This is a genomic window from Stappia sp. BW2 (assembly GCF_008107695.1).
Taxonomy (GTDB): domain Bacteria; phylum Pseudomonadota; class Alphaproteobacteria; order Rhizobiales; family Stappiaceae; genus Roseibium.
Genome location: NZ_VIRG01000058.1, coordinates 226,582 through 308,466 on the forward strand (window position 1 = coordinate 226,582; position 81,885 = coordinate 308,466).

Here is an 81,885-nt window from a genome sequence, read left to right on the forward strand (position 1 = left end):
GGGGGCACGGGCGGCATGAGCATCGAACAGATCCGGGTCAGCGAGATATTCGGCCCCACCATTCAGGGCGAAGGCGCCCTGATCGGCCAACCGACCGTGTTCGTGCGGACCGGCGGCTGCGACTACCGCTGCTCATGGTGCGACACGCTGCACGCAGTCGACAGCGCGCACCGGGGCGAATGGTGCCCGATGACGCCGCAAGCCATTCTGATGCAGGTGGAGATCCTGTCCGGCGGCACTCCGCTGACCGTGTCGCTTTCCGGTGGCAACCCGGCGATCCAGCCACTCGGCGGCCTGATCACGCTCGGCCGGAAGGAAGGCTACCGGTTCGCGCTGGAAACGCAGGGCAGCCTGGCAAAGGACTGGTTTGCCGATCTCGACGTCCTGACGCTGAGCCCCAAACCGCCTTCTTCGGGCATGAAAACCGACTGGCAGCGCCTGGCCGAATGCGTCGAGGCAGCAGGCCCTGAAACCCAGACCGTGCTGAAGGTCGTCGTCTTCGACGAGGCGGACTATGCCTTTGCGCGGGACGTTTCCGACCGCTACCCGCATCTGAGCTGCTTTCTGCAACCGGGCAATCACACCCCGCCGGAAGCCACGGAAACCGATGCCACCATAGACATGTCCGGCATCATGGAGCGCATGCGCTGGCTGGTGGACAGAGTTAGCTCCGACAGATGGTACACAGCGACAGTCCTGCCCCAGCTTCACACGATGATCTGGGGTAATTTGCGGGGGGTTTAGCAAGCTCTTCTGTTTCCCACCCTGATCCTGAGGAAGGCCGAGGCCTGTTTCGAGTGAGGGGCGGCAAACTCCGAACAAGCGGCCGATGCCGAAACCGGGGCGTAACCGGCACATCGATCGCTTCGCAACAGAACCAAAAGGCCGTTGCCTCCCGATCCCGGATCTCCGCCCGGGATGACGACGCAGAGAACGGTCTTTCGAAATTCACTTCCTCATCCTGAGGAGCCGCGGCAGCGGCGTCTCGAAGGATGGGCGGCACGCACAGAACAAGCGACCCATCCTTCGAGACGGACCTGAAGGTCCTCCTCAGGTTAAGGGCGCAGGGAAGCGAAAGCCCGAAGGTGGGTCTTTGCGAGCTCATTCAGGAACACGGAGCCCGTCAGCCGACAGCGCAAAAGCGCCTCCCCGGAACAGGCTCGAATTCAGGAGACAGTCATGTCCGACAAGAGCATCTATGAAAACCTGACCCAGCTCGGGTCTTCCACCGAACTGCCGGATGATCCGGACAAGGCGGTTCTGGAAAAGGTGCCGAACCCGCAGGCAGGCACCGGCTATATGGTTCGGTTCGTCGCACCGGAATTCACCTCGCTGTGCCCGATCACCGGCGCACCGGATTTCGCCCATCTGGTGATCGACTACGTCCCGCGCGATTTTCTGGTGGAGAGCAAGTCGCTGAAACTGTTCCTCGGCTCCTTCCGCAACCACGGCGCCTTCCATGAAGATTGCACGGTCTCCATCGGCAAACGCCTTGTCGACCTGCTCGATCCCCAATGGCTCCGCATCGGTGGCTACTGGTATCCGCGCGGCGGTATCCCCATCGATGTCTTCTATCAGACCGGCCCGGCGCCGGAAGGCGTCTGGATCCCCGAGCAGGGCGTCGCCCCCTATCGTGGACGCGGCTAAAGCGGCGCGGCTGCCTCTGCGAATGTGACGATCCCGATTTCCGTGGAGAAGTTCGGCACCGTCTATCAACGCCAGGCGCCGCCCTCCCAGAAGTGTCACCCCGGACGAGCACCGCGAGATCCCAAGACCCGCTCATTTCCGGAGCTTCAGGGTTTTGCACATGCACAGGCTGGTCGCCGCGCAGCCCCTTGTTACTCCGGCACTGGCAGGCTCAGGCCGGGGGCTTTTTCGATGACGTGGGTGGTCACCAACTCTAACGACGGTGTCTTTTCTGACGACGGTGTCCTGGTGTCGTAGATGGCCTTGACGATGAAATCGTCGCTGCGGCGGATAAAGTAGGTGAAGCGGTTCTCCGTGACCATGCCCTGGCTTAAGGTGATATCTGCTGCCACCACTTCCACAGCCTCGCCATCCAGCTCTTCCTCGCTGCAAGTCGCATTGCGGATCGTCGCCGCGTTGGCCTCCTTGTCGGCCCGCGCCTTGTCCGCGTTCTGGCGGGGGTCCACCTCGCTGATCTTCTCCCAGGTCGCTCCCTGGTCGGCGGATTGATAGACCGCGTTGTCGTAGCCAAGCACCCACGGGCGTCCCGGCGCGCTCGGCACGATCATATAGTGATCCTGCGGCGCATGGAAAAACTCATCGGTGGTCGGCGGCTCACCCTTGAAGGCGGTGGTCACCTGGGTCTTGGTCGGTGTTGCCTGCTCAAGCTGCAGATATAGCGCCGTGAAGCGATCCTGGCATGGATCTGCCAGGGCACTCTGGATCGATCCGGCGAGAAAAAGAAAAAGAACTGCGGGCACGCAGTATGTCATGAAAGCTTCCCTGTAAAAATGCACTGAAGACCTCTGTCGAAATTACCAATGCTCCCCATGGAACATTTTTTCCGCCGCCAGACAATCACCCCGATGCGTTCAATGCCGCAACCCGGCCCACAAATACGACAGGGCCGCCCGATCGGCATCGACCGGACGGCCCTGACAGCGTCTGGATCCCCGAGCAGGGCGTCGCCCCACCCAGAAGTGCTCCCTCGGGCGAGCATCGCGAGATCTCAGGGCCTGCTCATTTCCAGAGCCTCGAGACTTGTCCAAGGCTCAAAGCGGCTGCGGGAACACAATAGAGGTTTCCGAACGCCCCGCGATGGGGATTGGATCCTGGGTCAAGCCCGGGATGACAGCTTTGGGTAGGGAGAGCCTCGCTTACCAGAAACACCTGTTGTACCGAACGAGAGACCGCGCGACGGGTACACCGCCGTCCGCGGCACGATCCATCCGCCTGGCTGCCTTACTCCGGCACCGGCAGGTTTAACCCGGTCGCTTTTTCGATCTGCTGGGTGGTCACCATCTCGAACGACGGCGCCTTGGTGTCGTAGATCGCCTTGACGATGAAATCGTCGCTCCGGCGGACAAAGTAGGTATAGCGGTTTTCCGTGACCATGCCCTGGCTGACGGTGATATCCGCTGCGACCACCTCCACGGCTTCACCGTCCAGCTCTTCCTCGCCGCAGGCGGCGTTGCGGATGGTGGCGGCGTTTGTCTCCTTGTCGGCGCGCGCCTGGTCCGCGTTCTGGCTCGTATCCATCTCGCGGATCTTTTCCCAGGTCGACCCCTGGTCGGCGGATTGATAGAGCACGTTGCCGTACCCCAACACCCAAGGGCCTTCCGGCGAGGTCGGCACCGTCAGGTAATGATCCTGCGACAGATAGAAAAAGTCATTGGTGGTCGGTGGTACACCCTTGAAGGCGGTGGTCACCTGGGTCTTGGTTGGCGTCGTCTGGTCGAGCTGCAGATAAAGCTCCGTGAACCGATCCTGACACGGATCTGCCAGAGCCCCCTGGATCGATCCGGCGAGAAGAAAAACAACTGCGGGCATGCGGCACGTCATGAAAGCCCCCGTGAAATCACTTCGAGAAATCGGCCGCAATTCCCGGCCGTCTCCATGGAACACGTTTTCCCGCCACAGGACAATGCCCGGCGCTTTCAATACCGCAACCCGGCCCGCGAGTACGACAGGGCCGCCCGATCGGCATCGATCGGGCGGCCCTGCCGCATCTGCGTTCTGAGTAGATTCAGCTTGCTCTTAGAAGTGAACCGAACGTGCGTCGAGCGGCTTCTGGTTCGGCGGTGCGAACTTGGTCAGATCGATCCCTTCAACGGCAGTCTTGTACTCGTCGAGGCTTGGCGTCCGGCCAAGGATGGCCGAAAGAACCACAACCGGCGTCGAGGCCAGCAGGCTTTCGCCCTTCTTCTCGGAGGAGTCTTCCACGACGCGGCCCTTGAAGAGACGCGTGGAGGTTGCCATCACCGTGTCACCCTTGGCGGCCTTTTCCTGGTTGCCCATGCAAAGGTTACAGCCCGGGCGTTCCAGATAGAGAATGTTCTCGTATTCGGTCCGGGCGGTATTCTTCGGCGCACTGTCGTCGAATTCGAAGCCGGAGTATTTCTGCAGAATGCTCCAGTCGCCTTCTTCCTTCAGCTCGTCGATGATGTTGTAGGTCGGCGCGGCCACGACAAGCGGTGCCTTGAACTCGATCTTCTCACCAGCCTTCTCGAGGTTCTTCAGCATCTGCGCGACGATCTTCATGTCGCCCTTGTGAACCATGCACGAGCCGACGAAGCCGAGATCCACTTTCTTCTCACCACGATAATGGGAAACCGGGCGGATCGTGTCGTGGGTGTAGCGCTTGGAAACATCCTCGTTGTTCACGTCCGGGTCGGCGATCATTGGTTCGTCGATCAGGTCCAGATCCACCACGACTTCCGCGAAATATTTCGCGTTGTCGTCCGGCGTCAGGGCCGGCTTCTCGCCGGAGCGGATTTCGGCAATGCGCTTGTCGGCCTTGTCGATCAGCCCCTGCAGAACCTTGTTGGCATTGTCCATGCCCTTGTCGATCATGATCTGGATACGGCTCTTGGCGATTTCCAGGGATTCGATCAGCGTCTCGTCGTTGGAAATGCAGATGGAGGCCTTGGCCTTCATTTCCGCGGTCCAGTCGGTGAAGGTGAACGCCTGGTCGGCCAGCAGCGTGCCGATGTGAACTTCGATGATCCGGCCCTGGAAGACGTTGTCACCGAACTGTTTAAGCATCTGGGCCTGCGTGGCATGGACGACATCGCGGAAGTCCATGTAATCCTTCATGGCGCCCTTGAAGGTGACCTTCACGGATTCAGGGATCGGCATGGTTGCCTCACCGGTGGCCAGTGCCAGCGCGACCGTGCCCGAATCCGCGCCGAAGGCAACGCCCTTGGACATGCGGGTGTGGCTGTCGCCACCGATGATGATGGCCCAGTCGTCCACGGTGATGTCGTTCAGCACCTTGTGGATCACGTCCGTCATCGGATGATAGACACCCTTCGGGTCGCGCCCGGTGATCACGCCGAACCGGTGCATGAAGCTCATCAGCTTCGGAGTGTTGGCCTGTGCCTTCAGGTCCCAGACCGACGCCGTGTGACAACCGGACTGGTAGGCGCCGTCGACGGTCGGTGAAATCACCGTGGCCGCCATGGCTTCCAGTTCCTGGGCAGTCATCAGGCCGGTGGTGTCCTGGGAACCGACGATGTTGACCTTCACACGAACATCGGAACCGGCATGCAGCACCTTGCCTTCCGCGACACCGACAGCGTTGCGGTTGAAGATCTTTTCAACCGCGGTCAGGCCCTGGCCTTCGTGCGACACTTCCTTGTTGGGTGCGAACACCGGCGGTGTCTCGATGCCGAGGGTTTCTGCAGCAAAGCTCTGCAGTTTCTTGCCGAAGACGATGGCGTAGGAACCACCGGCTTTCATGAACTCGACCTTCTGCGGGGTCAGCGCGGAAGACACATCAGCCAGCTCTTCGTCGCCAGCGTCGTTATAGAGTTTCTTGCTCTTGGTGTTGATGGTCAGCACCGTGCCGGTTTCGACGGAATATTTCTGCTCCAGAACCGGGCTGTCGTCATTGTTCAGGATCGGCTTGCCGCTTTCGTCCAGCTTCTTGACCCAGTTCTTCAGGTCAATGCCGATGCCGCCGGTCACGCCGACAGTGGTCAGGAAGATCGGCGAAATGCCGTTGGTTCCGGCAACGACCGGGGCAATGTTCACGAACGGCACATAGGGGCTTGCCTGCTTGCCGGTCCACAGCGCCACGTTATTGACACCGGACATGCGCGAGGAGCCCACACCCATGGTGCCCTTTTCCGCGATCAGCATCACGCGTTTGTCCGGGTGCTGCAGCTTGAGCGCCTCGATTTCCTTCTGCGCGGCTTCGGAGATCATGCACTTGCCGTGCAGCTCACGGTCGGAGCGCGAATGCGCCTGGTTGCCGGGAGACAGCAGGTCGGTGGAAATATCGCCTTCGGCGGCAACATAAGTGACGACCTTGATTTCCTCGTCCACGTCCGGAAGCTTGGTGAAGAATTCGGCCTTGGCGTAGCTGTCCAGAATATCGCTGGCGATTTCGTTGCCGGCTTCATAGGCGGTCTTCAGGCGATCCGTATCGGCATCATAAAGGAACACCTGCGTCTTCAGCACTTCGGCCGCGTTCATCGCGATCTGCGGATCGTCGCCAAGCGCCAGATCCAGAAGAACCTCGACAGACGGACCGCCCTTCATGTGGGACAGAAGTTCAAGCGCGAAGGCCGGGCTGATCTCGTCAACGACAGAGGTGCCGAGAATGATCTCTTTCAGGAACTGCGCTTTCACGCCGGCCGCGCTCGTGGTACCCGGCAGCGTGTTGTAGATGAAAAACTTGAGTGACTCTTGCCGGTGCTTGTGCCCGGTATCCTTGATCTGGGCGACGATCTCTTCGACAAGAGCCCCGTCTTCGATAGGCTTGGGATGCAGGCCCTGGCCTTTACGGGTCTCGATCTCTTTCAGGTAGTCTTCATACAAGCTCATGGTGGTCCCGGCGTCCTCGGTTTGGATCAGGCTTGAACTCCGGTTCGCAGTCGAACTGACGCTCCGGAACAAGCTGGCTGAGCGGCGTTTTAATTCAGTATACAATGGTATGCAATATCTTCCCATCCAATAAATGATGCCTATATACCGAATGACGCATCTGCCCGCACCCCGGGCCGCACCTTTGGTTTTTCGAAGGTGTTTCCCGGCTCCGATCTCCGGAAGACGCCGTTCAAGACGCTGAAACTTCACCCGAAGTATCGACAGCGGCTTCGGCGACATGACTGGCGATTGGTGCCAAAGGTTGCTATAGGTGCGGCGCATCAATTTGCGGCGTCGACTGAGGGAGAGGCTCTCATCGTACCCGCGCGGAAGGATGACGGACCACGCAGCGCTGCGCTTCGTGTCCGCAGCCTTGAGAGAGAGTATGCCGGGCACTGATACACACACGGCCCGGGCCTTTTGGACAATGAAGGAGATCGCAAGTCGTGACCCAGTCCCTCGACAGCTTCAAGTGTAAGAAAACACTGACCGCCGGCGGCAAGACCTACACCTATTTTTCCATTCCCGAAGCGGAAAAGAACGGCCTTGAAGGCGTTTCCAAACTGCCGTCTTCGCTGAAGGTGGTTCTTGAAAACCTGCTGCGCTTCGAAGACGGCCGCACGGTGACCAAGGCAGACATTCTGGCCTGTGCCGAATGGCTGAAGACCCGCAAGTCCGATCACGAGATCTCCTACCGCCCGGCCCGCGTGCTGATGCAGGATTTCACCGGCGTTCCGGCTGTGGTCGACCTGGCCGCCATGCGCGACGCTGCCGTGAAGCTTGGCGGCGATCCGGAAAAGATCAACCCGCTGGTTCCCGTCGACCTCGTCATCGACCACTCGGTGATGATCGATTACTTCGGCACCAAGGACGCCTTCCGGCAGAACGTCGAGCTGGAATATGAGCGCAACCGCGAACGCTATGAGTTCCTGCGCTGGGGCCAGTCCGCCTTCAACAACTTCCGTGCCGTTCCCCCGGGAACCGGCATCTGCCACCAGGTGAACCTGGAATACCTGGCCCAGACCGTCTGGACCAAGGACGAGGACGGCGAAACCATCGCCTATCCGGATACGCTGGTGGGCACGGACAGCCACACCACCATGGTCAACGGCCTTGCCGTTCTGGGCTGGGGCGTCGGCGGCATCGAAGCGGAAGCCGCCATGCTCGGCCAGCCGATCTCCATGCTGATCCCGGAAGTCATCGGCTTCAAGCTGACCGGCAAGCTGAACGAGGGCATCACCGCGACGGACCTTGTGCTGCGCGTTGTGGAAATGCTGCGCCAGAAGGGCGTTGTCGGTAAGTTCGTCGAATTCTATGGCCCCGGCCTCGACAACCTGTCTCTGGAAGACTCGGCTACCATCGCCAACATGGCGCCGGAATACGGCGCGACCTGCGGCTTCTTCCCGGTCGACAAGGAAACCCTGAAGTATCTGGAAGCCACCGGCCGCGACAAGGACCGTGTGGCCCTGGTTGAAGAATACGCCAAGGCACAGGGCATGTACCGTTCGGGCGCCGAGGAGCCGGTCTTCACCGACACGCTGGAACTGGACATCTCGACCGTTGTTCCGGCGATCTCCGGCCCGAAACGTCCGCAGGACCGCATCAACCTTGCCGACGCCGCAGCCGGTTTCGCCAAGACAATGACCGAAGAGTTCAAGAAGGCGGACGAACAGTCCAAGCGCGTTGCCGTTGAAGGCAAGGACTACGACATCGGCAACGGCGACGTCGTGATCGCCGCCATCACCTCCTGCACCAACACCTCCAACCCGTCCGTTCTGATCGGTGCCGGCCTTGTGGCCCGCAACGCGCTGAAGAAGGGCCTGAAGGTGAAGCCATGGGTAAAGACATCGCTCGCCCCCGGCTCTCAGGTGGTCACGGACTATCTGGAAAAGGCAGGCGTACAGGACGACCTCGACGCACTCGGCTTCACGCTGGCCGGTTACGGCTGCACCACCTGTATCGGCAACTCCGGCCCGCTGGATCCGTCGATTTCCAAAGCGATCAACGACAACGACCTGATTGCCTGCTCGGTGCTGTCCGGCAACCGTAACTTCGAAGGCCGCGTCAACCCGGATGTGCGCGCCAACTATCTGGCCTCGCCCCCGCTGGTGGTCGCCTATGCCCTTGCCGGCAACCTGAACATCAACATCACCGAAGACCCCCTCGGCGACGATCAGGACGGCAACCCGGTCTACCTGAAGGACATCTGGCCGACCACGGAAGAGATCACCGACCTGATCCGCGCGTCTATCAACGAGGAAATGTTCCGCACCCGCTATTCCGACGTCTTCAAGGGCGACGAACATTGGCAGGGCATCAAGGTGGAAGGCGGCCTGACCTACACCTGGCCGGTATCCTCGACCTACGTCCAGAACCCGCCCTACTTCGAAGGCATGACCATGGAGCCGAAGCCGCTTCAGGACATCGACAACGCGGCGGTCATGGGCCTGTTCCTGGATTCGATCACCACCGACCACATTTCTCCGGCCGGCTCGATCAAGGTGGACAGCCCGGCAGGCACCTACCTGTCCGAGCACCAGGTCGCCCAGAAGGACTTCAACTCCTACGGCTCGCGCCGCGGCAACCACGAAGTCATGATGCGCGGCACCTTCGCCAACATCCGCATCAAGAACCAGATGGTTCCGGGTGTCGAAGGCGGCGTCACCATGAAGGACGGCAAGAAGGAATGGATCTACGACGCCTGCATGGAATACAAGGAAGCAGGCGTTCCGCTGGTCATCTTCGCCGGCAAGGAATACGGCACGGGCTCATCCCGTGACTGGGCCGCAAAAGGCACCAATCTCCTTGGCGTGCGGGCGGTCATCGCCCAGTCCTTCGAGCGTATCCACCGTTCCAACCTGGTTGGCATGGGCGTTGTCCCGCTCACCTTCAAGGAAGGCGAGAGCTGGCAGTCGCACAACATCACCGGCAAGGAACGCGTGACCATCAAGGGCATCGCCGACATCAAGCCGCGCCAGATGATGGACGTGGAAGTCACCTATGAGGACGGCACCACCAAGACCATCGAGTGCCTGTGCCGCGTCGATACGCTGGACGAGCTGGAATACATCAAGGCCGGCGGCATCCTGCACTACGTGCTGCGGAACCTCGTCACGAGCTGAAGCCGGCAACCATTAATCACACAAGAATTCAGCGGGCCCTTCGGGGCCCGTTTTGGTTGGTGTGCACTGCAAAAGCCTGCCGTCCTGCGGTCATCCCGCCCCGGCAAGGCGTGCGCCGAAATTAGCGAGAGTGGTCCTAACGTCACTTTGGCGAAAGCTGTCGGTTGCGCAGGTCAGGTCGAGCGGCTAATAGATCCGGCATGCGCCGATTTTCGCTCGTCTGTTTTTTATTGATCCTTTCAGGGACTTCGCTTCCCACCTATGCACAGGAAGCCGTTCAGGAACCGATGGAAATCGGCGACTCGGGCGAGGAATACCTGCGTGCGATCCGCCTGCGCGGGATCGATACGGACGTGACCTATTTCGATCCCTCCGCGCCGCCCCCCAAACTGAACACGGAGCAGGAGCCGCCGAAACCGGCGGAGGACAAGCCGCAATCGGATAGCAGCAACAATCGCGTGATCCCTGGCCTGATCGTTGGCGGCATCCTTCTGGCCGTCGCCTATCTCTTCCTGCGCCTCGGCGGGCGGCTGACGGTGTCGCTCGGCCGTGAGGCCGGCAATCCGGACAGCACCCGCCCCAAGATACGCGGGCAGGCCCCCGTCTGGGCGGAAAAGCTGGCTCCGCTCGACGAGATCCTGCGCATGCAGGACCGGCGCAGGGCGCTGGTGCTGCTGACACAGAAGGTGCTGGCCACCGCCATTGCGGCCAACGGCATATTGATGCAGCGCAGCTGGACAGCGCGCGACGCCTTGCGCCAGTTACCCGAAAGCCAGGGCAGGGAGCTTCTGCGCAAACTCGTGACGATGGCCGAACGGGTGCAGTTTGGCGGCAGGGACGTGAGTGAGGACGAGTTCAAGGATCATGTCGCGAACTGCCGTTACCTGCTCGGACCGGAGGCGACATGAGCGAGAGCACGGCAAACACGAAAGCAAAAGGCCCCAGCCTTGAAGCTGCGGTCATCGCGGTGATCTGCGTCGCGGTTCTGCTGGCCGGCTGGTACATCCTGTCCCAGCGCCAGCAGGGTTTGCGCCGATCGCCCGCCGGGCTGGACGGGCTTCAGGTATGGCTGGTGAAAAACGGCGCCAGCGCCCAGAATTTTGCCGGTGGCTGGCTGATGGACCAGACGTCGGTCGGTCTGCTGGTGGTGCCGCTTTACGATACGCTGCCGGAAACCGACCGCAGCACCCCGGGCACCAAGGAAGAACTGCTGCAACAGCAGGACGAATACGATCTGGAAACCGCCGTCATTGCCGCAAAGGCCGAGCGTGTGCCGACTTTGCTCGTGCTGCCGAAATGGCGCAGCGGCATGCGCCTGACGGGTCTTGCCCACCCCGCACTGAAGGTTGAGGCGAATCGCCTGCAGACCATCGTCGACAAGATCACCGGCACGCGCGGCACAAAGATTGGCGCGTCGGACCGTCCCTTCACCGATTTCCGGTACCGGTCACAAACAGGCGAAACCCTGAGGGCAGAGATTTATGCCGCCCAGACCTTCGCAAACGAAAGCTGCCGCCCGATCGTCGGCGACACCGACGCCATGCTGCTGGCCGATTGCCCGCTCGCGGACCCTGAAGACGATACTGCCGAACAAGAGCGCATCCTGGTGCTGTCCGATCCGGACCTGATCAACAACCACGGCCTGCGGCTGGGAGAGAATGCCGGAATTGCGCTTGATGTGCTGACCGAAAAGGCCGGCACCCGGAACATCGTCATCGATTACAGCCGGTACTCCTGGCTGCGCGACCCCGTGAGCGAACCCAGGCGCGAACGCACCTGGGACGACCTGCTGCGTTTCTTCGGCTCACCCTTCCGGGCCCTCTGGCTTGGCGCTGCGCTGTTGCTGGGGTTGGCGTTGTGGCGTGGTTTAATCCGCTACGGCCCCATACGCGACGAAGAGGCCGGCCCCGGCAATGGCAAGGATCTGGCGGTTCTGGCACGTGCGCGGCTGATGCGGCTTTCCGGACAGGATGGCGCCCTCGTCCGCGAATATGCGACCGCCCGCATTTCGGCAACCGCGTCGGCTCTGTTCGGCCCGGCCCATGCCCGTCACTACGCCGGTGAAGACGCCTTTCTGACCTTTACCGAACGCCGGCACCCGGCCCTCGCGCCACGCCTGCGGGCGATCCTCGCCGACATTCGAAAACTGCCTGCCCGGCTTCCAGCCACGGAAGCCATCCAGCATATCGACCAATTGGAACAGGTATTGGAGCAAATAACTCATGACGCTTGAAGCGCTGCGCGAACGGACCGATGCCTTGCGGACCGAGATCGGCCGAACCGTTCTCGGCCAGGATGATATCATCGACCTGTTGCTGATCGCCTTGTTTGCCCGCGGCCACGTGCTGCTGGAAGGCCCTCCCGGCACAGCCAAGACGTTGCTTGCCCGCAGCTTCTCGGCGGCGCTCGCGCTCGATTTCGGCCGTATCCAGTTTACGCCGGACCTGATGCCCGGCGACGTGCTCGGCACCTCGATCTTCGATTTCAGCACCAACACCTTCGTGCTGACCAAGGGGCCGGTGTTCTCGCAGGTCCTGCTGGCCGACGAAATCAACCGCGCTCCGCCCAAGACCCAGGCCGCCCTTTTGCAGGCCATGAGCGAACGCATGGTCAGCATCGACGGCACGGATCATTCCCTTGGGCGGGAATTCATCGTCGTGGCGACGCAGAACCCGATCGAGCAGCAGGGCACCTATCCCCTGCCGGAAGCGCAGCTTGACCGGTTCCTGTTCAAGCTGGTGATCGACTTTCCGCCGGAAGACATCGAAATGGCAATCCTGCGCCAGCATGCGGACAAGCCGCTCGAAGCCGGCATGGAAACCGCCTCGCTGACCAAGGTGCTCGATTCCTCCACTCTTGAGGAAACAAGAGCGCTGGTCGACAGCATCATCCTGAAAGACGATATCCTGGCCTATATCCTGCGCCTGATCCGCGCGACCCGCGAAAGCTCCGAGATTGCCTTCGGCGCCTCGACGCGCGCGGCCGATGCGCTGGCAAGTGCGGCGCGGGCAACGGCGGCGCTCAACGGGCGGGACTTTGCCATTCCCGACGACGTCAAACGCCTGTTCGTTCCGGCGCTTCGCCACAGGATCGTCCTTGGCCCGGCGGCGGAGATCGAAGGCCGCAGCACGGCGCAGGTCCTGGAAAACATTCTCAACCAGATTGAGGCCCCCCGCTGATCCGGCCGTCCAAACGACTGCTCGCCTTTGGCGCGGTGGCTCTGGCCATCTCGGTGATCACGGTTGTCACCGGGGGCGCTGCGCGTGAAATCAGCGCGGTGCCCTGGGTCGTGCTCGTGCTCCTGGTCGTCGTTGATCTGGTGCTGTCGCTTCGGCGGCCGAAGAACCTGACCTTCAACGCCCCGGCAGAGGTCTTCGTCGGCGAGACCGCAAAGCTGGAACTGGATCTTGATCGGGCCCCGCAGGGTCTGAAAGGCACAATCGACTGGCCAGAGGGCCTTGGCGGCGTCACGGAATTCGACTTTGCCCCGGCAGCGGCCGGCTCTGCCCGGGTGGAAGTTGCCTGCCGGGCGATCCGGCGCGGCGTCTGGAATGTCGATCATCTCTGGCTGATCTGGCGCTCCCGGCTCAAACTGCTGGAATTCGTGCCGAAATTGGCCGTCGGGGCAAAAATCCGCGTTGTCCCGAACATCCGGATGGTGCAATCCGGGCAGATCACCACCACGGTGCTGTCGACGCTTTACGGCGTGAAGGAAAACCGTGCCGTCGGCGAGGGATCGGAGTTCCAGCAGCTTCGCGATTTCGTTCAGGGCATGGACATCAAGACCATCGACTGGAAACGCTCCGCGCGGCGCCGCTCTCTTGTTGCCAAGGAGTTGCGCGCCGAGCGGAACCACCATGTCATCGTCGCGCTCGACAATGGCTATCTGATGCGCGAGGAGATTGGCGGCCTGCCGAAGATCGATCACGCCGTCACCGCCGCGCTTGCAACCGCCTGGGCGGCAGCCATCGGCGGCGATCTGGTCGGCTATTATTCCTACGACGTCAAACCGCGCACCTTCTCGGCTCCCACCGCTGGCCGCGCGGCATTTGCGCGGCTGCGCAGCTGGACGGCGGAGCTTTCCTATGTCAACCGCGAAACCAACCACACCCTGGCCCTGACCGAACTGAACGCCCGCACGCCCAAGCGCAGCCTTCTGATCATCTTCACCGATTTCGTGGACACGACTTCGGCTGAATTGCTGGTGGAAAACATCGGCATTCTGGCCAAGCGGCACCTGCTGATTTTCGTTGCCATCCGCGATCCGGACCTGGAACAGCTGGTGGAAACGGCGCCGGGCGATCTCGATGGCGCAGCGACGCTTGTGGCGGCCAACCAGGCGCTCAACGAACGTCGGCTGGTGTTTGAAAAACTGTCCCGCATGGGGGTCACCATCGTTGACGCCAAACCGAATGCCGTGACCGCGCGGCTGATTTCCGCCTATCTCGAAATCAAGGCCCGGGAGCTGATCTGATGGACACACAGGATCTGATACGCTCCGCCCGGTTCCGCAAGGAACGGGAAGCCGACTGGCAGAAGCTGGAAACCCTGGTCCGCAAGGCGGAAGGCAGAGGCCTTCAGCACATGGAATTCGCAGAGACCCGGGATCTCGCCTCGCTGTACCGGCAGGCGACGACTTCACTGGCGATTGCGCGCGAAATCTCGCTCGACAAGGCTCTGCTCGGCTACCTGGAAGCGCTCACGGCGCGCGCGTACCTGTGTGTTTACGCCCCGCAGGAACGGCTCGGCGGATTGCTGGGCCGCTTTTTGAGGGAAGGCGCACCAAGGGCCATCCGCCGGTCCTGGTTCTATATCCTGCTCGGGTTTCTGTGCATGGGGCTCGGCGCCCTGACGGGCTACCTGCTCTATTTCGAGAACAACGACTGGTTCTACGTGATGATGCCGTCCGAACTTGCCGGCGGCAGAGGCCCGGACGCGACCACGACTTCCCTGCGTTCGATTCTCTATGACACCGATCAGGCGAGCGGGCTCGGTGCGTTTGCGACCTATCTGTTCTCCCACAACACCCGGATCGCAATCTTCGTTTTCGGGCTTGGCGTCTTTGCCTGCGCGCCCGCCATTTTGCTGACGTTCTACAACGGCCTGTCTCTTGGCGCCTTCCTTGCCCTTCACTACGACAGGGGGCTCGGCCTCGACCTTGTTGGCTGGCTGTCGATCCATGGCGTGACGGAAATCTCAGCCATCTGCATCGCCTGCGGCGGCGGCTTGCAACTGGGAACCGCGGTGCTGTTTCCCGGCAACAGATCCCGCAGCGTTGCCCTGCGCGAAGCCGGGCACGACGCTGTAAAACTGGCGATTGTCGCGGCCATCATGCTGGTGGGGGCCGCACTTCTGGAAGGCTTCGCCCGGCAACTGGTCCAGGACCGTGACGCCCGGCTGTTCATCGGCTGGGGCATCGGCGCGCTCTGGCTATCCTGGTTCCTCCTGGGCGGGCGGAGCCGGCGATGAGAGTGCGCTTCTGGAAAAGGGCCAAAACCGACAAGCCTTCCCCTTCAACGCTGGTCCCGCCGGAAGGCGTGCCGCTGACACTGCCCATTGCAGGCATTGGCGTGCGCTTTGCGTCCCAGCTCACTGATATCGTCCTGACCGTGATAGCCGCGGTCTGCCTGGTGATCCTGCTTGGCATCATGGACCTCACGTCACCACAGACGCTGATGGCCCTCGCTGCCCTGCTGTTCTTCCTGATCCGCGTTCCCTACTACGTAATGTCCGAGCTGGCCTGGAACGGCCAGACCATCGGCAAGCGCCTGATGAAGATCAAGGTGGTCTCCCATGACGGCGGACCGCTGACCGCCCGTGCGCTTGTCCTGCGCAACATGATGAAAGAGGCGGAGGTCTTTCTTCCCGGAACACTGCTCCTGACGCTGGATTCGGCCACGCCGCTCGCCTCGCTTGCGGCCTTTTCCTGGGTCACCATGGCGTTGATGATACCGCTGTTCAACCGCTACCGGCGCAGGCTGGGTGACATGATGGCGGGCACCCACGTGATCCACCTGCCCGTGCCGGTGCTCTTGAAAGATCTGGCCAGCGAAACGGTTGCGGCCGGAACAGACCGCAAGAAATTCGTCTTCCTGTCGCACCAGCTCGACCACTATGGCGCGTTCGAGCTGCAGACACTGGAAAGCCTGCTGCGCGCCCAGAATGCACCGTCCGGAGCCGATGCAGCCCGCCAGCGCAACGCCACCCTGGAAGCTATCGTGGAGAAGATCCGCAAGAAGATCGGCTATGCCGCACCGGTTCCTCCGGTGGACCGGCTGCCGTTCCTTCAGGCGTTCTACAACGCGCAGCGGGAACATCTCGAGCAACGCCAGCTTTTCGGTGACAAACGGGAAAACAAACACTACGCCCAGTCCGGCGAAGAACGTTAGCCACGCCCCCTCACGCACTTACAGTTACCCAGTGGACCAACCAGTTTGCAGAAACAAGACAATCACTCCCTGAGGACCTATTTCCTCGACCAGGTTAACCAGAACGAGGGCGCGCGCGAAGGCTTTACCCGTCAGTCACTCGGGGTTGGCGCGCTGATAGGCGGCAGTTTTTCCATCACGTTCCGGCACCGCATGCCCGTGCTCCTGATCGGCTTCGTGATAAGTCTGCTCGGAGCATTTCTGACGATCGCAGTGGTTGACATCAACGCGGCTCTCGGTCTGGAAGGGGACGGCACCAGCGATCTGGGCGGGTACGGAGATCTTGTCACGGCCTTTATCGATGTTCTCGTATTTTCTGTCATGGCGGCCTGTCTGGCGCAGCTGACCTATGATGCGAAGCTGAACCGACCCATATCGATTACCCGCTATCTGCTGCCGGCGCTCAGGGCAAGCCCGGCGATCTGTCTGCAAAACAGCCTGCTTCTCATCTTCATATTTTTGATAGCCCTGCCACCCGTCATCGTTACCTTCAGTTTTGATTCGACACTCATCTCCCTCGTGCCGCTTGTGGCTCTACCCTTTCTTGCCCTTTGGGGATGCTCGGTCTTTCTGGTTCTGGTGCCCGCAGTCGTCATTGAGCGCGCCGGGTTCGGCGGACTGCGGCGCAGCTGGTCGCTGACGAAGACCTACCGCTGGCAAATTGCCGGGGCCCTGCTGGCGGTTTGGCTGTACTCGGTCGTGGTTGCGCTTGCCGGCGCCCTGCCGGTGGAGCTTCTCGCCAGGGAAGGACGTTACGCCTTTGCCCCGCAGGCGGGGCTTTTCGCCGGACAAGGACGTTTCGCCTGGGCCCTGCCCGTCTATGCAGCAACCAACGCGCTGGCAAACGGGCCACTCGCAATTCTGGCCTCACTGGTCTACGTACGGCTGCGCGAAATCAAGGAAGGCACCAGTGTCGACCAGGTTGCCGACGTTTTCGACTGAGTGCCAGGAGCCTTTTTTGCCCTCCAGACCCGTTTGAGGGCTGTTGCAGAAGAATTTATCGTGGATAACCGCAATTTGGCGTGCCCTTGTCGGATGGCTGACAAGATGTTCGCACAATCAGAGTTTCACGGTTTTCGGACGGTCCATGGCCTCTGGCGGATAGTATTCGTCCCGCTTGGCGTGCATTTCCTGTTGGCATATGAGCTGAATTTGGATAACCGCTTTTTGAAAAACGATTGAAAGATTACGGAGCAATTGAATGAGCGACACAACTCTAGGTCAACCCAAAGCTTCCCTCGGTGTAGGCACCCTGGTCGGCGAAACTTTTTCTATCCTCTTCAAGCATTTCATCCAGGTTGTCATCGTCGGTTTCGTACCGAGCCTTTTCGGCTTTCTGATTTCCGGCCTTCTGGTCGGCTTCGGTGAAGCGCTTGGCATACGGCAGCAGGATTTCTCCGGCGGCGGCAGCATTGTTGCCAACGTTCTTTCGGTCCTGGTCAGCATGGTGGTCTATTCCATCACCACCGCCCTTCTGGTCCAGCTTGCCTATGACGCCAAGCTTTCGCGCCCGGTGCGTCTCGGCCGCTATTTCGGCCCGGCGCTGAGCACAGTTGTGCCGCTGGCCATCCTCACGATCGTTGTCACGATCCTGGTCGGTATCGGCATGGCCTTCCTGGTCATTCCGGGTCTTTGGGTCTATGCAGTGTTCGCCGTCATGGCACCGGCTGTCGTGATCGAACGCGCAGGTTTCGGCGGCCTCAGCCGCAGCAAGTATCTCACCAAGGAATACCGCTGGCCGATCGCAGGCGCGCTGGTGCTGGCCATCATCTGCGCCAGCATCCTCAACCTCGTCGCGCTGTTCGTCGTCGGCCTCATCGCCGCGGCCGGCTCCATCGGCATGGTCATCGGCGTCGTCCTGTTTGCCGCCATCTCCACTGTCGGCGCAGGCTTCCTGAGTATCCTTGTCGCACTGATCTATGCGCGCCTGCGGGAAATCAAGGAAGGCGTCAGCGTCGACCAGATCGCGGCCGTCTTCGACTGATCGCTCAGGAACGCTGGCTATCAGCCTTGCGTCTCCAAATTTGTCCGCCCGACGGGTCAGGACATCGAAACACCCGGGGCCTGCCCCGGGTGTTTTGTCTTTGAGCAAGGACAAGGCGGGGAATTTTCCTTGCATCATAACAGGGCAGCCAACTAACAAGGTTCAACCCAATCTGCCGTCGGAGCATTCCCCTGAAACTGATTGCCGAAAACCTGACCATTGACCGCGGCGGACGCCGGGTGTTTCAGGACCTGTCGTTCGCGCTTCCCTCCGGCACCGCGCTGGTCGTGACGGGGGCGAACGGTATCGGCAAGTCTTCCCTGCTGCGCACGCTGGCGGGTCTTGTTGTCCTTGCCGGCGGAACCTTGCGGCTGGAAGACGGCGAGGATGACCGGCTGCCAGCCGAACACGCGCACTATTTCGGCCACCAGAACGCGGTCAAGGCAGCGCTTTCCGTGCTGGAAAACCTCTCGTTCTGGCAGGGCTTTACTTCACCTGTCACGACATCAGCCTACCAGGCGACCGCGCTGTCTCCAGAAGCCGCGCTCGATCTGCTCGGCATTGGCCACACGATTGACCTGCCGGCAGGATTTCTGTCCGCCGGCCAGACCAGGCGCCTGGCCCTTGCCCGGCTTCTGGTGACCCCGCGCCCGATCTGGCTGATGGATGAACCGACATCAGCCCTCGACAAGGCATCGGAAGGCCAGCTTCTGGACCTGATGAACGGACATCTGGCTGCCGGTGGCCTGATCGTGACCGCAACCCACACCGAACTGGCCCTTGCCAAAACCAGCATCCTGCATCTGCGCACCACCGATCCCGTTTTCCCGGAAGAGGAGGATCTGCCCGCATGAGTTCCTGGGCTGCAGTTCTGTTTCGGCGGGATCTTCGGTTGTCGGTGCGCGTCGGCGGCAGCGCGCTGGTCGGCGTATTGTTCTTCCTGGCCGTTGTCACCGTCATACCCTTCGGCGTCGGACCGGACCTGAACCTGCTGTCGCGCATCGGTCCCGCCATCTTGTGGATCGGCGCGCTTCTGGCGACCCTGCTTGGCCTGGACCGGCTGTTTCAGGCCGACCGGGAGGACGGCACGCTGGACCTGATGCTGATGGCCGGGCGTCCGCTGGAACTTCTGGTGCTGATCAAATGCCTGGCCCATTGGGTCGCAACCGGTCTGCCGCTGGTGATTGCCGCCCCCTTGCTCGGCATCTTTCTCAATCTCGACCCTGTCGCCACGGGCTCCGTCACGCTGACCCTGCTGGTCGGCACGCCTGCGCTGACGCTGATCGGCGCCATCGGCGCGGCTCTCACCGTCTCCCTGCGCCGCGGCGGCCTGCTACTGGCCGTTTTGGTGATACCGCTGGCCATTCCCGTGCTGATCTTTGGCGTCAGCGCTGCGGACGCCGCCATTCACGACCCCGTGCCGTTCCTGACGCCGTTCCTCATCCTGTGTTCGCTGTCCTTGATCGCAGCGGTGATAGGCCCGCTTGCCGCCGCCGCCGCGCTCAGGTTTGCTGGCGATTGACGCCGCCTAGTTACGTCCACTCAGGGCAAGACGGCAGGCAAGACCTGCAAAGACGGTCGCCAGCAGATATTGGGGCAACTTCGGGAAACGCGTGAGACCGGCAAGACGGCTGCGGATGTGTCCGCCAAGCAGAACGACTGAACCGTTCACCAGAAATCCGATGCCGTTGATGACGGACGCCAGAACAAGCATCTGAGCGGTCAGCGACCCGCCGTCGACGGAAATGAACTGCGGAAACAGAGCCAGCACGAACAGCGCCATCTTCGGATTGAGAAGATTGGTTGCCAGACCTTCCAGGAAAATGCGCCGGCCGCTGAGACGCTTCAGACCACTCACCGGCGCCAGGGCCACTCCTTCCGAGCGGAGGGCCTTCCAGGCGAGGTAAAGCAGATAGGCGCATCCCGCCCAGCGAATCGCCTCATAGGCAGCCGGCACCGTCGTCAGAAGCTGCGACAGGCCCATGGCCGCCGCAAGCGCATGACAATAGGTGCCCAGCGCGATACCCGCATAGGTGAGGAAGCCCGCGGCTTTTCCCTGGCTGATGCTGCGCGAGGCAATGAGCAGCATGTCGGGACCCGGCGTGGCGGTCAGAACCAGCGAAGCGGCGGCAAATACAAATAGGGTGGAAACATCCGGCATGATCAGATCCTTGAAGTGGAAGCCGGAACACCCCTTTACCAGCATTGGCCGCAAACACAACTCGCAATTTAATCCGCCCGATCACCCATTTGCGTACATGCTTGATACTGCGCAAAGCGCACTGCGGCATACTCATCCATTGAAGCGGGCAACGCTCTCGATTAGAACGGTTCCATGGCAATTTGGGATTATGCAAATCCGACGCGATTTTTGAAGCTGGTGCAGGTGGTTCTGCCCTGGCTCATCGGCCTGTGCGTCATCACGTTCGCCGCAGGGCTCTACATGAGTTTCTTCGTTGCGCCGGAGGACTATCAGCAGGGCGACACCGTACGGATCATGTATATCCATGTGCCGGCCGCCTGGCTCAGCATGATGTGCTATTCCATCATGGCACTGTCTTCTCTCGGAACGCTCGTCTGGAAGCACCCGCTGGCCGATGTTTCGGCGAAGAGCGCGGCACCCATCGGCGCGGCCTTCACCTTCATGGCGCTGGTGACGGGATCGCTCTGGGGCAAGCCCATGTGGGGCACTTACTGGGTGTGGGATGCGCGGCTGACCTCGGTTCTGGTTCTCTTCATCATGTATCTGGGTCTGATGACGCTTTGGCGCACGATGGAAGACCCCATCAAGGCCGGCAAGGCGGCGGCTGTGCTGACGCTCGTCGGCGCGCTGAACCTGCCGATCATCAAGTTTTCGGTCGACTGGTGGAACACGCTGCATCAGCCGGCCAGCGTCATACGCATGGACGGCCCGACCATTCACCCCGACATCCTCTGGCCCCTGCTGGTCATGGCGCTCGGCTTTACGCTGCTGTTCTTCGTGCTGCACCTGATGGCAATGCGCAACGAGATCCTGCGCCGCCGCGTGCGTGCCTTGCGCCTGCGTGCCGCCAGCGCCGCCCAGCCGGGCACGGCGGCTGCAACGGCACAGCCTGCGGAGTAACTCTCATGGATCTAGGCCCACACGCTGGCTTCATCTGGGCCTCCTACGGCCTTTGTCTCCTGACCGTCCTCGGCCTGATTGCCTGGGTCCGGATCGACAAGGCGCAGCAGGAAAAAGCCCTCAAGGACCTGGCTGCCCGGGGCATCGCGCGTGCCCGGTCGGCTGGCGAAGGAAAAGCAGACTCATGACGTCCAACGATACCAGTGCCGGACAAGCCGAGCCCCAGGCACCGAAACGCGGGTTCCCGGTTCTGGTGCTTCTGCCGCTGGTGGTGTTTGCCGGCCTTGCCGCCCTGTTCCTGTTTCAGTTGACCCTTGGCGGCGACCCTCAGAAAATTCCCTCCGCGCTGATCAACAAGCCGGCGCCGGAATTCGACCTGCCACCGGTCGAAGGTCTGACCAGGGGTGATACCGCCGTTGCCGGTTTTTCCCGGCAGGATCTCAACGGCAAGATTTCCGTCGTCAACGTGTTCGCCTCCTGGTGCGTTCCCTGCCGCCAGGAACACCCGCTTCTGGAAGATCTTGCCAAGGTCGAGGGCATTCAGCTTCTCGGCATCAACTACAAGGACAAGCCGGAAAACGCGCGCCGGTTTCTGGGCAGCCTCGGAAACCCCTATCAGCGCGTTGGTGCAGATACCGGCGGTCGCACGGCCATCGAGTGGGGTGTCTACGGCGTTCCGGAAACCTTCGTCATCGATGCGGACGGCATGATCCGGTACAAGTTCATCGGCCCGCTGAGCCTTGAAACCTATCAGGAGGTCTTCCTGCCCGAACTGCGGAAGATCATGGCCGGCGACAAGTCCTGAGCCTGCGAATGTCGGAAACCTCGCTAGACTGGTCTTGATACCACCTGTCTCGGTGAGTGCCCGGTTTCTTCAGCCCTGCCGCATTTACAAATGCCTCCGCGACCGCTCTAACATCCGGAACATTTTTTAAACGCCGTTTGCGAAGAGGCCTGTCTTGAAAGTTCTTGTGATTGGCGGCTGCGGGTTCATCGGCTCTCACGTGGTGGACAAGTGCGTGCAAGAAGGCCTTTCGGTGCGGGTGATGGACACCCGGCCGGAACTCTACCGACCACCGCTCCCGGACGTCGACTACGTGTTTCAGGACCTGTCCGATCATCACCGGCTTGCGGACGCCTTGTCAGGTGTGGACGCCGTGGTGCATCTGGCAAGCACGACTGTTCCCTCGACATCGAACCTTGATCCGGCGGCGGATATCTCCGGCAACCTTATTCCAACGGTGCGTCTTCTGGAGGCCATGCGGGCAAGCGGCACGCGAAAACTGGTCTTCTTCTCCTCCGGTGGCACGGTCTACGGCATTCCGTCCCAGGATCCAGTGCCGGAAGACCACCCGCTGAACCCGATTTCCTCCTATGGCATCGTCAAGGCAGCGATTGAACAGTACCTGCGCATGGAACAGCAGCTCCACGGGCTGGAGTTCGTCGCGCTGAGGCCGGCGAACATCTATGGACCACGCCAGGCGCAGGTCGGCCTGCTTGGCGTGATCGGAACCTACCTGCGGAAGGTGGCGGAAGACGAGCCCATTGAAATCTGGGGCGACGGCAGCGTCGTGCGCGATTTCGTTCACGTCGAGGATGTAGCCAGCCTGTGCCATCGGGCACTGAGCTCCAACACCACCGGCAGCTTCAACGCCGGAAGTGGCGAGGGCACGTCCATTTCACAGATCGTCGAGATCATCGGTCAGACCACAGGCCATCCCCTGCAACCGGTCTACAAGCCGGGCCGGAACTTCGATGTGCCAAGGGTGGTGCTTGATATTGCCAGGGCACGGACGGCTTTCGGCTGGCAGCCCGTTGTATCGCTTCAGCGCGGCATCCGGGAAACCTGGGATTGGGTGAGACAGCACCGCGCCTTGATGGACCAGCAAGTTTGACTGGCCGGGACAGACCTTTTCACAACATTAAGCCATCATAAATCGACACCGATTTAGATAAAGCAGGGCTTCGGGTCCTTATTGCCCCAGGGGAAAAGGGAAATTCTGATGAACGGAACCGGCAGCGCGGCAAAAGTTCGGCTGGAACAACTTACCGGACTGCGCTTTTTCGCTGCCTTGCTGGTGTTCGGAGTGCATTTCCGCTGGGACACGAGCGGCGACTTCGTCAAGACCATTGCGGAACAGGGCTACGTCGGCGTCTCGTTCTTCTTCATGCTGTCCGGCTTCGTGCTGACGCAGTCCTACAAAACGAGAATCCTGACCGGCGCGATTTCTTTCCGCAGATACTTCCTGCTCCGGATCGCCCGCCTGACACCCTTGCATTTCCTCACCGGCCTGCCGTTTCTCTACTTCTCGATCATGCAGGTTCAGGCGATCTATTCCGAAGAATTCAGCGTTATCAAGACGGTCCTCAACCTGACCTATCTGCAAAGCTGGATTCCCGTCTCGTCGATCTATTTTTCCCTCAACGCACCGTCCTGGTCGCTGTCGGACGAGATGTTCTTCTATCTGTGTTTCTTTGCCCTGGTCGCGCTCTCACCGCGCAAGCTGCTTGCGGCAACGCTGGGGCTTGGCCTTGTGGTGATTGTCTCCGCCCTTCTTGTTCAGGTTTTCCTGGGCGACGTGATCTTCTTCGGCAAATATCCGTTCTCCCATTGGCTGTTCTACATCTTTCCCGGCTTCCGCATTCTCGAGTTTCTGGTCGGCATGGTGCTGCACGAAGTCTGGCGCCGCGGCTTCCGGCTGCCCGGCGTGGTTCAGCCGGTCAGCTATCTTCTGTTGTTCCTGACCATGTGGCTGGCACCGGATGTACCGGACCCGTTCCGCTATTCCCTGTTCTACCTGCCGGTGATCACGCTGTTCTTCTACGCCCATCTGACGGAAGGCAGCGTGCTCACACGGGCATTTGCCTCTCGCCCACTCGTGCTCTTGGGCAATGCGTCTTTCGCCTTTTACCTGGTCCACCAGCCGTCACTTCACCTGATGAACCTCTTCCTGAGGCCAGCCATCCCGGCAGATGTCATTTTCTTTCCGGTTTCGCTGTGCATTACCGCTGCGTTTTCGATCTTCCTCTACCGGATTTACGAGATGCCGGCAGAGCGTGCCTTGAAGGCCTGGGTCAACGGCAAGAGACCCGCTTCAGCACCGAACAAGACGGTGCCCTGATCCTTCAAGAATCTGATCCCCAAGAGGCAAACCGTTTAACAGTATCTCAATGCTGACGGCGGATTATTGCGACCAACTAACGCCTATCAGATCGCCAGCCGCCACAGGCCAGATTGGCACCAACCACGAGTAATCCGTTGCTTTCCGAATTAGCCCTTTCCGCCCTGACAGACGTGATCCTGGCGTGCGAGCTTTTTTTCCTCGCTGGCCTCAGCTTTCGCCCAGGTGTTCAGCCGTTGTCTCCCGCCTGGATCTGGGCTCTGACACTGGCCCTGATCGGACTGGCCTCAATGCTGGGTGCGATTGATCATGGCTTCTTCGAAGCCATCGGCCACGAAGGGCACCGCCCGTTCGTGATCGCCACCCGGATCGTCATTGTCCTGGGCAGTCTCAGCATGATTGTCGCGGCCAGCTTTCAGTACCTCTCCGCCCCACTGCGTCTGGGATTTGTGGTCGCAGGCGCCTTGGGCGCACTCTGGCCGGTCTTCATGATCCTGACCTCCGACGATTTTCTGTCCGTAATCCTCTATTACTCTGCAGGTCTTGTTTTCCTGCTTGTGCTCAGCCTCATTCATTTCAGCCAGAACAGCGGCACGCTGGCGATGATCGCCGGCATTCTGCTGACACTGGGCGTGTCTGCGATGATCCCGATGCAAAGCCCGGGCTTCTGGGGCCTTGGCCTTTATGGCAGCTACCATGTTCTGCTGATGCCAATCGTCGTGCTTTTGTATTTCGGCGGCCGCTGGTTCAGGACCACAAGGTAGGGCAACCGCATGCAGAGCGCTTCCACACCATTTGAAGAAGAGGTCCAGGAAACGGACGATCTTCAGGCGATCTTCGAGAAGATGACGGAGTTCATGCCGCGACGGGTCGCCGAAGCGGTTCAGGCGGCCTCACGCAAGGTGCCGGTCGCGGCTCATCAGGACGTTATCGTCGAGGGGGAGACCAGCGACGCGCTCTACATCGTTCTGGATGGCACCTTCGGCATTTACCGCAAGGGCGACGGTACGGCCTCGGACCACCGTGTTGCGGAAATCGGGCCCGGGCAGCCCTTTGGCGAAATGGCTCTTCTGGACGGCGAACCACGTTCTGCGACGGTGCGCTCGGAAACAGGCGGTGCCGTGCTTGAAATCGAGCCGGATCGGATCCTCGAGCTTTCTGACGGGGAAGCCAGACTTGCCGAGTTCAAGGGCGCTCTGGCCTCCTTCGTCACCCGGCGCATGCGCGCTTCCACGCAAGAGCACGTGGCCGCGCTGCAGCGCGAACTGGATCTTCGAAACGAACAGCAGCAATTCGGCAAGTTCTTCGTCTACTCGCTGATCATGATGTGTATCGGCACGTTGGTGAACAACGTACTTGCGCGGACCATCGTCCATGTGGATGTCTACACCGAGGTCTTCGCTTGGCAGTATCTCGCCGTCCTGCTGGTACCCAGCCTGTTCGTCATCCGGCACATGGGCATTTCGGTCGCGTCACTCGGGATAACCACCGTCGGCTTGAAGAAATCCCTCATTGAGGGGGCGATCTTTTCCGCCGGGCTGTGCATCTTCGCCTGGGGTCTGGCGGCCGTACTCAAGTCCTTCGACGCGCTTCCCGGCAAACCGCTGCCGTTCAACCTCCTGGGAACCCTGAGCTACTTCCTTCACAGTGCGCTGCAGGAGATCATCGCAAGAGGCTTCTTGCAGTCTTCCTTCCAGCGGTTTCTGGGTGACAAGGGCAAATGGCGCTCGGTTCTGCTCGCGTCGATCCTGTTCGGAATGTTTCACCTGCATTTCGGCATTCCGGCCGTCCTGATGACCATTGGCACAGGCTTCATTTTCGGCTGGATCTACATCCGGCATCAGAACATCGCCAGCGTGATACTCATTCATTACATGATGGGTGTCGCGGCGTTCAATACTGGCTTGATCTGAGATGCGAGCCTAAGCTAGTGCTGCTGGCTTGACCCTATCGCACGAGGTTGGATATCCATGATTGCCCGTGATTATTTCATACCTCGACCCGCCATCTATTTCCGCGATTTCGGTATTTACCTGGCACTCTTCGCCATCGGGTTCTTTTGGGGTGTGAACGCGTCCTGGCCCATGGTCATCCTGCCCTGGCTGCTGGCGACCTTCGGCCTCCACCGGGCGGGCCTTTTCTGCCACGAGATCGTTCATATCAAGGACGAAAAGCTGCGCAGCTTCCGGACCTTCTACACCTGGACGGTGGCGCTGATCGTCATGGTTCCGCCGCTGCGGTTTCAACTGCCGCATCTGGCCCATCATCGGCTCGGCATATTCGGTACACCGGAAGATCCGCAATACCCGCTGGTGCGCGGCAATCCGTTTGCCATGACCATGGTTCTGCTGGTCATTCCCTTTGTGGTGCCCTTCACCAATCTTCTGATGACGATAACCGCCGCCTTCGGCGCGTTCCGACTGGAAGCGGCGCTCGACCGCTGGGCAACAGAGAAGCTCGGCTTTTCGCTCAGCTCGTCGCTGACCCCGGAACAGCAGGCTGAAGTGAGCCGGCACGCCCGGGTCACGCTCACGCTCTTTGTTGCCGCAATCATCTTCTTCCCCGGCGCGCTGCCTTTCTATTATGCAGTGCTGGTTCTGGGATGGGCGCTTCTGACCGCGCGCATTCCGCTGGAACACGAGCTGGAACGCCTGGCCGAAACCTCCGGCCGGGAAGACCAGATGATCGACAGTTTCACGATCGAGTCGCCTCTGGCTCTGATCGTGCAGCCCGTGGGCTTTCGCTATCATACGGCACATCACATGTACCCCGGTGTGCCCTATCACAATCTGCCCGCGCTCCACGACGAGCTGAAGCGGACCATGCCGGAGTACAGGGACAGCATCATTTCGATTTGGACTGCGATCAGCGGGCCCAAGCGCCGTCCTGCCGATTCTCTTCGTTGATTCAGAAAGCCCACCGATGAAAGACGTTATCCGCCAGCTTGCAGAAGCCATGTCTGCGGCTTCTCCTGACGCACAGTTCCAGGTTCGCTATTGGGACGGAACCGGCTTCTCCATCGGGACAGAGCCGGAGTTCATCCTGATTTTCAAGAACGAACGGGCGCTTTCCAGGGTGCTTTCGGATGCCTTCATGGGCTTTGGCGAGAGCTACATGCTGGGCGACATCGAAGTGGAAGGCGACATCAAGAAGCTCTTCTACCTGGGCTTTGCCATCGACTTCGCGGAACGGCCCATGTCGCTGATGCTGCGGCTCAAGCTGGCGTTTCATTTCCTGCGCGCACGTAACACCATCGCCCGCTCGCGCGAGAACATTTCCTTCAGCTACGACATCGGCAACGAGTTTTACGAGATCCTGCTCGGAAAGGGCATGATCTACACCTGCGCCTATTTCACCTCGCCGGACAACACGCTGGACGAAGCCCAGAACAACAAGCTGGAACTGGTTTGCCGCAAGCTGTGCCTGAAGCCCGGCGAACATGTTGCCGATCTCGGTTGCGGCTGGGGTGGGTTCCTGATGTATGCCGCCGAAAACTACGGCATCACCGGTGTCGGCTTCACCATTTCGGCGGAACAGCGCGACTATGCAATTCAGAAGATTGCCGAGCGCGGCCTGTCCGACAAGATCGAGATCCGCCTGAAGGACGCCCGCGAGGCGGATGGTCTTTACGACAAGGTTGCCTCGATCGGCATGGTCGAGCACATGGGCAATGCCCAGATCGCACCGGTCTTCGAACGGATCGCCCACATCCTCAAGCCGCAGGGCCTTGCCTTCGTGCACACGATCGGCAACGAGATCCCCCGGCCAATCGACCCATGGATCGACAAATACATCTTCCCCGGAACGCAGGCCTCCCCGCTGACAACCATGGTCGAGGCCGCCGGCAACAATGATCTCTACATGATCGACCTTGAGAATATCCGGCTGCATTATCCGCCGACGGTCAAATACTGGCTCGCCAATTTCGACGCCAACATCGACCGTATCCGCGAGATGTATGACGACACCTTCGTCAGAAGCTTCCGGCTGTACCTGGAAGTGGCAAGCTCCTCCTTCAGCTGGGGCGACAACCGGCTGTACCATCTGCTGATGACAAAGGGGCTGAACAACGATGTCCCGATGACACGCGAGCATCTGGTTCTGCCCAAGTCCGGCACCAGCCCGGTCGGTACATCTTCAGAAGGTGGTGCATGACGGATCCCGTCCATGTGGCAGTGATCTATACGGACGCAGGCGGTGGCCACAGGGCCAGCGCCTTTGCGCTGAAAGCGTGCCTCGAAGGATCCGGCAGATACAGGGTCAGCCTGATAAACCCCTACACCTCGCTGATCCCGCATCTCGACCTCTTCAACCGCTTGGGCTCACGCACAGGCGAGAATATCTATAACGAAGTCATCTTGCGTCAGGGGCGCACGGGCCTCACCTGCTGGCTTTTCTATGCGGCCCTGCGCCTGAACTATGTGTTCTGCGAACCGCCTGCCATCAAGATCCTGGCGCGGCACTTTGAAGAGATCCGCCCGGATGTCGTGCTGTCAGTCATGCCGCTCGGCAACCGGGTAATGCTGGAAGCCCTGAAACGCTACCGCGCCACCATTGACGAAGGTCTTCTGCCCGAAGGCGCTGTCATGATCACGGACTGGGCGGAGCTGGCGAAGGGCGTCTGGTTTCCCAACCGCGCAGACTATCATGCAATTTGCGGCACGCAGGATGCCGTGCGCAATGCAGAAAAACTGCCGAAGCTTGCCGGCAAGGTCCATGCGATGGGCGGCTTGCTGGTCCGGCCGGAATTCACCGACCCGGCCCAGCGCGCCGGCAAGCAAGCGCTGAACCTCGATCCTGCCAGACCCGTTGTGACCGTCCTTTATGGTGCCCAGGGCAGCATGCGGATGATCGAGCTGGCGCAGGCAATGCGCGACGTTCCGCATAGCGCGCAAGTGGTGTTTCTGTGTGGCCGGAACGAAGCGCTTGCCGATGAACTGCGCTCCATGGACCTGCCGTATCCGGTTCAGGTTCTCGGATTTACCGACAAGGTTGCGCAATTTCTTTCCGCCAGCGATCTCTTCATCGGCAAACCCGGTCCGGGCAGCACAAGCGAGGCCATGGCGCTTGGCTTGTCCATGCTGCTCGACAAAAGCCTGGCGCTGCCGCAGGAAGCGGCCGTCCTGCGCCATGTGATAAAGACAGGCGCCGGGCAGGCCTTTTCGACATCTGCCGATTTTAGCGAGCACTTCAGGAAAGCCATCTCCGCCATCGAGACCGGCCAATCACGGCAGCCGATTGCCGCCAACACCTCGCCCACCGACATCCTGCAGATCATGGACCGCATCGCCGCTTCCCGCGTCCCGGTCGCAGACACTTTGCGGCCGTCCGATGACGTGCCGCACACCCGGCACGTGTCCAGAGCCTGATCGATGCCTGCCGACGATCAGGGCCCCGCGATGAGAGGCAAGAGCTCGCAAGGGCAGGGCCATAAGATCCGGGTCGTCTACAACCCTCGCACCGGGCACAAGCGCAAGAACCGCTTCCGGACTGTCTTGTCTCTGCTTGAAGCAGGCGGACACACCTGCGAGATCCTGACCACGAGAGGAGCAGGCGATGCCGCTCGTTTCGTGCGGGAAACAACTTCAGATGATGCCGATATTCTGGCAATTGCCGGCGGAGACGGCACGATCAATGACGCGATCCAGGGCGCCGGCCCTCAGACACCGCCGCTCGGCCTCATTCCGCTCGGAACAGCAAATGTGCTGGCCCACGAACTTGGCATCGGCACGGAGCCACGCCGGATTGCAAGTTGCCTCACGGAAGCGCAGGTCCTCAAGGTCCAGCCCGGTCTGATCAACGGTCACCGTTTCATGATGATGACCGGCATCGGGCTCGACGCCCAGGTGGTGGCGGACCTGAACCGTGCGACAAAGACCCGGTTTGGCAAGGCTGCCTATCTGATCGAGGTATTCCGCACCCTACGGCACTGGCCCTGTCCGCCGCTGGATATCCGATTGGACGGAGAAACCCGGAAGGCTGCCACGCTGATCATTAGCCGCGGCAAACGGTATGGCGGCACATTTGTTCTTGCGCCGCACTGCGACCTCGCAACCCCGTCGTTATGCGCAACACTTTTTCCTGCCGGTGGCTCCCTGTCGGTCTTCGGACGGTTCTTGCTGATACCGGCAGGTCTTCTCCTGCTGCTTGGGCTCGCAGTTCAGCGCCCTGTTCGGACAGTCGAACTCCTGGGTCCGGTGGGCGACCCGATACAGGCCGACGGCGACATCGTTGCTCATGTTCCCGCGCAGATTTCGATCTGTGACCAGACGATCAGGCTTTGTGTTCCAAAGCCACTACGCTGAAACGACGCCTGACGCTCAGCCCCGGCCTCCCAGCCCGGCAAGACAGGCCAGCCGGCGACAGGCACTCATCCAGTCGAAATCCTCACGCGCGGCAACCGGCGACTCCGGCAGTGTCTTCAAGGCGTGTTCCAGCGCCTCGATGGCGCCCTCCAGTTCGGTGTAGAAATGCGCGTTGGGATAAGCCTTGTAGGGAAGGTTGCCCGGACAATCGGGCAAAATGACATGCCGTCCGGCGACAAGTGCATCGGCGGTGGCCGTGCAGAGGATTTCACTGCGGGACGGGTTCACCATGATGCGGTAGCGTCCGATATCGGACCAGAACCGGCGGTTAGGCCCGAGGAACCGCAAATCCGCGCCCTCCTTCCGTGCAAAGGCGCGAAACGCTGCTTCATCCCGGCCTCCGCCGATGACATCGATGGACTTGCCGGCACGCGCGGCGATACGGGCCAGGTCGTCCAGTCCCTTTTCCCAGAGGAGCGCCCCCAGAAAATAGATGCCTTCCGTCTCGTCCGTCACGAGTGGCACCTGCGCATAGCCGGGCATGACGCCGGTCACCCGTTCCACCGGCATGGTGACGCCCGGCAGGGTCAGCGCCGGAGACAGGCTGAGAGGCAGATCGATGCGCAGCCGCAGGGCGCGTCCGTGAAGATAGGACACCAGCCGTGCCAGACTGCTGGCAAACGGCAACCCGGACATGCGGATGTAGGTTTCGTAATCGGTCATGCAGAGACCGATAGTCTTGTCCGCGCGAATGCCCTTACGCCCCGTCGTTACCGGATACCAGCACAGGTGCTCCGGTTCGCTGGCGACCAGGCACCGGGCCGGTGGCGCGGCGCGGTAGACGTCCTCCATTGGAACGATCGACCCCATGCCTGCAACGTACCGCGCGCGGTACGGCCGGCAGTCCGGCAGCTTGTAGGGCCCGAAAGACTCAAGCTCGGCCTGAAGCCAGGCAAGCTGTTCCTCAAAATCGGCAAAGCGCGCCTCGCCCCAAAGGCGCCGCTGCGAGTTTGCGTCGAGCCAGGGAAGAACATAGACGACACGATAGCCAAGGGCTGTCAGACCGCAGGCATGCCACAGCGAGATAAAGGAGGGGCCGGTCATCCAGGGAAGTGCGGCGCTTGTCAGAACCGCAAAGTCACAGACCTCATGACCTTTGTTTTGTTCACCAGGCAGGGGCACTTGTCTCCAGTGTCAACGGGCAGGACTACGGACCGAACCCGGCCGCGACCTGGCAGACTAAGCGATAAATGCCAAGCATGACACGCGATAACAGCTTGGTGCAGGCCATCAAAACACATGTTTCTCGGTCCCGGACAATCCACCTTGGCCTGATCAGACAGCCAGCCCGGCCGAAATGCCGATATCCGCGCCGGATGCTATTTTCTGAAGGTCAGCCCCCGCCAAATGGTGAAGCCCTGTCACAAACGCGCGAATTGCGACGTCTATTGGCAAAGTCACCGGCTCGTGACTTTCGGTTGAGTGCACGATTGCATATTTTGGAAGCACTCGAACAAGGATATGAACCAAATGGTGGGATCGTTCTCCCGGAAGGTCGGCAAGGCCCTCCGAACAGCGTTTTTTGTAACCGGCGGAATAGTTGCCCTGTCCGCTCCGATGAACAGCGCTCTGGCACAGCCCGAAAAGGTCATTGAACTGTTTACCAGTCAGGGTTGCTCCTCCTGCCCTCCGGCAGACCGGCTGGCGGAAAAGCTCGTGGACGAGGACAACGATGTCCTGACCTTGCTGCTGCCCGTCGACTACTGGGATTATCTCGGCTGGAAGGATACGCTCGCAAGCCCCGTCAACTCTCAGCGCCAACGCGCCTATGCAGCCCGGCGCGGCGACCGGTCGGTCTACACCCCTCAAATGGTGATCAACGGCGAAGAACATGTCGTTGGCAGCCGAGAGGGTGACGTCAGAGCTGCCTTGGCACGAACGGAGCCCTTCACCGCCACAATCGATCTGAAGATTACTGACATGGTTGTTCAGGCGACGGTGAACGGCACTCTGCCACGGGGCTACACCATGGCGACGGTCTATTTCCTGCGCATGCAGGATGAAGCGCTGGTCGATATCGGCCGTGGCGAAAATGCCGGCCGCAAGGTGCGTTACGTCAACGTGGTGCGCAACCTGCAGCCCATGGGAATGTGGTCCGGCGGCCAGGAAACCTTCCGCATGCCCAAGTCCAAGCTGATGCTCAAGGGCGATGCCCGTTGCGCGATTGTCGTGCAGCTTGAAAACCCCGATGGCCCTGGCCGGATCATTGGTGCAGCCATGATGAACAAGAGCGGCGGTCTGTGAACCGCCTCTTTTGGTGTGACCAAATATCAATTCCCTCTGAAAATCAGGGTATTTGCCTTCGAAGCCGGGTTGTAACACCGGAGAAAACTGCTACCCCTTGCCCCGTTCGGCCAGCCTTTGGACCGTGAACGCCTGAATGGCACACGGTTTGCGAAACGCTGAGACCGGTTACGTTCTCTGCTTTGCCCTCATCCGGCGAAGCGAATCGGTCCTGGGGGAACGCATGAAATTGAAGCGCAGGCTTCGGATTGCCTTTTTGAGCATCATCGTCGGTGTGGCTGTTCTCGGCCTGAAGATCGGTGCCTATCTGCTGACGGGATCCGTAGCGCTCTATTCCGATGCGCTGGAAACCATCGTCAACATTGCCTCCGCTATCGCAACGCTTGCTGCCGTCTGGTTCGCGGCCAAACCGGCCGACAACAACCACCCCTATGGCCATGACAAGGCAGAGTATTTCGCTGCGGTCCTCGTCGGCGTCATGATCGTGCTTGCCGCCCTGTCGATTTTCCGCGCGGCATGGCTCGGCCTGGTCAGTGGGGAAAGCCCGCAATATTCTCCCGCTGGCATCGGCATGAACCTGCTTGCCGCCCTGATCAACGGCGCCTGGGCACGTTACCTGATGCAATACGGCAAACACGCACGCTCACCTGCCCTGATTGCCGACGGCAAGCACCTGATGACGGATGTCGCCAGTTCCGTGGGGGTCCTCGGCGGCGTTGTGCTGGTGATGCTCACGGGCTGGAAGGTCATGGATCCCGCGCTTGCGGTTCTCGTCGGTCTGACCGTGCTGTGGTCCGGCTGGGGGCTCGTCAAGGAGTCCGTCGGCGGCCTCATGGACGAAGCGGCCTCGCAAGACGTATTGGACAAGATCCGCGTTCTGATTTCAGAACATGGCGAAGGCGCACTGGAGGCGCACGACCTGCGCACCCGCATTGCCGGCAAATCCACCTTCATCGATTTTCACCTGGTGGTGCCGGGCGAAATGTCGGTGGACAAGGCACATGAGATCTGCGACCGCATCGAACTTGCCATCGTTGATGATGTGCCCGGAGCGCGAATTACCATTCACGTCGAACCGGAACACAAGGCCAAGCACTCCGGCATTGTGGTGCTGTAGGCCAGCTTTCAAAAATAGTAGGGATAGCCGCGCATCAGTGACGGGTTGTTGTACTCGTAAACGCCGGACGTCTGATCGCCCAGCCCACCGCATACCCGCTTGCCACTGCCGATCAGGCGACTGAGATACTGCAGCAGATGCGCGCCCGCGCGCCCTTCCGCGATCGAGCAAGCATTCAGTGAAAGAACGCCACCAGGCCGGACATACTGCCCGAGCGTTCTCCAGAAATTCTCCATCCCGGAACCATTTATAACGCGCCCGACCGCGCTTGCCGCGGTAAAGCCTGAAATGCAGTCGGCATCCAGCAGGGTTACCTGACCGGGAACGCCACTGTGAAAGACCAGTTCAACCACACTGAAACCATCGGAAGGCGCATTTTGAACCAGATGGCCAAGAATTTCCTCAGTCGAGGAATAGCTGTAGCCGCCGTGCGCGCCCATATAGCCCCGTGTCAAAAATCCAAGCTCACCGTTATAAAGAAGTATCCGAGCCATAGCGCTCCCCCAGCACCAGTGTGAAAGATGATCTCCTAAAAGACGTATTTTCTGTATTACATCGAAATACTGCCAGAAGGCCTGCGTCTTGTCACCAATCGGACACTTCACAATTCACACGGCAACCAGCATAAAAGCTCCTGATTACCCGTAGACTTTCGATACGCTACGTCACTAATCAATATTTTTCTGTACTGCACCAGGACGCGAAATTTGGGCTGCAAGCGTCGGCAAACCGCCCGAAATCCCGCTTGCCCTTGCCTGTGACTATCCATAATACTCTGCACCCGGCGATCGTCGCCGTCCCATTGGCAGCGAGCCCGCATAGACGGTTGCGCACCAGGTATCTTCACCGGTGTACCCCCTTGCGAAGTTGACCCCAGTGCTCCGGCCCCGCAGCATACGAACCCCGGTTACTTCGGATCGATTTGAGGAACCAATCGCATATGCCCAACTGGCGGCGCTGGCATGCCCAGCTTGTTGATCACCTGATCCTGATTGGCGGCGCACTCCTGATGACGCTGCCTGTTTATTCGATCTTTGCCGCGACCACCCATGAGGCTGGACCGGTTCGGCCGAGGCTTGATCTGGGCGGCAACGCGCTGGAAAACTATGGAAACTTTCTGCAGGCGGGCGCAGGCTTTTCCGGTGATGTCACGGCCTTGACCATGATGTGGAATTCCTTCCTTCTGGGGGCAGGCTTTGCAACGCTGAAGGTCGTTCTGTCCCTCATGACCGCCTATGCATTGATCTATTTCCGCGTCCGCTTTGCCAGTGCCATCTTCGCCGTGCTGCTGCTGACCCTGCTGCTGCCACTGGAATCGCGGTTTTTGCCAACCTACGCCGTGACCACCGAACTCGGCCTCGTCAACACGCGTGCAGGCCTGATCCTGCCGCTGCTGGCCTCCGGTCTTGGTACGCTGTTTTTCCGTCAGTTTCTGATGACAGTGCCGGACGCGCTGCTGGAATCGGCCCGGATCGACGGTGCCGGCCCCTTGAAGTTCTTCAAGGACATTCTGGTGCCCCTGTCGCTTCCAACGGCGGCTGCCCTGTTCCTGGTAATGTTCGTCAACGGCTGGAACCAGTATCTGTGGCCAGTGATAATCACGTCCGACGAGAGCAGCTACACACTGGTGCGCGGCATGCAGTTTTTCGGCAATTCGAGCCTGCGGGGGTTGATGCTGGCAGTGCTCGCCTTCGTGCCACCAGCCTTGCTTGTCATATTGTTTCAACGTCAAGTCGTTAAAGGCCTGTTCGACGGCTCACACTGACAACGACCGGGCTTGATGCCCGGCCGCCCCTGCCTCGATTATCCCGGAACACCCGAAAGGCCCCTCCTCCATGGCATTTGAAGCGATCCTGTTCGACTGTGACGGCGTTCTGGTGGATTCGGAAATCATCTATGTCGAGGTCGAGCGCGAGCACCTGGCCCGGATAGGCCTGAAATATGAGCTTCACGACTATATGGACCGGTTCCAGGGGCTTGGCAGCACGGATTTCTGGGCAGCGCTCGACCGGGACTACCAGACACTGGGCAGGGGCCCGCTGCCTGAAACCTTCGGACCCGAGCTGGACGCGGCCACCAAGGAACGGATGGATCGGGAACTTGAGGAAATCAGCGGCATCAAGCAATTGCTGGAAGCGCATGATGGCTTGCGCGCCGTCGCCTCCTCCTCCCGTCTGCAGAGGCTGACCCACAAACTGCAGCACACCGGGCTCTTTCCCTACTTCGAACCGCATATCTATTCCGGCGAGCAGGTTGCCAACGGCAAGCCGGCGCCTGACCTGTTCCTGTTCGCAGCTGACAAACTGGGCATCGACCCGAAAGCCGCGCTTGTGGTGGAGGACAGCGTCAACGGCGTGAAGGCGGGCCTTGCCGCCGGGATGACCGTGTGGGGATTTGTCGGCGGCGGCCATTGTCATGACGGCCACAGTGAACAACTGCTGGCCGCCGGGGCGCACAAGGTGGTGGACAGCCACGACAACCTTGCCGGCCTGCTGCGCGGTGAAAGCCCCGCTGCCTGAGCCTGACTGAGGTTCGGCCCGCTTTCCCGCTTGAGTTCAGGCAGAACTCCTTATGCCCCCAAGACCCCCGCGCGCCGTTACCCGGCACGCCGCATGGCAATACACCCGGTTATGAGAACTGGAATTGCCTTTGCAAGTGCTGGCAGGGAAAGACGCGGGATAGAGCCACCGGTGTCGAGACAAACAGTCGGCTTGTTGTTCTCCGGTCACGCAATCGGATTGATGTCCGATCATTTGCATATTCTTTTGCGTGCCCAGCAAGCAAACGGCGATCTGGCAAAAAAAGAGCCCGGGGTTGCCCCCGGGCTTTCCAAGTTTGCGGTCTGAGCCAATAGACCGCCTGGGAGATATTTTCGGCCGGTCGCCTTACATGCGACCGGAGCCGATACCGAATTCCGGATAGGCTTCCACTCCGACTTCGACCTTGTCGAGACCCAGAGCTTCTTCTTCCTCGGACACCCGAATACCCATGGTGGCCTTCAGGACGAACCAGATCACGGAGCTCACGACCACGGTGAAGACACCGATGGACACGATACCGATCAGCTGGGTGAGGTAGGAAGCGTCGGAGTTGGACAGCGGCACGATCAGCGTACCCCAGATACCTGCGAGCAGGTGAACCGGGATGGCACCGACGACATCGTCGATTTTCAGCTTGTCGAGCATCGGAACCGCGAAGACCACGATTACGCCACCGACACCGCCAACGAAGACGGAGATCCATACGCTCGGCGCAAGCGGTTCAGCCGTGATGGCAACCAGACCAGCGAGAGCGCCGTTCAGAGCCATGGTCACATCGACCTTCTTGTAGAGGATCTGGGTGAGGATGACCGCGACGACGACACCAGCGGCAGCAGCCATGTTGGTGTTGGCGAAGATGCGGGAGATGTCGGAAACGTCACCGATGGTGCCCATAGCAAGCTGGGACGCACCGTTGAAGCCGAACCAGCCCAGCCACAGGATGAATGTGCCGAGAGTTGCGAGCGGCATGGAAGAACCCGGGAACGGGTGTACGGAACCGTCCGCACCGTATTTGCCTTTACGGGCACCCAGGATAACCGCACCGGCCAGAGCAGCCCAGCCACCCACGGAGTGAACGAGGGTCGAACCGGCAAAGTCGGAGAACTCGGCGCCGCCGATAGCCTTCACGGCTTCGCCGTTGAGCCAGCCGCCGCCCCATTCCCAGGAACCGGTGATCGGGTAGATGATGCCCGTCAGGATGACGGTGAAGGCCAGGAACGGCCACAGCTTGATGCGCTCGGCAAGCGTACCGGACACGATCGACGCGGTGGTCGCACAGAAGACCATCTGGAAGAACCAGTCGGACGCCGTGGAGTAACCGGTGTCGAGTGCGTCGCCGCCAACGGCGTCAAACGCATACGGGCCGAAGGAGCCCATGAAACCGCCATCAACGCCGGTGTACATCAGGTTGTAACCGGTGATCCAGAACATCAGGCCCGCAATTGCGTAAAGCGTGATGTTCTTCAGGCACTGCATCGACACGTTCTTGGAGCGAACGAGACCGGCTTCGAGCATGGCAAAGCCAGCGGCCATCCACATGACCAGGAAACCGCCGATGAGGAACAGCAGCGTATTGAAGATGTAGGCAACCTCGGGAGAAACCGCGGCCGGAGCAGCGGCTGCAGCCTCGGTATCCTGCGCGAGCACCGGCAGAACCGTGAGACTCAGCAGAGCCAGCGACGCCGCGCCCTTAGCGACAAGTTTTTTCATGATACGTTTCCTTACCTAAATCACAGAGCTTCGGCGTCGGTTTCGCCGGTGCGGATTCGCACGACCTGATCGATCGAATGGACAAAGATCTTCCCATCCCCGATTTGGCCGGTCTTGGCAGCGCCGGAAATCACTTCGACCACCTTGTCGACGGAGGCGGCATCCACAGCGACTTCAATCTTCAGCTTCGGCAGGAAGCTGACGGCATATTCGGTGCCGCGATAGATTTCGGTGTGCCCCTTCTGGCGGCCATAGCCTTTCACTTCAGTCACCGTCAGCCCCTGGATGCCGATGCTGGTCAAGGCATCGCGCACTTCGTCGAGCTTGAACGGCTTGATGATGGCCATCACTATTTTCATTGCTCGTTCCATTCCCCTTCTTAGCGCCCCTTCCCGTCGAAGAAGCTCGGCCAACCACCCCGGAAACTGCGCCTGGTTCTGTCCCCTCTGGAAGGATCTTCTCAGGTCTTCGGCTTCACCACGTGCCGTGGCCCGGGCGGTGTCGAAGCCTGATAATCAAGGACCGTGCCAACTTTGCTTTTTCAGAAGTCGATTCGCAGAATCCTGCGGTTTTGCAGCGCAAAAAACACCGGAGAGCCCTTTGTGACCAAAATGAGATGACGAGTTTTCAGGCAGCTTTTTTGCCTAATTTTTAAACAAATACCGATTCAATGATCGCAATTTAGGCATATTCAGAAAACGGTCTTCAGGCGCATAAAAATTCAGCACTCGCACTGCAACAAGATGCGCGCGACCGCCCGACAGCAGCAGACCGCATTGAACACCACGCCCGCAATCCCGCCGACACCAAGGCCGCGACATCGCCCCCCGGAGCTGCACATTTCAACAAGGAATGCAGCCAAAAGAAATGGAGTTGCAGCCAACAGGGCTTTGGACCGCTTGAGATGGCCGGGCATTGCCGCCATACATGGAGAGCCGCCTTATTCCCTGGGCGGACCTTGCCGCGATTTCAGCCCCAAAAACTCCTCGAATGTTCAGATAAATCGAGAAAGCCATGCGCCAGAGAATTATTGTTTGCCCTTTGATCGAAAATGAAGGCGCGTACCTTCTGTGCAAGATGCCAAGCGATCGGGGCGTCTTTCCGGGCCAATGGGCCCTGTCCGGTGGCGGCCTTGAACAAGGCGAAAAGATCACAGAGGGGCTGCTTCGGGAGATCTCGGAAGAACTGGGGTCCGATCTGACCATCGAAACGGTGCAGCCCTGGACCTTCAGGGACGATATCCGAACAAAAACCTATCCGGATGGCGCGACCGAAGAGATCTACATGATCTATCTCATCTTCGATTGCAAAGCCTCCAACCGCGCCGTTTCCATCAACGACGAATTCGAGGACCATGCCTGGGTTCTTCCCGCAGATCTTGAAAAATACGATCTCAATGAAGCAACGCGCGTAACACTCAAGGCCAAGGGCCTGCTCCCCTCATAGAGGAAACGGCAGCACGGCCGCCCCTTTTGCAATGACCGGACGAAAGAAGAACCCGACACAGTCGCAGCATATCCCGATGCGGCGTCACCCCTGCTAGGTCAGAAGAAACGTCACAAACCGTCGAAACGATAGGGAAGTTGTCGGGTTTCTTGCCGGAGAGCGCCCTCCCGGCACGCCGGCTAACGAAGCGCACCCGCTCACAAACGCCCACGGCCGCTTTCACGCCGACACATCTGCCCGAACCGGGACCAAACCCCGGCTGTTTCCCGCGAGATTTCAACCTGAATTAGGCCCACCCCATCAGGGCACAGCCGCCTCGCCACAAGCATGAACGCTTTCTTACTTTCAGGAGCTTCATAGTTGTCGAATTAAGTAGATAAATTGGCATTTCACGCCATAGACTCTCGACTTAAGTCTAAAATATACGTGTGATTACGTACAGTTATTAAAAGTTGCAGTCCAAAACCAAAACACGCACCGAAAGTCTTGTAAATTCTAGCTTTTGTCGGTTTCGTTGAAAATGATATTTGATTTAAGCAGGGTTTCACAAAACATATACGGCCAACTCTACCCCAGCGTAACTTTTGTTTAAGGTCACCGCGTTTAAATTTATCGCTACAGGTTTAAGGGTAGGAAACAACAAGAATGCTGGGAATTCTAGACAACGCAGGTCAGGCGACGCTGGACGCAATCGGCCAGTCCCAAGCGATTATCGAGTTCAAACCGGACGGGACAATCCTGACAGCGAATGAAAACTTCCTACGCCTCATGGGCTATACGCTTGAAGAAATCCGGAACAAGCATCACAAGATGCTTGTCGATGCAGAGTATGCAAACAGCTCTGACTATCGAGACTTCTGGAACAAGCTCGCGCAGGGTGAATACTGGTCGTCAGAATTCTTGCGGTTTTCCAAGAACGGTGACGAAGTGTGGATTCAAGGATCCTATAACCCGGTCAAGAACCGCTCGGGCAATGTAGTCAAAGTGGTCAAGGTTGCCACCGACATTACGGAGCAGAAGCGCCGGAACGCCGACTATCTTGGCCAGGTCAACGCGATCGGCCGGTCTCAGGCGGTCATTCAATTTGATCTCGATGGCAAGATCCTCGATGCCAATGACAACTTTTTGTCTGTCATGGATTACACGCTCGACGAAATAAAGGGCCAGCACCACAGCCTGTTCGTTGAGCCGGAATTCCGCAACAGCCCGGAGTACAAGCGCTTCTGGCAGGATCTCGCCAATGGTGAGTTCAAGGCTGATGAATTCAAGCGGATCGGCAAAGGCGGCAAGGAAGTTTACATCCGTGCAACCTATAACCCGATCATGGATGCGGCTGGCCGCCCTTACAAAGTGGTGAAATTCGCCACCGACGTGACTGCACAGGTGCGCGAGCGTCACAGACGCATCAACACACAACGCGAAATCGATGCCGACCTTGAGGAAATCGCGCGGGCAATTGCAGAGACGACAGAACAAGCGACCAGCTCGGCCTCCGCCTCCGAGCAGACGTCATCCAGTGTTCAGACAGTTGCCGCAGCCTCTGAAGAACTGGTGGCCTCCATTCAGGAGATCAGCCGTCAGGTTCAGGTTGCGCTTGATGTGTCCAACAAGGCCGTTGGCGAAGCCGAGCGGTCCAGCCAGATCATGTCCGGGCTTTCAGAAGATGCCAAGACCATCGGGTCCGTGATCGAACTCATCGATGGCATCGCAAACCAGACCAACCTTCTGGCGTTGAATGCCACCATTGAAGCCGCGCGCGCCGGAGAAGCCGGCAAGGGCTTTGCTGTTGTCGCTTCGGAAGTCAAAAGCCTGGCCTCGCAAACCAGCAAGGCAACCGAAGAAATCTCGACACAGGTCAATTCCGTTCAGGAAACCACAGACGATGCGGTGACCGCGATTTCGAATATCATGGATGTGATCAACAGCATCGGCGAGATAGCGGCCAGCATATCGTCGGCGGTCGAGCAACAGGCCGCCGTCACGAACGACATTTCGTCGAACATGCAGGCAGCAGCTCAAGGGGTTGAACTGATCACCAACAACATGCAGTCCATCTCTTCGGCAACGGCACAGATCGACGCTTCCACTCAGAACGTCCGACAGGCTTCCCAGTCCTTGCTGTAGGCGAACACGCGCGGAACCTTCCACGGAGAAAGGCTGCGCGACCAAACAGACGCGTTTGATACATCAGGCGGGCGGTTGTTTCGTGGTGAGGCTCAAAGCCCAGCCATGCACCGCCCGCAAGCGTCTGTACGGCTCCTTCGAACGTGATGGTCGCTGGAGCGGGAGCTGCAAGATCGATATCCGCTCCGCCGCACGGCCCTCAGGCCGAGAACCCGCCGCTTTTCAGGTAGGCGATTTCTTCGGGCGTCGATTGCCGGCCGAGAACGTCGTTGCGATGGGGAAAGCGGCCGAAGCGTCGAATGACGTCGAGGTGGATCAGGGCGTAGTGGTAGGTTTGCTGGTCTCCGAGAACCCGGCAAAGATCGACAGACCTTTCCTGGTGAGCCATGTCTTCTGAATGTTCGAACGGCAGGTAGAAGAAGCTGCGCGCTTCCTTCGGGAAAGCCCTGTCAAAACCGCGATCAAGCGCGATTTCGGCAATCTGGACCGCCTTCGGATCCGCGCGGAACGCCTTGGGGCTGTCCCGGAAGACATTGCGCGGAAGCTGATCGAGCAGAATGAGAAGAGCGAGCGCGCCATCGGCCGTCTCGGCCCAGGCATCGAGCTTGCCTTCGGCCGCATCCTCGATGGCTGGCAGAAACCTGTCCCGGCACCGCTTGTCGAACTTGTCGCTCTTGGCGAACCATTTTTCCGGACCGGCCTGCCACCAGAAATCGAGGACATCCAACGAAGTGATCGGCAGGTCTGTCATGAGGGCAACTTCCGAAAGAGGAAACGGTGAAACGGGTGCAATCCGTTCCTGCCAGCTTCCCTTGCCCGCTGTCAACGCACCGCAAGTCAAACTCTGGCGGCTGACGACCCCTTCTTGTATGAAGAGCCTAATATAGGGAACACCCCGGCCGAATTGAAACGGCCACTTTCACGGAGACTGTGTTGACGACCGGAACGACACTCGATCTGAAGGGCCTGAAATGCCCGCTGCCTGTGCTCAAGACCCGCAAGGCCCTTACCGGGCTCGCCAGCGGCGAGCAACTGACGGTGCTGACCACCGACCCGATGGCGGAAATCGACATCCCCCATTTCTGCAACGAACAGGGCCACACCCTGCTGGAGGCAGAACGTGTCGAGGGCGGTCACCGGTTCGTGCTGAGCAAAGGCAGCTAGGCGAAAGGCGCTCGGCAACCGGCCCAAAGGATCATTGCATCTTGCCGGCAATCTTGTCGATGTCCGCCGCAAGCTGAAGATCCAGTTTGCTCAGCCCGCCGACATCATGGGTCGACAGCGTGATATCGACGCTGCGGTAGACATTGAACCATTCGGGATGATGGTTCATCTTTTCCGCCACCAGCGCAACCTGCGCCATGAAGCCAAATGCTTCGCGAAAGTTTTGAAACTTGAAGGATTTCGAGATTGCTTCCCGGTCTTCGCACATGTGCCAATCCGGCAAGTCGTTCAGTCCGGCTGCCCGGTCTTCCGGCTTCAGTCGTTCAACCATATGATCCTCCTTGTTTTGCGTAACGGCCCCGCTTGAAAGCAAGCCGTGCGCTTGCTGTGCATCTAGTCCAGTTCTGTGTCAGCCCGAAGGCGGGCTCGCAGCTTCCGCCTTGCGACTGTTCAAAGGATATCTCCCTTGCCCCAAACCGTTCTCTTCGTTTGCCTTGGCAACATCTGCCGGTCACCGCTTGCGGAAGGCGTCTTCCGGACCATCGTAAGCGAAGCGGGCCTGGAAGACAGGTTCGAGATCGATTCCGCAGGAACCGGCGCCTGGCACGTCGGCAACCCGCCAGACCCGCGCTCTATCGAGATCGCAGCGCAGCACCACATCGACATCTCTTCTCAACGGGCCCGCCAGGTGAAGGCTGAAGACTTCCGCCGATTCGAGACCATTGTTGCCATGGACCGTGACAATCTCGCGGCCCTCAAGCGTATGGGCGAGACCGGCTCCGCCCGCTTGCGACTTCTGTTGAACACACCGCCGCAGGACGTTCCCGACCCCTACTACGGCGGACCGGACGGCTTTGAAAAAGTGTACCAGCTTGTGCGGACCGGAGGTGAACGGCTCCTGCGGGATCTGACAGCCGACGCGTGATGCAGCCTGGATCTTTTTTCCGAAAAGACTGAGTGACGGGGGATTGCCGGGCCCAGGTTCATAAATCCGTCTCAGACACTGATGTAAGAGTGTCTGACCTGCATGGCTTCCTTGGCACGAAAATGAAAATTCTGTGGTGGTCTCTCGCGGCTGCGTTGATCCTGGCCGGACTGGCGACGGTCTGGCTGCCGATCCCGACCGGCGTTCCGCTGCTTGCGCTCGGTATGATTGTCATCGTCGGGACGAGCCGAAGCGCTGCGCGCATTCTGCGCAGCCGCAGGCGCAAGACGCCGCCGCTCAATGCGGCTATCATCTGGGTGGAGGACCGCTCGCCCCTGCGCTTTGCCCGCATCCTGAAACGGACGAGACCACGCAAGAAATAAAGAACAAGGACGGTCAGCGTTCGGACAGAGCCTGGCCGACCCTTCGGAGCGTCCGCCGCCCCCACGATGCCAGCCCTTGCAAGACGTTCTGCAGCCGCCGTCCCCACACGGTGAACCATTCATCGAGCTGACGATCGCTCACCAGGGGCGGTGTCTTGCGATACAGCAGATAATGGACCGCAAGGATCAACAGCAGCGTTACGCCCCAGGACAACAGCGTATCAGACAGGAAGTGACCGCCGAAGGCGACCCGGTTGGCCGACAGGATCAGGCCGAGCGGGATCAGAAAGGCAAGAGTTCCCTTTCGCCAGGTCGCGGGCACAAGCAAGGCAACCGCTGCCACCAGCCACATGGCAGCCGAGCCTTCGCCGGAAACGAAGGAACAGTTTTTGTCGCAATAGCTCGAGATCTTCCAGACCGGCTGATAGGGCAAGTCACCGCCGAATATCTCGACCGACCGAGGCCGCGGGCGGCCCCAGTTGTCCTTGAGGACCAGATTGACCAGCACACCCGGACCGAGGATCAGCGTGGACAGCAGAAACAACGGCTGGCGCAGCGGCATCAACGGTGAGCGGCCCGGCACCAGCAGCTTGATGAGCAAAACCGCCACGCACGCGATGGCGATCACCCGGACGAGAAACGGCCCAAGATGACGGACATCGCGCAAAAACGCGATGTTTTCGGCCTTGAAGCCTTCAGCGCCGAAATGGAAAAGCCCGCTCGCCCACAGATCGACGCCGGGAAAGGCCAGAAAAAACAGCGACACAAGACAGATGTACAGCCCGGTACAAAGCATCGAATGCGTGACGCACCACTTGGCAGTTTTGCTCAAGCCGGTGTTGGGATTATGCTGTTGCTGACGGGGCTGCGACATGGCTGCTCTTTAGCGCATCCAATGGTCCAGTCCAATCCCTTACTGACACCGGCCGGGTCAGATTTTACGGAGTTGCGGAATGTGAAAAATAGTCAGCCGCCCGCGGCCCCTACAGGCACGAATATTGTGTCATTGCAGCAGGACCGGAAGCCGCTGGTGGAATTCTGGTACGAGTTTGCATCCACTTACAGCTACCTCTCGGCCATGCGGATCGAAACACTGGCGAGCGACTACGGCGTTACCATTGCCTGGCGGCCGTTTCTGCTTGGGCCCATTTTCAAGAAACAGGGCTGGGCAACCTCCCCGTTCAATCTTTACCCCGCAAAGGGCCTCAATATGTGGCGCGACATGGAACGGCTCTGCGAACGCTACGGCCTGCCGCTCACCATGCCCTCGCCTTTTCCGCAGGATTCCCTGCTGGCCGCCCGCATTGCACATGGAAGCCAGAACCAGCCCTGGATTGGCGCCTTTACCCGAGCGGTCTATATCGCCGAATTCGGACAGGGGCTGAACATTGCCGAGGAAAGCCTGATGGCAGAGCTGCTTCTGGAAACTGGCGCTCCGGCCAGGCAGGTTCTGGAAACCGCGCACAGCCGGGAAACCAAGATAAGCCTGCGTGCCGCCGTGACTGAGGCGGAGAAACTGGGCATCTTTGGCGCTCCGAGTTTTGTCCTTCCGGACGGTGAGCTTTACTGGGGGGACGACCGTCTGGAACATGCCCTTGAAGCGGCGGGAAACTTGGCTGCGACAGACAGTTGAGGCCCGCCTCACGACCTTTCTAATCCTCCATCGATATACCGACTTGCACGACCCTTGACTACGGAATATATACGAAACGTATACGTTTTATATATTCACTCATTTCAGGAGACACTCATGGGCATCGTCAAGATCGATGAAGACCTGCACGAGCAGGTGCGCCGGGCCAGCACGGTCATGTGCCGATCCATCAATGCGCAGGCCGAATTCTGGATGAAGATCGGCATGCTGGCAGAGGCCAACCCGACCCTCTCCTACAGCGACATCGTGAAAATGCAGCTCGAAGCAGCACAGGTTCCTTCAGCGGATGCGGCGGTTGCCTGACATGGTCAAGACCCCGGAAGAACTGGACCTCATGCGCAACTCGGGCAAATTGCTCGCCTCCGTTTTCGAGATGCTCGATAACCTCGACCTTTGCGGCCTGTCGACCCTTGCCGTCAATGACATCGTGGAGCGCTTCATAACCGAAGATCTTGCTGCCCGTCCGGCCAGCAAGGGGCAATACGGGTTTGAATATGTCCTGAACTGCTCAATCAATCAGGTCGTCTGCCACGGCATTCCCGATCAGGACGAGATCATCCGCGACGGCGACATCATCAATCTCGACATCACGCTGGAAAAGGACGGTTTCATTGCCGATTCCAGCAAGACCTACGTGGTTGGAAACGCCAGCGCGGCCGCAAGACGCCTGGTGCGCGTTGCGCAGAAAGCAATGTGGAAAGGGATCGGACAGGTCCGCCCCGGAGCCTATCTGGGCGACATCGGCTACGCGATCGAAAAGCACGCCAAGAAGAACGGCTACTCGGTGGTTCGCGACTATTGCGGCCACGGCATCGGCCGGGAAATGCACGAAGAACCCAGCATCCTGAATTTCGGGCGGCGCGGAACCGGCATGAGACTGCGCGAAGGGATGGTCTTCACTGTCGAGCCGATGATCAATCAGGGCACCAGCAGAGTGTTGACCGAAGACGACGGCTGGAAGGTGGTGACCAGAGACGGCAAACTGTCCGCCCAGTTCGAACACACGGTTGCGGTCACCGCCGATGGCGTCGAGGTCCTGACCCTGCGCCCCGGCGAAACAGCCCTGACAGGCTAGGGCTCTTCCCCCTAACCTGCGCTACGTCCGCTGGCCTGTTTCATCGCCTCAAAAAGAGCAGCGGGCGACAGCGGTTTTGTCAGAACATCCCGGAAACCGGCCTCACGCAGGCGCTTGTCACCAACCGATTCCAGCGCTGCCGTTACTGCAATCAATGGCAGATCCGGGCGAAGAGCGCGAAGTGCCACAGCCGTTTCAACACCGCTCATGCCGGGCATGTGCAGATCGAGCAGAGCGGCACCGAAGTCGGTTTTCTGAACAAGATCCACCGCCTGTTCGCCGGATCTGGCAGCCTCTGACGAAATGCCGAAGGATTCCAGCAGCGCAGCCAGCAGGCGGCAATTGGTTTCGTTGTCATCGACGATAAGCACATGCGCCGACAGCGGCCCGGCGGGGGCGGCTCCGGCGGTTGACGCCGCTGTCCCGGTCGGCTGCGCCTCGAGCTGCATCGGACCGTCAACACCTGCAAGCAGCGGAATTTCAACATTGAACCGGCTGCCGCCGGTTTCCGAACGCTCCAGCGTCAGCCGGCCGTTCATGTCCCGGACGAATTGCGCCGTGCCCCAGAGACCCAGACCTGTTCCCGGCGCGGTTTCCCGGCCATGACGTCCCCGCACAAAGGGCCGGAACAGCCGCGCACCTTCCTCCGGCTCGATGCCAGGCCCGCTGTCGGCAACGGAAATCAGAATGGAGGACGGCTCGGCCTGGCCAGGCGTCTCGTCAGCATCGCCGCCGCTTGCCCGAACCTCGACCGTGACACCACCTTCGGCGGTATATTTCACCGCATTGTCCAGCAAGGTCGTGATTACACGGCGCAATGTCCCCCCGCTGAAGGTCACCGCTTCGCCAGCCCCCTCGTCGATCCGAACCGTCAGGGTCAGGTTTTTCGCTTCGGCCGCCACCTTGAAAAGATCGGCAATTTCCGTGACGACGTCGGCGATCCGGGCAGATGCCAATTCACCGTGAGATCCCGGTTCGGCGGCAGTGACCAGTTCGCCCGTCATCTGCGTCAAGGCGTCGATGGAGCGAATCAGGATCGACAACTGCTCCTTCTGCGTCCCGTTCAAAGGGCCGGTTCCGATCAGTTCCGCGGTCAGACGCATGGCGGCAAGCGGCGTTCTCAGGTCGTGGGCCAGAAGCGCAAGTTTGACGCTGTCCTCGTCATGATTTGCCATACGGCCAGAGATCCTTCGCCTGAACGGGGCTCAACCGGGCTTGCCAGACAAGCGGCAAAAAGCCAAGTTGGTCGAAATTCTGCTTACCTTGCCGTGTGGCCGCTGTCCATCCACACCGGCATCCACCAATGCCCTGTCCCAAAAACCGGAAACAGCCTTCGGGTTGCCGCTTAGATGCTTGCACAAACACTTACGATCGTCGCCCCGGTATTCCTTCTGATTGGCATCGGCTACTGCCTCGCCAAAACACGCATCCTTGCCCAGAGCGTCAGTGAAGCTCTGGGGCAGTTCGTCTACGTGGTGGCGATTCCGGTGCTGATCTTCCGAACGCTGATCAGCGCAGACCTGAGCGCGGGCGTACCGCTGGCGCTTTGGGCAACTTACTTCATTGGTGTCGGCTTTGCATGGGTTCTGGGGTCGCTGATCATTCGAAAGGTGTTCGGCCGCGATGCCAGGGCAAGCGCAATCGGCGGGATTTCCGCCGCTTTCGCCAACACGGTTCTGGTCGGCCTGCCGCTGGTGGCGTCGGTGTATGGCGACGAAGGCCTTGCTCCGCTGCTGCTGATCATCTCGATCCACCTGGCCACGATGACGGTGCTGATGGCAGTGACGATGGAACGGGCGGCGGCAATCGACAATGGCACGACCTCTCCCCCCACCTCCCAATTGCTGATGGGCGCGGGAAAAAGCCTGGTGAAAAACCCGCTTGTCGTCACCATTGTCGCCGCCTTTCTCTGGCGGCTGACTGGACTGAACCTGCCGGAGATCGCCCTCGACGTGCTCAGCCGCGTCGCCGCAACGGCCCTGCCTCTGGCCCTGCTGTCACTGGGTATGAGCCTCGTGCAATACGGCATGCGCGGCAACATTGTGCCAGGCCTGCTGCTCAGCGTCATCAAGATGCTGCTCATGCCGATCGTCGTTTTCGCGGTTGGGGCCTTCGTATTCCACCTGCCGCCCTTGTGGACGGCGGTTGCGACCTTGACGGCAAGCTGCCCCACGGGCGTCAACGCCTATATTTTCGCCAACCGCTATGGCACCGGCCATTCCATGTCCGCAAATGCGATCACCACGACCACGCTTTGCGCCATCGTGTCGACCAGCTTGTGGATCTGGTTCCTGGACCACTGGTTCGGCATGAGCCTGCGCTGAATCCACACCCTAAAGCCCAACGCGCTTGCGCAGTTCGGCGTGGCTCATCCCGCCCTCCCGCAACGACCTGAGGCTGGTGTCCTTGCTGGATTTCGACAGTTTGCGCCCGTCCGTGCCGAGGATCAGCCGATGATGCCGGTAGACCGGCGCCGGCAGACCAAGCAGCACCTGCAAGACCCTGTGAACGCTAGTGGCATGATAGAGATCCTGTCCGCGCAAGACGTCGGTTATGCCCTGCCTGGCATCATCGACCACAACGGACAGATGATAGCTGGTCGGCGTGTCCTTCCGGGCAAGTACAACATCGCCCCAGGCTGCCGCATCGACCGGCACGGCGACCGGTTCGGCGAACAGCGCATCGCCTTCCGCCCCCGTTTCCTGCCATGTCAGCGCTTCGCCGATCTTTGCAAGCGCGCGTTTCATGTCGAGACGCAGCGAAAACGGCGCGTCGCTGGCAGCCCGGCGCTTGAGCTCCTCCGGCGGCAGGACCTGTGCATCGCCCGGGTAGAGCGGCGCCCCGTCAGGATCGCGCGGCCAGCTTTGTCCATCAGCCTCAGCATTGGAAACAAAGGCCTTGATTTCTGCGCGCGTCAGATAGGCGGGATAGACCAGCCCCATGTCCTGCAACTGTTCCAGCGCCGCCCGGTACTGCGGGAAACTTTCTGACTGGCGCAGCACCGGCTCATTGAGCGGCACGCCCAGCCAGGCAAGATCCTCGAACATGTCTCGCTCAAGCTCCGGCGTGCAGCGCGTCTGATCGATATCCTCCACCCGCACGAGAAACCTCCCGCTGAGGGCAACGGCGGCGCGCGCGTTCAGCAGCGCCGACAACGCATGGCCGAGATGCAGGTGCCCATTGGGCGAAGGAGCAAAGCGGAACACGGGTTGGGTCATGAGATCTGCAAAGTCTGTTGACGCGGAACGGGCCGATGGGTGAAGTCCTACCTATCATTCCCATGCTGCCGCGCAAGAGACAGTCTCAAACCGCAGCCTCAGACATTTCCGGACCAGACCCGCCGCATGACGCCGATTGCCACAGAAAAAGATATCGAAACCGGCCTTGAGTCCCTGATCCGTCTCGACCCTCGTCTGCGGGAGATTTCCGCAACGGCGGGCCCTGTCCCCCTGCGCCGCCGTGCGGCGGACTTCGAAGGCCTTGCCCAGATTGTCACCGGTCAGCAAGTGTCGGTTGCCAGCGCGACGGCCATCTTCGCACGGCTCCAGGCGCTGATCTCCCCTCTGACGGCAGAAAACCTGGCACGTTTCACCGATGAAGACCTGGCTGGCGCCGGCCTGTCGCGACCGAAAATACGGACCCTGCGCGCATTGACGGAAGCTTGCGACAAAGGCCTCGACCTGACGCATCTGGCGGAAGCCCCCGCCGAGGAAGCCCACCGCGCCTTATGCGAGATCAAGGGGATCGGCCGCTGGACCGCAGATATCTTCTTGCTGTTCTGCGCAGGACACCCGGATGTCTTCCCGAGCGGCGATCTTGCCCTGCAGGTGGCGGTTCAGGACTCTCTCGGGCTTACCGAACGCCCAGCACCGAAGGATCTCGACGTTATCGCGCAAGCCTGGTCACCACACCGCGCCATCGCCGCCCGCCTGTTCTGGTCCTGGTACAAGGTGAAGAAACAGGGACGGGAAAGCCTGCCGGTTTAGAGACTGGACGCCTATAGCGCCCCCTATCCGGCAGACATCTCCCCAACCGCCCGAAGCAGAAGGTCGATATCCTGAGGCCGGGACAGACGGTGGTCGCCGTCCGGCACCAGAGAAAAGGTGACGTCATCCAGCGGCAGGGCGTCGACAAGACGGCGCGCGTGGCTTTCCGGCACATCCGGATCCTGCGCGCCCTGCAGGATGGTGACGGGAGCGCCAAGATGGAGCGGTGCTCCGAACAGAAGGTGTTTGCGCCCGTCCTCGATCAGCTTGCGCGTGATCACGTAGGGCGCGTCGCTGTAGGCTGATGGCTGTTCCCAGCGCCCATCCGCAAGGATGGTGGAGCGGATCTCGTCACTGAAGCGCTGTTTCCACATCAGCTCCTCGGTAAAATCGACCGCAGGAGCGATCAGCACCAGACCCTTGATCCGCCCACAGCCCTTGCGTGCCAGTGCCAGCAGCAAGGCGATCCAGCCGCCCATGGAGGAGCCGACCAAGATGGTCTCGCCCAGGCAATAGGCGTCGAAAACGGCAATTGCCTCCTCCAGCCAGTCGGAAACGCAGGCATCCTCGAAATCACCATCCGACAGGCCATGTCCGGAGTAGTCGAACCGGACAACCTCCTGTCCATTTCGCTCGCCCGCCTCTGCCAGGGCCTCGGCCTTGGTGCCGGACATATCCGACTTGAAGCCGGACAACCAAAGGACGCCCGGCGCAGAACCTTCCGCGGAACCCGGGGTTTTCCGCACGGCAATCCGGCGACTGGCATCCTTTTTTCCAACCTGGATGAATTGCGGTTCGGACTCACCCATATTAAGGCTCTCATTCTGATAGTTGTTTCCGTCCTGCCATTTGGCACGGACACCCCCGCCTTGACCAGTTCACCGGAGATCCGATTTGGTTCATCTGCCCGCTGAGACCACGATTTTGCAAGTGATCCCGGATCTCAACTCCGGCGGCGCCGAACGCACGACGCTTGATGTGGCCAAAGCGGTGGTCGCGGCGGGAGGAAAGGCGCTTGTTGCAAGCCAGGGCGGCCAGATGGTACCGGAACTGGAAGCGCTTGGCGCAGAACATATCGTCCTGCCCGTCAAATCGAAGAACCCGGCTGTCCTCTGGAAAAACGCAGCCAGGTTGGCGGACATCGTGACCATGCGCAAGGTCAGCCTGCTGCATGCCCGCAGCCGGGCCCCGGCATGGTCGTGCCTTTGGGCCGCACGACGCACCAAAACCCCCTTCGTGACCACCTACCACGGCACCTATAATCAATCGAACGCGCTCAAAGGCTGGTACAATTCGGTCATGGCCCGGGGCGATGCGGTGATCGCCAATTCGCACTTCATCTGCAGGCTGATCGAAGAGCGGCACCCGTTTGCAAAAGGCAAGATCACCGTCGTCCAGCGCGGGTCCGATCTGAAGGGGCTTCTGCCGGAAAACGTCAGCGCTCTCCGGCTGCAGGCGCTGAAGGACCAGTGGGGCATTCCTGCCGGACGGCCGATCCTCATCAACATGGCCCGGCTGACCGCCTGGAAGGGCCAACGTATCGTGATCGAGGCGATGGCACTCTTGAAAGACAAGACCCTGACCGACCCGATTGCGATCCTCGCAGGCGACCCCCAGGGCCGCGACGGCTATCTGGCGGAATTGAAAAAGCTGGTCGCGGACAACGGCCTGCAGGACAAGGTCCGGATCGTCGGACATTGCGCGGACGTTCCCGCCGCCATGGCGCTGGCAGATATCGCGATCATTGCCTCGGTCGAACCGGAGGCTTTCGGCCGGGCGGCCGTCGAGGCACAGGCCGCACGGGTTCCGGTGATCGTCTCCGATCTCGGAGCGGTGCCCGAAACCGTTCTCGCACCGCCCGATACGCCTGAAGCCGACCGCACTGGATGGCGGGTACCGCCTGGTGCCCCTCAGGCCCTGGCGGACAGCATCATCCAGGTGCTGAGCCAGAGCGACGAGGAGAAAAAGAAAGTTGCGGACCGGGCCCTCGCCCACGTCCGCAAGAATTTCTCTGTCGAAACCATGTGCGAGCGTACGCTCGGCGTTTATGCCGACTTGCTGGGCAAGTGATGTCAGCCTGCGCAGCCGCCATATTCAGCTGCGCGCCGAGCAACACTCACGCTGCCAGAGGATAGGCCTCTTCCACCAGATAGGGGCCGCCACCGACGCTAGACTTTGCCGAAAACAGCACGAAGCGCCCGGCGATAAAAGGCTGCGCCTGGAAATTGCCGCGCTCGCTCAGCCACTTGGCCACATCCTCGTTGGTCGAGGTCTTGCAGCGGGCCAGGGTGACATGGGGCACATATTTGCGCCGCTCGGCCGGCAGATGCAGGCGCTGGAGAATGCGCTCCTGCTCGGCCTGCAATTCGGCAAGTTGAGCCGTCGGCTCCACCCTTGCCCAGACCGCATGCGGTTTGCCGTTGCCGAAGGAGCCAAGTCCGTTGAGCCGGATTTCCACCGGGTCCCTGCGGATACGGTCGAGCGCCGCAACAACCTCGTCGGCCGTACGGTCGTCGATGTCGCCGATGAAGCGCAAGGTGATGTGATAGTTCTCCTGATCGATCCAGCGGGCGCCCCGAAGGCCTCCCCGGAGCATCGAAAGCATGAGGGCTGTCTGGGACGGTATCTCAAGGCCTGTAAATAGGCGCGGCATGGGTATTCCCTCCGCTATCGCTGACAAATCCCATGAGGAATCAACTTCATGAAAATCGCAAGACAAAAAGCTAAGGCTTTGAGCGTGTTGAAAATTTCAGCGTAACGCTCAAATGAAAACCGGGCTGGTTCTTCACCAACCCGGCTTCCGGTTCGCAATTGATTCTCTAAAAAGATCTATCGATCAGGCAGCTACAGCAGTTACGGCGCCGGGTTGCCGAATTGCTGGTGCAAGGCGTCGATTTTCTCCAGAACATCCTCGCTGAGCGTGATGTCGGCGGCGCCGATATCGGTGTCCAGTTGCTCCAGTGAGGTGGCCCCCAGAATGAGCGACGTCATGAACGACCGCGACACGGCAAAGGCCAGCGCCATCTGCGACGGATCGAGCCCCGCCTCCTGCGCAAGATCCACATAAGCGTCGAATGCCTCGATGGAGCGCGGATCCTCGTAACGCTGCAACCGGTTGAACAACGTCTTGCGGGCGCCTGCCGGCAGAGCGCCATTGCGGTATTTGCCCGTCAGATATCCCTGCGCCAGCGCGGAATAACCCAGCAACCCGACATTTTCCCGCTGGGCAATTTCCGCCAGGCCGGTTTCAAAGGTCCGGTTGACGAGCGAATAGGCGTTCTGGATGGAGACGACCCGCGGCACGTCATACATTTCGGACGCTGCCACATAGCGCATCGTGCCCCAGGCACTTTCATTCGACACGCCCACATGCCGGATCTTCCCGGCCTTGACCAGATCCCCCAGAATTTCCAGCGTCGACTGAATGCTGTTTTCGTCCGCTGCGGGTTCGACATCCGTCCAGCGCGTCGGATTGGAGCCGAAGCCGCCGACGTTCCGGTCCGGCCAGTGGATCTGATACAGATCGATATAGTCGGTTTGGAGGTTCTTCAGGCTGCGATCGACCGCAAATTCGATTTGCTCGCGGACCAGTTTCGCCTTGGCGCCGTTTTCGCGGAACCAGTCCATGTCGGTCCGTCCAACCACCTTGGTCGCCATGACGATCTTGTCGCGCATGCCGGTCTTCTTGAACCAGGTGCCGATGATGCGTTCGGTTCGGCCCTGGGTCTCTTTTTTCGGCGGGATCGGATATAGCTCGGCAGCATCGAAAAAGTTGATGCCCTTTTCGACCGCGCGATCCATCTGGGCGTGACCTTCGGCCTCGGAGTTCTGTTCCCCGAAGGTCATGGTTCCCAGGCAAAGAGCACTGACGTTTATATCGGTGCGGCCAAGACGGCGCTGTTCCATAAGACTATCCTTCAAATTTTGAAAAGGGGCATTCCGAAAGCCGGGACGGCGTCCACCCCGTGTCCAGGGCAAAGCCCCTAGGATTGGGCTTTGGCCAAAAGCTCTTCCACTTTCGGCATGATGTTTTCGACGATGATTTCCACCCCTTTTGAATTGGGATGCATACCGTCGGACAGGTTGAGATCGGGATTGAGGGCAACGCCCTCAAGGAAGAAGGGATAAAACAACGCATCGTGCGCCTTGGCAACATCGGAGTAGATCGGATCAAATGCGTCGGCATATTCCGGACCGAGATTGCGCGGGGCCATCATGCCAGCGACAAGCACCGCAATGCCCCGGTCTGTCAGCCTGCGGACGATCTCGTCGATGTTCTTGCGCGTCAGCTCCGGCGAGATGCCGCGCAACGCGTCGTTTGCCCCCAGTTCCACGATAACGGCATTCGCGTCCGGTCCGACGGACCAGTCCAGCCGGGACAGCCCGCCGCTGGAGGTATCCCCCGAGACACCCGCATTGACGACCTCGACCGACTGCCCACTGGCATCGAGCGCTTTCTGGAGCTGATCGGTAAACCCCTCACCCGCGGAAAGCTGATATCCCGCGGACAGACTGTCCCCAAGAACCACCAGCTTCAGATCGGCCGACTGGGCCGCCAAGGGGAGGAAGGACAGGATGATTATCGTCAGGCAGGCAATAAACCGGTTCACTTCAACACTCTTTTGGGACTGGAAGACGCTTTACAACAGGCCCATATGGTCGCAGAGCGTCCAATTGTCGAGGGCTTGTATCTGTCAGGAAGACGATCACACGCCCAATGTAAAGGCCAGAGAATGACAAATTCGCCCGCGATCGCCCTGAAAGACGTTCACCTGACCCTCGGCGAAGGCGCCGGTCGGGTGCATATCCTGAAGGGGATCGACCTTCAGATCGAGAAGGGGGCCTCCGTCGGTCTTGTGGGCCCATCGGGATCGGGAAAATCGACATTGCTGATGGTCATGGCGGGCCTCGAACGCGCTGATGAAGGATCGGTCAACGTGGCCGGATCGGAACTCGGCCCCTTGTCGGAAGACCAGCTGGCCCGGTTCCGCGGCCGCAATGTCGGCATCATCTTCCAGTCGTTTCACCTCGTGCCCAACATGACAGCGCTGGAAAACGTGGCCGTTCCGCTGGAACTTGCCGGCGATGCCGCCGCCTTCGACAAGGCCAGGGCGGAACTGGACGCCGTTGGCCTCGCTCACCGCATGAACCACTACCCGGCGCAGCTGTCCGGCGGCGAACAGCAGCGTGTCGCCGTGGCACGGGCTCTGGTTGTCGAACCCGAAATCCTGATTGCGGACGAACCGACCGGCAATCTCGATGAAAGCACGGGCGCGCAAATCGTCGACCTGATGTTCACAGCCCAGAAGAACCGGGGCACCACGCTGGTGCTGGTCACCCACGACCCGAGCCTTGCCACCCGCTGCGACCGCATGATCCGCGTGCGCTCCGGTGAAATTGAAGAGGAAACGTCCGATAGCGCGCGCCGCGAGGTGTCTGCATGAGCGCGTTTGTCCCGGGGGGCATCCCGGCAAACCATCAGACGCTGCGCCTGGCAGCCCGGTTCGCTTTCCGGGAACTGCGCGGAGGCCTCAAGGGATTTTACATCTTCATCGCCTGTATCGCGCTTGGCGTCGCGGCCATTGCGGGCGTCACCTCTGTCTCCCGCGCCCTGACCGAAGGCATCTCCCGCGAAGGGCAGTCCATCCTGGGCGGAGATCTCGATTTTTCGCTGATCCACCGCGAGGCCGACGCCGAACAGCTTGCCTATCTGAACAGCCTCGGCGACGTGTCCCGCGTTGCGACCATGCGGGCGATGGCCCGCCGCCCGGAGACCGGCGATCAGGCCCTCGTCGAGCTGAAAGCCATCGACACCCCCTACCCGCTTTACGGCACGTTTGAGCTTGCCTCCGGAGAAGCGCTCGAAACGGCCCTGGCCCGCAAGGACGGAACCTGGGGCGCCGTTGCCGATCCCTCCCTTCTGGCACGGCTCGGCGCAAACGTTGGCGATACGCTGTCGCTCGGGCGCGCTACCATCCGCATTGCCGGCACCATTGCCAATGAACCCGACAAACTGTCCGGCGGCATGGAGTTTGGTCCGCGCCTTCTGATTTCCGACGCAGCCCTTCCCGAAACCGGATTGATCCAGCCCGGCAGCCTGGTGCGCTGGCATTACCGGGTGCGCATGGACCCGGCGCCCAACCTGGAAGCAATGGAAGAGATCGTCGAAGAGGCCAAGGCCGCGCAGCCGGAGGCCGGTTGGCGTATCCGGTCGCGCGCCAATGCATCCCCCGGTCTGCAACGCAGCATCGACCGGTTCGCCCAGTTCCTGACGCTGGTCGGGCTGACCGCGCTGGTGGTCGGCGGCGTCGGTGTCGCCAATGCCATCCGCGCCTATCTGGAAACCAAGCGCGAGGTGATCGCCAGCCTCAAGTGCCTGGGGTCTACGGGCGGGTTCGTCTTCAAGATCTATCTGGTTCAGATGCTGGTGCTGGCCCTGCTCGGCATCGCGGTCGGCCTTCTGCTTGGGGCCTTGATCCCCTTTGCCGCTGCCGCCGCCCTTGCGCCGGTGCTTCCGGTCAAGCTTGCAGCGAGCATTTATCCGGCAGAACTTGGTCTTGGGCTGGTCTACGGTCTTCTGACCGCGCTCGCTTTCGCGATCTGGCCGCTCGGCCGGGCGCACGACGTGCCGCCGACAGCCCTCTTTCGGGACATCGTGACAGGTGGCGCCAAACTGCCGCGTAAACGCTATCTGGTCGCCACGGGCGTTACCGTACTTGCCCTCGCCGCCATTGCCATTCTGCTGGCGCATGACCAGCGCATGGCGGGCATCTACATCGCGGCTTCCGCCGCAGCCTTCATGCTGCTGGTGCTGGTCGCCCGCGGGATCATGGCCGTTGCCAGGCGCTTGCCCAGCGTCCGCTCGACCGAGCTCAGGCTGGCGATTGCAAATATTCATAGGCCCGGCGCGCTGACCCCGTCGGTTGTCCTGTCTCTCGGGCTGGGCCTGTCGCTTCTGGTCGCGCTTGCCCTCATCGACGGCAACCTGCGGCGCGAACTGACCGCGACGATTGCCGACAAGGCTCCGAGCTTTTTCTTCATCGACATCCAGAGCCATGAACGCGGTGCCTTCGAGGCACTGCTGAAGACCGAGGCCCCGGCCGCCAACCTTCAGAGCGTTCCCATGCTGCGCGGCCGCATCGTCTCGCTGAACGGGATTGCTGCCGACAAGTTCGTGCCAGCTCAGGAAGGCTCCGGCTGGGTGCTGCGGGGCGACCGCGGCATAACCTATGACGCCGATCTGCCGAAGAACTCGAAACTGGAACAGGGGTCCTGGTGGCCGGAGGATTACTCCGGCATTCCTCTGGTGTCCTTCGACGCGGGGGCTGCCACCGATCTCGGTCTCAAGGTCGGTGACCGGATCACGGTCAATGTCCTTGGGCGGGAGATAACAGCGGAGATTGCCAACACGCGGACGGTGGAATGGCAGAGCCTTGCGATCAATTTCGTGATGGTGTTCTCGCCCAACACTTTTGCCGGCGCCCCGCACGCCCACCTGATGACACTTGGCTGGGACGACGACGTTCCGGAGGACACTGAACTAGCCCTCCTCAAGACCGTCTCCAATGCCTTTCCGACAGTAACGGCCATCCGGGTGAAGGACGCGATCTCGCAGGTCAACGATCTTGTGGCGCAGCTCGCCTGGGCCATCCGGGGCGCAAGCTCCATCACGCTGATCGCAAGTGTTCTGGTTCTGGCAGGGGCCCTCGCGGCCGGTCACCGCAGCCGGATCTACGATGCTGTCATCCTGAAGACCATCGGGGCGACGCGGGCACGCCTGATTTTCGCATACGCGCTCGAATACGCCATCCTGGGGCTTACAACAGCGGTTTTCGCCCTGCTGGCAGGCGGTGTTGCCGCCTGGTACGTGATCACACGGATCATGGACGGATCCTTCGTGATGATGCCGGTCACGGCAGCGGGGGCCGCATTGATCGCACTGGTGTTGACGGTTGGCTTCGGTCTCATCGGCACCTGGCGCGTCCTGGGTGAAAAACCTGCGCCTGTCCTCAGGAACCTGTAGCGCCTGCCGTTGCTGACCGGCCTCGCAAACGGCAGGGAAATGCCTCCGGCAGGCTATTTCCAGGGCGCTGGCAGCCTTGGCAAAGCAAGACCGAACACATTCTTTCCAGAGGCCGATCTATTGTGATCCGGCGTCGGCAGGCTTTGGCAATCGTCGCTCGGGAGAAAGTCTCGAAATACACTCCAGTTGCGTCAAACATCAGCCCCGGACAACTTGCATACTGAATTGATCTTGGCTATCCGGTTTAGCTCCGGGCAGTTTGTTAAAAGGGGCCATTCCATGTTCAAGTTATTCCCGAAATTTCGTTTGAAGACCATCGCGAGGGCAGCCGCTCTTTCCGCAGTTGCCGTTATGGCATTCGCTCCGGCCGCTTCGGCCGAAAGTCCGTTTCACACCGGCGTCTGGCAGTTGAACACGCCGGAAGGCCCGCGTGGACTTGTCGTCAGTGACTGGCTCGTTTTCGAAAACGGCCTGCCGAAGCGCTGGCTCTACCGCAGGGCTGGCACAAATGACGCCAACCAGTTCGATTTTTTCACCCGTTCCATGAATGATTCCGGCTACACGCCGGTTGGCATCCGGGTGTACCGCACCGGCGACAACGCGATGAAATACACCCTTGCGCCCAAGGGCAAGGAACCGATCGAGGTTTCCGCCGTTCGTCTGTCCATTCCGAATTTCGAGAATTCCTGCCTGTCCGTCGAGAAGAAAGGCAAACGCTTCTTCGGCAACTGGGTCGGCACCGAAGGCTCCAAACTCAAGAAGCTGAACGTCTCGAAAAACCGGTTGACCATTGATGGCCAGCCCCGCAAGGTTTCGATTGAGGAAGTTCGTGTCGGCCGCATGGGCATTACCGAAGACGGCAAGCCGATCGCCTTCCTCACCGATGCTGGTGGCGACTATGCGGTTCTGCAATGGTTCAAGCCGGGCGTGAGCGTTGAGCAGATGCGCAATCCGGACAAAGAAATCCTGGACTTCGCGTCGGAAGAAATCGTTCGTAATCCGGCCGGCACCTGCGACAGGCAGATCCAGTCCCGCCTGAAAGCCATGAAATAAACTGGCTGAATCTCAGTTTGTTCTTAAGGATAGACTGAATTAAACGGCCCCGAGCGCGAAGATTACAAATTTTTTCAGAGAATCCGACTTGTGCTCGGGTCGGTCTTTTCCCATATGTTGAGGGAGTTGTGTTGCATGCGCGATTGCATGCTCACGTCTATCTAGAAAGGGATTCATACGACCATGTCGACCTATGACCGTCAATCTCAAGGCGCGTATACCGTCGCCGGCGCACGCGCCGAGGCCGGCATCGATCAGGGCCTGCGCTCCTATATGCTGGGCGTCTACAACTACATGACGATCGGCCTTGCGCTGACCGGCTTGTTTGCGCTGGCCACCGTCATGCTCGCCACCACCACCGATCCGAACGCTGCCGTCGCCAGCCTCGGCAACGGCCGCATGCTTACCCAGCTTGGTGTTGCCATCTACGGCAGCCCGCTGAAGTGGGTTGTCATGCTTGCACCGCTCGGAATGGTGTTCTGGCTGTCCTTCCGCATTCAGTCCATGAGCGCCAGCTCTGCGCGCGCCCTCTTCCTGGTCTATGCGGGCGTGATGGGTATTTCCCTGTCTTCGATCTTCCTGGTCTACACACCGGGCTCGATCGCTCAGGTCTTCTTCATCACCGCCGGCACCTTCGGCGCGCTGAGCCTGTTCGGCTACACCACGAAGAAAGACCTGTCCGGCTGGGGCTCGTTCCTGTTCATCGGCCTGATCGGTATCGTGATCGCGTCGCTGGTCAACATCTTCATGGCATCTTCTGCTCTGCAGTTCGCGATCTCCGTGATCGGCGTCCTGGTGTTCGCTGGCCTGACCGCCTACGACACCCAGCAGATCAAGGAAATGTACTACGAAGGCGACAGCGGTGAAGTCGCAACGAAGAAGTCCGTCATGGGCGCTCTTCGCCTCTACCTCGACTTCATCAACCTGTTCATCATGCTGCTGCAGCTTTTCGGCAACCGCGACTAAGCGCAGCCTCTTGAACAAACGGAAAAGCCCGGCTCAGCCGGGCTTTTTTGTGTCCAATCGACAGCTTCCATATCGTCATGACGCTGCCTCTTCTCCACAGAGGGGAAGCCTTCAAACGGCACCGTCCATGGTCAGCAGAACGCAAGGAAGCTGGTAAGGCTTTCAAGCCACCTTGGGCCACGTCTCAGGCGTCGACCACCCGAAGATGCTTCTTCTTTTCCAGAACCTTGAGCACCTGTGCCAGGTCGTGCCCGCGCTTCAGGATCAAGCCCCCGGTTGCCACGACCGAGTAAGCGCCCTGGCGCCGGGCCATCTTCGGATCCTTTTCGATCCGGTAGAGCGGCATCTCCGATGACCTGCGAAACACGGAGAAGACGGCTCGGTCCTTGAGAAGATCGATGGCATAGTCCCGCCACTCGCCATCGGCGACCATGCGCCCGTAGAGCCTCAGGATGACATCGAGTTCGCGCCTGTTGAAGGCAACAACGGGTTTGGAAGGGGGAGCCGGGTGATGTTGTGGCGACGGGCCTGCACCCGCACCACGCTGAAACGCGCTGTCGTCGGCCTCACTCATTCCGCCTCCATTCCGCTCGCGGTTCCGCAGCAGACAGGCACTGGCCATGAGAATCGTCGAGGCAATGCCTGTCACCCGGTTGTCATGATGCGTTGTCTTTGGCCAGTCTGGCAAGCCCGCAACGTCATAATCACCGACCCCGGTCCGCGACCAGCGTAATTTTGCCAATAAACTTCGCAGCGAGAAGTGTAAAAACGAACGTTACGGCACTTTGCCAAGAAAGAATGCCTAAATTTCCTTGATTTTGCCGCATTCCAGCCCTTGGCCAGCCATTTTAACCACCCATATTAGGATCATACCCTGATGGGTATGGCCTGTAGAAGCCGCGGAATGCATTAGCCCCCCAGCCCCCCGGGGTTTTTACTGGCCAACCAGATTTAATGAGTCAAACATCAGGGCAACTGAAGGGCCGGCTCTACGCCGGCCCTTTTCATATCTTGGGCCACCCGCGCTTCTGCTTGCGGCTTACTTCAGAAAATCCCTCAGAAACGACAGGAACCGTGCATCGGTTCCATAGGCGACATTGACCCGCATCGCCGGCGTCTGCCGCGTCTCCCGATTTGGATAGAAGACCGATCCCGGCGCTATGAAGATGCTTTGCCGACTGGCCGCGGCGCACAGGTCCCTTTCGTTCACATCGTCGGGAAACTCCACCCAGAGATAGAACCCCGGTATGGAACACTCCCGGACGGACAGACCGATGGCTTCCAGAGTTCCAAAGGACGCCTTGTAGGCCTCCTCCACCCGGCTCTTGAGACGGCGCAGATGCCTCAGATAATGGCCGGCCTGGATCAGGTTGAACACGAACCGCTCCACATGATCGGAAGAATTCACCAGCGTCAGCATCTTGATATCGGCAAGCTGGCGAATGATGTCCGGACTGCCCGCCACATAACCGCACCTGAGACTGGCAGACAGGGTCTTGGAAAACGTGCCGAGGTAAAGCACCCGCTCCAACTGGTCCAGGGCTGCCAACCTTGGCAGCGTGGCCGGAAGAATGTCGGCAAGCGCATCGTTCTCCACCAGAAGAAACCCCCAGCGCTCGGCAAGCTGCATCAAACCGAACGACCGCGACGGCGACAGCGATCCACCGGTCGGATTGTGCCCATGGGACTGGGTCACGAACATTTTCGGCCGGTGAAGAGCCAGTTTCGCCGTCAGATCTTCCAGGTCCGGGCCGTCCCGGTCACGGCGGATGCCGACAATCTTCACCTTGGCGAAGGTCAGTTTCGAAAACAGCGGATAGTAACCCGGCTCATCGACAAACACCGTATCGCCAGGCTCGGTCAGATGCCGGATGATAAGATCCAATCCATGATTGACGCCATGCGTCAGCAACAGCCCCTGCGGATCGGCCGGGATCGAACGCTCGAGCAGTTGCATCCGCAGCCGGTCCCGCAACGGGCCATATCCCCACGAGCTGCCATAGCCGAATTCGATCGCATCAGGAAACGGCGTCTTGGCATTGGCAAAATGCCGGCGCAGTTCCGCGCCTTCCATCCAGGATGCTGGCGGGCGCCCATCTCCCGGACGCACTTCGTAATGCTGTTCCAACTGCTCCCGCAGCAGAGACATGCCGTCGACAGCAGCCGTGACATGTGGGGCGGGTGGGGTTTTGGTTGCAGGTCCGACCTGTGACATGTAGTACCCGGAACCAGCCCGTGCTTCCAGGAGCCCCCGGGCGACCAACCGGTCGTAAGCTTCCGCCATCGTGTTCTTGGAAACACCGTTCTCACGCGCGGCCTGACGGACGGAGGGCAGCCGCTCGAAGGTCTTATAGGCCCCAGCCTCAAGCAAAAGCGCCACTTTTTCGACGATCTGGTCGACACGAGACAGTTTCCGACCGCTCCCTGCCACCTTTATTGTCCCCCTGATTTTTCTGGGACAGTACTGCCTATAAATCCGACAACTGTCCCTTGATTGTCCCAATCTTTTTTATGACAGTTTGCCCCACTATGCCAGCAAATGGCAATTTCCTTGGGAGGGAAAAAATGACCAAAGTAAGTAGACGCAGCCTTCTTGCAGGTGCAGCCGTAGGCGGCACCGCTCTCGCAGCTCCGATTGCCGCCAAGGCGCAGGAAGCGGTCGAGTGGCGCATGCAAGCACTCTGGGACGCAGGCACCACTCCATTCGAATTCGAGAAGAAATTTGTCGATCGCGTCAGCGAACTGACTGACGGCAAGTTCAAAATCACTCTTTATTCCGCCGGACAGCTTGTGCCGGCCAACCAGGCATTCGATGCCGTTCGTGCTGGCGCCTTTCAGCTGATGAAGACCTTTGACGGCTATGAGGCCGGCAAGATCCCGGCTTTCGCCTTCACCTCCACCATTCCGTTCGGCTTTCCCGAATCCGACCAGTATGAAGCCTGGTTCTACGAAAAGGGCGGGCTGGAGCTTGCCCGCGAAGCCTATGCACGGGCCGGCCTGTTCTACATTGCTCCGACCGTCTATGGCGAAGAGCCAATCCACTCGACCGTGAAAATGGAAACCATTGCCGACATGGCCGGCAAGAAGGGCCGCTTCGTCGGGCTCGCTTCCGCAGTCATGGCCGACCAGGGTGTCTCGGTAACGCCGTTGCCGACAGCGGAAGTCTATTCGGCACTCGAAAAAGGGCTGATCGATTTTGCGGACCGGGGCGATCTGACCGCCAACTACGAGGCTGGGCTTGCTGAAGTGGCCAAGTTCATCATTCTGCCCGGCGTCCATCAGCCGACCACGGCAACCAGCTACGTCGCCAACCAGGCGGCCTATGATGCCCTGCCGGAGGAATACAAGGCGGCGCTTGCCGTTGCCGCGCGGGAAATCTCCGGCTCGTTGCGCCAGCACATCCTGGTGCAGAATGTCGACGTCCTGAATAAATACATCGAACAGGGTGTCGAGGTCATCCATCTCGACCCGGCCGATGTGGCCGCCAACCGGGCCAAGGCTGTCGAGTCCTGGAAAAAGGCTACCAAGGAAGATGATCTGGCAAGTCGCGTTCTCGCGAGCCAGATCGAGTTCATGAAAGCCCTCGGGCTGATCTGACCCTTCCTCCCGCCGGACGGTAGACAGCACCTCCCTGCCGTCTGCCGTCCGGCCGTTTTTCCGATCGGCAAATGCTCAGCTTCATGAAAACCGTCAGTTCCATCGTCACCGGCGTCAACCGGGCGTTCTTTCTCCTTGCGGCGGCACTCATCTTCGCGGTGGTGCCGATCCTGCTGTTCGAAGTGGTTGCAAGATACCTGTTCGATGCGCCGACCGTTTGGGCCATGGAAGCCAGCACGCTGATCTTCGGTCCGCATTTCATGCTGGCCGGACCTTACCTTCTGCATCTGAAAGGTCATGTCGCCGTCGACATCTTCAGTGAAAAGCTGACGGGCTGGCCAAAGGCGGCACTCGACGTGTTCTCCTATGCGGTGATTGCCATCTTCGGAGCCGTTTTGGCCTGGGTAAGCTGGCCGCTTGCCGTCAATGCCTATTCCCTCGGCGAGACCAGCTTTTCCGCCTGGAACCCACCGGTGTGGTGGCTGAAATTCGTGGTACCGCTCTCCTTCGCGCTGCTGTTTGCGCAGGCACTTGTGGAAGCCTTCAACGCGGTGCGCCCGGCGCGGGAACAGACCGGAGTGAACGCATGAGCTCCGAACTCGTTCTCGCGATCATGTTCGCAAGCCTCGTTGGCCTTCTGCTCACCGGCCTGCCACTTGCCTTCACGCTCGGCGCACTTGCACTCGTCTTCACGATAACACTCTGGGGGCCTGCGGCCCTCTCTGTTACCGTTCTCAACCTCTACGCCACGATGACATCGGAAGCGCTTCTTGCGATCCCGCTCTACGTCATGATGGCCAGCATCCTGCAACGCTCCGGGGTCATCGAAAGCCTTTACCGGGCCATGGAGCTCTGGTCGCGCCGGTTGCCGGGCGGACTTGCGGTGGGCACCATCGCCATCTGCACCATCATCGCCGCCATGACCGGCATCGTCGGCGCCGCGGTCGCTGCCATGGGCATGCTGGCCCTGCCGTCCATGCTGAAGCGCAAATACAGTCCGGAGCTCGCCATTGGGACAATCTGCGCCGGAGGCACGCTCGGCATCCTGATACCGCCCTCCGTGATCACCATCGTCTATGCCGTGACCGCACAGGCCTCGATCGGCCAGATGTTCATCGCCGGCGTGGTGCCGGGCCTGCTGCTGGCCTCGCTCTATATCGGCTACATCGTTCTGCGGTCTGCGCTCAATCCGTCCATCGCCCCCCGTCCGGACAACGACACACCGGCCACCTGGGAAGAGCGTATCGCGTCGCTGAAATCCCTCATTCTGCCGCTACTGATCATCGTCGGCGTTCTGGGCACGATCTACAACGGCATTGCAACACCCACCGAAGCGGCCGCCGTGGGCGTCTTCCTGGCGTTCCTGTCGTCGCTGATCGAGCGCCGCTTCGGCTGGGACCTCATTTCGGGCGTCGCACTCGACGTGGTCAAGGTGACCGCCATGATCCTCTGGATCACCATCGGTGCGCGGGCCTTCGTCGCCATCTTCACCGGCACCGGTGGCGCGGACTTCCTCCTGTCCTTCATTCAGGATCTCGATACCAACCGCTGGGTCGTACTCGCGGTCATGCTGGGAATTCTGTTCTTCCTCGGCATGTTCCTGGACGAAATGGGCATCATCCTGCTGTGCGTGCCCGTCTTCCTGCCGGTGATCGACTTCCTCGAGTTCGACCGGCTCTGGTTCGGCATCCTGTTCCTCGTTTCGGCGCAGATGGCCTACATCTCCCCGCCCTTCGGCTACACGCTCTTCTACATGAAGGGCGTGCTGCCTGCCGGTATCGGCATGGGCACGGTCTACCGTGCCATCGTTCCCTTCATCCTGCTGCAAGCCATCGGTATCTTCATCTGCGCCCTGTTTCCGGAGCTGGTGCTGTGGCTGCCGCAATCCATGATCAATTGACAGACAGGTTTCCCCGATGAGTGACGTCACTTCGTCCCGTATTGAAGGTTTTCACAAGCTGGACCCGTCCGGCCGGCTTCTGGCCGTCCAGCGGCAGGCGAAGCTGGACAACAAGTCCGTCTCCGATCTTGTGGACGCGGCGTCCGGACATATCGAACTGGCCGACCGCCTTGTCGAGAATGCCATTTCCAGCATCTCCATTCCGGTCGGCATCGCCACCAACATGACCGTGGACGGGCGGGATGTGCTGGTTCCCATGGCCAGCGAGGAATCCTCCGTCATCGCTGCCGTATGCAACTCGGCCAAGCGCTGCCGCGCAACCGGCGGCTTCAAGACCTCGACAAGCGGCCCGCTGATGGCAGCCCAGATCCAGCTTCTGGGGGCCAGCGATCCGGAAAACGTCCGCCTCACGGTTTTGGAGCACCTCGATGGCATCCGCACCATCTGCGAGGAAATCGATCCGCTTCTGGTCAAGCTCGGCGGCGGGTTCCGCGATCTCGACATCAGGGTCATCGACACCGCCGAAGGGCCGATGACCATCGTTCACATTATCGTCGACACGCGCGACGCGATGGGCGCAAACGCGGTCAACAGCATGGCCGAAGCCCTGGCGCCGAAACTGGAGGAATGGACCGGCGCGCGCAGCCTGCTGCGCATTCTGACCAACCTTGCCGACCGCCGCGTGGCCCGGGTGCGGGCGGTCTGGCCGCTTGCGGAAATCGGCGGTGAAAAGGTACGGGACGACATGTTGTCGGCCTATCACTTTGCTGATGCCGACCCCTACCGCGCGGCCACCCACAATAAGGGCATCATGAACGGCATCAGCGCGGTGGTTCTGGCAACGGGCAACGACACCAGAGCCGTGGAAGCAGGCGCTCATGCCTTTGCTTCGAAGGACGGCCGCTATCGCTCGATGTCCCGCTGGGAAAAGGACGGCGACGGCAACCTTGTCGGCATCCTGGAGCTGCCGATGGCCGTCGGGCTGGTCGGCGGCGCCACGAAAATCCACCCCACGGCACAGGCCAATCTGAAAATCCTCGGCCTAACCACCGCGGATGAACTGGCCCGGATCATTGTTGCCGTCGGCCTTGCGCAGAACTTCGGCGCGCTGCGCGCCCTTGCCACCACGGGCATCCAGAAGGGCCACATGGCCCTGCACGCCCAGAACGTTGCCCTGATGGTCGGGGCGACCGGTGAGGAAATCGACCAGGTGGCCAACGAGCTGAAGTCTCTCGGCAAGGTGCGGCAGGATCTGGCCGAAGAAATTCTCGCCCGGTTGCGACAGGGCGGCAAAGCCTGAGACGTTCCAGAAGGGTTTGTTCGGACGGATCTTGGCACTATTACCGTGTTCCCCCGTCCGGCGACTCAACTGCTGGCTGTTGATAGCGCTGAAATCGGAATGATTGGCGCCGCTACGGCACAATTGCCTCTTTTCCGCCGGGATGCTTCCTGTATCTTTCCAGAAGCATGACAACCGACCTGATAGATCTGCGCGCGGCACGGACCGCCGATTGTGAGGCACTTGCCGGCATCCATAGCGAAGCCTGGCTGGGCGCCTATCGGGGCGTCTTGCATGGCGTCGATCTTCAGAAGATGATTGCGCGCAGAGGCAGCACTTGGTGGCGCGGCGCCCTTGCCAGGGGCGTCGATATCAAGATCCTCAGCATTGCGGATGTCCCCGCCGGTTACGCCACCTATGGGCCGTGCCGGTTGAGTGACACCGGCATGGACGGCGAAATCTATGAGCTTTACCTGAAACCGGAATATCAGGGCCTCGGCTTCGGCCGGGCCCTGTTCCGGAATGTGCGGGAAACGCTGTCGGCGAAGAACATGCCCGGGGTCGCGGTGCAGGTTCTGAGCGCCAACGAGCCCGCGCGCGCCTTCTACAAGGCTGTCGGCGGCAAGCTTGCGGCCAAGTCCTGGTACAGGATCGGTGGCCGCAGGCTGGAACTCAGCATCTACGCCTGGCCTCAAACCGGCGTCTGACCCGCCGGGTGTATTTTCAGTAGAGAATTCCGGGATTGCCGATGACCTGCGGCGGCTGCGTGCAGTCGAAGGAACCGGCCATCGTATCGGCGGCCTGACGCGCCATCTCGTTGGCGTTCTTGTTTGCCTGGGCGTCGATCCGGGCAATCTGACACGTCCCGCCACCGGGCTGCACCTGAGTGACAATCAGCACGCTGCCAGTCTTGGAGCCCTCATCAAGGCTCGGGAACCAGCGCAGGATGGTCGCGAACGGAACACCGTCCCTCAGACGCCATTCCAGGGTTTCGTTGATCGTGTTGAAATTGGGCAGGGTCTGGTTGGCCGCGGGCTCATCAGCGGCAAAAGGACCGAAGGAGACGAACATCCGCAGGTCGCCCTCGGCAACGTAGACGCCCATGTCCTTGTAGCCGGCGCACTGCCAGGCACCGCCGAAGGTGCCTTCTTCCTCATCCCCGGACTGGATCAGCGGGCAGGTGTCCAGCAGGATTTTGGTGTAGGCACTTTCGATCGACGCGGCACCGGCAGCCTGCAGAGACGCAAGCAATCCGCCGAGCGCCAAAAGGGAAAGAGTGAGCCGTTTCATAAATCTATCTCCTCCAGAGCCTGCCGCCGGAATAGAGGCATGTTAATCAATTAGGTGCAATGCAAAAATAAAGGACTTGAACTTCTCCGGCGGGATTGCGATAGACGCAGCAACGAATAACAGGAGTTTCCGAAATGCGTATCGATGCTGTGCCGATTGGCAAGAATCCGCCTGAAGACATCAACGTCATTATCGAGGTCTCCGTTGGCGGCGAACCGATCAAATACGAGATGGATAAAGAAGCAGGTGCGATGTACGTCGACCGCTTCCTCTACACTCCGATGCGGTACCCGGGCAACTACGGCTTCGTTCCCCACACCCTGTGTGGCGACGGCGACCCGATCGACGTGGTCGTGGTCAACCAGCGCCCGATCGTTCCGGGCGCCATCATGAGCTGCCGCCCGATCGGTGTTCTGCTGATGGAAGACGAATCCGGCCAGGATGAAAAAATCCTCGCGGTTCCGACCCACAAGCTCAGCAAGCGCTACGACAACATCAACGACGTGACCGACCTTCCGGACATCACCGTTGCTCAGGTGAAGCATTTCTTTGAACACTACAAGGATCTGGAACCGGGCAAGTGGGTGAAGATCACCGGCGTGGAAGGTGTTGAATCCGCAAAGCGTCTGATCGTGGAATCGATCGAACGCGCCCAGAAGGAAGCCGCTGAATAAGCGTTTCCGAACGGACGAAAACAAAAAGGCCTCCCGTGTTTCGAAAGACGCGGGAGGCCTTTTTCATGTCAAGAACCGGAACTAGCGCTCCGCTGCTGCCTCGATACGTTCCATATCCTGGTCGGACAGGCCGAAATGATGTCCGATCTCGTGGATCAGGACATGAGCAACCACATCCCCCAGCGTCTCGTCCATTCCGGCCCAGTAGTCGAGGATCGGCCGACGATAGAGCCAGATCCGGTTGGGCATCTGGCCGCTTATCATGGTCTCCTCGCCTTCGCTCAGCCCCTGCCCCTCGAAAAGACCCAGAAGTTCGTGCGGATCCTCGATGCGAAGTTCATCCAGAACCTCGTCAGGCGCATAGTCCGCCAGGCTGATCTGCAGATGACCGCAGCGCAGCAGGAGATCATCGGGAAGCCCGGACAGGATCTCGCTTGCCATCGCCTCGAAGTCTTCCAGGTCAGGTGCTTTGGTTTCGGTCCAGCTGCTGTAGCTGACCGGGCGGACGGATGCCATATCGCTTCCTTTGACGGATCGGTTCATTCAGGTGTTGGGCAGTACGTAGGTGACAAGAAGATAAATCGCCAGTCCGATTGCGAACACAACCCCGAGACCACGGCCAATCCGGCTGCCCCAAACCTCGATCCGGTCGTCTTCATCCTTGTCGGCGGCGCTCAGATGGTTCTTTGCCCGGTCTGCCATGCGCACGAAGGTCGAACCGGCAACGGTCTCACTCTCGGCATTCACCCTGTCGAGGGTGTGAAGCGCTTCCTTGCGGAGTTTCTCTTTCGGGTGCTCGCTCTGGCTCATGCCTCTACACTGGCCGCGTTGCCTTTGCGTTTCAACCCGAAAGCGGCCAAAAGTGCCAGAAGGGCAAGCCCGCCGGAGGCAACCGCGTTCCAGCCAGCGAAGGACAGGCCGAACAGACGCCAGCTTGCCTCGGTGCAACTGACCACACGCGTCGTTTTCAACGCCTGCAGCATGTTGGCAGCGGACGTCGGCGTTGCGCTGCCGCCACCGCAATCGCTCGGGCCATCCCAGAACTGCCATTCGGCGCCGGACTGATAGACGCCAAGGCCGGCCCCATAAGCAAATACGGCCGCAACGATGAGAAGCACGACCAAAGCTGCACCGGTGCGCTTTGCCTGCATCAGGAACAGCGCCAGCAGGGCAAGGGGAAGACCGGCATAATAGGGAATACGCTGTTCAAGGCACAGCTTGCAGGGCACATAGCCGCCAATCAGCTGAAACCCCCAGGCAGTCGCGATCGCCGCAAGGCCGCCCAGCAGCAAAAGCCCGGTCAGATTGCGCGAAATCCGGTCGGCTGTCATCTCATCCTCTTACTGTCAGATATACCTAAGCAGAACAAATCCGCCGATCAGCAGCACCACAAATATGGTGAACATGAGACCGAGCCGCTTTTCGATGAAATCGCGGATCGGCGGGCCGAACAGATACAGCAATCCGGAAACGACGAAGAAGCGGATCCCCCGCGAAACGATACTTGCGGCAATGAACACCGGCAGGCTGAGCCCCAACGCCCCGGAGGCGATGGTGATGACCTTGTAAGGGAACGGTGTCAGCCCCGCGATGAACACGAACCACCAGCCGTACTGATGATAGATGTCCTTGAACTCGTCGACGAACGCCATCTTGCCGTAGAAGGTCAGGATCGGCACGGCCACCTGCTCGAACAGGAACAGGCCGATCATATACCCCAGGATACCACCGGCAACCGATGTCACCGTGCACAGCAACGCGTACCACCAGGCTTTCTCGCGCCGGGCGATCACCATGGGGATCAACAGGAGGTCCGGCGGGATCGGAAACACCGAGCTTTCGACAAAGGATACGGTACCGAGCGCGGCAGGCGCACGCGGTCCGGCGGCAAGGGACAGGGTCCAGTCGTAAAGGCGTCTGATCATAGCGCTTCCCTTAGCCGCTGCGCCGCAAAAAGTCACCTAGGGAAATGCGAGCCCCACCAACAGCAAGACGCCGCGCGGCCGCACTGCGATGACAGGCTGACATCTTGGCAAACTGGCCTCGACACCCAAGGCAGACTTTTCGAACGCATCTGCTAGCATTGGAGCCTGATCAGGTTCCGCACGCCACTGTGAGGGGGAGATGACAGGAACAGCCGCGAAAATCGCCAAATTGGCATTGGCCCTCATGATGAGCGCTCCGGCTGTAGCGGCCGCCCAGCAGGTCGAACTGGAAGGATCGGTCAAGCTGACACCTTTCGAAGCTGAAGGCGTCACCCTGTCGACGACCTACACGGTCGACGCGGCTTTCGCCGCAAAACACGACATCGAGGTTCCCGTCCCCTTCAGTCTGGCAGCACCCCGCCGTGAGGCACAGCAAATCCTTGCCCAGGCGAAACCCGCCGGTGGCGGCCCAATCAAGATCTATTTTACGACCGACGACGAAACCAAACGCATCTATTCGTCTCTGCACATCGTCACCTACACGTTGAAAACCGATGACCCGCAGAAGCGCCTCGAAGTGGGCGACTATGTTGCCATTGAGCTGTTGAAAAAGCTCGGCACCACCGACGACACGCGGCTGAATGTCCGTCGCCAGATCACGCTGGGCGATCTGCCAGCGTCAGAAATCGTCGGCAACTTCGTCAACAAGGATGGCGACCGGTTGCTCGTACGGCTCGTCGCGCTGGCAAAACCCGGCAGCGAGCGAGGTATCGTCGGCATCGCGGTCGGTCATCCGCGGCAGGGCCGCATCAAGAAAGTGGAAGACATCTACCAGACCAGCGCTTCGCTGGCCTTCGATACGGTGACGTTCAAGTAGCTGACGGGGCAAGCCGGTGGGAGGCGGAGCCTCGAAACACTCCGGCAGGTTTGGGCAGTACCACAAAGCGCTTGCCTTGGTGCCCCCCGCCGGAATCGAACCGGCACTCCCGAAGGAACCGGATTTTGAATCCGGCGCGTCTACCAATTCCGCCAGGGGGGCGATCCGGTATCGGGAAGGGTGCCTATCATGAGGCTTTGTTCGATGCAAGCGGTTCCAGCGCGCTGCTGCCCACCGCCTCTGATCGTGGGTCTTCTGGAAGTCGATAAAATTTGAAAAACCTGCTTCACGCAGCCTTAACCCTGGACTGAAGAATCGCGGCCTCAAGGCTCTCAAAGCGTGGCTTCCGGCGCATATTTAAGCTGTTCGCAACTGCTGCTCGCGCAAGTGATCAGTCAGACAGTTTAGGAGACACGGATGACACTTGCAGGCAGCCTTCATGAGACAAAACGCACCAAGACGTCTGCAGTGGACGATGCCGCCCGGCACGGGCAGGTGTTCACGCAATCCTTTGTCGATAAATCGCAGTTGATGCCGGCGCCGATCCGGCCTGAATGGGTGCTTGAGGGCGCCCCCCAGGCCATGTGCGCCGTTCTGGCCAAACACAAGTTCGGTTGGGGCGACGCCTGCCACTGGTCGTGCACGGCGGGCAAGTTCCGCTGGCACTATGGTTGGGACGAGTCGGTGATGTTCCTGGAGGGCGAAGTCCGGATCACGGACGACACCGGTCACGTCTATGAAGGCAAACCCGGGGTCACCCTGTTCTTCCCGGCAGGCACCTCCGCTGTTTGGGAAGTGCCAACCTATATCCGCAAGCTCGCCTTCAACCAGAAGCCGGTTCCCTGGTATCTGCATTATCAGTCCCGCATCCTTGAACGTCTGAAGGGCGTCGGCCAAAAGCTTTTCGGGTAAGACGAAGGAACCGCATGCCAGAGCCAGGCTTGCGACGGCAGCTGCCTGCTGGCTGCCGTCCTTCTGTATTTGTTAGCCAGCGAACAAAAGCGCAAATTGTGCGCTTTTTCTGGACAAGCAGAAACCGCTTGGCTAGTAATTCAGCATGAGCAAATCAGGACGTGAAATCGAGCTCAAGCTCGAGCTGGAAACGAGCGCCCAGGACGCTTTGAAACGGGCCGGATCCATCGACGGATTTACCGCCAGCCGGGCGGTGAACAAGACGCTGCAGTCAATCTATTTCGACACGCCGGACCAGGCGCTGCGCAAGGCGAAGGTTTCCCTGCGTGTGCGTAAATCCGGCAACAGCTGGGTTCAGACAGTCAAACTCGGCACCGGCGTCATGGGCGGGCTGTCCTCGCCGGTGGAAGCCGAACACCCGGTCAAGGGTCGCGCGCTCGATTTTTCCGTCATCGAGGACCCGTCCGTTCACGACCGCCTGCTGGAAATCATCGGCGACGCTCCCCTGTCGGAATGCTTTGAAACGGTGATGAAACGCACTGTACGCAACCTGACGCGCGACAGCGACGGCACCTTCATCGAACTCGCCTTCGACAGCGGCAATATTCTGGCCGGCAACGGCAGCCAGCCGCTGACCGAGCTGGAAATGGAGCTGAAGTCCGGCCCGAGCCTTGCCCTTTTCGAAGCCGCCAAGGCCCTGTTGAAGGACATTCCCTTCCGCTTTTCGCCCTACAGCAAGGCGGAACGCGGCTATCGTTTTGCCGAAGGCACCGCGCCGGCGGAACGGGCTCCTTATTTCGCAGAAGACATCGCCTTCTCGAGCGGCATCACCACCGAACACGCCTTTCGCGACGTGCTGCGCTCCTGCCTGACGCAGATTTCCGAGAACCGGCTCGCCGTTCTGTCGTCGGAGGAACCGGAAGGCCCGCACCAGTTCCGAGTGGGCTTGCGCCGTCTGCGCAGTGCGTTCCGCCTGTTCCGGCCGATCCTCAACCCGGCGACCATGGCACCGCTTGACCGGATGGCGAAGATCATTGCCACTGAAGCCGGCTCCCTACGCGATCTCGATGTTCTGGTGGATGAGATCGTGATGCCGCTGGTCTCGAAAGCCCCGGCAACCTTGTCCTTCGACGCCCTTCTGGAAAACCTCAACGCGTCCCGGGACCAGAAGACTCGCACAACGCTGACGGATCACCTGAAGTCGGAAGAGGTCAACGGCTTCCTGCTGGACCTTGCCGCCTATACGGAAGGACGCGGCTGGCTGGACCCGGAAAACTTCGGCCAGACGCAGCTTCTCGCCCAGCCTGTCGAGACCCACGCCGGTGATGCCCTCGCCAAACAGTGGAAGAAGGTGCTGAAATACGGCAAGCGCCTGGAAGAGCTCACCGTTCCGGAACGACACGAAATGCGCAAGGCCATGAAGAAGATGCGCTACGGCATCGAATTCTTCGGGTGCCTTTATCCGAAAGACAAGGTGAAGCCTTTCCTGAAGCGGATGAAGAAGCTGCAGGATATTTTCGGCTATCTCAACGATGTCGCGATGGCCGAACAATTGCCGGTGAAATGCAAGGTCACCGGGGCAAACGCCCTGGCGACAAACCAGGCCATCGGCTTTGTCATCGGCTGGCACGAGGCCCAGTGCCAGGCCATGTGGCAACACGCCAGAGGCTATTGGGAAGCAACCCGGGAAACACCGAAGTTCTGGACCTGATGCAAATCACCCGGCAGGTTCGATCGTCAGAATGTCCGGAAAGGAAACCGGCGCGAAGGCTCCCGTCAGCTTGAAGGTGGTCAGATCTTCCTCGCGCGAGACCAGCTGGTCCTGACGGGCCAGCTCGGCAATCGTCTCCTTCAGGGTTTCGATCTCTCGCAGGATGAAGGCCCCCGTGTCCGGCAGCATGCGGCGGGAGAGCGTGAAGAACAGCGACTGGTTGCCGCTCGGATTGGCGATCACCTGCCCCAGAAACCGCGTGTTGATTTCCTTCAAGAGCGGGATCAGCGGTCCATCCGGGCGGAACCTGAGCGGTTCCTTGTGCAAGACCTTTATGTGGTTGCCAGGGTGCACTTCCACCAGGCCCAGCGCTTCCAGCGACCGGCCCATGCGGAACATGTCCTCCCCTGAAAGATCGAAACGGCGTTGAATTTCCCCTTGAGGGATCGGCTCTCGCAGCAGGATGAACAGATAGAACAGCGATGGGTCGGCAGCGAGCCGCGCTTCCGTTGCTATCGGCAGCACGCTTGCTTCTTCGGAGTTTCGTGCCGCCCGGTGCAACACATCCGACAGCGGCACCTCCAGAATGTCGCAGATCTCCAAAAGCCGGCTCAGCTTGCAGTCGTGCCCGGCAAAGATCCGTTTGACCGTCGGCTCCGAAATATCCATCCGCCTTGCCAGATCCGCATAGGTCATGCCGCGCGCTTTCAGAACGCCCTGCAAAATCTTGAATGTATCTCCACGCATGATCTTGATCCCGAAATGACAGCCTTGGTATCGTTTTTTGATACCATATCATGATCAATTGCAAGAAAAGTTCGAAAGTTGCATGGAAAGTCCAGTTCAACTGTTTGAAAGGACATCCCATGCAGCCTCTGAAACACCTCGCCGCCGCGCTCCTGCTCAGCCTCTCCACGCTGCCTTCCGTGGCTGGTTCGCTCTGGTCGACGGACGGGTTCGATATGCCGGAATCAGTTGCTTACGATCCCATGACTGATCGGTTGATTGTCAGCGTCATGAACGGCGCTCCGAACGCGGTCGATGGCAATGGCCATCTGGCGCTTCTGTCCACCGGTGGAAAGCTCATCGACGCCAATTGGGCAAACGGCATGGACGCCCCCAAGGGCCTGGCGCTGATGGACGGCAAGGTTTTCGCGGCCGATCTCACCAGCCTGCGCATTGTCGATGCCGGCACTGGGGAATTGCTGCAGTCCGTTCCTGCCGAGGGTGCGGTTTTTCTGAATGACGTCACCACCAATGGCAGCGAGGTCTTCGTCTCCGACATGATGACGAACACGATCTGGCGCTATGCGAACGGCACTTTCGAAAAATGGCTGGAAAGCCCGGTTCTCAACCACCCCAATGGCCTCTACTGGGATGACGACCGCCTGCTTGTCGGGACCTGGGGCAAGGGCCTCAAGGACGACTTCACCACCGAGGCCCCTGGCAGCCTGCTCGCCATCGACCCCGCGACAAAATCCATCAGCGTCGTGGCGCAGGATGTCGGCAACATTGATGGCATCACGCGGCTGAACGGCAAACTCTTCCTCAATGACTGGATCACCGGCAAGGTCTTCGAGATCGGGACGGATGGAGCAACAACCGAGATCCTGAGTGAACCAGCAGGCCTTGCCGATATCTCCGCACGCGATGAAGTGCTCTATCTGCCGCATATGCTGGAAGGAAAGATCGAAGCGGTAACGCTGGACTAGACGCCAGTTGCCTCGGCAACAGACGATCACAGGGCGCGATATCCCGCGAACGACGGCTGGGCAGCACATGCCCAGCCTGAAGTGTATTTCCCGCCGAAACAGCATGCGATCCTGCACGGAAGGAGCACCGGACAATCGCTATCAAATGCCCTTCCCACAAAAATGATGTACGCACCTCATTTCATGTTACCTTCACGCGTGACCGGCTCAACGACCGGGAACCGGACGCAAGGGCCTGCTGCTGGAGGCGGCCTCGGCTCGGAGAGGGCCGGATAAGGGAAAAACGCAAAGGGAACGCATGATGGGAGCCTACAAGATCAACCCGGAGTTCGTCATTTCAGATGAACGAACGCTCCGGAGCCAATTTTCCGAGCTATCGCCGCTGGCTGCAAAAAAGTGTCTGAGCGCACTGGATAGGCATGCACAGGATTTCATCAAGCGCTCACCTTTTCTGTGCCTCGGCACCCAGAACGCAGACGGCAAGGCAGATGTCAGCCCGCGCGGCGATCCTGCGGGCTTCGTCAAGGTTCTCGACCCGCAAACGCTCGCCATCCCCGACCGACCGGGAAACAACCGCCTGGACAGTCTGGCCAATATCGTTGCCAATCCGAATGTCGGTCTCTTGTTCCTCGTACCCGGATTTGACGAGACCTTGCGCGTCAACGGCACGGCCACCCTGGTCACCGATCCGGATCTGCTGAAAACCATGAGTGTCAGGGACCGTGCGCCCAAACTTGCCATTGTCGTCTCGGTGAGCGAAGTCTTCCTGCATTGCGCCAAGGCCTTCCGGCGCTCCCACCTCTGGGATCCGGAGCATCTGCAGGATCGCAGCGAGATGCCGTCGCTTTCCAGGATCATTCTGGATCAGACGACCGGGGCTCCGAATGACGCGGAAATGCAAAAACTGGATGCCGAGCTGGAAGAAACCTACCGGAAGACCCTCTACTGAGGGGCATCCGCCCAGCCATTGCCAAAGGCAGACCGACAGCACCGCTTCCCGTCTGACGCTTCCTTTTCAGGCCAATGCCGCTTCAATCGCGGTCTTCCACTGAGGTTCGATCCCGCTCGTCATCTGGAGCCCAGGCGTAGACCGTGTCCAACGCGTCCTCCGAGACGACCTGGAACCCGCAGGACAGGTAAAACGCGTTCGCCGGGCTGCCCTTCAGGGCCATCAGGCGAACCGGCAGTTCCGCCGAAACCGCCTCGGCCTTCAGATCCTCGACGACGCGGCGACCGATCCCACTGCCCTGAAAGGCCGGGTGGACATAGAGATGATCGAGATAAAAGTGGTCGGGCCGCCTGCGAATGACAAAGAAGCCGGCAATGCCTTCTTCCTCGATGAGGATACTGGTATCGGCGGCAACAAAGCTGTCCAGAAACCGCTCCCGTGCCCGCCTGGGATCAAACCGGCCCACGGCTTCCAGGCTGGGACGCATCGCCTCGACGCGCAGGTCGGCAAGCCGGTCCGCATCCGCTTCAGATGCAGCTTCAATTCGGGTGGTATTGCGGGACATCCGAAACCTCGACAAGGGGACCGGTACACCGGCGGTGCAGACCATGAGCCCTCCCGAACCGGCAGGCACCGTTTATACAGCCGAAGACTGGAACGGCAATCGCAGACGTCGTGAGCCGAACGGCGCCTTGCCGTTGCACGATGCCACCATGGAGCAGGCCCATTCCACCGGCATCGCGGTGACCGAATGTCCAGTGATTTCGGTGGAAAACGATTTCGTTACCGGAGGCAGCAAATGCAGCCACAAAAAGCTTTTGAGGTAACAGCAAAAGGTCCATCATGATCAGGTCTGCAGCTGGAAGCACGAAAGTTTCATGTTTCAAATCCTTTCTCCTGCTCCTGAGCTTACCGGGCTGGTCAGGGCCTACTGGTTCGTCGAAGACCTGCCCGGCGAACACGCAGGCCAGCTTATCCGCACAAGTCCTGTCCCCCTGACGGTGCTATCCGTCAACATCGGCCGTCCCAACGCCGTAGAGAGCGGCGAACCAGTGCCGGGGTGTCCCTTCTTGGCTTGCAGTCGCAACGCCGTGGCTGGCATTCAGGCTCAGACACCTATTTCGTCATGGTGATGCTGACGATTCCCGGGCTTGTCAGGCTGTTTCCCCACACAGGACCGGGCACTGCCGGCATGCTGGTCGATCTTGCTTCGCTGACCGGTGATGCAACCATCCAATCTCTGAAAAATGGCATTGGCATGGAGCAGAGACCTCGCCGGATTGCCCCTTTCCTGGATCAGTGGTTCGTTTCCAGAATGAACAGGATACGGCCGGTTCCGGACATCGACCGCATCGCCGCGGCGCACTCAATCCTGCGCCGTGGCGGAACTGTCGAAACAGCCGCAGAGACTGCCCAGCTCAGCCGCCGGCAACTGCATCGTCTTTTTCACAGGCATCTTGGAGTGAGTCCAAAGGAACTCGCGGACCTGGAACGGTTGCACAGCAGCTTGCAGAGCGTTCAATCCGGCCGCGGTGAGCCTGTTGAGGGCTTTAGCGACCAGGCGCACCAGATAAGAAGCTGGCGACGGCGGTTGGGCACAACACCGGGGGCCTACGCGCATGCCCCGCGCACGCCGTTGGCCAACCACTTCGATGCAAATGGCTCCACGCTCGAAGTCGCCTACTACTTGTGACGACGATTGTCCCATTCGTTCAAGACCGATAGCCACTTTCAGGGAATGGTCAGGTTTTTCGAATGGAGACCCAACAGACCATGCGTCTTTATCTGCTTCACCTGGGCACAATGCAGCCCGGCGACATACCCGTTCCGGCATACCTTATCCAGACAACGGATGGCATCAACATCCTGATCGATACCGGCTGGCCCCGCTCCTTCGTCGAAGCGCCACGAAATCCACCCGGGCTTGCCGTCGAAATACGGCCGGAAGATACGGTGGTCGCCCGCCTCGCAGCCATCGGGCTTCAGCCTGCCGACATTGACTATCTCGTCTGTACCCACCTCGATGACGACTATTCCGGCAACCACGATCTATTTGCAGGTGCCGAATGCATCATTCAGCGACACCATTACGAAGTGGCCAAAGGCGGCCATCCCCGGTTTGCGGCCAACCGCGCCGCGTGGGATCACCCATCGCTTCGATATCGTCTCGTCGAAGGCGATAGCGAACTTGTGCCGGGCGTGAATCTGCTGGAAACGAGCGGACATGTTCCGGGACATCAGTCTGTGCTGGTTCATCTTCCTCAGACGGGCGGCGTCTTGCTTGCCGCCGATGCCATCATGCACCAATCAATGGCGGACGCGGCAACGCGGCAAATGTACATCACCGATATGGATGACGAACGGTCCATCAGACAAAGCACCCGGAAGCTGTCCGATATTGCTAACCGCGAGGGCGTGGCGTTTGTGGTCTACGGACATGACGCTCAGCAATGGCCCTCCCTGCAGCACTCACCCTTGTTTTACGAGTGATGCAGATACCAGTGTCCGTGTTCCGACAGATGGGCGGCACCGCCGCCCACTTGTCTTGCGTCTTGCGGTCTCAACGCGCGCGTCGGGACAAACCCTCTTATTGCGCGACAAGATGCGGCAGCGGGCTCTTCTTCTCGACTGCGGGCGGATTCCATTTGCCCGTGAGCGCAGGTGACTTCGGCGCATAGAGCCGCATGGTCAGATTGAACGGTCCCTTCGGTGCCGGCAGCCAGTTGGCTTCCTTGTCCTTGCCGGGGCTTTCATTCTGGAAGTAGAGGTCCAGCGAGCCGTCGGCATTGTAGGCAAAGGGCATCCAGCTCGAAACAGCGAAACGGTTCAGACTATTGGCAACCTGAAAGCCCTGTTTGTCATAGAGCGTCACCGACCAGAATCCATTCGTCGGCGGGATTTCAGACTTGTCGAAATGAAGGACATAGTTGTTGGTGCCATCAAGCAGCTTTCCCTCGCTGTCCGCAAGGTTCAGCGGATAGATCGCATCCTGCGGCTGGTTGGCCCCCAGTCCGACTTGCGTGACAATTGCCCGCTTCAGATAGTAGTTGCCGTAAACGCCCATCGTATCGGTGTTCATCGACCAGTAATTGACGATCTTGGCCAGTCTCGGCAGCTTCCATGCCATCAGCTCCTGTGCAGCCTTGGGTGCACGTTCGACCGCCGTTTTGACGACCGGGTCGGCTTCATCGTAATTGAAGCTCTTGCCGCGCTCGATGCCAAGCTGTTTCATCCGTGCGAGAATTGGCTGGTCAGTGTCATGCGGCGGGATTGTTTTCAAAAGCTCCGCTGCATGCATGAAGTAATCGCCACCTGTCATTGAATCGACCTGCTCTTTCGGCGGCGTCTTCATGTCGATGTCCGGATTGACGGTAACTTCGGGGACTTTCAGATCCTGGCCCCACTTCGACAGCGGCGCGATCTTGAGACCGTCCTGGATCTTGTTGACTGCCGCGTAGTCGGACGGACCGTCCGTCTTGATGCGTCCGATCATCCAGACCATTGGTGTCGGCGCTTCTATCAGCTGCGTGTCCTTGGGCAGCTTGAATTCCTCGACGAACTTGTCACGCAGGTCGGGTCTCCAGCCTTCCTGGGCGATCAACAGGGTCTGGGCTTCCGTGCCCGTCGTACGCCACCCGGGCGAGGCGAAAACGTTCGTCCACATGTCGAGCATCGGAAGAAGGTAATAGCGGCCGTCGGTGCTGGGCACCGAAATAACGACCGGTTCCTTGGTGACATCCAGCCAGGCGCTGGAATAGAGCGTATCGAAGTTCGGCCGGACGACAGATCTGTCCTCCGCCGCAGGATAGGCCCGGACATTGTTGAACCAGTTTTGCGGACTGTTCCCCGTCAGCAACCATGAGACATATCGGCGAAATTGCCTAAGGAGGATTTCTGGCACATCGTAGCCCGCCAAGGGAGCGAAGATGAGACAGAAATCCGGGCCGCAGGAGTCGGCCGAAAAGCA

General features: G+C 60.1%; 85 protein-coding genes and 1 tRNA gene (1 of these 86 only partly in view). 58 read left to right on the top strand and 28 right to left on the bottom strand.

Features of this window, described 5'->3' with window-relative positions; all coding sequences use genetic code 11:
- From queD to queF, 3 genes are all read left to right on the top strand, one after another.
- Nucleotides 1–19, top strand: partial view of a 6-carboxytetrahydropterin synthase QueD gene (queD, locus tag FMN63_RS09245; RefSeq protein WP_148583666.1) — the end only. 365 nt of this gene lie to the left of the window's left edge; 19 of the gene's 384 nt are visible here — the last part of the coding sequence; its start codon lies beyond the left edge, outside the window; its stop codon occupies nucleotides 17–19.
- Nucleotides 16–744: a 7-carboxy-7-deazaguanine synthase QueE gene (queE, locus tag FMN63_RS09250; RefSeq protein WP_148583667.1), complete on the top strand. Its 729-nt coding sequence runs from the start codon at nucleotides 16–18 to the stop codon at nucleotides 742–744. Before queD ends, queE begins: the two co-directional genes overlap by 4 nt.
- Nucleotides 745–1,179: 435 nt before the next feature.
- The gene (gene queF, locus FMN63_RS09255; protein ID WP_148583668.1) at nucleotides 1,180–1,647 is read left to right on the top strand and encodes a preQ(1) synthase; all 468 of its coding nucleotides are present in this window, start codon (nucleotides 1,180–1,182) and stop codon (nucleotides 1,645–1,647) included.
- 191 nt (nucleotides 1,648–1,838) lie between these two features.
- Here queF and FMN63_RS09260 read toward each other — a convergent pair whose 3' ends face one another.
- The 3 genes from FMN63_RS09260 to FMN63_RS09270 form a co-directional block, all read right to left on the bottom strand.
- Nucleotides 1,839–2,459 carry a hypothetical protein gene (locus tag FMN63_RS09260; protein WP_148583669.1) on the bottom strand — a complete coding sequence of 207 codons (621 nt, stop codon included), beginning with the start codon at nucleotides 2,457–2,459 and terminating at the stop codon, nucleotides 1,839–1,841.
- A gap of 469 nt (nucleotides 2,460–2,928) precedes the next feature.
- Nucleotides 2,929–3,516 carry a hypothetical protein gene (locus FMN63_RS09265; RefSeq protein ID WP_148583670.1) on the bottom strand — a complete coding sequence of 196 codons (588 nt, stop codon included), beginning with the start codon at nucleotides 3,514–3,516 and terminating at the stop codon, nucleotides 2,929–2,931.
- A 207-nt stretch (nucleotides 3,517–3,723) separates the two neighbouring features.
- A complete protein-coding gene (locus tag FMN63_RS09270) occupies nucleotides 3,724–6,516 on the bottom strand; it encodes a bifunctional aconitate hydratase 2/2-methylisocitrate dehydratase (protein ID WP_148583671.1) in 2,793 nt (930 codons plus the stop codon).
- Nucleotides 6,517–7,004: 488 nt separating this feature from the next.
- Between FMN63_RS09270 and acnA the strand changes: the two genes are divergently transcribed.
- The 11 genes from acnA to ccmB all read left to right on the top strand — a co-directional run bounded on the left by acnA (nucleotide 7,005) and on the right by ccmB (nucleotide 19,614).
- Nucleotides 7,005–9,680, top strand: coding sequence for an aconitate hydratase AcnA (acnA, locus tag FMN63_RS09275; RefSeq protein ID WP_148583672.1), 2,676 nt, complete (start codon nucleotides 7,005–7,007; stop codon nucleotides 9,678–9,680).
- 287 nt (nucleotides 9,681–9,967) lie between these two features.
- The gene (locus FMN63_RS09280; RefSeq protein ID WP_209001035.1) at nucleotides 9,968–10,588 is read left to right on the top strand and encodes a DUF4129 domain-containing protein; all 621 of its coding nucleotides are present in this window, start codon (nucleotides 9,968–9,970) and stop codon (nucleotides 10,586–10,588) included.
- Nucleotides 10,585–11,913, top strand: coding sequence for a hypothetical protein (locus FMN63_RS09285; RefSeq protein ID WP_148583674.1), 1,329 nt, complete (start codon nucleotides 10,585–10,587; stop codon nucleotides 11,911–11,913). The genes FMN63_RS09280 and FMN63_RS09285 overlap by 4 nt, the downstream gene beginning before the upstream one ends.
- Entirely contained in the window at nucleotides 11,903–12,859 is a 957-nt protein-coding gene (locus FMN63_RS09290; RefSeq protein WP_148583675.1) for an AAA family ATPase, read from the top strand. Before FMN63_RS09285 ends, FMN63_RS09290 begins: the two co-directional genes overlap by 11 nt.
- A gap of 53 nt (nucleotides 12,860–12,912) precedes the next feature.
- Complete coding sequence (locus FMN63_RS09295) at nucleotides 12,913–14,154, top strand: DUF58 domain-containing protein (protein WP_209001036.1); 1,242 nt, start codon at nucleotides 12,913–12,915, stop codon at nucleotides 14,152–14,154.
- On the top strand, nucleotides 14,154–15,149 hold the full coding sequence (locus FMN63_RS09300) for a stage II sporulation protein M (protein WP_148583676.1): 996 nt from the start codon (nucleotides 14,154–14,156) through the stop codon (nucleotides 15,147–15,149). Before FMN63_RS09295 ends, FMN63_RS09300 begins: the two co-directional genes overlap by 1 nt.
- Nucleotides 15,146–16,069, top strand: coding sequence for an RDD family protein (locus FMN63_RS09305; protein WP_148583677.1), 924 nt, complete (start codon nucleotides 15,146–15,148; stop codon nucleotides 16,067–16,069). Before FMN63_RS09300 ends, FMN63_RS09305 begins: the two co-directional genes overlap by 4 nt.
- A 45-nt stretch (nucleotides 16,070–16,114) precedes the next feature.
- Nucleotides 16,115–17,050 (top strand): hypothetical protein, encoded by a 936-nt coding sequence (locus FMN63_RS09310; RefSeq protein WP_148583678.1) that lies wholly within the window; start codon nucleotides 16,115–16,117, stop codon nucleotides 17,048–17,050.
- Nucleotides 17,051–17,309: 259 nt separating this feature from the next.
- Nucleotides 17,310–18,092, top strand: a complete 783-nt coding sequence (locus FMN63_RS09315) for a hypothetical protein (protein ID WP_148583679.1) — start codon at nucleotides 17,310–17,312, stop codon at nucleotides 18,090–18,092.
- Nucleotides 18,093–18,283: 191 nt separating this feature from the next.
- Nucleotides 18,284–18,946, top strand: a complete 663-nt coding sequence (gene ccmA / locus FMN63_RS09320; RefSeq protein WP_148583680.1) for a heme ABC exporter ATP-binding protein CcmA — start codon at nucleotides 18,284–18,286, stop codon at nucleotides 18,944–18,946.
- Nucleotides 18,943–19,614, top strand: coding sequence for a heme exporter protein CcmB (ccmB, locus tag FMN63_RS09325; RefSeq protein ID WP_148583681.1), 672 nt, complete (start codon nucleotides 18,943–18,945; stop codon nucleotides 19,612–19,614). The genes ccmA and ccmB overlap by 4 nt, the downstream gene beginning before the upstream one ends.
- Before the next feature lie 6 nt (nucleotides 19,615–19,620).
- Here the strand turns inward: ccmB and FMN63_RS09330 are convergent, their stop codons facing one another.
- The gene (locus FMN63_RS09330; protein WP_148583682.1) at nucleotides 19,621–20,253 is read right to left on the bottom strand and encodes a LysE family translocator; all 633 of its coding nucleotides are present in this window, start codon (nucleotides 20,251–20,253) and stop codon (nucleotides 19,621–19,623) included.
- 174 nt (nucleotides 20,254–20,427) lie between these two features.
- On the opposite strand from FMN63_RS09330, the gene FMN63_RS09335 reads away from it, so the two are divergent.
- From FMN63_RS09335 to FMN63_RS09385, 11 genes are all read left to right on the top strand, one after another.
- Complete coding sequence (locus tag FMN63_RS09335) at nucleotides 20,428–21,195, top strand: heme ABC transporter permease (RefSeq protein ID WP_148583683.1); 768 nt, start codon at nucleotides 20,428–20,430, stop codon at nucleotides 21,193–21,195.
- A gap of 5 nt (nucleotides 21,196–21,200) precedes the next feature.
- Nucleotides 21,201–21,383 (top strand): heme exporter protein CcmD, encoded by a 183-nt coding sequence (gene ccmD / locus FMN63_RS09340; protein ID WP_148583684.1) that lies wholly within the window; start codon nucleotides 21,201–21,203, stop codon nucleotides 21,381–21,383.
- A complete protein-coding gene (locus FMN63_RS09345; RefSeq protein ID WP_205513930.1) occupies nucleotides 21,380–22,000 on the top strand; it encodes a DsbE family thiol:disulfide interchange protein in 621 nt (206 codons plus the stop codon). The genes ccmD and FMN63_RS09345 overlap by 4 nt, the downstream gene beginning before the upstream one ends.
- A 154-nt stretch (nucleotides 22,001–22,154) precedes the next feature.
- Nucleotides 22,155–23,090 carry an NAD-dependent epimerase/dehydratase family protein gene (locus tag FMN63_RS09350; protein WP_148583685.1) on the top strand — a complete coding sequence of 312 codons (936 nt, stop codon included), beginning with the start codon at nucleotides 22,155–22,157 and terminating at the stop codon, nucleotides 23,088–23,090.
- Between the two features lie 108 nt (nucleotides 23,091–23,198).
- Nucleotides 23,199–24,317 carry an acyltransferase family protein gene (locus FMN63_RS09355; protein ID WP_148583686.1) on the top strand — a complete coding sequence of 373 codons (1,119 nt, stop codon included), beginning with the start codon at nucleotides 23,199–23,201 and terminating at the stop codon, nucleotides 24,315–24,317.
- A gap of 137 nt (nucleotides 24,318–24,454) precedes the next feature.
- Nucleotides 24,455–25,081 (top strand): DUF6962 family protein, encoded by a 627-nt coding sequence (locus FMN63_RS09360; protein WP_148583687.1) that lies wholly within the window; start codon nucleotides 24,455–24,457, stop codon nucleotides 25,079–25,081.
- Between the two features lie 9 nt (nucleotides 25,082–25,090).
- On the top strand, nucleotides 25,091–26,230 hold the full coding sequence (locus FMN63_RS09365) for a cyclic nucleotide-binding domain-containing protein (protein ID WP_148583688.1): 1,140 nt from the start codon (nucleotides 25,091–25,093) through the stop codon (nucleotides 26,228–26,230).
- A gap of 57 nt (nucleotides 26,231–26,287) precedes the next feature.
- Nucleotides 26,288–27,223, top strand: a complete 936-nt coding sequence (locus FMN63_RS09370) for a fatty acid desaturase family protein (RefSeq protein WP_148583689.1) — start codon at nucleotides 26,288–26,290, stop codon at nucleotides 27,221–27,223.
- 16 nt (nucleotides 27,224–27,239) lie between these two features.
- Nucleotides 27,240–28,472, top strand: coding sequence for an SAM-dependent methyltransferase (locus FMN63_RS09375; RefSeq protein WP_148583690.1), 1,233 nt, complete (start codon nucleotides 27,240–27,242; stop codon nucleotides 28,470–28,472).
- Complete coding sequence (locus tag FMN63_RS09380) at nucleotides 28,469–29,686, top strand: glycosyltransferase (protein WP_148583691.1); 1,218 nt, start codon at nucleotides 28,469–28,471, stop codon at nucleotides 29,684–29,686. Before FMN63_RS09375 ends, FMN63_RS09380 begins: the two co-directional genes overlap by 4 nt.
- Nucleotides 29,687–29,689: 3 nt before the next feature.
- Complete coding sequence (locus FMN63_RS09385; protein ID WP_148583692.1) at nucleotides 29,690–30,622, top strand: diacylglycerol/lipid kinase family protein; 933 nt, start codon at nucleotides 29,690–29,692, stop codon at nucleotides 30,620–30,622.
- Nucleotides 30,623–30,637: 15 nt separating this feature from the next.
- Here the strand turns inward: FMN63_RS09385 and FMN63_RS09390 are convergent, their stop codons facing one another.
- Entirely contained in the window at nucleotides 30,638–31,804 is a 1,167-nt protein-coding gene (locus tag FMN63_RS09390; protein WP_205513932.1) for a glycosyltransferase family protein, read from the bottom strand.
- Nucleotides 31,805–32,152: 348 nt separating this feature from the next.
- Here FMN63_RS09390 and FMN63_RS09395 point away from each other — a divergent pair, with 348 nt between their 5' ends.
- Nucleotides 32,153–32,926 carry a DUF1223 domain-containing protein gene (locus FMN63_RS09395; RefSeq protein ID WP_209001037.1) on the top strand — a complete coding sequence of 258 codons (774 nt, stop codon included), beginning with the start codon at nucleotides 32,153–32,155 and terminating at the stop codon, nucleotides 32,924–32,926.
- A 229-nt stretch (nucleotides 32,927–33,155) separates the two neighbouring features.
- Nucleotides 33,156–34,043 (top strand): cation diffusion facilitator family transporter, encoded by an 888-nt coding sequence (locus FMN63_RS09400; protein ID WP_148583764.1) that lies wholly within the window; start codon nucleotides 33,156–33,158, stop codon nucleotides 34,041–34,043.
- Between the two features lie 8 nt (nucleotides 34,044–34,051).
- On the opposite strand, the gene FMN63_RS09405 is transcribed toward FMN63_RS09400, so the two are convergent.
- The gene (locus FMN63_RS09405) at nucleotides 34,052–34,537 is read right to left on the bottom strand and encodes a hypothetical protein (RefSeq protein WP_148583694.1); all 486 of its coding nucleotides are present in this window, start codon (nucleotides 34,535–34,537) and stop codon (nucleotides 34,052–34,054) included.
- Nucleotides 34,538–34,983: 446 nt separating this feature from the next.
- Here FMN63_RS09405 and FMN63_RS09410 point away from each other — a divergent pair, with 446 nt between their 5' ends.
- Both FMN63_RS09410 and FMN63_RS09415 read left to right on the top strand, forming a co-directional pair.
- Nucleotides 34,984–35,808 carry an ABC transporter permease subunit gene (locus FMN63_RS09410; RefSeq protein WP_148583695.1) on the top strand — a complete coding sequence of 275 codons (825 nt, stop codon included), beginning with the start codon at nucleotides 34,984–34,986 and terminating at the stop codon, nucleotides 35,806–35,808.
- A gap of 70 nt (nucleotides 35,809–35,878) precedes the next feature.
- The gene (locus FMN63_RS09415; RefSeq protein ID WP_148583696.1) at nucleotides 35,879–36,562 is read left to right on the top strand and encodes an HAD family hydrolase; all 684 of its coding nucleotides are present in this window, start codon (nucleotides 35,879–35,881) and stop codon (nucleotides 36,560–36,562) included.
- A gap of 366 nt (nucleotides 36,563–36,928) precedes the next feature.
- On the opposite strand, the gene FMN63_RS09420 is transcribed toward FMN63_RS09415, so the two are convergent.
- Together FMN63_RS09420 and FMN63_RS09425 are read right to left on the bottom strand one after the other, a co-directional pair.
- Nucleotides 36,929–38,293: an ammonium transporter AmtB gene (locus FMN63_RS09420; RefSeq protein ID WP_148583697.1), complete on the bottom strand. Its 1,365-nt coding sequence runs from the start codon at nucleotides 38,291–38,293 to the stop codon at nucleotides 36,929–36,931.
- Between the two features lie 20 nt (nucleotides 38,294–38,313).
- The gene (locus FMN63_RS09425) at nucleotides 38,314–38,652 is read right to left on the bottom strand and encodes a P-II family nitrogen regulator (RefSeq protein WP_006938248.1); all 339 of its coding nucleotides are present in this window, start codon (nucleotides 38,650–38,652) and stop codon (nucleotides 38,314–38,316) included.
- Nucleotides 38,653–39,307: 655 nt separating this feature from the next.
- On the opposite strand from FMN63_RS09425, the gene nudI reads away from it, so the two are divergent.
- Together nudI and FMN63_RS09435 are read left to right on the top strand one after the other, a co-directional pair.
- Complete coding sequence (gene nudI / locus FMN63_RS09430; protein ID WP_148583698.1) at nucleotides 39,308–39,739, top strand: nucleoside triphosphatase NudI; 432 nt, start codon at nucleotides 39,308–39,310, stop codon at nucleotides 39,737–39,739.
- 645 nt (nucleotides 39,740–40,384) lie between these two features.
- Complete coding sequence (locus tag FMN63_RS09435) at nucleotides 40,385–41,863, top strand: methyl-accepting chemotaxis protein (protein WP_148583699.1); 1,479 nt, start codon at nucleotides 40,385–40,387, stop codon at nucleotides 41,861–41,863.
- Between the two features lie 199 nt (nucleotides 41,864–42,062).
- On the opposite strand, the gene FMN63_RS09440 is transcribed toward FMN63_RS09435, so the two are convergent.
- Nucleotides 42,063–42,614, bottom strand: coding sequence for a DUF924 family protein (locus tag FMN63_RS09440; protein ID WP_148583700.1), 552 nt, complete (start codon nucleotides 42,612–42,614; stop codon nucleotides 42,063–42,065).
- 179 nt (nucleotides 42,615–42,793) lie between these two features.
- On the opposite strand from FMN63_RS09440, the gene FMN63_RS09445 reads away from it, so the two are divergent.
- Entirely contained in the window at nucleotides 42,794–43,027 is a 234-nt protein-coding gene (locus tag FMN63_RS09445) for a sulfurtransferase TusA family protein (protein ID WP_148583701.1), read from the top strand.
- A 31-nt stretch (nucleotides 43,028–43,058) separates the two neighbouring features.
- Here FMN63_RS09445 and FMN63_RS09450 read toward each other — a convergent pair whose 3' ends face one another.
- A complete protein-coding gene (locus tag FMN63_RS09450) occupies nucleotides 43,059–43,358 on the bottom strand; it encodes a 4a-hydroxytetrahydrobiopterin dehydratase (protein ID WP_148583702.1) in 300 nt (99 codons plus the stop codon).
- 135 nt (nucleotides 43,359–43,493) lie between these two features.
- On the opposite strand from FMN63_RS09450, the gene FMN63_RS09455 reads away from it, so the two are divergent.
- Together FMN63_RS09455 and FMN63_RS09460 are read left to right on the top strand one after the other, a co-directional pair.
- The gene (locus FMN63_RS09455) at nucleotides 43,494–43,952 is read left to right on the top strand and encodes a low molecular weight protein-tyrosine-phosphatase (protein ID WP_148583703.1); all 459 of its coding nucleotides are present in this window, start codon (nucleotides 43,494–43,496) and stop codon (nucleotides 43,950–43,952) included.
- A gap of 122 nt (nucleotides 43,953–44,074) precedes the next feature.
- Nucleotides 44,075–44,335, top strand: a complete 261-nt coding sequence (locus tag FMN63_RS09460; protein ID WP_148583765.1) for a hypothetical protein — start codon at nucleotides 44,075–44,077, stop codon at nucleotides 44,333–44,335.
- A gap of 13 nt (nucleotides 44,336–44,348) precedes the next feature.
- Here FMN63_RS09460 and FMN63_RS09465 read toward each other — a convergent pair whose 3' ends face one another.
- Nucleotides 44,349–45,209, bottom strand: coding sequence for a phosphatase PAP2 family protein (locus FMN63_RS09465; RefSeq protein ID WP_209001040.1), 861 nt, complete (start codon nucleotides 45,207–45,209; stop codon nucleotides 44,349–44,351).
- Between the two features lie 126 nt (nucleotides 45,210–45,335).
- Between FMN63_RS09465 and FMN63_RS09470 the strand changes: the two genes are divergently transcribed.
- The 3 genes from FMN63_RS09470 (at nucleotide 45,336) to map (ending at nucleotide 47,064) form a co-directional block, all read left to right on the top strand.
- A complete protein-coding gene (locus FMN63_RS09470; protein ID WP_286192564.1) occupies nucleotides 45,336–45,968 on the top strand; it encodes a 2-hydroxychromene-2-carboxylate isomerase in 633 nt (210 codons plus the stop codon).
- A gap of 117 nt (nucleotides 45,969–46,085) precedes the next feature.
- Nucleotides 46,086–46,292 carry a ParD-like family protein gene (locus FMN63_RS09475; protein WP_148583704.1) on the top strand — a complete coding sequence of 69 codons (207 nt, stop codon included), beginning with the start codon at nucleotides 46,086–46,088 and terminating at the stop codon, nucleotides 46,290–46,292.
- Nucleotide 46,293: 1 nt separating this feature from the next.
- Nucleotides 46,294–47,064 (top strand): type I methionyl aminopeptidase, encoded by a 771-nt coding sequence (gene map, locus FMN63_RS09480; protein WP_148583705.1) that lies wholly within the window; start codon nucleotides 46,294–46,296, stop codon nucleotides 47,062–47,064.
- An 11-nt stretch (nucleotides 47,065–47,075) separates the two neighbouring features.
- Here map and FMN63_RS09485 read toward each other — a convergent pair whose 3' ends face one another.
- Complete coding sequence (locus tag FMN63_RS09485) at nucleotides 47,076–48,239, bottom strand: hybrid sensor histidine kinase/response regulator (protein WP_148583706.1); 1,164 nt, start codon at nucleotides 48,237–48,239, stop codon at nucleotides 47,076–47,078.
- A gap of 174 nt (nucleotides 48,240–48,413) precedes the next feature.
- Between FMN63_RS09485 and FMN63_RS09490 the strand changes: the two genes are divergently transcribed.
- A complete protein-coding gene (locus FMN63_RS09490) occupies nucleotides 48,414–49,388 on the top strand; it encodes an AEC family transporter (RefSeq protein WP_148583707.1) in 975 nt (324 codons plus the stop codon).
- A 9-nt stretch (nucleotides 49,389–49,397) separates the two neighbouring features.
- On the opposite strand, the gene gluQRS is transcribed toward FMN63_RS09490, so the two are convergent.
- Nucleotides 49,398–50,282, bottom strand: a complete 885-nt coding sequence (gluQRS, locus tag FMN63_RS09495; protein ID WP_148583708.1) for a tRNA glutamyl-Q(34) synthetase GluQRS — start codon at nucleotides 50,280–50,282, stop codon at nucleotides 49,398–49,400.
- 126 nt (nucleotides 50,283–50,408) lie between these two features.
- Between gluQRS and FMN63_RS09500 the strand changes: the two genes are divergently transcribed.
- Complete coding sequence (locus FMN63_RS09500) at nucleotides 50,409–51,050, top strand: DNA-3-methyladenine glycosylase family protein (protein ID WP_148583709.1); 642 nt, start codon at nucleotides 50,409–50,411, stop codon at nucleotides 51,048–51,050.
- A gap of 23 nt (nucleotides 51,051–51,073) precedes the next feature.
- On the opposite strand, the gene FMN63_RS09505 is transcribed toward FMN63_RS09500, so the two are convergent.
- Nucleotides 51,074–51,859: an alpha/beta hydrolase gene (locus tag FMN63_RS09505; protein ID WP_148583710.1), complete on the bottom strand. Its 786-nt coding sequence runs from the start codon at nucleotides 51,857–51,859 to the stop codon at nucleotides 51,074–51,076.
- An 85-nt stretch (nucleotides 51,860–51,944) separates the two neighbouring features.
- Between FMN63_RS09505 and FMN63_RS09510 the strand changes: the two genes are divergently transcribed.
- Nucleotides 51,945–53,120 (top strand): glycosyltransferase family 4 protein, encoded by a 1,176-nt coding sequence (locus FMN63_RS09510; protein ID WP_286192565.1) that lies wholly within the window; start codon nucleotides 51,945–51,947, stop codon nucleotides 53,118–53,120.
- Between the two features lie 46 nt (nucleotides 53,121–53,166).
- Here FMN63_RS09510 and thpR read toward each other — a convergent pair whose 3' ends face one another.
- From thpR to FMN63_RS09525, 3 genes are all read right to left on the bottom strand, one after another.
- A complete protein-coding gene (gene thpR, locus FMN63_RS09515) occupies nucleotides 53,167–53,703 on the bottom strand; it encodes an RNA 2',3'-cyclic phosphodiesterase (RefSeq protein WP_148583711.1) in 537 nt (178 codons plus the stop codon).
- Between the two features lie 200 nt (nucleotides 53,704–53,903).
- Nucleotides 53,904–54,956, bottom strand: coding sequence for an NADP(H)-dependent aldo-keto reductase (locus tag FMN63_RS09520; protein WP_148583712.1), 1,053 nt, complete (start codon nucleotides 54,954–54,956; stop codon nucleotides 53,904–53,906).
- 77 nt (nucleotides 54,957–55,033) lie between these two features.
- Nucleotides 55,034–55,660 carry an arylesterase gene (locus tag FMN63_RS09525; RefSeq protein ID WP_148583713.1) on the bottom strand — a complete coding sequence of 209 codons (627 nt, stop codon included), beginning with the start codon at nucleotides 55,658–55,660 and terminating at the stop codon, nucleotides 55,034–55,036.
- A gap of 123 nt (nucleotides 55,661–55,783) precedes the next feature.
- Here FMN63_RS09525 and FMN63_RS09530 point away from each other — a divergent pair, with 123 nt between their 5' ends.
- The 4 genes from FMN63_RS09530 (at nucleotide 55,784) to FMN63_RS09545 (ending at nucleotide 61,092) form a co-directional block, all read left to right on the top strand.
- Nucleotides 55,784–56,494 carry an ABC transporter ATP-binding protein gene (locus FMN63_RS09530; RefSeq protein WP_148583714.1) on the top strand — a complete coding sequence of 237 codons (711 nt, stop codon included), beginning with the start codon at nucleotides 55,784–55,786 and terminating at the stop codon, nucleotides 56,492–56,494.
- Nucleotides 56,491–59,073, top strand: coding sequence for an ABC transporter permease (locus tag FMN63_RS09535; protein WP_148583715.1), 2,583 nt, complete (start codon nucleotides 56,491–56,493; stop codon nucleotides 59,071–59,073). Before FMN63_RS09530 ends, FMN63_RS09535 begins: the two co-directional genes overlap by 4 nt.
- 279 nt (nucleotides 59,074–59,352) lie before the next feature.
- Complete coding sequence (locus FMN63_RS09540; RefSeq protein ID WP_148583716.1) at nucleotides 59,353–60,126, top strand: hypothetical protein; 774 nt, start codon at nucleotides 59,353–59,355, stop codon at nucleotides 60,124–60,126.
- Between the two features lie 183 nt (nucleotides 60,127–60,309).
- The gene (locus FMN63_RS09545) at nucleotides 60,310–61,092 is read left to right on the top strand and encodes a Bax inhibitor-1/YccA family protein (protein ID WP_148583717.1); all 783 of its coding nucleotides are present in this window, start codon (nucleotides 60,310–60,312) and stop codon (nucleotides 61,090–61,092) included.
- A gap of 184 nt (nucleotides 61,093–61,276) precedes the next feature.
- Here FMN63_RS09545 and FMN63_RS09550 read toward each other — a convergent pair whose 3' ends face one another.
- Together FMN63_RS09550 and FMN63_RS09555 are read right to left on the bottom strand one after the other, a co-directional pair.
- Nucleotides 61,277–61,666 carry a DUF2794 domain-containing protein gene (locus FMN63_RS09550; protein ID WP_148583718.1) on the bottom strand — a complete coding sequence of 130 codons (390 nt, stop codon included), beginning with the start codon at nucleotides 61,664–61,666 and terminating at the stop codon, nucleotides 61,277–61,279.
- Nucleotides 61,667–62,131: 465 nt separating this feature from the next.
- Complete coding sequence (locus tag FMN63_RS09555) at nucleotides 62,132–63,523, bottom strand: aminotransferase-like domain-containing protein (protein WP_148583719.1); 1,392 nt, start codon at nucleotides 63,521–63,523, stop codon at nucleotides 62,132–62,134.
- Nucleotides 63,524–63,657: 134 nt separating this feature from the next.
- Between FMN63_RS09555 and dctP the strand changes: the two genes are divergently transcribed.
- From dctP to FMN63_RS09580, 5 genes are all read left to right on the top strand, one after another.
- Nucleotides 63,658–64,689, top strand: coding sequence for a TRAP transporter substrate-binding protein DctP (gene dctP / locus FMN63_RS09560; protein WP_148583720.1), 1,032 nt, complete (start codon nucleotides 63,658–63,660; stop codon nucleotides 64,687–64,689).
- A gap of 83 nt (nucleotides 64,690–64,772) precedes the next feature.
- Nucleotides 64,773–65,279 carry a TRAP transporter small permease subunit gene (locus tag FMN63_RS09565; protein WP_209001043.1) on the top strand — a complete coding sequence of 169 codons (507 nt, stop codon included), beginning with the start codon at nucleotides 64,773–64,775 and terminating at the stop codon, nucleotides 65,277–65,279.
- Nucleotides 65,276–66,589, top strand: coding sequence for a TRAP transporter large permease (locus tag FMN63_RS09570; RefSeq protein WP_148583722.1), 1,314 nt, complete (start codon nucleotides 65,276–65,278; stop codon nucleotides 66,587–66,589). The genes FMN63_RS09565 and FMN63_RS09570 overlap by 4 nt, the downstream gene beginning before the upstream one ends.
- 16 nt (nucleotides 66,590–66,605) lie before the next feature.
- The gene (locus FMN63_RS09575; RefSeq protein ID WP_148583723.1) at nucleotides 66,606–67,889 is read left to right on the top strand and encodes a hydroxymethylglutaryl-CoA reductase, degradative; all 1,284 of its coding nucleotides are present in this window, start codon (nucleotides 66,606–66,608) and stop codon (nucleotides 67,887–67,889) included.
- A 167-nt stretch (nucleotides 67,890–68,056) separates the two neighbouring features.
- Nucleotides 68,057–68,575, top strand: coding sequence for a GNAT family N-acetyltransferase (locus FMN63_RS09580; protein WP_148583724.1), 519 nt, complete (start codon nucleotides 68,057–68,059; stop codon nucleotides 68,573–68,575).
- Nucleotides 68,576–68,591: 16 nt separating this feature from the next.
- On the opposite strand, the gene FMN63_RS09585 is transcribed toward FMN63_RS09580, so the two are convergent.
- Entirely contained in the window at nucleotides 68,592–69,158 is a 567-nt protein-coding gene (locus tag FMN63_RS09585; RefSeq protein ID WP_148583725.1) for a hypothetical protein, read from the bottom strand.
- A 134-nt stretch (nucleotides 69,159–69,292) separates the two neighbouring features.
- Between FMN63_RS09585 and ppa the strand changes: the two genes are divergently transcribed.
- Entirely contained in the window at nucleotides 69,293–69,832 is a 540-nt protein-coding gene (gene ppa / locus FMN63_RS09590; protein WP_148583726.1) for an inorganic diphosphatase, read from the top strand.
- Between the two features lie 81 nt (nucleotides 69,833–69,913).
- On the opposite strand, the gene FMN63_RS09595 is transcribed toward ppa, so the two are convergent.
- The 4 genes from FMN63_RS09595 to FMN63_RS09610 are packed head-to-tail and all read right to left on the bottom strand — an operon-like array spanning nucleotide 69,914 to nucleotide 71,757.
- A complete protein-coding gene (locus FMN63_RS09595; RefSeq protein ID WP_148583727.1) occupies nucleotides 69,914–70,348 on the bottom strand; it encodes a metallopeptidase family protein in 435 nt (144 codons plus the stop codon).
- 27 nt (nucleotides 70,349–70,375) lie between these two features.
- Nucleotides 70,376–70,642 (bottom strand): hypothetical protein, encoded by a 267-nt coding sequence (locus FMN63_RS09600; RefSeq protein WP_148583728.1) that lies wholly within the window; start codon nucleotides 70,640–70,642, stop codon nucleotides 70,376–70,378.
- Complete coding sequence (locus tag FMN63_RS09605; RefSeq protein ID WP_148583729.1) at nucleotides 70,639–71,163, bottom strand: disulfide bond formation protein B; 525 nt, start codon at nucleotides 71,161–71,163, stop codon at nucleotides 70,639–70,641. The genes FMN63_RS09600 and FMN63_RS09605 overlap by 4 nt, the downstream gene beginning before the upstream one ends.
- A gap of 15 nt (nucleotides 71,164–71,178) precedes the next feature.
- Nucleotides 71,179–71,757, bottom strand: coding sequence for a YqaA family protein (locus FMN63_RS09610; protein WP_148583730.1), 579 nt, complete (start codon nucleotides 71,755–71,757; stop codon nucleotides 71,179–71,181).
- A 199-nt stretch (nucleotides 71,758–71,956) separates the two neighbouring features.
- Here FMN63_RS09610 and FMN63_RS09615 point away from each other — a divergent pair, with 199 nt between their 5' ends.
- On the top strand, nucleotides 71,957–72,634 hold the full coding sequence (locus FMN63_RS09615; RefSeq protein ID WP_148583731.1) for a hypothetical protein: 678 nt from the start codon (nucleotides 71,957–71,959) through the stop codon (nucleotides 72,632–72,634).
- A gap of 77 nt (nucleotides 72,635–72,711) precedes the next feature.
- Here the strand turns inward: FMN63_RS09615 and FMN63_RS09620 are convergent.
- Nucleotides 72,712–72,796 (bottom strand) — tRNA-Leu (locus tag FMN63_RS09620).
- A 255-nt stretch (nucleotides 72,797–73,051) separates the two neighbouring features.
- Between FMN63_RS09620 and FMN63_RS09625 the strand changes: the two genes are divergently transcribed.
- Both FMN63_RS09625 and FMN63_RS09630 read left to right on the top strand, forming a co-directional pair.
- Nucleotides 73,052–73,546, top strand: coding sequence for a cupin domain-containing protein (locus FMN63_RS09625; RefSeq protein WP_148583732.1), 495 nt, complete (start codon nucleotides 73,052–73,054; stop codon nucleotides 73,544–73,546).
- Nucleotides 73,547–73,691: 145 nt separating this feature from the next.
- Complete coding sequence (locus FMN63_RS09630) at nucleotides 73,692–75,257, top strand: CYTH and CHAD domain-containing protein (protein ID WP_148583733.1); 1,566 nt, start codon at nucleotides 73,692–73,694, stop codon at nucleotides 75,255–75,257.
- Nucleotides 75,258–75,263: 6 nt separating this feature from the next.
- On the opposite strand, the gene FMN63_RS09635 is transcribed toward FMN63_RS09630, so the two are convergent.
- The gene (locus FMN63_RS09635; RefSeq protein ID WP_148583734.1) at nucleotides 75,264–76,004 is read right to left on the bottom strand and encodes a helix-turn-helix domain-containing protein; all 741 of its coding nucleotides are present in this window, start codon (nucleotides 76,002–76,004) and stop codon (nucleotides 75,264–75,266) included.
- A gap of 119 nt (nucleotides 76,005–76,123) precedes the next feature.
- Here FMN63_RS09635 and FMN63_RS09640 point away from each other — a divergent pair, with 119 nt between their 5' ends.
- A complete protein-coding gene (locus FMN63_RS09640) occupies nucleotides 76,124–76,969 on the top strand; it encodes a YncE family protein (RefSeq protein WP_148583735.1) in 846 nt (281 codons plus the stop codon).
- 301 nt (nucleotides 76,970–77,270) lie between these two features.
- Complete coding sequence (locus tag FMN63_RS09645) at nucleotides 77,271–77,918, top strand: pyridoxamine 5'-phosphate oxidase family protein (protein ID WP_162530006.1); 648 nt, start codon at nucleotides 77,271–77,273, stop codon at nucleotides 77,916–77,918.
- An 82-nt stretch (nucleotides 77,919–78,000) separates the two neighbouring features.
- On the opposite strand, the gene FMN63_RS09650 is transcribed toward FMN63_RS09645, so the two are convergent.
- Nucleotides 78,001–78,483, bottom strand: coding sequence for a GNAT family N-acetyltransferase (locus FMN63_RS09650; protein WP_148583737.1), 483 nt, complete (start codon nucleotides 78,481–78,483; stop codon nucleotides 78,001–78,003).
- Between the two features lie 43 nt (nucleotides 78,484–78,526).
- Between FMN63_RS09650 and FMN63_RS09655 the strand changes: the two genes are divergently transcribed.
- The 3 genes from FMN63_RS09655 to FMN63_RS09665 all read left to right on the top strand — a co-directional run bounded on the left by FMN63_RS09655 (nucleotide 78,527) and on the right by FMN63_RS09665 (nucleotide 80,408).
- A complete protein-coding gene (locus FMN63_RS09655; protein WP_148583738.1) occupies nucleotides 78,527–78,745 on the top strand; it encodes a hypothetical protein in 219 nt (72 codons plus the stop codon).
- A gap of 248 nt (nucleotides 78,746–78,993) precedes the next feature.
- Nucleotides 78,994–79,611, top strand: coding sequence for an AraC family transcriptional regulator (locus FMN63_RS09660; RefSeq protein ID WP_205513936.1), 618 nt, complete (start codon nucleotides 78,994–78,996; stop codon nucleotides 79,609–79,611).
- 80 nt (nucleotides 79,612–79,691) lie between these two features.
- Nucleotides 79,692–80,408, top strand: coding sequence for an N-acyl homoserine lactonase family protein (locus FMN63_RS09665; RefSeq protein WP_148583739.1), 717 nt, complete (start codon nucleotides 79,692–79,694; stop codon nucleotides 80,406–80,408).
- A 97-nt stretch (nucleotides 80,409–80,505) separates the two neighbouring features.
- Here the strand turns inward: FMN63_RS09665 and FMN63_RS09670 are convergent.
- On the bottom strand, nucleotides 80,506–81,885 hold a 1,380-nt coding region (locus FMN63_RS09670; protein WP_148583740.1), incomplete at its 5' end, for a DUF1254 domain-containing protein.

What these genes read in the sequence shown, in the direction of transcription:
- FMN63_RS09490 (WP_148583707.1), top strand. Translation starts at nt 48,414, where the DNA reads ATGCTTGCACAAACACTTACGATCGTCGCCCCGGTATTCCTTCTGATT.
- FMN63_RS09630 (WP_148583733.1), top strand. Translation starts at nt 73,692, where the DNA reads ATGAGCAAATCAGGACGTGAAATCGAGCTCAAGCTCGAGCTGGAAACG.
- FMN63_RS09485 (WP_148583706.1), bottom strand. Translation starts at nt 48,239, where the DNA reads ATGGCAAATCATGACGAGGACAGCGTCAAACTTGCGCTTCTGGCCCAC.
- FMN63_RS09380 (WP_148583691.1), top strand. Translation starts at nt 28,469, where the DNA reads ATGACGGATCCCGTCCATGTGGCAGTGATCTATACGGACGCAGGCGGT.
- FMN63_RS09535 (WP_148583715.1), top strand. Translation starts at nt 56,491, where the DNA reads ATGAGCGCGTTTGTCCCGGGGGGCATCCCGGCAAACCATCAGACGCTG.
- FMN63_RS09335 (WP_148583683.1), top strand. Translation starts at nt 20,428, where the DNA reads ATGGCAATTTGGGATTATGCAAATCCGACGCGATTTTTGAAGCTGGTG.
- FMN63_RS09285 (WP_148583674.1), top strand. Translation starts at nt 10,585, where the DNA reads ATGAGCGAGAGCACGGCAAACACGAAAGCAAAAGGCCCCAGCCTTGAA.
- FMN63_RS09330 (WP_148583682.1), bottom strand. Translation starts at nt 20,253, where the DNA reads ATGCCGGATGTTTCCACCCTATTTGTATTTGCCGCCGCTTCGCTGGTT.
- FMN63_RS09290 (WP_148583675.1), top strand. Translation starts at nt 11,903, where the DNA reads ATGACGCTTGAAGCGCTGCGCGAACGGACCGATGCCTTGCGGACCGAG.
- ppa (WP_148583726.1), top strand. Translation starts at nt 69,293, where the DNA reads ATGCGTATCGATGCTGTGCCGATTGGCAAGAATCCGCCTGAAGACATC.
- FMN63_RS09300 (WP_148583676.1), top strand. Translation starts at nt 14,154, where the DNA reads ATGGACACACAGGATCTGATACGCTCCGCCCGGTTCCGCAAGGAACGG.
- FMN63_RS09355 (WP_148583686.1), top strand. Translation starts at nt 23,199, where the DNA reads ATGAACGGAACCGGCAGCGCGGCAAAAGTTCGGCTGGAACAACTTACC.
- FMN63_RS09475 (WP_148583704.1), top strand. Translation starts at nt 46,086, where the DNA reads ATGGGCATCGTCAAGATCGATGAAGACCTGCACGAGCAGGTGCGCCGG.
- FMN63_RS09665 (WP_148583739.1), top strand. Translation starts at nt 79,692, where the DNA reads ATGCGTCTTTATCTGCTTCACCTGGGCACAATGCAGCCCGGCGACATA.
- FMN63_RS09575 (WP_148583723.1), top strand. Translation starts at nt 66,606, where the DNA reads ATGAGTGACGTCACTTCGTCCCGTATTGAAGGTTTTCACAAGCTGGAC.
- FMN63_RS09550 (WP_148583718.1), bottom strand. Translation starts at nt 61,666, where the DNA reads ATGAGTGAGGCCGACGACAGCGCGTTTCAGCGTGGTGCGGGTGCAGGC.
- map (WP_148583705.1), top strand. Translation starts at nt 46,294, where the DNA reads ATGGTCAAGACCCCGGAAGAACTGGACCTCATGCGCAACTCGGGCAAA.
- gluQRS (WP_148583708.1), bottom strand. Translation starts at nt 50,282, where the DNA reads ATGACCCAACCCGTGTTCCGCTTTGCTCCTTCGCCCAATGGGCACCTG.
- queE (WP_148583667.1), top strand. Translation starts at nt 16, where the DNA reads ATGAGCATCGAACAGATCCGGGTCAGCGAGATATTCGGCCCCACCATT.
- FMN63_RS09600 (WP_148583728.1), bottom strand. Translation starts at nt 70,642, where the DNA reads ATGAGCCAGAGCGAGCACCCGAAAGAGAAACTCCGCAAGGAAGCGCTT.
- FMN63_RS09545 (WP_148583717.1), top strand. Translation starts at nt 60,310, where the DNA reads ATGTCGACCTATGACCGTCAATCTCAAGGCGCGTATACCGTCGCCGGC.
- FMN63_RS09650 (WP_148583737.1), bottom strand. Translation starts at nt 78,483, where the DNA reads ATGTCCCGCAATACCACCCGAATTGAAGCTGCATCTGAAGCGGATGCG.
- FMN63_RS09450 (WP_148583702.1), bottom strand. Translation starts at nt 43,358, where the DNA reads ATGGTTGAACGACTGAAGCCGGAAGACCGGGCAGCCGGACTGAACGAC.
- FMN63_RS09655 (WP_148583738.1), top strand. Translation starts at nt 78,527, where the DNA reads ATGAGCCCTCCCGAACCGGCAGGCACCGTTTATACAGCCGAAGACTGG.
- FMN63_RS09635 (WP_148583734.1), bottom strand. Translation starts at nt 76,004, where the DNA reads ATGCGTGGAGATACATTCAAGATTTTGCAGGGCGTTCTGAAAGCGCGC.
- FMN63_RS09365 (WP_148583688.1), top strand. Translation starts at nt 25,091, where the DNA reads ATGCAGAGCGCTTCCACACCATTTGAAGAAGAGGTCCAGGAAACGGAC.
- FMN63_RS09260 (WP_148583669.1), bottom strand. Translation starts at nt 2,459, where the DNA reads ATGACATACTGCGTGCCCGCAGTTCTTTTTCTTTTTCTCGCCGGATCG.
- FMN63_RS09610 (WP_148583730.1), bottom strand. Translation starts at nt 71,757, where the DNA reads ATGATCAGACGCCTTTACGACTGGACCCTGTCCCTTGCCGCCGGACCG.
- FMN63_RS09425 (WP_006938248.1), bottom strand. Translation starts at nt 38,652, where the DNA reads ATGAAAATAGTGATGGCCATCATCAAGCCGTTCAAGCTCGACGAAGTG.
- FMN63_RS09615 (WP_148583731.1), top strand. Translation starts at nt 71,957, where the DNA reads ATGACAGGAACAGCCGCGAAAATCGCCAAATTGGCATTGGCCCTCATG.
- thpR (WP_148583711.1), bottom strand. Translation starts at nt 53,703, where the DNA reads ATGCCGCGCCTATTTACAGGCCTTGAGATACCGTCCCAGACAGCCCTC.
- FMN63_RS09520 (WP_148583712.1), bottom strand. Translation starts at nt 54,956, where the DNA reads ATGGAACAGCGCCGTCTTGGCCGCACCGATATAAACGTCAGTGCTCTT.
- FMN63_RS09585 (WP_148583725.1), bottom strand. Translation starts at nt 69,158, where the DNA reads ATGAAACGGCTCACTCTTTCCCTTTTGGCGCTCGGCGGATTGCTTGCG.
- nudI (WP_148583698.1), top strand. Translation starts at nt 39,308, where the DNA reads ATGCGCCAGAGAATTATTGTTTGCCCTTTGATCGAAAATGAAGGCGCG.
- FMN63_RS09415 (WP_148583696.1), top strand. Translation starts at nt 35,879, where the DNA reads ATGGCATTTGAAGCGATCCTGTTCGACTGTGACGGCGTTCTGGTGGAT.
- FMN63_RS09345 (WP_205513930.1), top strand. Translation starts at nt 21,380, where the DNA reads ATGACGTCCAACGATACCAGTGCCGGACAAGCCGAGCCCCAGGCACCG.
- FMN63_RS09565 (WP_209001043.1), top strand. Translation starts at nt 64,773, where the DNA reads ATGAAAACCGTCAGTTCCATCGTCACCGGCGTCAACCGGGCGTTCTTT.
- FMN63_RS09270 (WP_148583671.1), bottom strand. Translation starts at nt 6,516, where the DNA reads ATGAGCTTGTATGAAGACTACCTGAAAGAGATCGAGACCCGTAAAGGC.
- FMN63_RS09385 (WP_148583692.1), top strand. Translation starts at nt 29,690, where the DNA reads ATGCCTGCCGACGATCAGGGCCCCGCGATGAGAGGCAAGAGCTCGCAA.
- FMN63_RS09465 (WP_209001040.1), bottom strand. Translation starts at nt 45,209, where the DNA reads ATGTCGCAGCCCCGTCAGCAACAGCATAATCCCAACACCGGCTTGAGC.
- FMN63_RS09370 (WP_148583689.1), top strand. Translation starts at nt 26,288, where the DNA reads ATGATTGCCCGTGATTATTTCATACCTCGACCCGCCATCTATTTCCGC.
- FMN63_RS09580 (WP_148583724.1), top strand. Translation starts at nt 68,057, where the DNA reads ATGACAACCGACCTGATAGATCTGCGCGCGGCACGGACCGCCGATTGT.
- ccmB (WP_148583681.1), top strand. Translation starts at nt 18,943, where the DNA reads ATGAGTTCCTGGGCTGCAGTTCTGTTTCGGCGGGATCTTCGGTTGTCG.
- FMN63_RS09500 (WP_148583709.1), top strand. Translation starts at nt 50,409, where the DNA reads ATGACGCCGATTGCCACAGAAAAAGATATCGAAACCGGCCTTGAGTCC.
- FMN63_RS09645 (WP_162530006.1), top strand. Translation starts at nt 77,271, where the DNA reads ATGGGAGCCTACAAGATCAACCCGGAGTTCGTCATTTCAGATGAACGA.
- FMN63_RS09265 (WP_148583670.1), bottom strand. Translation starts at nt 3,516, where the DNA reads ATGCCCGCAGTTGTTTTTCTTCTCGCCGGATCGATCCAGGGGGCTCTG.
- FMN63_RS09315 (WP_148583679.1), top strand. Translation starts at nt 17,310, where the DNA reads ATGAGCGACACAACTCTAGGTCAACCCAAAGCTTCCCTCGGTGTAGGC.
- FMN63_RS09540 (WP_148583716.1), top strand. Translation starts at nt 59,353, where the DNA reads ATGTTCAAGTTATTCCCGAAATTTCGTTTGAAGACCATCGCGAGGGCA.
- FMN63_RS09280 (WP_209001035.1), top strand. Translation starts at nt 9,968, where the DNA reads ATGGAAATCGGCGACTCGGGCGAGGAATACCTGCGTGCGATCCGCCTG.
- FMN63_RS09440 (WP_148583700.1), bottom strand. Translation starts at nt 42,614, where the DNA reads ATGACAGACCTGCCGATCACTTCGTTGGATGTCCTCGATTTCTGGTGG.
- FMN63_RS09640 (WP_148583735.1), top strand. Translation starts at nt 76,124, where the DNA reads ATGCAGCCTCTGAAACACCTCGCCGCCGCGCTCCTGCTCAGCCTCTCC.
- FMN63_RS09460 (WP_148583765.1), top strand. Translation starts at nt 44,075, where the DNA reads ATGAAAATTCTGTGGTGGTCTCTCGCGGCTGCGTTGATCCTGGCCGGA.
- FMN63_RS09625 (WP_148583732.1), top strand. Translation starts at nt 73,052, where the DNA reads ATGACACTTGCAGGCAGCCTTCATGAGACAAAACGCACCAAGACGTCT.
- FMN63_RS09530 (WP_148583714.1), top strand. Translation starts at nt 55,784, where the DNA reads ATGACAAATTCGCCCGCGATCGCCCTGAAAGACGTTCACCTGACCCTC.
- FMN63_RS09595 (WP_148583727.1), bottom strand. Translation starts at nt 70,348, where the DNA reads ATGGCATCCGTCCGCCCGGTCAGCTACAGCAGCTGGACCGAAACCAAA.
- ccmD (WP_148583684.1), top strand. Translation starts at nt 21,201, where the DNA reads ATGGATCTAGGCCCACACGCTGGCTTCATCTGGGCCTCCTACGGCCTT.
- FMN63_RS09375 (WP_148583690.1), top strand. Translation starts at nt 27,240, where the DNA reads ATGAAAGACGTTATCCGCCAGCTTGCAGAAGCCATGTCTGCGGCTTCT.
- FMN63_RS09410 (WP_148583695.1), top strand. Translation starts at nt 34,984, where the DNA reads ATGCCCAACTGGCGGCGCTGGCATGCCCAGCTTGTTGATCACCTGATC.
- FMN63_RS09305 (WP_148583677.1), top strand. Translation starts at nt 15,146, where the DNA reads ATGAGAGTGCGCTTCTGGAAAAGGGCCAAAACCGACAAGCCTTCCCCT.
- queF (WP_148583668.1), top strand. Translation starts at nt 1,180, where the DNA reads ATGTCCGACAAGAGCATCTATGAAAACCTGACCCAGCTCGGGTCTTCC.
- FMN63_RS09435 (WP_148583699.1), top strand. Translation starts at nt 40,385, where the DNA reads ATGCTGGGAATTCTAGACAACGCAGGTCAGGCGACGCTGGACGCAATC.
- FMN63_RS09570 (WP_148583722.1), top strand. Translation starts at nt 65,276, where the DNA reads ATGAGCTCCGAACTCGTTCTCGCGATCATGTTCGCAAGCCTCGTTGGC.
- FMN63_RS09605 (WP_148583729.1), bottom strand. Translation starts at nt 71,163, where the DNA reads ATGACAGCCGACCGGATTTCGCGCAATCTGACCGGGCTTTTGCTGCTG.
- FMN63_RS09505 (WP_148583710.1), bottom strand. Translation starts at nt 51,859, where the DNA reads ATGGGTGAGTCCGAACCGCAATTCATCCAGGTTGGAAAAAAGGATGCC.
- FMN63_RS09395 (WP_209001037.1), top strand. Translation starts at nt 32,153, where the DNA reads ATGGTGGGATCGTTCTCCCGGAAGGTCGGCAAGGCCCTCCGAACAGCG.
- FMN63_RS09420 (WP_148583697.1), bottom strand. Translation starts at nt 38,293, where the DNA reads ATGAAAAAACTTGTCGCTAAGGGCGCGGCGTCGCTGGCTCTGCTGAGT.
- dctP (WP_148583720.1), top strand. Translation starts at nt 63,658, where the DNA reads ATGACCAAAGTAAGTAGACGCAGCCTTCTTGCAGGTGCAGCCGTAGGC.
- FMN63_RS09405 (WP_148583694.1), bottom strand. Translation starts at nt 34,537, where the DNA reads ATGGCTCGGATACTTCTTTATAACGGTGAGCTTGGATTTTTGACACGG.